The sequence below is a fragment of the Pantoea sp. USMM079 genome, assembly GCF_037153115.1.
Classification (GTDB): domain Bacteria; phylum Pseudomonadota; class Gammaproteobacteria; order Enterobacterales; family Enterobacteriaceae; genus Pantoea; species Pantoea communis.
The window spans coordinates 1-97,356 of sequence record NZ_JBBCKX010000021.1; the positions used below are offsets into that span (position 1 = coordinate 1).

The 97,356-nt window shown below is 55.9% G+C and carries 90 protein-coding genes, 2 tRNA genes, 1 rRNA gene and 1 riboswitch; of the genes, 37 read left to right on the forward strand and 56 right to left on the reverse strand.

What is annotated here, in order from left to right:
* Nucleotides 1-170 precede the first annotated feature (170 nt).
* Nucleotides 171-920: a 16S rRNA (guanine(1516)-N(2))-methyltransferase RsmJ gene (gene rsmJ, locus WFP70_RS20500; protein WP_283216388.1), complete on the reverse strand. Its 750-nt coding sequence runs from the start codon at nucleotides 918-920 to the stop codon at nucleotides 171-173.
* Between the two features lie 8 nt (nucleotides 921-928).
* On the reverse strand, nucleotides 929-2,971 hold the full coding sequence (gene prlC / locus WFP70_RS20505; protein ID WP_337024306.1) for an oligopeptidase A: 2,043 nt from the start codon (nucleotides 2,969-2,971) through the stop codon (nucleotides 929-931).
* Between the two features lie 223 nt (nucleotides 2,972-3,194).
* On the opposite strand from prlC, the gene WFP70_RS20510 reads away from it, so the two are divergent.
* Nucleotides 3,195-4,037 (forward strand): 23S rRNA (adenine(2030)-N(6))-methyltransferase RlmJ, encoded by an 843-nt coding sequence (locus WFP70_RS20510; protein ID WP_034819774.1) that lies wholly within the window; start codon nucleotides 3,195-3,197, stop codon nucleotides 4,035-4,037.
* Nucleotides 4,038-4,099: 62 nt separating this feature from the next.
* A complete protein-coding gene (locus WFP70_RS20515; RefSeq protein ID WP_182058674.1) occupies nucleotides 4,100-4,915 on the forward strand; it encodes a CPBP family intramembrane glutamic endopeptidase in 816 nt (271 codons plus the stop codon).
* Here WFP70_RS20515 and rnz read toward each other — a convergent pair.
* Nucleotides 4,912-5,823, reverse strand: coding sequence for a ribonuclease Z (gene rnz / locus WFP70_RS20520; RefSeq protein WP_337024305.1), 912 nt, complete (start codon nucleotides 5,821-5,823; stop codon nucleotides 4,912-4,914). The genes WFP70_RS20515 and rnz overlap by 4 nt on opposite strands.
* A gap of 125 nt (nucleotides 5,824-5,948) precedes the next feature.
* On the opposite strand from rnz, the gene gorA reads away from it, so the two are divergent.
* The gene (gene gorA, locus WFP70_RS20525) at nucleotides 5,949-7,301 is read left to right on the forward strand and encodes a glutathione-disulfide reductase (protein WP_337024304.1); all 1,353 of its coding nucleotides are present in this window, start codon (nucleotides 5,949-5,951) and stop codon (nucleotides 7,299-7,301) included.
* 27 nt (nucleotides 7,302-7,328) lie between these two features.
* Here the strand turns inward: gorA and WFP70_RS20530 are convergent, their stop codons facing one another.
* The gene (locus WFP70_RS20530) at nucleotides 7,329-8,327 is read right to left on the reverse strand and encodes a LacI family DNA-binding transcriptional regulator (RefSeq protein ID WP_337024303.1); all 999 of its coding nucleotides are present in this window, start codon (nucleotides 8,325-8,327) and stop codon (nucleotides 7,329-7,331) included.
* Nucleotides 8,328-8,435: 108 nt separating this feature from the next.
* On the opposite strand from WFP70_RS20530, the gene WFP70_RS20535 reads away from it, so the two are divergent.
* The 4 genes from WFP70_RS20535 (at nucleotide 8,436) to WFP70_RS20550 (ending at nucleotide 13,020) form a co-directional block, all read left to right on the forward strand.
* Nucleotides 8,436-9,185 carry an SDR family oxidoreductase gene (locus WFP70_RS20535; protein ID WP_160869207.1) on the forward strand — a complete coding sequence of 250 codons (750 nt, stop codon included), beginning with the start codon at nucleotides 8,436-8,438 and terminating at the stop codon, nucleotides 9,183-9,185.
* Nucleotides 9,186-9,204: 19 nt separating this feature from the next.
* On the forward strand, nucleotides 9,205-10,818 hold the full coding sequence (locus WFP70_RS20540) for an FGGY-family carbohydrate kinase (RefSeq protein WP_337024302.1): 1,614 nt from the start codon (nucleotides 9,205-9,207) through the stop codon (nucleotides 10,816-10,818).
* A gap of 230 nt (nucleotides 10,819-11,048) precedes the next feature.
* Entirely contained in the window at nucleotides 11,049-11,981 is a 933-nt protein-coding gene (locus WFP70_RS20545; protein WP_337024301.1) for a nucleoside recognition family protein, read from the forward strand.
* 259 nt (nucleotides 11,982-12,240) lie between these two features.
* Nucleotides 12,241-13,020 carry an L-threonylcarbamoyladenylate synthase gene (locus WFP70_RS20550; protein ID WP_337024300.1) on the forward strand — a complete coding sequence of 260 codons (780 nt, stop codon included), beginning with the start codon at nucleotides 12,241-12,243 and terminating at the stop codon, nucleotides 13,018-13,020.
* 44 nt (nucleotides 13,021-13,064) lie between these two features.
* On the opposite strand, the gene WFP70_RS20555 is transcribed toward WFP70_RS20550, so the two are convergent.
* Nucleotides 13,065-14,081 carry a zinc-dependent alcohol dehydrogenase family protein gene (locus tag WFP70_RS20555; protein ID WP_337024299.1) on the reverse strand — a complete coding sequence of 339 codons (1,017 nt, stop codon included), beginning with the start codon at nucleotides 14,079-14,081 and terminating at the stop codon, nucleotides 13,065-13,067.
* A 134-nt stretch (nucleotides 14,082-14,215) separates the two neighbouring features.
* On the reverse strand, nucleotides 14,216-15,037 hold the full coding sequence (locus tag WFP70_RS20560; protein WP_337024298.1) for an SDR family oxidoreductase: 822 nt from the start codon (nucleotides 15,035-15,037) through the stop codon (nucleotides 14,216-14,218).
* A gap of 95 nt (nucleotides 15,038-15,132) precedes the next feature.
* Between WFP70_RS20560 and WFP70_RS20565 the strand changes: the two genes are divergently transcribed.
* Nucleotides 15,133-16,035, forward strand: coding sequence for a LysR family transcriptional regulator (locus tag WFP70_RS20565; protein WP_337024297.1), 903 nt, complete (start codon nucleotides 15,133-15,135; stop codon nucleotides 16,033-16,035).
* Between the two features lies 1 nt (nucleotide 16,036).
* Here WFP70_RS20565 and WFP70_RS20570 read toward each other — a convergent pair whose 3' ends face one another.
* A complete protein-coding gene (locus WFP70_RS20570; protein ID WP_100701886.1) occupies nucleotides 16,037-16,678 on the reverse strand; it encodes a hydrolase in 642 nt (213 codons plus the stop codon).
* A 253-nt stretch (nucleotides 16,679-16,931) separates the two neighbouring features.
* Between WFP70_RS20570 and WFP70_RS20575 the strand changes: the two genes are divergently transcribed.
* Nucleotides 16,932-17,849: a bestrophin family protein gene (locus WFP70_RS20575; protein WP_097119412.1), complete on the forward strand. Its 918-nt coding sequence runs from the start codon at nucleotides 16,932-16,934 to the stop codon at nucleotides 17,847-17,849.
* Between the two features lie 120 nt (nucleotides 17,850-17,969).
* Here the strand turns inward: WFP70_RS20575 and WFP70_RS20580 are convergent, their stop codons facing one another.
* The 4 genes from WFP70_RS20580 to WFP70_RS20595 all read right to left on the reverse strand — a co-directional run bounded on the left by WFP70_RS20580 (nucleotide 17,970) and on the right by WFP70_RS20595 (nucleotide 22,327).
* On the reverse strand, nucleotides 17,970-18,815 hold the full coding sequence (locus WFP70_RS20580; protein WP_034819812.1) for an alpha/beta hydrolase: 846 nt from the start codon (nucleotides 18,813-18,815) through the stop codon (nucleotides 17,970-17,972).
* Between the two features lie 526 nt (nucleotides 18,816-19,341).
* A complete protein-coding gene (locus WFP70_RS20585) occupies nucleotides 19,342-19,689 on the reverse strand; it encodes a hypothetical protein (protein WP_337024296.1) in 348 nt (115 codons plus the stop codon).
* A gap of 26 nt (nucleotides 19,690-19,715) precedes the next feature.
* Nucleotides 19,716-21,065, reverse strand: a complete 1,350-nt coding sequence (locus WFP70_RS20590) for a cation:proton antiporter (RefSeq protein WP_337024295.1) — start codon at nucleotides 21,063-21,065, stop codon at nucleotides 19,716-19,718.
* A gap of 53 nt (nucleotides 21,066-21,118) precedes the next feature.
* Entirely contained in the window at nucleotides 21,119-22,327 is a 1,209-nt protein-coding gene (locus WFP70_RS20595) for an MFS transporter (protein WP_337024294.1), read from the reverse strand.
* Between the two features lie 92 nt (nucleotides 22,328-22,419).
* Between WFP70_RS20595 and WFP70_RS20600 the strand changes: the two genes are divergently transcribed.
* Nucleotides 22,420-23,349, forward strand: coding sequence for a LysR family transcriptional regulator (locus tag WFP70_RS20600; protein ID WP_337024293.1), 930 nt, complete (start codon nucleotides 22,420-22,422; stop codon nucleotides 23,347-23,349).
* A gap of 163 nt (nucleotides 23,350-23,512) precedes the next feature.
* Here WFP70_RS20600 and WFP70_RS20605 read toward each other — a convergent pair whose 3' ends face one another.
* The 11 genes from WFP70_RS20605 to WFP70_RS20655 all read right to left on the reverse strand — a co-directional run bounded on the left by WFP70_RS20605 (nucleotide 23,513) and on the right by WFP70_RS20655 (nucleotide 35,862).
* Nucleotides 23,513-24,010 (reverse strand): TIGR00645 family protein, encoded by a 498-nt coding sequence (locus WFP70_RS20605; protein WP_034819827.1) that lies wholly within the window; start codon nucleotides 24,008-24,010, stop codon nucleotides 23,513-23,515.
* A gap of 54 nt (nucleotides 24,011-24,064) precedes the next feature.
* The gene (gene kdpD / locus WFP70_RS20610) at nucleotides 24,065-26,740 is read right to left on the reverse strand and encodes a two-component system sensor histidine kinase KdpD (RefSeq protein ID WP_337024292.1); all 2,676 of its coding nucleotides are present in this window, start codon (nucleotides 26,738-26,740) and stop codon (nucleotides 24,065-24,067) included.
* 45 nt (nucleotides 26,741-26,785) lie between these two features.
* The gene (gene kdpC / locus WFP70_RS20615) at nucleotides 26,786-27,358 is read right to left on the reverse strand and encodes a potassium-transporting ATPase subunit KdpC (protein WP_034819833.1); all 573 of its coding nucleotides are present in this window, start codon (nucleotides 27,356-27,358) and stop codon (nucleotides 26,786-26,788) included.
* A gap of 11 nt (nucleotides 27,359-27,369) precedes the next feature.
* On the reverse strand, nucleotides 27,370-29,418 hold the full coding sequence (gene kdpB, locus WFP70_RS20620) for a potassium-transporting ATPase subunit KdpB (RefSeq protein WP_337024291.1): 2,049 nt from the start codon (nucleotides 29,416-29,418) through the stop codon (nucleotides 27,370-27,372).
* A 7-nt stretch (nucleotides 29,419-29,425) separates the two neighbouring features.
* Entirely contained in the window at nucleotides 29,426-31,105 is a 1,680-nt protein-coding gene (gene kdpA, locus WFP70_RS20625) for a potassium-transporting ATPase subunit KdpA (protein ID WP_337024290.1), read from the reverse strand.
* On the reverse strand, nucleotides 31,105-31,194 hold the full coding sequence (gene kdpF, locus WFP70_RS20630; RefSeq protein ID WP_100701897.1) for a K(+)-transporting ATPase subunit F: 90 nt from the start codon (nucleotides 31,192-31,194) through the stop codon (nucleotides 31,105-31,107). Before kdpF ends, kdpA begins: the two co-directional genes overlap by 1 nt.
* A gap of 108 nt (nucleotides 31,195-31,302) precedes the next feature.
* A complete protein-coding gene (locus WFP70_RS20635) occupies nucleotides 31,303-32,466 on the reverse strand; it encodes an HD-GYP domain-containing protein (RefSeq protein WP_337024289.1) in 1,164 nt (387 codons plus the stop codon).
* Nucleotides 32,467-32,653: 187 nt separating this feature from the next.
* Nucleotides 32,654-32,986, reverse strand: coding sequence for a HigA family addiction module antitoxin (locus WFP70_RS20640; RefSeq protein ID WP_224934437.1), 333 nt, complete (start codon nucleotides 32,984-32,986; stop codon nucleotides 32,654-32,656).
* Between the two features lie 43 nt (nucleotides 32,987-33,029).
* On the reverse strand, nucleotides 33,030-33,338 hold the full coding sequence (locus WFP70_RS20645; protein ID WP_182056595.1) for a type II toxin-antitoxin system RelE/ParE family toxin: 309 nt from the start codon (nucleotides 33,336-33,338) through the stop codon (nucleotides 33,030-33,032).
* Between the two features lie 189 nt (nucleotides 33,339-33,527).
* A complete protein-coding gene (locus WFP70_RS20650; protein WP_337024288.1) occupies nucleotides 33,528-34,487 on the reverse strand; it encodes a 2-hydroxyacid dehydrogenase in 960 nt (319 codons plus the stop codon).
* Complete coding sequence (locus WFP70_RS20655; protein ID WP_337024287.1) at nucleotides 34,468-35,862, reverse strand: MFS transporter; 1,395 nt, start codon at nucleotides 35,860-35,862, stop codon at nucleotides 34,468-34,470. Before WFP70_RS20655 ends, WFP70_RS20650 begins: the two co-directional genes overlap by 20 nt.
* 468 nt (nucleotides 35,863-36,330) lie before the next feature.
* Between WFP70_RS20655 and WFP70_RS20660 the strand changes: the two genes are divergently transcribed.
* Nucleotides 36,331-37,245 carry a sugar ABC transporter substrate-binding protein gene (locus tag WFP70_RS20660; RefSeq protein WP_337024286.1) on the forward strand — a complete coding sequence of 305 codons (915 nt, stop codon included), beginning with the start codon at nucleotides 36,331-36,333 and terminating at the stop codon, nucleotides 37,243-37,245.
* A 67-nt stretch (nucleotides 37,246-37,312) separates the two neighbouring features.
* Here WFP70_RS20660 and WFP70_RS20665 read toward each other — a convergent pair whose 3' ends face one another.
* A complete protein-coding gene (locus WFP70_RS20665; RefSeq protein WP_097119427.1) occupies nucleotides 37,313-37,807 on the reverse strand; it encodes a GNAT family N-acetyltransferase in 495 nt (164 codons plus the stop codon).
* Nucleotides 37,808-37,868: 61 nt separating this feature from the next.
* On the opposite strand from WFP70_RS20665, the gene WFP70_RS20670 reads away from it, so the two are divergent.
* On the forward strand, nucleotides 37,869-39,701 hold the full coding sequence (locus WFP70_RS20670) for an ABC transporter ATP-binding protein (protein ID WP_337024285.1): 1,833 nt from the start codon (nucleotides 37,869-37,871) through the stop codon (nucleotides 39,699-39,701).
* On the opposite strand, the gene WFP70_RS20675 is transcribed toward WFP70_RS20670, so the two are convergent.
* The gene (locus WFP70_RS20675; RefSeq protein ID WP_337024284.1) at nucleotides 39,698-40,822 is read right to left on the reverse strand and encodes a GNAT family N-acetyltransferase; all 1,125 of its coding nucleotides are present in this window, start codon (nucleotides 40,820-40,822) and stop codon (nucleotides 39,698-39,700) included. The genes WFP70_RS20670 and WFP70_RS20675 overlap by 4 nt on opposite strands.
* Before the next feature lie 131 nt (nucleotides 40,823-40,953).
* Here WFP70_RS20675 and WFP70_RS20680 point away from each other — a divergent pair, with 131 nt between their 5' ends.
* The 3 genes from WFP70_RS20680 to WFP70_RS20690 all read left to right on the forward strand — a co-directional run bounded on the left by WFP70_RS20680 (nucleotide 40,954) and on the right by WFP70_RS20690 (nucleotide 43,511).
* Nucleotides 40,954-41,853 carry a LysR family transcriptional regulator gene (locus WFP70_RS20680; RefSeq protein WP_337024283.1) on the forward strand — a complete coding sequence of 300 codons (900 nt, stop codon included), beginning with the start codon at nucleotides 40,954-40,956 and terminating at the stop codon, nucleotides 41,851-41,853.
* Nucleotides 41,854-41,952: 99 nt separating this feature from the next.
* Nucleotides 41,953-42,894: a glutathione S-transferase family protein gene (locus WFP70_RS20685; protein ID WP_337024282.1), complete on the forward strand. Its 942-nt coding sequence runs from the start codon at nucleotides 41,953-41,955 to the stop codon at nucleotides 42,892-42,894.
* 11 nt (nucleotides 42,895-42,905) lie between these two features.
* Nucleotides 42,906-43,511, forward strand: a complete 606-nt coding sequence (locus tag WFP70_RS20690) for an alpha/beta hydrolase (RefSeq protein WP_337024308.1) — start codon at nucleotides 42,906-42,908, stop codon at nucleotides 43,509-43,511.
* On the opposite strand, the gene WFP70_RS20695 is transcribed toward WFP70_RS20690, so the two are convergent.
* The 3 genes from WFP70_RS20695 to WFP70_RS20705 all read right to left on the reverse strand — a co-directional run bounded on the left by WFP70_RS20695 (nucleotide 43,508) and on the right by WFP70_RS20705 (nucleotide 45,598).
* Nucleotides 43,508-44,305: a sugar phosphate isomerase/epimerase family protein gene (locus WFP70_RS20695; protein WP_337024281.1), complete on the reverse strand. Its 798-nt coding sequence runs from the start codon at nucleotides 44,303-44,305 to the stop codon at nucleotides 43,508-43,510. The two genes, WFP70_RS20690 and WFP70_RS20695, sit on opposite strands and share 4 nt — an antisense overlap.
* Nucleotides 44,306-44,423: 118 nt before the next feature.
* On the reverse strand, nucleotides 44,424-44,801 hold the full coding sequence (gene crcB / locus WFP70_RS20700; protein WP_034819910.1) for a fluoride efflux transporter CrcB: 378 nt from the start codon (nucleotides 44,799-44,801) through the stop codon (nucleotides 44,424-44,426).
* A 91-nt stretch (nucleotides 44,802-44,892) separates the two neighbouring features.
* Nucleotides 44,893-44,968: riboswitch (Fluoride riboswitch) on the reverse strand.
* Nucleotides 44,969-45,370: 402 nt separating this feature from the next.
* Nucleotides 45,371-45,598 (reverse strand): type II toxin-antitoxin system Phd/YefM family antitoxin, encoded by a 228-nt coding sequence (locus tag WFP70_RS20705; RefSeq protein ID WP_034819917.1) that lies wholly within the window; start codon nucleotides 45,596-45,598, stop codon nucleotides 45,371-45,373.
* A gap of 98 nt (nucleotides 45,599-45,696) precedes the next feature.
* On the opposite strand from WFP70_RS20705, the gene WFP70_RS20710 reads away from it, so the two are divergent.
* On the forward strand, nucleotides 45,697-46,614 hold the full coding sequence (locus WFP70_RS20710) for a nucleoside hydrolase (RefSeq protein ID WP_337024280.1): 918 nt from the start codon (nucleotides 45,697-45,699) through the stop codon (nucleotides 46,612-46,614).
* 198 nt (nucleotides 46,615-46,812) lie between these two features.
* Complete coding sequence (locus WFP70_RS20715; protein ID WP_337024279.1) at nucleotides 46,813-47,634, forward strand: DUF4225 domain-containing protein; 822 nt, start codon at nucleotides 46,813-46,815, stop codon at nucleotides 47,632-47,634.
* On the opposite strand, the gene WFP70_RS20720 is transcribed toward WFP70_RS20715, so the two are convergent.
* From WFP70_RS20720 to WFP70_RS20730, 3 genes are all read right to left on the reverse strand, one after another.
* Nucleotides 47,631-47,945 carry a hypothetical protein gene (locus WFP70_RS20720; protein ID WP_337024278.1) on the reverse strand — a complete coding sequence of 105 codons (315 nt, stop codon included), beginning with the start codon at nucleotides 47,943-47,945 and terminating at the stop codon, nucleotides 47,631-47,633. The genes WFP70_RS20715 and WFP70_RS20720 overlap by 4 nt on opposite strands.
* Before the next feature lie 166 nt (nucleotides 47,946-48,111).
* Nucleotides 48,112-48,285 (reverse strand): hypothetical protein, encoded by a 174-nt coding sequence (locus WFP70_RS20725; RefSeq protein ID WP_337024277.1) that lies wholly within the window; start codon nucleotides 48,283-48,285, stop codon nucleotides 48,112-48,114.
* 69 nt (nucleotides 48,286-48,354) lie between these two features.
* Nucleotides 48,355-49,383 (reverse strand): zinc-binding alcohol dehydrogenase family protein, encoded by a 1,029-nt coding sequence (locus tag WFP70_RS20730; RefSeq protein ID WP_337024276.1) that lies wholly within the window; start codon nucleotides 49,381-49,383, stop codon nucleotides 48,355-48,357.
* A gap of 135 nt (nucleotides 49,384-49,518) precedes the next feature.
* On the opposite strand from WFP70_RS20730, the gene WFP70_RS20735 reads away from it, so the two are divergent.
* Together WFP70_RS20735 and WFP70_RS20740 are read left to right on the forward strand one after the other, a co-directional pair.
* Nucleotides 49,519-50,421 carry a GntR family transcriptional regulator gene (locus WFP70_RS20735; protein ID WP_337024275.1) on the forward strand — a complete coding sequence of 301 codons (903 nt, stop codon included), beginning with the start codon at nucleotides 49,519-49,521 and terminating at the stop codon, nucleotides 50,419-50,421.
* 172 nt (nucleotides 50,422-50,593) lie between these two features.
* Nucleotides 50,594-51,946 carry an MFS transporter gene (locus WFP70_RS20740; RefSeq protein WP_337024274.1) on the forward strand — a complete coding sequence of 451 codons (1,353 nt, stop codon included), beginning with the start codon at nucleotides 50,594-50,596 and terminating at the stop codon, nucleotides 51,944-51,946.
* 122 nt (nucleotides 51,947-52,068) lie between these two features.
* On the opposite strand, the gene WFP70_RS20745 is transcribed toward WFP70_RS20740, so the two are convergent.
* Together WFP70_RS20745 and WFP70_RS20750 are read right to left on the reverse strand one after the other, a co-directional pair.
* Entirely contained in the window at nucleotides 52,069-52,977 is a 909-nt protein-coding gene (locus WFP70_RS20745) for a LysR family transcriptional regulator (RefSeq protein WP_097119438.1), read from the reverse strand.
* Between the two features lie 2 nt (nucleotides 52,978-52,979).
* Nucleotides 52,980-54,029, reverse strand: a complete 1,050-nt coding sequence (locus tag WFP70_RS20750; protein WP_337024273.1) for a dipeptidase — start codon at nucleotides 54,027-54,029, stop codon at nucleotides 52,980-52,982.
* 199 nt (nucleotides 54,030-54,228) lie between these two features.
* Between WFP70_RS20750 and WFP70_RS20755 the strand changes: the two genes are divergently transcribed.
* The 6 genes from WFP70_RS20755 to WFP70_RS20780 all read left to right on the forward strand — a co-directional run bounded on the left by WFP70_RS20755 (nucleotide 54,229) and on the right by WFP70_RS20780 (nucleotide 60,986).
* Nucleotides 54,229-55,824: an ABC transporter substrate-binding protein gene (locus WFP70_RS20755; RefSeq protein WP_337024272.1), complete on the forward strand. Its 1,596-nt coding sequence runs from the start codon at nucleotides 54,229-54,231 to the stop codon at nucleotides 55,822-55,824.
* A complete protein-coding gene (locus tag WFP70_RS20760; RefSeq protein ID WP_337024271.1) occupies nucleotides 55,824-56,834 on the forward strand; it encodes an ABC transporter permease in 1,011 nt (336 codons plus the stop codon). The genes WFP70_RS20755 and WFP70_RS20760 overlap by 1 nt, the downstream gene beginning before the upstream one ends.
* Nucleotides 56,831-57,730 (forward strand): ABC transporter permease, encoded by a 900-nt coding sequence (locus tag WFP70_RS20765; RefSeq protein WP_337024270.1) that lies wholly within the window; start codon nucleotides 56,831-56,833, stop codon nucleotides 57,728-57,730. The genes WFP70_RS20760 and WFP70_RS20765 overlap by 4 nt, the downstream gene beginning before the upstream one ends.
* Nucleotides 57,731-58,558 carry an ABC transporter ATP-binding protein gene (locus WFP70_RS20770; RefSeq protein ID WP_034819944.1) on the forward strand — a complete coding sequence of 276 codons (828 nt, stop codon included), beginning with the start codon at nucleotides 57,731-57,733 and terminating at the stop codon, nucleotides 58,556-58,558.
* Between the two features lie 105 nt (nucleotides 58,559-58,663).
* A complete protein-coding gene (locus WFP70_RS20775) occupies nucleotides 58,664-59,404 on the forward strand; it encodes an ABC transporter ATP-binding protein (RefSeq protein ID WP_337024269.1) in 741 nt (246 codons plus the stop codon).
* A 70-nt stretch (nucleotides 59,405-59,474) separates the two neighbouring features.
* Nucleotides 59,475-60,986, forward strand: a complete 1,512-nt coding sequence (locus tag WFP70_RS20780) for a serine hydrolase domain-containing protein (protein WP_337024268.1) — start codon at nucleotides 59,475-59,477, stop codon at nucleotides 60,984-60,986.
* Between the two features lie 72 nt (nucleotides 60,987-61,058).
* On the opposite strand, the gene WFP70_RS20785 is transcribed toward WFP70_RS20780, so the two are convergent.
* The 10 genes from WFP70_RS20785 to mntP form a co-directional block, all read right to left on the reverse strand.
* The gene (locus tag WFP70_RS20785; RefSeq protein WP_160869261.1) at nucleotides 61,059-61,895 is read right to left on the reverse strand and encodes a fumarylacetoacetate hydrolase family protein; all 837 of its coding nucleotides are present in this window, start codon (nucleotides 61,893-61,895) and stop codon (nucleotides 61,059-61,061) included.
* Between the two features lie 199 nt (nucleotides 61,896-62,094).
* Complete coding sequence (locus WFP70_RS20790; RefSeq protein WP_337024267.1) at nucleotides 62,095-62,916, reverse strand: M55 family metallopeptidase; 822 nt, start codon at nucleotides 62,914-62,916, stop codon at nucleotides 62,095-62,097.
* Nucleotides 62,917-63,154: 238 nt separating this feature from the next.
* Nucleotides 63,155-64,201, reverse strand: coding sequence for a DmpA family aminopeptidase (locus WFP70_RS20795; RefSeq protein ID WP_337024266.1), 1,047 nt, complete (start codon nucleotides 64,199-64,201; stop codon nucleotides 63,155-63,157).
* Between the two features lie 2 nt (nucleotides 64,202-64,203).
* Nucleotides 64,204-65,088 (reverse strand): ABC transporter permease subunit, encoded by an 885-nt coding sequence (locus tag WFP70_RS20800; RefSeq protein WP_337024265.1) that lies wholly within the window; start codon nucleotides 65,086-65,088, stop codon nucleotides 64,204-64,206.
* Entirely contained in the window at nucleotides 65,088-66,017 is a 930-nt protein-coding gene (locus WFP70_RS20805; RefSeq protein ID WP_045814153.1) for an ABC transporter permease, read from the reverse strand. Before WFP70_RS20805 ends, WFP70_RS20800 begins: the two co-directional genes overlap by 1 nt.
* A 73-nt stretch (nucleotides 66,018-66,090) precedes the next feature.
* A complete protein-coding gene (locus WFP70_RS20810; RefSeq protein WP_160869267.1) occupies nucleotides 66,091-67,632 on the reverse strand; it encodes a glutathione ABC transporter substrate-binding protein in 1,542 nt (513 codons plus the stop codon).
* Nucleotides 67,633-67,653: 21 nt separating this feature from the next.
* Complete coding sequence (locus WFP70_RS20815) at nucleotides 67,654-69,522, reverse strand: ABC transporter ATP-binding protein (RefSeq protein ID WP_337024264.1); 1,869 nt, start codon at nucleotides 69,520-69,522, stop codon at nucleotides 67,654-67,656.
* A gap of 15 nt (nucleotides 69,523-69,537) precedes the next feature.
* Nucleotides 69,538-70,503 carry an N-acetyl-D-Glu racemase DgcA gene (dgcA, locus tag WFP70_RS20820; protein ID WP_058960689.1) on the reverse strand — a complete coding sequence of 322 codons (966 nt, stop codon included), beginning with the start codon at nucleotides 70,501-70,503 and terminating at the stop codon, nucleotides 69,538-69,540.
* A gap of 1 nt (nucleotide 70,504) precedes the next feature.
* A complete protein-coding gene (gene dgcN / locus WFP70_RS20825) occupies nucleotides 70,505-71,512 on the reverse strand; it encodes an N-acetyltransferase DgcN (protein WP_038644154.1) in 1,008 nt (335 codons plus the stop codon).
* A gap of 441 nt (nucleotides 71,513-71,953) precedes the next feature.
* Nucleotides 71,954-72,526 carry a manganese efflux pump MntP gene (gene mntP, locus WFP70_RS20830; RefSeq protein WP_058960691.1) on the reverse strand — a complete coding sequence of 191 codons (573 nt, stop codon included), beginning with the start codon at nucleotides 72,524-72,526 and terminating at the stop codon, nucleotides 71,954-71,956.
* A gap of 283 nt (nucleotides 72,527-72,809) precedes the next feature.
* Here mntP and WFP70_RS20835 point away from each other — a divergent pair, with 283 nt between their 5' ends.
* The 4 genes from WFP70_RS20835 (at nucleotide 72,810) to WFP70_RS20850 (ending at nucleotide 75,992) form a co-directional block, all read left to right on the forward strand.
* Nucleotides 72,810-73,052 carry a DUF1158 domain-containing protein gene (locus WFP70_RS20835; RefSeq protein ID WP_034819984.1) on the forward strand — a complete coding sequence of 81 codons (243 nt, stop codon included), beginning with the start codon at nucleotides 72,810-72,812 and terminating at the stop codon, nucleotides 73,050-73,052.
* A 530-nt stretch (nucleotides 73,053-73,582) separates the two neighbouring features.
* Nucleotides 73,583-75,193, forward strand: a complete 1,611-nt coding sequence (mqo, locus tag WFP70_RS20840; RefSeq protein ID WP_097119452.1) for a malate dehydrogenase (quinone) — start codon at nucleotides 73,583-73,585, stop codon at nucleotides 75,191-75,193.
* A 131-nt stretch (nucleotides 75,194-75,324) separates the two neighbouring features.
* A complete protein-coding gene (locus WFP70_RS20845; RefSeq protein WP_337024307.1) occupies nucleotides 75,325-75,630 on the forward strand; it encodes a type II toxin-antitoxin system HigB family toxin in 306 nt (101 codons plus the stop codon).
* The gene (locus WFP70_RS20850) at nucleotides 75,627-75,992 is read left to right on the forward strand and encodes a helix-turn-helix domain-containing protein (RefSeq protein ID WP_337024263.1); all 366 of its coding nucleotides are present in this window, start codon (nucleotides 75,627-75,629) and stop codon (nucleotides 75,990-75,992) included. The genes WFP70_RS20845 and WFP70_RS20850 overlap by 4 nt, the downstream gene beginning before the upstream one ends.
* A gap of 54 nt (nucleotides 75,993-76,046) precedes the next feature.
* Here the strand turns inward: WFP70_RS20850 and WFP70_RS20855 are convergent, their stop codons facing one another.
* Nucleotides 76,047-76,634 (reverse strand): LysE family translocator, encoded by a 588-nt coding sequence (locus tag WFP70_RS20855; RefSeq protein WP_166935145.1) that lies wholly within the window; start codon nucleotides 76,632-76,634, stop codon nucleotides 76,047-76,049.
* Between the two features lie 136 nt (nucleotides 76,635-76,770).
* Here WFP70_RS20855 and WFP70_RS20860 point away from each other — a divergent pair, with 136 nt between their 5' ends.
* Complete coding sequence (locus WFP70_RS20860; RefSeq protein WP_337024262.1) at nucleotides 76,771-78,261, forward strand: aminotransferase-like domain-containing protein; 1,491 nt, start codon at nucleotides 76,771-76,773, stop codon at nucleotides 78,259-78,261.
* Here WFP70_RS20860 and WFP70_RS20865 read toward each other — a convergent pair.
* The gene (locus tag WFP70_RS20865) at nucleotides 78,228-78,851 is read right to left on the reverse strand and encodes a glutathione S-transferase family protein (protein ID WP_038644142.1); all 624 of its coding nucleotides are present in this window, start codon (nucleotides 78,849-78,851) and stop codon (nucleotides 78,228-78,230) included. The two genes, WFP70_RS20860 and WFP70_RS20865, sit on opposite strands and share 34 nt — an antisense overlap.
* 113 nt (nucleotides 78,852-78,964) lie before the next feature.
* On the opposite strand from WFP70_RS20865, the gene WFP70_RS20870 reads away from it, so the two are divergent.
* On the forward strand, nucleotides 78,965-79,813 hold the full coding sequence (locus WFP70_RS20870) for a PhzF family phenazine biosynthesis protein (RefSeq protein ID WP_337024261.1): 849 nt from the start codon (nucleotides 78,965-78,967) through the stop codon (nucleotides 79,811-79,813).
* A gap of 96 nt (nucleotides 79,814-79,909) precedes the next feature.
* Here WFP70_RS20870 and WFP70_RS20875 read toward each other — a convergent pair whose 3' ends face one another.
* Nucleotides 79,910-80,668, reverse strand: a complete 759-nt coding sequence (locus WFP70_RS20875; RefSeq protein WP_337024260.1) for an SDR family NAD(P)-dependent oxidoreductase — start codon at nucleotides 80,666-80,668, stop codon at nucleotides 79,910-79,912.
* A gap of 115 nt (nucleotides 80,669-80,783) precedes the next feature.
* Between WFP70_RS20875 and WFP70_RS20880 the strand changes: the two genes are divergently transcribed.
* The 3 genes from WFP70_RS20880 (at nucleotide 80,784) to WFP70_RS20890 (ending at nucleotide 84,354) form a co-directional block, all read left to right on the forward strand.
* Entirely contained in the window at nucleotides 80,784-81,683 is a 900-nt protein-coding gene (locus WFP70_RS20880) for a LysR family transcriptional regulator (RefSeq protein WP_337024259.1), read from the forward strand.
* A gap of 45 nt (nucleotides 81,684-81,728) precedes the next feature.
* Entirely contained in the window at nucleotides 81,729-82,730 is a 1,002-nt protein-coding gene (gene yhjD, locus WFP70_RS20885) for an inner membrane protein YhjD (protein WP_337024258.1), read from the forward strand.
* A 289-nt stretch (nucleotides 82,731-83,019) separates the two neighbouring features.
* Complete coding sequence (locus WFP70_RS20890) at nucleotides 83,020-84,354, forward strand: MFS transporter (RefSeq protein ID WP_034820002.1); 1,335 nt, start codon at nucleotides 83,020-83,022, stop codon at nucleotides 84,352-84,354.
* Between the two features lie 263 nt (nucleotides 84,355-84,617).
* Here WFP70_RS20890 and ilvC read toward each other — a convergent pair whose 3' ends face one another.
* A complete protein-coding gene (ilvC, locus tag WFP70_RS20895) occupies nucleotides 84,618-86,093 on the reverse strand; it encodes a ketol-acid reductoisomerase (protein WP_097119457.1) in 1,476 nt (491 codons plus the stop codon).
* Nucleotides 86,094-86,254: 161 nt separating this feature from the next.
* On the opposite strand from ilvC, the gene ilvY reads away from it, so the two are divergent.
* On the forward strand, nucleotides 86,255-87,136 hold the full coding sequence (gene ilvY, locus WFP70_RS20900) for an HTH-type transcriptional activator IlvY (RefSeq protein ID WP_034820008.1): 882 nt from the start codon (nucleotides 86,255-86,257) through the stop codon (nucleotides 87,134-87,136).
* On the opposite strand, the gene ilvA is transcribed toward ilvY, so the two are convergent.
* From ilvA to ilvL, 6 genes are all read right to left on the reverse strand, one after another.
* A complete protein-coding gene (gene ilvA / locus WFP70_RS20905; RefSeq protein WP_097119459.1) occupies nucleotides 87,137-88,684 on the reverse strand; it encodes a threonine ammonia-lyase, biosynthetic in 1,548 nt (515 codons plus the stop codon).
* A 6-nt stretch (nucleotides 88,685-88,690) separates the two neighbouring features.
* Entirely contained in the window at nucleotides 88,691-90,541 is a 1,851-nt protein-coding gene (ilvD, locus tag WFP70_RS20910; protein WP_097119460.1) for a dihydroxy-acid dehydratase, read from the reverse strand.
* A 61-nt stretch (nucleotides 90,542-90,602) separates the two neighbouring features.
* Nucleotides 90,603-91,532 carry a branched-chain amino acid transaminase gene (locus WFP70_RS20915; protein ID WP_034820022.1) on the reverse strand — a complete coding sequence of 310 codons (930 nt, stop codon included), beginning with the start codon at nucleotides 91,530-91,532 and terminating at the stop codon, nucleotides 90,603-90,605.
* Nucleotides 91,533-91,550: 18 nt separating this feature from the next.
* Nucleotides 91,551-91,808 (reverse strand): acetolactate synthase 2 small subunit, encoded by a 258-nt coding sequence (ilvM, locus tag WFP70_RS20920; protein ID WP_034820026.1) that lies wholly within the window; start codon nucleotides 91,806-91,808, stop codon nucleotides 91,551-91,553.
* The gene (ilvG, locus tag WFP70_RS20925; protein WP_337024257.1) at nucleotides 91,805-93,451 is read right to left on the reverse strand and encodes an acetolactate synthase 2 catalytic subunit; all 1,647 of its coding nucleotides are present in this window, start codon (nucleotides 93,449-93,451) and stop codon (nucleotides 91,805-91,807) included. Before ilvG ends, ilvM begins: the two co-directional genes overlap by 4 nt.
* Nucleotides 93,452-93,600: 149 nt before the next feature.
* Nucleotides 93,601-93,699: an ilv operon leader peptide gene (gene ilvL, locus WFP70_RS20930; protein ID WP_071531048.1), complete on the reverse strand. Its 99-nt coding sequence runs from the start codon at nucleotides 93,697-93,699 to the stop codon at nucleotides 93,601-93,603.
* 327 nt (nucleotides 93,700-94,026) lie between these two features.
* Between ilvL and WFP70_RS20935 the strand changes: the two genes are divergently transcribed.
* Nucleotides 94,027-95,547 (forward strand): YifB family Mg chelatase-like AAA ATPase, encoded by a 1,521-nt coding sequence (locus WFP70_RS20935; protein ID WP_337024256.1) that lies wholly within the window; start codon nucleotides 94,027-94,029, stop codon nucleotides 95,545-95,547.
* Nucleotides 95,548-95,577: 30 nt separating this feature from the next.
* Here the strand turns inward: WFP70_RS20935 and WFP70_RS20940 are convergent, their stop codons facing one another.
* Nucleotides 95,578-95,916 (reverse strand): DUF413 domain-containing protein, encoded by a 339-nt coding sequence (locus WFP70_RS20940; RefSeq protein WP_034820034.1) that lies wholly within the window; start codon nucleotides 95,914-95,916, stop codon nucleotides 95,578-95,580.
* Between the two features lie 121 nt (nucleotides 95,917-96,037).
* Between WFP70_RS20940 and hdfR the strand changes: the two genes are divergently transcribed.
* Nucleotides 96,038-96,859: an HTH-type transcriptional regulator HdfR gene (gene hdfR, locus WFP70_RS20945; protein ID WP_034820037.1), complete on the forward strand. Its 822-nt coding sequence runs from the start codon at nucleotides 96,038-96,040 to the stop codon at nucleotides 96,857-96,859.
* A 126-nt stretch (nucleotides 96,860-96,985) separates the two neighbouring features.
* Here the strand turns inward: hdfR and WFP70_RS20950 are convergent.
* From WFP70_RS20950 to rrf, 3 genes are all read right to left on the reverse strand, one after another.
* Nucleotides 96,986-97,061 (reverse strand) — tRNA-Trp (locus WFP70_RS20950).
* Nucleotides 97,062-97,068: 7 nt separating this feature from the next.
* Nucleotides 97,069-97,145: transfer RNA gene (locus tag WFP70_RS20955), tRNA-Asp, on the reverse strand.
* 102 nt (nucleotides 97,146-97,247) lie between these two features.
* Nucleotides 97,248-97,356 (reverse strand): 5S ribosomal RNA (rrf, locus tag WFP70_RS20960); the annotation flags it as partial.

Sequence of the window (97,356 nt, forward strand, 5' to 3'; positions counted from 1 at the left end):
TTGAGAAGATGCAGAACGGCCTGTTTTTTAAATTCCGGTGAATGCTTACGACTGCTCATTGTAGTTCCCCCTACTCGTTGGAATGGTGTCCAACTTTCGGGGTTCACTTCATACATCGCGCGTCTTTAAAGCCCGCGCGATAAATCACGCCGCAACGCTATTATGCAGAATCATACCAATGGCGGATAAATATCAAAGCGATGGCTTTTGGTGACCACGGCCGATTGGGTTGCAACGCCCGCTAACGGCGGCGCGTAATCCGGGCGTTTCACCACAATGCGCTTCTTCGCCAGACGACGAGCGGGTTCCAGCAGCGCATCGGCATCCTCATCGGGTCCCACCAGCGACTGAAACACCCGCATCTCCTTCTTCACCATCGCGCTCTTTTGACGATGGGGATACATCGGATCGAGATACACCACATCTGGCGCGGGCGTGATATCACTCAACGCCTGCTGACTCACCACATGCAGCAGCGTCAGACGTTCGCGCAGCCAGCCGCCAATCTCCGCATCTTCATAGCCACGACGTAAGCCATCATCGAGCAGAGCCGCAACCACCGGATGGCGTTCCAGCATGCGCACCCGGCAACCCAGCGCCGCCAGCACAAAGGCATCGCGCCCCAATCCTGCCGTTGCGTCGATCACGTCCGGCAAATAACCGCCTTTGATGCCCACCGCTTTCGCCACCGCCTCGCCGCGACCGCCGCCAAACTTGCGGCGATGCGCCATAGCTCCGGTGACAAAATCCACAAAGATGCCACCCAGTTTAGGCTCATCCTGTTTGCGCAGCTCAAGGCGCTCCGGCGTCAGTACCAGCGCCATTACAGCCTGATCGTCATGCTGTAAGCCCCAGCGCTGCGCCAGATGTAATAAGGCGCCGTCTCCGGCGCCTGATTCATCGATTAAACCGATTTTCACAAGCAGGCTTATCCCTGAATTCCGTAGTGTTCCAGCATCGCATCCAGCTGTGGTTCACGGCCACGGAAGCGTTTGAACAGCTCCATTGGCTCTTCGGAACCGCCGCGCGTCAGGATGTTGTCGAGGAACGACTGGCCGGTTTCACGGTTGAAGATGCCCTCTTCTTCGAAGCGCGAATAGGCATCCGCCGCCAGCACGTCGGCCCACAGATAGCTGTAGTAACCTGCGGCATAACCGCCGGCGAAGACGTGGCTGAACGCATGCGGGAAGCGGCCCCATTCCGGGCTTGGCACCACGGCAACCTGCTTTTTCACTTCACGCAGGGTTTCGAGGATCTGCGCACCTTTTTCCGGATTGAATTCGGTGTGCATGCGGAAGTCGAACAGGCCGAACTCCAGCTGACGCAGGATAAACAGCGCCGCCTGATAGTTTTTTGCTGCCAGCATTTTATCCAGCAGATCTTTCGGCAGCGGTTCGCCGGTCTCGTAGTGGCCGGAGATAAACGCCAGCGCGTCCGGCTCCCAGCACCAGTTTTCCATAAACTGGCTCGGCAGCTCGACCGCATCCCACGGCACACCGCTGATGCCCGACACGCCCGGCGCTTCGATGCGCGTCAGCATGTGGTGCAGGCCGTGACCAAACTCGTGGAACAAGGTGGTGACTTCATCGTGGGTAAACAGTGCAGGCTTGCCCTGTACCGGACGGTTGAAGTTACAGGTCAGGTACGCGACCGGCTTCTGCAGACTGCCATCGGCTTTACGCATCTGACCCACGCAATCGTCCATCCACGCCCCGCCACGCTTGTGTTCACGCGCATACAGGTCAAGATAGAAGCTGCCGCGCAGCTCGCCGCTTTCATCGAACAGGTCGAAGAAGCGCACGTCTTGATGGTACACATCCACGTCTTTACGCTCTTTGGCGGTGATGCCATAAATGCGTTTCACCACTTCAAACAGGCCGCTCACCGCGCGCTCTTCCGGGAAGTACGGACGTAACTGCTCATCGCTGATGGTGTAGAGATGCTGTTTCTGCTTCTCGCCGTAATAGGTGAGATCCCACGGATTCATCTCGTCAACGCCATACTCTTTTTTGGCGAAGGCGCGCAGCTGAGCTAACTCTTTCTCACCCTGCGGACGCGCACGTTTGGCGAGGTCGGTCAGAAAGTCGATCACCTGAGCCGGGTTCTCAGCCATCTTGGTCGCCAGTGATTTGTGCGCGAAGGAGTCAAAGCCCAGCAGCTGTGCCAGCTCGTGACGCAGCGCCAGCTCTTCGGCCATGATCGGGCCGTTATCCCATTTACCGGCGTTGGGACCCTGCTCAGAAGCACGCGTTGAATAGGCGCGGTACATCTCTTCACGCAGCGCGGCGTTATCGCAATAGGTCATGACTGGCAGATAGCTTGGGATATCCAGCGTCAGCAGCCAGCCTTCTTGTTCTTTAGCTTCGGCCTGCGCTTTAGCCGCAGCCAGCGCGCTTTCTGGCATGCCCGCCAGATCGGCTTCATCGGTGATCAACTTGCTCCAGCCCATGGTGGCGTCGAGCACGTTGTTGCTGTAGGTCGAACCCAGCTCAGACAGGCGCGCGGCGATTTCGCCGTAGCGTTTCTGCTTCTCTTTATCGAGACCGATACCGGAGAGTTCGAAATCACGCAGTGCGTTATCCACCGCTTTCTTCTGTGCGATATCCAGCGCGGCATAGCTGTCGCCCTGTTTCAGATCGCGATAAGCCTGATACAGGCCTTCGTTCTGTCCCACCCAGGTGCTGTATTCTGACAGCAGCGGCAGCGTCTGCTCATAAGCTTCACGCAGTTCCGGGCTGTTCTTCACCGAATTCAGGTGGCTCACCGGCGAGAAAATACGGCTCAGACGATCATCCACTTCTGCCAGTGGCTGCACTAAATTGTCCCAAGTGTAAGGTGCACCCTGTGCTACAACGCGTTCAACTTCAGCGCGGCAATTGTTCAGCGCTTCAGTCACAGCGGGAACCACGTGCTCAGGCTTGATCGCGGAAAACGGCGGTAGCGTGTAAGGGGTGAGTAACGGATTGGTCATAAGCGCAGTCCTTTCTTCATGGAGTGGGGGTGGCGCGCAATAGCGCGACGCAATCTTTCTAACATGCGGTCAGTTAACGTGAAAATCAATGCTACTGAGAATGGACCCGTAAAGAAAAAAGCGCGAGCGCCGAAACGTCAGCAATTTTTACGCAGCGCGGCTATAATCGCGCCACACACGATGTTTTTATCTCCTTTGATCCAACCGCGGACCCCTCTTTTTTATGCTGAGTTATCGCCACAGTTTTCATGCCGGCAACCATGCCGACGTGCTCAAACATACCGTTGAAAGCCTGATCCTCACCGCCCTGATGGAGAAGGAAAAACCGTTTCTCTATCTGGATACCCACGCCGGTGCCGGACGTTACCAGCTGAGCGGAGAGCACGCCGAGCGTACCGGTGAATATCTGGAAGGCATTGCGCGCATCTGGCAGCAGCCGGACGCGCCAGAACTGCTGAAGCCTTATCTGACGGCCGTTCGCAACCTCAACCCGCATGGCACCTTGCGCTACTACCCAGGCTCGCCGCTGATCGCCCGCTATCTGCTGCGTGAAGAGGACAAGCTGGAGCTGACCGAACTGCACTCCAGCGACTATCCGCTGCTACGTTCCGAATTCAGCAAAGATGCCCGTGCACGCGTAGCGCGTGGCGACGGCTATCAGCAGTTAAAAGCCAAACTGCCTCCGCTGAGCCGTCGTGGTCTGATTCTGATCGATCCGCCGTACGAAATGAAAAGCGATTATCAGGATGTGGTGAAAGGCATTCAGGAAGGCTACAAACGCTTTGCTACCGGTGTGTATGCGCTGTGGTATCCGGTGGTGCTGCGCCAGCAAATCAAACACATGATTAAAGACCTGGAAGCCAGCAACATCCGCAACATCTTGCAGATCGAACTGGCGGTGCGCCCGGATAGCGATCAACGCGGCATGACTGCCTCCGGCATGATCGTGATTAACCCGCCGTGGAAGCTGAAAGCACAGATGGAAGAGCTGCTGCCGTGGCTGCATCAGAAGCTGGTGCCGGCGGGTACCGGTCACTACAGCGTGACGCAGATCGTTCCAGAATAACGGGCTTAAAGGGTGCGGTTTCTGAGCCGCCCTTTGCCGTTGCCCTTCTAAGGACACTTTTTATGTGGATCATTCTGGCTGGCGCACTCACTGTGCTGTCACCTGCCAAACGCCTTGCCGTACTTCTGCTGTTATTGGCGACGATAATGGGCCTGTTCCAGGATGTACTGGACTGGCCTGCGCTCGCCATTTTAGGTGCCATCGCTTTGCTGGCGTGGGTGCGGGTGGAAAATCCCACCAACCGTGCCGTGTTGCTGATCAGCGAAGCGCTGCTGGTGTTGATCGCCGGTGGCCTGTTCCTGCATCTGCTGCCTGGCTTTAACAACCCGCGTCAGATCGAGGAGATGCAGGTTGGCCCCAACAGTGTGCCGTTCAGCTTTTACTACAACTTTGATAAAGCGCTGATTCCCTTTGTGCTGCTGGCTGCCTTGCCCACGCTGTTCCGTACGCAGCAGTTTCCTGCGCCGCACAAGATTCTGTGGCTGCTGTTACTGGCGGCGATCCCGCTGCTGCTGTACGTCGCGGTGCTGCTGGGTGGACTGGCGATTGAGCCACACTGGCCGGACTGGCTCGGCAGCTTTATGCTGGCAAACCTGTTCTTTGTTTCGCTGGCCGAAGAAGCGTTCTTCCGTGGCTATGTGCAACAGCGCCTGCGCCAGAAAATCGGTGGCGTAGCGGCACTGTTGCTCACCGCACTGCTGTTTGGTCTGGCGCACTTCCCTGGCGGCATGATGCTGGTGGTCTTCGCCACTCTGGCCGGGTTAATTTACGGCCTGGCGTGGCACTGGAGCGGGCGTGTGTGGGTCGCCACCGGCGTCCATTTCCTGTTCAACATGACGCACCTGCTGTTCTTTACCTATCCGGCGTTACAGCACTAAATTTCGAACACCGCGAAATCTCGTGCCAGCTCGGTCGCTGCAAACACCGACTGGCACTCCGCCAGCAGTCTCTCTCGATCGCTCGACAAATAACGCGAACTGAAGTGCGTGGCGATCATGCGTTTTGCACCTGCCAGTTTTGCTACCTCGGCCGCCTGAATCGTCGTGGAGTGGCCGCGACCATTGGCTTTTTCGGCCATTGCGGCTTCCAGCGTGGTTTCATGCACCATCACATCCGCATCAGCCGCCAGCTCAAGTGCCACTTCGGTCGGGCCGGTATCACCGAATATCGCCACCACTTTGCCCCTGGTCGCCGGACCGAGATACGCCGCGCCGTTAATTTCGCGCCCATCCTCCAACCGGATGCGTTTACCCTCTTTCAAATCCTGATACCAGGGCCCGCGCGGCACGCCTTCCGCTTTCAGGCGCGGCGCATCGAGGAAGCCCGGTTTATCATGCTGTTCAATGCGATAGCCATAGCACTCCACCACATGATTCATCGGATAGGCGATGACGCGGAACTCGCCATCATCCAGCACTTCACCCGCTTCAATTTCTATGATCTCAAGTGGGAAGCCGGTGTAAGAACCACTGAGACTGAGCGCCGTCTCGACAAACTGTTTGATGCCTTTTGGACCGTAAATCGTCATCGGCTCCAGCAGCCCGGCCATCGAACGGCTGGTGAGCAAGCCCGGCAGACCGAAGATGTGGTCACCGTGCAAGTGGGTAATAAAGATTTTTTCCAGCCTGCTCGGCTTGAGTGCGGAGCGCATAAACTGGTGCTGCGTCGCTTCACCGCAGTCGAACAGCCAGGTGTCGCCCCGTTTCGACAGCGTCAGTGCAATCGCCGTGACGTTACGTTGCAGGCTCGGCGCACCCGCGCCAGTGCCGAGAAAAGTCAGATGCATAATGTCTTCCATGTAAGCGGAACCTGGATTTAACCCTATCACAAACATAGGCTGAACCTTTGCGCCTCTTGCGCAAGCAGCGTTACACTCTATGCCAATTTTCTTCCAAAAGATGGACATTCCGCATGACCCGACATTTTGACTACCTCGCCATCGGCGGCGGCAGCGGCGGTATCGCCTCGATTAACCGTGCCGCGATGCATGGCCAGAAATGCGCGCTGATCGAAGCGAAAGAATTGGGCGGCACCTGTGTCAACGTTGGCTGCGTGCCGAAAAAAGTGATGTGGCATGCGGCGCAGATTGCCGAAGCTATTCACCTGTACGGCCCGGACTACGGTTTCGATACCACCGTGAACAATTTTGACTGGTCAGTGCTGGTGAAAAACCGCAGCGCCTATATCGATCGCATCCACACCTCGTATGACAACGTGCTGGGTAAAAACAACGTCGAAGTGATCAAGGGCTTCGCCCGCTTTATCGATGCCAACACCGTGGAAGTGAATGGCGAAACCATCACGGCCGATCACATCCTGATCGCCACAGGCGGTCGTCCAAGCCATCCAAAAGTGCCTGGCGCGGAATACGGTATCGACTCTGACGGCTTCTTTGAGCTGGATGCGCTGCCGAAGCGTGTCGCGGTGGTAGGCGCAGGGTATATCGCGGTAGAGCTGGCCGGTGTGGTCAACGCACTGGGTGCCGAAACCCATCTGTTTGTGCGTAAGCATGCGCCACTGCGCAGTTTCGATCCGCTGATTGTCGATACGCTGGTAGAAGTGATTCAGGCCGAAGGCCCAACGCTGCATACCGAGTCGATCCCGAAAGCGGTGATCAAGAACGCCGACGGCAGCCTGACGCTGCAGCTGGAAAATGGCCATGAGCAAACTGTCGATTGCCTGGTGTGGGCGATTGGTCGCGAGCCGGCGACCGACAATCTCAACCTCTCCGTAACCGGCGTGGCGCTGAACGAGAAAGGCTATATCAACGTTGATAAGTTCCAGAATACCAACGTGAAAGGCATTTATGCGGTGGGCGATAACACCGGTGCGGTGGAACTGACGCCTGTCGCGGTGGCCGCCGGTCGTCGTCTTTCAGAACGTCTGTTTAACAACAAACCGGACGAGCACCTGGATTACAGCAATGTGCCGACCGTGGTATTCAGCCATCCACCGATTGGCACCGTTGGTTTGACCGAACCGCAGGCGCGCGAGCAGTACGGCGACGACCAGGTGAAAGTGTATAAATCTTCCTTCACCGCGATGTACACCGCCGTCACCCAGCATCGCCAGCCGTGCCGCATGAAGCTGGTGTGTGTTGGCCCGGAAGAGAAGATTGTCGGCATTCACGGTATCGGTAACGGTATGGACGAGATGCTGCAAGGCTTCGCTGTGGCACTGAAAATGGGCGCTACCAAGAAAGATTTCGACAACACCGTGGCGATTCATCCGACTGCGGCGGAAGAGTTTGTCACCATGCGTTGATCAATGGGGCGGCATTTGCCGCCCTTTTTACTGCATCAGCAACACCGGCACTTCCACCACCGCCACGTCCTGCTCACCGCTCTCCATCAGGCGGAACACCGTTTCCATCATGCCTGCCACATCCTGTTTCACCATGCTGATATCTTTACACAACAGCGCGACGAACGGGTCCCAGTCGAAACAGCCAATCGCCGGGTGTTTATCATCGGATAACAGATCCTCAGCACGCAGAAACTGCACCACCCCTTCCAGCGAAATGGTCGAATTCACAAACACGCCAAATTGCCCCGTTACATACTGCTGAAAGTGATTTTTCAACGCCGTTTGCGCTTTTTCTGGCTCGTAGCCACACAGCAGCAGATTTTCCTCCGGCACAGAAATGCCTCGTTCCTGATGTGCCGCCAAAAAGCCGCGCAGGCGCTCTTTACTGTTGTGATCGCTGGCACGCCCCCCGATAAAAATCAGCGGCTGCGGGCACTTCTCCAGCAGGCTACGCGTCAGGCTCAATGCGCCATTGAAGTTATCCGAAATCACTGAAGGCGCCAGCGAACCGGGCAGATCAAGATTCAGCGAGGGAACGCCCGCGGCCTGACAAAGTGCAGTGATACGATCTGGATCGGTGGCCCCGGTCACCACCATGTAATCCACCTGCCAGGAGAGCATGGTGCGCGCCGCTTCGAGTTCCAAATCAGGATCGCGCTGTGTGCAGGTAATGACCGGGAACAGGCCGCGATCGCGCGCCATCTGCTCAAAACTTTCCACGATTGAGCCAAAATAACGGTTGTCGTATTTAGGCACGATCATACCGATGGTTTTCGAGCGCGTGGTTCGCAGCATGCTGGCCTGTCGATTCAGCGCATAACCCTGCTCTTGCGCAATCCGGCTCACCTTCTCAGCAGTGCTGGCACTGATGCGCCGCTTCTTCCAGTTGCCGCTTAAAATCGCGCTCACCGCGCTTGCCGAAACCCCGGTGAGTTCCGCCAGGTCATAAATGGTGGTTTTCTTGTTTTTGCCGATCCCCGTCACAGAACCCATCCCTTTATTGCTCTTTTTGTTGCTGGTTAAAAGTCGGGGTGATAGTTGTGCTTCATCGATTGAGCACCACCTAAAACGCCATTGATAAAGGATTATAAGATGAACACGAACCTCTTCTCCATGCATAACCCACTCAACGGAAAAGTTGCCGCCATTACTGGCGCTGCCTCCGGTATCGGTCTGGAATGCAGCAAAGTGCTGCTGCAGGCCGGGGCTAAAGTCGTCCTAATCGATCGCGATGGCGACAAGTTGCAGCAGCTGGTGGCGGAACTGGGTCCTCAGGCATTGCCATTGCAAATTGACCTGATGGACGGCAAACAGGTTGACGGAATTCTCGACGACATTCTCAAGCTGGCGGGCCGCCTCGATATTTTCCACGCCAACGCCGGTGCCTACATTGGCGGGCCAGTGGCGGAAGGCGATCCCGATATCTGGGATCGCGTACTGAAACTCAACACCAGCGCGGCCTTCCGCTGCGTGCGTTCGGTGCTGCCGCATCTGATCGCGCAGAAATCGGGTGACATCATTTTCACCAGTTCGATTGCGGGCGTGGTGCCCGTGGTCTGGGAACCGATCTACACCGCATCCAAATTTGCAGTGCAGGCTTTTGTGCATTCAACCCGTCGTCAGGTGGCGCAGCATGGTGTGCGCGTCGGTGCGGTGCTGCCGGGTCCGGTGGTCACTGCCCTGCTCGATGACTGGCCGCAGGAGAAACTGGAGGACGCGCTGGCCAATGGCAGCCTGATGCAGCCCATTGAAGTGGCGGAATCGGTGCTGTTTATGGTGACACGTTCGCCGGGTGTCACAGTGCGCGATATTGTTATCCTCCCCAACAGCGTTGACCTGTAACCAGCCGAGGTGCAGCAGCATGAGTAACGAAAAATATCTGATTGGTGTCGATGTAGGTTCGGCCAGCGCTCGCGCGGGCGTGTTTGACCGCGCAGGAAATCTGTTAGGCCATGCAAAACAGTCCATCACCACCTTCCGTGCCCACGGTCATGTGGTTGAGCAATCCGCCAATGAGATTTGGCAGGCGGTCAGTCACTGCGTGCGCGAGGCGGTGGCCACTGCCGCTATCGATCCCGCTGCGGTGGCTGGCATTGGCTTCGATGCCACCTGCTCGCTGGTGGTGATCGATGAACAGGGGCAACCGTTGCCCGTCAGCCCAAACGGAGAGGCAGAACGCAATATTATTGTGTGGATGGATCACCGCGCGACGCAGCAGGCCGATGCCATTAACGCGACGAAACATCCGGTGCTCGACTACGTGGGCGGACGCATCTCACCGGAGATGGAGATGCCAAAGCTGCTGTGGCTGAAAACCCACAACCCGCAGACGTTCCAGAACGCCGCACACTTTTTCGATCTCACTGATTACCTCAGCTGGCGCGCGACAGGCGATACGGCGCGCTCATCCTGCACCGTCACCTGCAAATGGAACTATCTTGCGCATGAGCAGCGCTGGGATGCCGACTACTTCAATGCCATTGGCCTGCCGGAATTCGCTCAGGAGAAATTTGCGCGTATCGGACAGCAGATCGTCGAGCCAGGCACACCGTGCGGCACAGGTTTAACCACGCAGGCCGCCGCCGACTTTGGCTTACCCGCAGGCACGCCAGTGGCCGCCGGGTTAATCGATGCCCATGCAGGCGGCGTCGGTACGCTGGGCGCAGATGGCAGCCCGGAAGATAAACTCGCTTATGTGTTTGGCACCTCGTCCTGCACCATGACGCCGACGCGTGAAGCCGCGTTTGTGCCAGGTGTGTGGGGTCCGTATTACTCGGCGATGGTGCCGGGTTTATGGTTGAGTGAAGGCGGACAAAGCGCGGCGGGCGCCGCCATCGACCGCCTGCTGGAGATGCATCCAGCGGCTGCAAGGGCACAGCAGGCTGCCGATGCCGCTGGCCTTTCACTGCCGGTGTACCTTGCGGAACAGGCTTTGCAGCAATCTCGCAGTGAATCAGCAACGGTGGATTTAGTCGAAGGTCTGCATATCGTGCCGGAATTTGCGGGTAATCGTGCACCTTTTGGCGACCCTTACGCGCGAGCGGTGATTTGCGGTCTGGGTATGGACAACGATGAAGCGAGCCTGATCGCACTGTATATCGCCGGCTTGTGCAGCCTCGGCTACGGCCTGCGCCAAATCATTGAGGCGCAAACCAGCAAGGGTATCGTCACGCGGTCGATTGTCATCAGCGGCGGCGCCGGGCAACACTCGCTGGTGCGCCAGTTGCTGGCGGACAGCTGCCAGCTTCCTGTGCAATCCACCCACTGCCCTGAGCCGGTATTACTGGGTTCAGCGATTCTTGCCGCTGCCGCCAGTGGCGTATATTCCGACGTCACCTCGGCGATGGCCAACATGACCACCGATGAAAAGCGCTGGCATCCTGAGCCGTCGGTTTCGCCACTGCATCAGCACCGTTATGATGCATTTAAATTATTGCAGAGCACCGCGCGTAATATTCGTCAGATAAGCGAATAAACGTCGAATAATATTTCCGTGCGCCGCACAAACGTCGGCGCACGGTTATTTTGCCCTGCCATTTCCTGCAAGATAAAATTTAATTTCTTCACTACTCAAGTTTACACCACCGGGATACTATTTATCCCTTAGCTAGCGCCCTTCGCGCTGGCATTTTTATGCGTTTTTTAAGGCAAGGGGAGCAACATGTTTACCGGTATTAAGCCGTGGTTCGAGGTTCAGGCAACCGCATGAATATCATCAGCATTATCATGTCTGCGGGCAAATCCTCGGTGGATGTCGCGTTGTACACGCTTATTCCTATCATGGTGGTGATGTTATTCATCATGAAATATCTGGAAGTGAAAGGTGTGCTGGATTTTGTGGTACGTCATTCCACACCGTTATTAAAACCTTTAGGTATTACCGGACTGGCATTATTTGCGCTGATCCAGCTGAACTTTGTCAGTTTCGCCGCGCCGTTAGCGGCATTAGCGATTATGGAAAAACGCGGCACCTCCGATCGCCATATGGCGGCCACGCTGGCGATGCTGTTTGCCATGGGGCAAGCCAACGCCTTTTATCCGCTGATTCCTGCCGGGCTCAACTGGAGTGCCGCGATACTCATCTCCATCTGCGGCGGGGTGCTGGCGGCAGCCACCACTTATCATTTCTTTGGGCGCAAGCTCTCGGATGCAGCGCTGCTCAATGAAGATGAAGCCGTTGCGAATAATGAAAGCAAAATGGGACTGATCGCCATCATCAACAGCGCGGGTGCGGACGCGATTCGTCTGGCGCTGGGATCGCTGCCGATGCTGATTCTCTCACTGTCGGTGGTGGGGATTTTGAAAGAGTCCGGCGGGATTGAGATGCTTACCCGGCTGGTTTCTCCGCTGCTGGACAGATTCAACATCTCTGAAGTGTATATTCTGCCTGCACTGACCAAATGCCTGGCAGGCGGCACCGCCTACTACGGCGTGGTAGCCGGGCTGGTCGAAAAAGGTTTATACAGTGCGCACAACATCAACGCCTCGGCGGGTTGGTTTATTCAGACCTTTGATTTGCCGGGGATTGGTATCTTCCTTGGCCTGTCGAGTCGTTTCCCGCGTCTGTTCCGTTTCGCCGTGCCGGGCATCATCGTCGGCATTGCGCTGCGCGGTGTGGCACACGCTCTGATATTTTAATTAACCCTGGCGCTGAAAGACTTATTCAGCGCCTTGTTTAAATAACACTACATTTCCCGCGTGTTATTTTAAATTAACCCTATTCCTTTCATCGTTATTTTCATCAGTTGCATCACCTTTAATTATCGTACTATTATCACCAGCATGGTTTTGCACAAACCCATTAATCCCGATGAATTATCCGGTTAATTAATTCCTTAATTACATTGCAGGTAATATTCCTGTACGTCATCTATTGATACGCAGATAGGGTAGATCCATGAGCGGTAAGCAAATAACGTGGAATGGCGGGTTACAACCTGAAGCCATCGAGATTTTGTCCCAGGACGGCGGCATGATTGTGAGCCCAACGAAAGTCGGTTACATCATCATGACCTCCGATAAAGCCGGGTTAGAGCGTAAGTTTGAAGCCAAGCAGCGCAAGCGCAACAAGCCAGGCGTGGTACTATGTGGCTCGCTGGAACAACTGCGTTCACTGGCTCAACTGACGCCGGAAATTGACCAGCTTTATCAGCAGCATTGGGATCAGGATATTTTGCTGGGCTGTATTTTACCGTGGCGCGAAGATGCGTTGGCGCGTATTCCGGCTGACGGTTCAAAAGAGCTGATGATGGATGGCCGCCAGACCAGTTGCTTCGTGATTAAATTTAGCCGCCCCGGTGAAAATATTGCGAAAGCGCTGTGGGAAGAGCACGGGAAATTCTCCTTCGCCAGTTCCGCCAACCCATCGGGTCAGGGAAACCGTGGTCTGGTTGAGGGTATTGGCGAACGTATTGAAGCGCGTGCTGATTTAATTATTGAAGCCAATGACTACGTGAAATCCATTCAGCCTAACGATGAAAATAAAGTGCGCTACGAACAAGGCGTAATGGTGTCGATGGTCGATAGCGAAGGTCGTCTGATTCCACAGCAAAACGGCGAGCGTAAAATCACCCCGTGCCCGGTATTGATTCGCAAAGGCCTTGATGTCGATAAAATCATGGCGTTGCTGTCGGACATCTTCCCGTCCTGGGATTACCGTCACGGTGATTACTACTGATGTCACTAGCCTGTTTCCTGGTATGGGAAACAGGCTAATTCGCGTTACCACTCCACGGTGATTTTGCCGAAGTGTCCCGCCGACTGCTGATGCTGGAAGGCCGCAGGCAGATCGTTCAGCGCACCATAACTGTCACTGATTACCGGGCGAATACCCGTTTGCTCTAACGCGCGCACGAAATCCTGCTGCTGACGACGATGGCCGACAATCAACCCCTGAATACGCGCCTGCTTTGCCATCAATAGCGAGGTGGGTATCACGCCTTCGAACCCGGTCAGCACACCAATTAACGCGATATGACCGCCCACGCGCACCGCTTCAATCGACTGTGCCATGGTGCCCGGCCCGCCCAGTTCAATCACCACATCCGCACCTTTGCCCTCAGTCAGCTGCTGTACCGCTTTGCCCCACTCCGGCGTGGTGCGATAGTTGATACCCGCATCGGCCCCCAGCTCTTTGGCTCTGGCCAGCTTCTCATCCGATGAAGATGTGACAATCACTCGTGCGCCCATCGCTTTGGCAATTTGCAGCGCAGTAATCGACACGCCGCCGGTGCCCAACGTGACGATGGTATCGCCCGATTTAATCTGCGCATCGCCTACCAGTGCGCGCCATGCCGTCAGGCCAGATGTGGTAATCGTCGCGGCTTCGGCATGCCGCCAGCCGCGCGGTGCGAGGGTAAAGTGATGCGCCGGACGCACCACCACTTCAGCGGCAAACCCATCAGCGCCATCACCTGGCGTTTGGGTGAAATTGCCGACCTGAGCAAACGGTAGCCCATCCTGCCACTGTGGGAAGAAACAGGACACCACATGGTCGCCGGGATTAAAGTCGGTGACGCCTGCACCGACCTCTTCGACCACGCCCGCACCGTCCGCCATCATAATGCGATCTTGCTCGGTGGGGATCGATCCGTTAGCCACCAGCAAATCGTGGAAGTTAAGTGAGGTGGCATGGATCGCCACGCGGATCTCTCCGGCGCCCGGTTTACCGGGATCGGGCAGATCCGCCAGCTGCAAGTGCTCTAAACCGCCGGGTTGTTTCAGGATCATCGCTTTCATAACCACTTTCTCCTTAGCAAAACGCTCAATACAAAGCATGCCGCTGCGAAACGTGCATGCCTTCTTTTGTGCGCTAAGTTTGGCAGCGATGCCGCTTCCCTGCCTGTTACTCCGTGCGGTTATGCGAAAAGCTTTTACACATCCGCACGATAGGCTATCTCTTTCTGCAAACGCAGCTCTGTCAGGCGTCGTTCCAGCGCGGCTTCGATATTGTCATACGCCGTGCTGCCCAGTGCCAGACGCAGCGGCATGGCGGGTTGATCCAGCGTGGCGATCATCGCGGTGACAGATTTCGCGGCATCGCCTTTGATCGCGAACTCGCCAGACATAATCGCGCGGCGCACTTCACCGGAGGCGGTGTCCCGATAAACATCCTGCGCCTCAGCAATATCCAGCCCGGCACCAAAGTTAGTGGCGGTTGGACCCGGCTCCACCAGCAGGAAATCGATGCCAAAGCTGGCAACTTCCTGGCGTACCGCTTCAACAAATCCTTCAATGCCCCACTTGCTGGCGTGATACAGGCTGAAGTTGGGATAAGCCACCTGCCCGCCTTCCGAGGAAACCTGCGCGATGCGCCCGCCGCCCTGCTGGCGCAACAATGGAATCACGGCGCGAATCAGCTGAATGGAGCCCGTGAGATTGGTGGCGATCTGGCGATCAATCTGCGCATCGCTCAACTCTTCCGCCGCGCCAAACAGACCATAGGCGGCATTACTTACCACCACATCAACACGTTCCACCTGAGCAAAGGCTTTGCCGATAGCGGGTGCGATACTGGCGGTGTTTGCCAAATCCAGCGCAATAACCTGCAGCTGTTCGCCGTATTGCCCCTGCAAATCCGCCATTGCCTCAGTGCGACGTACGCAGGCCAGCACGCGATCGCCACGTGCCAGTAAATCCTCACTCATCAAACGGCCCAGCCCACTGCTGGCACCGGTAATTAACCAGGTTTTCATTTTGTCGTCCTCCGGTTGAAAACCCGATGATAGATCGCTTTACTGGTGGTCATAATCTCCCTAATCGCGCATGACCTGGTGAGGAAATACCACCAATGAGAAGACCTTCCTGGCATGAACTTCAGGCCATCAAAACGTTGGGCGAGCAGCGCAGCTTCCGCCGTGCCGCTGAGATGCTCGGCCTGAAGCGCTCTTCACTCAGCCATCTGGTGAAAGCGCTGGAACATAATCTGGGGGTACAGCTTTTTCAGCGCACGACCCGCAGCGTATCGCTCACTGATGCCGGGCAACAGTTAATCGATCGCCTCGCTCCACTACTGAATGAAATGGATGAAGTGCTACACGATGTCAGCGCCCGCCGCCAGCAGCATGCGGGCACCTTGCGCATCAGTGCCAGCGACGCGGCAATTGCGATTCTGCTAGAAAAGGTGGTGCCGGGATTTTGCGCTGATTACCCGAATATTCAGCTCGATTTTGCTGCGCAGGGTGAACTGGTGGATATCACAGCCGCCGGGTTTGATGCCGGAATTCGGCTGATAGAGGATGTGCCGCAGGATATGGTGGCGATTGCGCTGGGCGGCCCCCTGAATTTTATCACCGTGGCTTCACCGGCCTATCTCGCCGCACACGCCCCCATCAAGCAGCCGCAGGATTTGTTGCAGCAGCAGTGCATTCGCCATCGTCTGCCGAGCGGGAAACGCTATCGCTGGGAGTATGAGAATGCGGGGAAACGCTATGAGATGGATGTACCGGGCACGATCACCTTAGATAATAACGCGCTGATGACCCGCGCGGCCATCAGTGGATTGGGCATTGCTTATGTACCGTCGCTTTACGCCGAAGCGGCGCTGCAATCCGGCCAGTTAGTGGAACTGCTCGCCGACTGGCGGGTGCAGTCAGCAGGTCTGGCCTTGTGGTTCCCGCCAAACCAGCATCAGTCGATGGCGCTGCGGCTGTTTATCGATGCGTTGAAAATCAGCCTGCCGCGCCAGTCGTAATTCAAGCCTGACGCTGTGGCGCTTTGTGCACCATGGTGTAAGCGTAATCCACGCCCATGCCGTATGCGCCGCTGTGCTCACGCACCAGATCCATCACCGCATCGTAGGTTTCTTTGCGTGACCAGTCGCGCTGGTATTCCAACAGCACTTGCTGCCAGGTCACCGGCACCGCACCGGCCTGCACCATGCGCTGAATGGAGCGTTCGTGGGCATCGACGCTGGTGCCGCCTGAAGTATCGGTCACCACGTACACTTCAAAGCCCTCTTTCAAGGCCATCAGGGCCGGGAAAGTCAGACAAACTTCCGTCCAAAGCGCTGAAATAATCAATTTCTTACGGCCGGTTTTCTTCACCGCTTCAACGAATTTGGCATCTTCCCATGAGTTCATCGAGGTGCGTTCAATCGGCTTCGATTCCGGGTGCACCGCCAGCAGTTCTGGCCAGATGTAGCCGCTAAAACTTTCGGTTTCTACAGAGGTATAAATCACCGGCACGTCGAAAACTTTGCCCGCTTTTGCCAAAGCGACGGTGTTATTTTTGAGCTGCTGGCGATCAATATTGGCGACGCCGAAAGCCATCTGCGGCTGGTGGTCGATAAAGATCAGGGCTGAGTTCTGTGGGTCGAGCAGGTCGAGTTTAGACATGATGCATTCCTCTAAAGTGTTTTTAAATTTGTGTGTTGTGCTGCTGGAATGAACTTTAGAGAAAGGGGCGATGAAGAGATAACGCAAAGAATTTTACAACTTGTTCAAAGTGTTTTTAGAAGACTGATTTAAAAAGATAAATTAACACTCAACACAGCAATTTCAGCCTCAAATGCGCTGTTTTTCACATTGCTTCCGGTGTATCAGCAGGCGTAACCTGTGCCAACAAAATCATAAAAAACACCATCGCAAAATGATCGTACGTCCTCGTCAACACTGGTTCATCAGGTTGTTTGATTGGCACGGCTCGGTGCTGGTTAGCATTGTGTTTCGCCTGTCGCTCAACCTGCTGATGTCGGTGATCGCCATTATCGGCTATCCGTGGTACTCCACTTTCGGCATTCACCTCACGACTGCACCGTTCAGCTTGATTGGCGTGTCGATTGCCATCTTTCTTGGCTTCCGCAATAACGCCAGCTATGCGCGTTTTATTGAAGCGCGCACGCTGTGGGGCAATATGCACATCACGCAACGCTCACTGCTGCGCCAGATAAAATGCATTCGCGGCATCAGTGAAGCGCAAGTGCAGGAGTTTGTAGGGCTGCAGCTGGCATTTAGCTGGGCAATGAAACATCGGCTGCGTAAAACCGATGCGCAGGCCGATCTGGCGCGCTTGCTGCCGGAGAAGTGGCACAGTGCCGTATTGAGCCATCCGATGCCGACCTCACAGACCTTGTTATGCATGGGCGAATGGCTGGCGCAGCGGCGCGATGAGGGTTTGGTGTCGGATATTGTCTGGCAGAGTATCGATGACAATCTCAATCATCTGTCGGCTTATCTGGGCGGCTGCGATCGCCTTGCCAGCACGCCGATTCCGTTTGCCTACAGCCTGATTCTGCATCGCACCGTGTACCTGTTCTGTACCCTACTACCGTTTGCGCTGGTGGCGGATTTGCATCTGATGACGCCGTTGGTGTCGGTGTTTATCTCGTACACCTTCCTGTCGCTGGAGTCACTGGCGGAAGAGCTGGAAGATCCGTTCGGCACTGCGCCCAACCATCTGCCACTGGATGCGCTGTGCGTGAATATCGAACGTAATTTGAAGGCGATGAACAATGATTTCCCGTTGCCGGAACCGCGCCAGCCGGATGAGCATTTTAATCTGACGTAATGCGTCCATTTGCCTGGCGCGCATAACAACACAGCCGGGCATATGGCTAACAGATCAGACCGACCACATAGCTAACACTTTTGTGGTCCGTCTCTTCGGATAATACGTTTTTTTGCCCGATTAACTGTGCAGATCCAGCCAGCGCACATACGCCTGATCCCAGAGCGCAGCAGGCGTACCCGCTTTCCCCAGACCAAAGCCATGCCCACCGCTGCTGAGTTCAATCAACTCCACTGGCACCTGCATCCGACGGCAGGCATCGCGCATCATTTCAGTGTTATGGGGATTGGAGGTGTGATCATCTTCCGCCTGCGCCAGGAACGTCGGTGGATATTGTCGGGTGACATAATTCTGCACTGACCAGTTCGCTTCCTGAGTGGGTGTCGCGTGATCGCCTACCATCATCAGGTGCGTCTTGGTGTTCTGATATGGCGCTTCAAGGGTGATGACCGGATAGATCAGGCCAACGCTATCGGCCGTTGGACGGATTTGATCGAGCGGGTCCTGCGCCGGATAGGTTTCGAAATCAGGACGCGCCGCCGCCATACCCAGCAGATGCCCACCGGCAGAGAAGCCGAGCAAGTGCACTTTACTCTCCATAGAACGCACCAGGCGAATAGCGCGCTGCGCATCCTGCAGCGGCGCGAGGTTGCCCGCCTGCCACTTTTCTCCCGGCAAGCGGTAACTCAGTACGTACACGGTGTAACCGTTGGCATTTAACCAGCGCGCCACCGGCCAGGCTTCACGTCCCATGCCGATAAAACGATAGCCGCCGCCAGCCGCCACGATCACCGCTTCGCCGTTGGGATTCTCGGGGCGAAATCGTTGAATCGCTGGAGAAACAATGTTGGTCCAGGAGCCGTTCATACTGACTTTCAACAGCCCAGACGGCCCACCGCCGCCCGGCGGATCGTCTGGCCACAATGGGATAATGTCATCACGGGCAAACAGTTTGCCTGTGGTCATTGAGAGGACGGTTGCCCCGGTTGCCAACAAAAAGTGACGCCGTGTAAGTTTCATGCCCAGTAGCCAGTATTGAAATAAACATGTCAGCCTTGTGGGCTGCGTCTCGTTATGTGATACGTGTCAACTTTCAACGCTGGCGATTATGTACGCATTTTGTACAAAAGATCCATAGAAAAAGCGCCTATAAAGGCGCTTATTTTATAGTGAATCCGCCAAATTTTTCCGCTACATGAAAGCGAACACTCGAGATCACGTAATTGGTTAGACGCTGAAATCCCCTAAATAATTCGAGCTGTAGCAAGGCGGCAAGTGCGTGAGTCCCCGGGAGCTTACTTCAGTAAGTGACCGGGGCGAACAAACGCAGCCAACGCCGCTACAGCTTGAAGTATGACGGGGATTTAATTCCCTAAATAATTCGAGCTGTAGCAAGGCGGCAAGGATGCGAGTCTCCAGGAGCTTACTGCAGTAAGTGACTGGGGCGAGCAGACGCAGCCAACGCCGCTACAGTTCGAAGTATGACGGGGATTTAATCCTGTTGCTGGAATTGGGTCATAACTGTTTGCTCGCACTGCTGCTGATTATGGCGCAGCTGCGTGCGTTCATCCTCGCCCAGTTCCATCCAGGCGCTGATCACTTCCTGCGCCGTTTCTTCATTGAATTCAAACTTATCCATCGCCGAAGAAGACTGGCTGGCAGCCAGCTGAGACTTCATCTTCGCAGTATAGGTATCCAGATCGCTGGTCTTTTTTTCCGTGCTCACCAGATGGCACAGCTGGCTGGCATACACATTCTCTTCGCTGGTGTTATCACCGTCAGCGGCGAAGAGAGGGGCGGAAAGCGAGAGCCCAACGAGGGCGATTAATATGGCTTTCATAACAGACTCCAGTAATTTCCAGAAAATCACTTTTGATTATGTTGCACACGTGCCGCCTGACGGGCGGCACGCCAGTTTAATAACGGCGTCACCGTGATGCCGTGCAGCACGATGCTGCACACCACTAACGTCAACGCCATATCCACCATTTGCTCTGCCTGCGGGCCACGCATGCCGTGCACCCAGGCATAAGCAATGTAATTGATACTGCCGATGCCGCGAATCCCCAGCCAGCCAATGAGCAGACGGCGCATGAGCGGTATCTCACAGCGCCAGGTGGTGATCCACACCGCCAGCGGACGCACGACCACAAACAGCAGGAGCGCGAGGCCAATGCCGGTGAGATTACAGTGCTGCGCCAGTGTGACTCCCAGCACCACCATCATCGCGGCGGCCAGCAACCGCTCGATGGTATCACCAAATGACAACGCATCGCCGACCACCAACCCCATTGATTTGACCATACCGCTGCCGCCGTGCGCCAGTCGTTGATTGGGATTGACGCGCGCCTCAGCGGGCAGGTATTGCTCCTCTTCTGACAACTCGTCTTGCGGATAGTGCTTTACCACACGCAACTCAGCGCGACGTAACCCGACGCCTGCCGCAAAGGTGGCGAGGAAGCCGGAGGCGTCCAGTGACTGCGCCGCCGCATAACTGAGTGCGATGAGCGCCAGCGCGAGAAAGTCATTCGGTGCAATGTCCTGATGCGCGCTGCGCAGATGGGTCGCCAGTTGGCCAATTAAGCGGCCAAGCAAGTAGCCGATAGCCAGCCCGCCACCGATGGCCCACAGACCATCCCTTAGTGCCCATTCACCCAGGTGACTGATGTTCAGCGTGTCGGACTGCATCATAAGCAGCGCCAGCATCAATAGCGGCAGCGCCGAACCGTCGTTCATGCCCGCTTCGCTGGAGAGCGCCACGCGCAGCGCATCGTCATCGCGCGCATCGTTGACGGAAATCAGGCTCGCCAGCACCGGATCGGTCGGTGCCACAATGGCACCAAACGCCAGCGATAGCGCCCAGTCAAAACCGGTCATCCAGTGCACCAGCAGCGTCATGCCGCCCACGGTGAGCAGCATGGCGGGAAACGCCAGCCGTACCCCCACGCGCCAGGCATGGGCTGTCAGTGGCACGCGTAATTTAAGGCCAGTGATAAACAGCGAGGCGGCCATGGCGATTTCGGTGAGATGGGCGGCGAGTTCGGCGTGCCCGAGGATGTCGAGCTGCAGAAGATTGAGCAGCCATGGGCCACACAAGATGCCCGCGAACAGATAAAGCCCAAACGAAGTCACTGGCCCACGATGGATCCATCCGGAGGCCAGTGACATAAGAAGTAGCAGACCACCGGTAGCGGCAGTCCAGGCCAGGAAGTTCATAACGCTCCGTTTTTAAATAACATTCTCCCTTAAGCCTGGCACAGGATTGACGATCAGTTTTTCAGGTGACGACTCGCCAGACGAATCAGCAACGCAAGCGCAGCGGCAAGTGTGGAGAGCGCCACCACGCCGGTCCAGCCAAAGTGCGCCAGCGCCAGGCTTCCAAGTGCCGCACCGGTCGCCATGCCAATAAACACCACGGTAAACATCAACGCATTCAGTCGGCTACGCGCCTCTGGCGCCAGGCTGTACACCAGCGTTTGGTGTGCCACCAATGTGGCCTGCACCCCCAAATCAAATCCGATGGTGCTGATAATAATCAGACCAATCTGTGCCGGAACCGGCAACAGCGGCAGCAGGAACATAAGAGCAAAGGAAACCATCACCAGCGAAGCGCCATACTGGGTGACACGCGCTGGACCAATGCGATCCGCCACGCTTCCTGCCAGCGGTGCGGCCAGCGCACCCGCTGCACCTGCCAGACCAAAGGCACCCGCGACCGCACTGTCAAAATGGAAGCGCTCACTCAGCATCAGCGCCAGCGTTGACCAGAAGGCACTGAAACCCACCGACAGCAAACCCTGTGCCAGCGCGGCACGGCGCAGCGTCTGGTGGTGTTGCCACAAATGCGCCAGCGACAGCAGCAGACGTGGATAGCTCACCGAGGTGCCCGGCTTGAAGCGCGGCAACACGCGCCACAGCGCAAGACTAATCAGCAACACGGCCACCGCCGCCACCATGTACATGGTGCGCCAGCCCAGATATTCCGCCACCACGCCGCTCACCACGCGTGACAACAGAATACCGACCAGCAAGCCGGTCATCACCGTGCCAACAGTTTTACCGCGACTGCGTTCTGGCGCGAGTGCCGCCGAAGCAGGCACGATGTCCTGTGCCACGGTCGCGGTTAAGCCGGTGACAAAGCTGGCGATCAGTAACGCGTTGATGCCGCCCGAGAAGCCACACAGCAACAGCGCGGCGACCAGCATCAGGCTTTTAATCAGAATAATGGTGCGGCGATCGTGACGGTCACCGAGCGGTGCCAGCAGCAGAATACCCAGCGCGTATCCCGCTTGCGTCAGCATTGGCACCATGCCGACGCTACCAATCCCGACGTTAAATTGTTTGCTGATGATATCCAGCATCGGCTGGCTGTAGTAAATCGATGCCACGCTAAGCCCGGCACCTGCAGCAAGCGTGAACACCAGCGGCGCTGGCAGTTTTTCAGCTGGCAATGCAGTAGATTGCGAAATGGCTGACATAGTGAATTCCCCCGTGAAAGTGCGCTTATTAAAGCGCGTCGCGGCCATACGCGGTAGACTCGTCAAACACAGAACTGTTATGCACGGTGCGTATGAGCAATCCAACCAGTATTGACCGCATTGAACTGATGCAGACCTTTATTCGTATTGTCGAAAGTGGATCGCTGTCAGCCGCCGCTGCGCAGTTGGGCACGACACAACCCACCATCAGCCGCCGGTTGCAGGCACTGGAACAGCGGTTAGGACTGAAGCTGATTCTGCGCACGACTCATGCATTGAAACTCACCGATGACGGCGAGCGTTGTTATGCGCAGGCGCGGCAGTTGCTGGCGACCTGGCATGCGCTGGAAGATGAACTAACGGGTTCCAGTGACGATCCGATTGGCACACTGCGCGTGCGTGCGCCCCATGCGTTTGGCCAGGACCAGTTGATCGATCCGCTGGTGGATTACCTGCAGCGTTACCCGCGTCTGACGGTGGAGTGGATGCTCAATGATCGCACGCCGGACTTTATCAGCGAAAATGTCGATTGCGCGATTCAGGTCGGTGCAGTGAACGATCCCTCGCTGGTGGCGATTCTGCTGGCCGAAGTGCCGCGCTTTGTGGTGGCCGCACCTTCACTGCTGGCAAAGCATGCGCCAATTGAGGATGTCAGCCAACTGACCGACCTGCCATGGCTGGCGCTGACCAGCTTTTACCGCAATGAGCTTGCACTACAGCGCTTGAGTGATGGGCAGCCGATGAATCTGCCGATTGCGCCTCGCCTCGCCAGCGACAGCTTATACGCCATCCGCAAAGCCGCTCTGGCGGGCATGGGTGCGGCGATTGTGTCGTCGTGGGTAGTACAGGAGGACTTAGCAAAAGGGGATTTGATTCAGCTGGTGCCCGAGTGGCAAGCCCCGCCGCTGCCGGTGTGGCTGACCTATCCGTGGGCCAGTTATCATCCCGCTCGTATGCGGCAGTTTTTCGCGATGATCAGAGAGGTGATGCCGAAACTGGCGGGCACACAGCCGGTGCGATGAAGACAATGCCGCCATAGCAATGTGGTGACGTCACGTTAAAGGGTGCCTTGAGGAAATGGTGCAGATTTTCGTAGGAAGCGCAGTTCCTGGGAGGATGGGCGGATTTTCAGGCGTTGGGCGAATTTCCGTAGGGTGCGCATTGATGCGCACCTCGTACACGAAACTACTTCTTCTCGACCTTCGACATATTATCGAGCCAGCCCATCACGAAGGCCGACAGCACAAAGGTCAGGTGGATAATCACGTACCACATCAGCTTGCTGTCATCGACATTGCGCGCGTCCATAAAGATGCGCAGCAGGTGGATCGATGAAATCGCTACAATCGAAGCCGCGACTTTGTTCTTCAGCGAGCCGGAATCCATCTTGCCCAGCCAGCTCAGCTTCTCTTTGTTCTCATCAATATCCAGCTTAGAAACAAAGTTCTCATAGCCAGAGAGCATCACCATCACCAGCAATCCGCCGACCAGCGTCATGTCCACCAGCGACAGCAGCAGCAGAATCAGATCGTTCTCAGCAATGCTGAGTATGTTGGGCAACAGGTGAAAAATTTCCTGGAAAAATTTAACGGTCAGCGCCAGCAGCCCCAGCGAAAGTCCAATGTAAACCGGTGCCAGCAACCAGCGCGATGAATACATCAGGTTCTCGATAAAACGTTCCATAATTTCCCATTAATCAACAGACAAGTGGGCGAGTATAACCGAACTTGTGTGAAGTTATTTCAGCGGTTCTTCAGAAATTTCAGGGGCCGCTGGCAGCGGCAGTGACAAGCGAAACTCTGCGCCCCCTTCCGGTCGGTTTTCCGCCCAAATACGCCCGCGATGGGATTCAATAATGGTTTTACTGATCGCCAGACCGAGCCCGACACCCGGCACCGCCGACTCCTTATCGCCGCGCGCAAATTTGTCGAAAATGCGCGTCATATTCTCTTCGGCGATCCCTGGACCGTTGTCCCAGACGGCAATCTCCAGCCGCTCTTTGTCACGCCAGGCGCGAATGCCGTGCTGCGCGGCGTTGCCGGCATATTTGAGGCTGTTCTCGATCAGGTTGGTGAACACCCGCTCCAGCATCGCGCTATCGCCTTTGATCAGCACCAGTTCCGGCGGCAAATCGAGTGCAAAATCGTGTCCTTTCAATGAGGGGCCCATACTGCTCAGCGCCCCGCCAATCACTTCATCCAGCGCCACCCACTCCTCGCGCAGATTCAGTCCACCAGACTGAATACGTGCCATATCCAGCATATTGCTCACCAGCCGAATGGTGCTTAACGTTTGTTCCCGGATCTGGTTAGCCTGGCCGACATATTTTGAGTTATCGCCGGCCAAATCCAGCATCAGCATTTCCGCCTGACCGAACAGCACCGTCAGCGGCGTGCGCAGGTCATGCGACAACGCGGATAACAGTGCGTTACGCAGCTGTTCACGCTCTGCCGCCAAACGAGACGCCGCTTCACTCTGTGACAGCGCCATGCGTTCCAGCGCGTTGGCGATCAACACCGTGAAGGTTTCCACCAGACGCTGCTGTTCAGGGATCATCAGCTGGCGCAGGTTTTCCGGCTCCACCACCAACAGTCCACGGCAGTGATTCCCGCTTTTCAACGGCAGAATTTGATACGGCACCGCTGGCAAGGTATCGGTGCCTGCACCGGCGGGCTGTGCTTTGCTAAAGCTCCATTTGGCGATGCCGAGATCGGGCGGCGTACCAATACTGCTCTCACCCACCACCTGTAACTCACCCTGCTCATTCGGCAGCAGTAGCTGGCTGCGTGCCTGCAAGGTGACATCAATCACGCGCTGGCTGGTGGCGGCGATATCCTGCGGCGTGAGCGCGCTGCCGAGCGATTTTGCCATCTCATACAAATGCCGCGCACGCTGTTCACGATAGCGCGCGACTTTAGCCTGATAGCGCACGCCCGCTGTCAGGTTCCCGACGATCACCCCTACCGCCAGCATCACCGCGAAGGTCACCAGATACTGCAAATCCGATACCGCCACGGTGCCGGTCGGGGCGACAAAGAACAGGTCAAAAGCCAGGATGTTGATCACCGTGGCAAACACCGAGGGCCAGCGGCCAAAGCGCAGCGCGACTAACACCACGGCTAACAGATAAATCATCACGCCGTTGGCCGGATCGAACTCCACCAGTAGCCAGCGACCTACGATCGTCACCAGAATACACAGCGCAATCGCCATCAGGCAGCCGCGCAGATGCAGCCGCCACTTATCACTGTTGGCCTGTTTATCGCCCATCGGATGCGGCGCGTCGCGCACCGGTTCGTCCAGTGCCACCACCAGCAAATCGAGGTCTGGGCCAAGCTGGCCCAAACGCTGGGCAAAACTGTCGCGCCGCCAGCGCCGTTGCGGCTGACGACCGGTGACGATTTTGCCGAGATTATGCTCGCGCGCGTAACGCAGCACGGCGCGGGCTTCATCGGGATCGGACAGGGTGGCGGTTTCCGCACCCAGCTCTTGGGCCAGTTGCAGCGTGCGTAAAATGGCACGACGACGCGCTTCCGGCAGGCGATTCAGACGCGGCGTTTCTACATACACTGCGTGCCACTCGCTGCCGAGACGCGCGGCTAAACGCGCGGCGGTGCGCACCAGTTTTTCACTGCCAGTGTCGTCGCCGATACACAGCAAAATAGCGTCACGTGTGTGCCAGACTTTGTCGCGGCCCTGCTGATCGCGCCAGGCACGCATCTGGTCGTCCACGCGGTCTGCGGTGCGGCGCAGTGCCAGTTCGCGCAGGGCAAACAGGTTGCCTTTGCGGAAGAAGTTTTCAATCGCGCGCTCGGCGCGATCGCCGACGTAGACTTTGCCCTCTTTCAGCCGCTGACGCAGATCGTCCGGCGGCAGATCCACCAGCACCACCTCATCGGCGCTATCGAAAAACGGATCGGGGACGGTTTCTCGCACCTGGATGCCGGTCACGCCACCAACCACATCGTTGAGGCTTTCCAGATGCTGCACGTTGACGGTGGTGATCACGTCGATGCCCGCTTCCAGCAGCTCCTCGATGTCCTGCCAGCGCTTGGGATGACGCGAACCCTGTACGTTGGTGTGCGCCAGTTCGTCCATCAGAATTACCGCCGGATGACGCGCCAGTGCCGCATCGAGGTCGAATTCAGCGTGCCGTGAACGCCCGGTGGCGCGACGTGGCAAAACCGCCAGGCCGTTGAGCAGCGCAGCGGTTTCTTCACGTCCATGGGTTTCCACCACGCCCGCCAGCACATCGAGGCCTTGCGCACGTAAACGCTGAGCCTCCTGCAGCATGGCGAAGGTTTTCCCCACGCCCGCACAGGCGCCAAAGTAGATTTTCAGCTTACCGCGATGGCTGTCGCTGTGATTCAGCAACAGCGCATCGGGATCGGGGCGGGTGATTTCATCGTTCATCAGTTATCCGTCGAGAAAAGCGCGATAAATCGCGCTATCAATCAATTATCCCTGCAGCGCATCCAGCGCCATATTCAGCCGCAACACGTTCACCGTCTCTTCACCGATAAACGGCAGCAGCGGACGCTCAGTGTTACGGGCAATCAGCGCTTCCACATCCTTCAGCGCCATATTGCGCGCTGCCGCCACACGCGGTGCCTGCCACAATGCGGCTTCCGGTGAAATATCCGGATCGAGCCCACTCGCCGATGCGGTCACCAGCTCAACCGGTACCGCAGTTGGAGCCTGTGGATTGGCGGTGCGCAGGGCAGCCACGCGCTCGGCCACCGCTTTATCCAATGCCGGATTGCTCGCCGCCAGGTTGCTGCCGCTGGAGGCCAATGCGTTGTAGGGCGCATCGCCGGTCGCTGATGGACGGCCCCAGAAATGGCCGGGCTGCGTAAATACCTGACCAATCAAATCGGAACCGCGCTCCGCGCCATCCTGCTCAATCAACGAACCGTTGGCCTGTGACGGAAACCACCACTGCGCTAAGCCGGTGGTCAGCAGCGGATAGACCGCGCCGGTTAACAGCGTCAGCAGTATTAACAATACAATAGCCGGACGTAACTGACTCATTTCTCTTCTCCTTAAACCAGGCCAAACAGCGTCAGCAGCAGGTCGATGGCTTTAATACCGATAAACGGCACCACTAATCCGCCGACACCGTAAATCCACAGGTTGCGGCGCAACAGGGCAGCAGCACTCATCGGACGGTAGCTCACGCCTTTTAGCGCCAGCGGAATCAGGAACACAATCACCAGCGCGTTGAAAATGACGGCCGACAGAATCGCTGAGTTCGGTGAGTGCAGGTGCATCACGTTGAGCATATTGAGCTGCGGATAGGTGGCCGCAAACGCCGCCGGGATGATGGCAAAGTACTTCGCCACATCATTGGCGATACTGAAGGTGGTCAGTGAACCGCGCGTCATCAGCATCTGTTTACCGATGTGCACCACTTCCAGCAGTTTGGTGGGGTTGGAGTCGAGATCGACCATGTTCCCAGCCTCTTTCGCCGCCTGCGTGCCCGAGTTCATCGCCACTGCCACGTCCGCCTGTGCCAGTGCGGGGGCGTCGTTGGTGCCGTCGCCGGTCATCGCCACTAAACGCCCTTCCGCCTGATACTGACGAATCAGTGCCAGCTTGGCTTCTGGTGTGGCTTCCGAGAGGAAATCATCCACGCCCGCTTCTGCCGCGATGGCCGCCGCCGTCAGCGGGTTATCGCCGGTAATCATCACCGTCTTAATGCCCATTTTGCGCAGCTCGGCAAAACGTTCTTTGATGCCGCCTTTGACGATATCTTTCAGCGCCACCACGCCCAGCACCTGCGCCCCTTCGGCCACCACCAGTGGTGTGCCACCCGCGCGCGCCACTTCTTCGACGCTGGCGTTGACTTCTGCCGGGAAACGGCCGTTGTTGGCTTCGATATGGCGGCGAACCGCGTCAACGGCCCCTTTACGAATCAGACGATCCTGCACGTTGACGCCGCTCATGCGCGTCTGTGCCGAGAACGGAATAAAACTCGCGCCCATGCTGCTGAGATCGCGTTCGCGCAGGTTAAATTTTTGCTTCGCCAGCACCACGATGCTGCGCCCTTCCGGGGTTTCATCCGCCAGCGAGGCCAGCTGCGCGGCATCCGCCAGCTGCTGCTCGGTGACGCCGGGCGCAGGCATAAACTGCGTCGCCTGGCGGTTACCCAGCGTGATGGTGCCGGTTTTATCCAGCATCAGCACATCGACGTCGCCCGCTGCTTCCACCGCACGACCGCTGGTGGCGATGACGTTAGCACCGAGCATGCGGCTCATCCCCGCCACGCCAATCGCCGACAGCAAGCCGCCGATAGTGGTCGGAATCAAACACACCAGCAGCGCCACCAGCACCGTTACGCTCACCGGCGTGCCGCCGTAGGCCGAGAACGGCCACAGGGTGGCCGTCGCCAGCAGGAACACGATGGTCAGCGACACCAGCAAAATGGTTAGCGCAATTTCGTTCGGTGTTTTACGGCGTTTGGCACCTTCGACCATGGCAATCATGCGATCGAGGAAGGTTTCGCCCGGATTGACGCTGCACTGGATCACCAGCCAGTCGGACAGAATGCGCGTACCGCCGGTGACTGATGAGAAGTCGCCGCCGAATTCGCGGATCACCGGCGCCGATTCGCCGGTAATCGCACTCTCATCCACGGAAGCGCCGCCTTCCAGCACTTCGCCGTCACACGGGATGATGTCGCCCGCTTCCACCAGCACCACATCGCCTTTACGCAAGGTGTCTGCCGCTAACGGCTGCCACTGCGCGCCATGACGTGGCTCAGCCAGCTTTTTCGCATCACTGGTTTTACTGATGCCTTTCAGGCTGTTGGCCTGCGCCTTGCTGCGCCCTTCCGCCAGCGCTTCAGCGAAGTTAGCAAACAGCACCGTGAACCACAGCCAGATGGCGACCCCGGCGGTAAACCCGGCGTTGCCGCTTAGATGGCCTGTCAGCATGCCGATGGCCAGCAGCGAGGTCAGCACGCTGCCCAGCCACACCAGGAACATCACCGGGTTGCGAAACTGCACGCGCGGATCGAGTTTCTTCACCGCATCCAGCACGGCGGTTTTCGTCAGCGCTGCATCAAACAGCGCCAGTTGTTGACGACTCATGATTCCGTTATCCCTGAATTAATTGCAGATGTTCCGCCACCGGGCCGAGAGCCAGCGCGGGGATAAAGGTCAGTGCCCCCACCAGCAATACGGTGCCAATCAGCAGCGCGATAAACAGTGGACCGTGGGTCGGTAACGTACCGTTGCCCACCGGCTGGATTTTCTTCGCCGCCAGTGAGCCAGCGATCGCCATCACCGGAATGATGATGCCGAAGCGTCCCACCAACATGCAGAAGGCCAGCAACAGGTTCCAGAACGGGGTGTTGGCGCTCAATCCGGCAAAGGCACTGCCGTTGTTATTGGATGCCGACGAAACGGCATACAGCACTTCGCTGAAGCCGTGGATGCCTGGATTCGCCATACCGGCGCGCCCTGCATCCGTCATCATTGCCAGTGCAGTGCCGAGCAGCACCAGGGTAGGCGTCACCAGAATCGCCAGTGCGGTCATTTTCATCTCCCACACGTCGATTTTTTTACCCATGTATTCCGGTGTGCGACCAATCATCAGACCGGCGATAAATACCCCGAGCAGCACGAACAGCAGCATGCCGTACAACCCAGCACCGACGCCGCCGAACACCACTTCACCCAGCTGCATCAGCCACATCGGCACCATGCCGCCCAGTGCAGTAAAGGAGTCATGCATGGCATTCACCGCACCGCACGAGGCTGCGGTGGTGATCACCGCAAACAGGCTGGAGTTGAGGATGCCAAAGCGCGTCTCTTTGCCTTCCATGTTGATGGCGCTGTCTGCACCGAGTGCCAGGAAGTGCGGATTACCGCGCAGCTCTGCCCACATCACGGTAACCACCGCCAGCGCAAACATGATGGTCATCGCCCACAGCAGCATGTGGCCCTGACGGCGGTCGCCCAGATGCTGACCGAAGGTGAAGCACAGCGCCGCCGGGATCAGGAAGATACTCAGCATCTGCACAAAGTTGGTCAGCGCGGTCGGGTTTTCAAACGGATGGGCGGAGTTGACGTTAAAGAAGCCCCCGCCGTTGGTGCCGAGCATTTTGATCGCTTCCTGCGAAGCCACCGGACCGAGTGGCAGCGTTTGCTTCGCCCCTTCCAGCGTGGTGAGTGCGTGATAAGGCTCAAACGTCTGGATGCTGCCCTGATAAACAAAGAACAGCGCTATCAGCAGGCTGATCGGCAGCAGCACATACATCGTGATGCGTGTCAGGTCGCGCCAGGCGTTGCCCAGCGTATCCAGTGAGCGATTGGCAAAACCACGGATCAGCGCAAAAGCCACCGCAATACCGGTCGCCGCCGACAGGAAGTTTTGCACCGTGAGGCCCGCCATCTGGCTAAAATAGCTCACCGTGCTTTCGCCCGCGTAAGCCTGCCAGTTGGTGTTGGTGACAAAGCTGACGGCGGTGTTGAGCGCCAGATCCCAGCTTAGATTAGGCAGGTGTTGCGGGTTGAGCGGCAGCGACCCCTGCGACATCAAAATCGCCAGCAATAATAAGAACCCCAGCGCGTTGAACAGCAGGATCGCCAGCAGATAGTGCGGCCAGCGCATCGCGCCACTCTCCACACCGACCAGCCGCCACAGCGCCCGCTCGGTACGCGGCAACAGCGGCTTGTCGGCCACTAACACCGCAAGAAAACGCCCCAGCGGTTGTGCCAGCACCATTAGCACCAGCAGATAGACCGCAATCAGTAAAAACGCATTCGCAGCCATCAGAATGCCTCCGCATTAAGCAGGGCATAGATCAGGTAGCCCAACAAGATAAACACCAGCACGATGCCGGCAATCACGCCCACGCTCACAGCAACCTCCAGAGGATTAGGTAGTGCTGCAAGCATGCGCGGCGCGGCATAAAGAAGGGGTAAAAAGGCGGGAATCCGGCGTAAAGAAAGTATAAAAATGCTGTCGAATTAGGCGGTTTCCAGTGCCCAGATGCGATTGAGGTCGATGTTCTGCCACAGGCCACTGTCTTCGGCCCCCGTGATACTGTCGGTGCAGAACGAATCCCCGAGATCCAGCTCTTCCGGTTTCACTTCACGTTGCGCGTGTAAAGACCAGAACACATGCACTTTGGGTTTTAACAGCGATTTTTCACCGGCCTGCACCACCAGCGCCACGCGTCCGGAAGCCAGCCGCACCAGCGATCCCACCGGATAAATGCCGATGGTGCGCACGAAGGCGTGCAGCAGCGTATTGTCGAAGTGACCGCGCCAGCTCAGCATATTGTGCATCGCTTCGGCGGGCGTCCATCCCTTGCGATACGGACGATTAGAGGTCACGGCATCATAGACATCGCATACCGCGGCCATACGAGAAAACAGCGAAATTTCTTCGCCTTTCAGTTTGTGGGGGTAACCGCTGCCATCGACTTTTTCGTGGTGATGCAGCGCAATATCTAGCAGGTCTTCCCCTGCATCAGCCTCCATCAGCATCTGTGCACCGATAATCGGATGCTCGCGCATGATGGTGAACTCCTCGTCGGTGAGCTTGCCGGGTTTGTTGAGGATCTCCAGCGGCACCGCCGATTTACCGACATCATGCAGCAAACCGCCCATGCCCACGCGCCGCTGCTGGTGTTCATCGAGCCCCATTTTTTTGCCCAGCGAGATCATCAACCCGCACACCGCCATGGAGTGCAGATAGGTGTAATCGTCGTGATTTTTCAGCCGCGCCACGCTGAGCAGCGCAGTGGGTTCACGGGTAATCGATCCGGCAATGTCGTCCACCAGGTCCAGCGTATAGTTGAGGTCCAGCCCCTGTCCCATACGCGCCTCGTTGAACATTGCCAGCACCTGTGGCTTGCCCTGATTGAAGATGGTTTGTGCCTGATCCAGCTCCTGGAAAAATGGGGTTTGCGGAATGGCTTTCTTCGGCGCAGGCTTCGCAGGTGCCTGCACCGACTTATCGAGATCGATCCAGATTTGCTGGATCCCTTCGTTGCGGATCATCGCGATCTGGCGTTTATCGGTGATCAGCATTTGGTTGCGAATGCGTTTGTCCTTGAGCCACCAAACCTCCAGTTTGTGGATGAACATTCCTTGCCGCAATTCGTCAACGGTAATCAGCTTTATCACGATATCTCTCCTTAATATCAGTGGATGGTAAGGAGAGGTATCGGCAGCTGAGCAAATAATCTTCAGGTGTGATTTGTGCGATCTGTGAGAGGGGAAGTGATTTGGATTAGCGCAATAAATTCGTCGCGCTACGCCTGACTGCGCAGCGTTGTCGCGAAATGCTGCATCGCACTTTTGCCGGAGTTCTTCAGGCAACCTGAATACCGCGCTGTGCCATAAAAGTGCTCAAAGGCGTGACACGACTTAATTCTTCTTGCATGCGGGCATCGTTTTCAACCTCCCATTGGTCCTGATAACGCTGCAGGTTGAGCCAGAAGTCGACGCTGGTATCAAACACTGCCGCTAAACGGTATGCCATCTCGGTCGTCAGTTTGCGGTTGTTATTGACCATCGCGCTTGCGGTGTTTCTGTGCACATTCAGCATTTCAGCCAGGTCATTCACTTTGAGGTGAAGGGGTTCGAGGAACTCATACTGCAGCACATCACCAACACTGGTGGGTTTACGTTTTGCCTGATTCATTTTTACTTTCTCTTTGCTGAAGATTTTCAACCACATGCAATGGTTATCGGTGATTTTTGTAACGGTGCGGATCGAGATAAAGATCGCTAGCCTCGCCATTCATCCAGCGAAATATGAGTCGATATTGCTCATTAACGCGGATGGAGTAATAACCCAGCAAAGGGGGCTTCAGAGCTTCAAAACAATTTCCAGGCGGCGATCGCAGATCATGATGCGTTTTAGCGGCATTGATGATATCGAGCTTACGCGCGAGCGCGGATTCAATGGTTTTGGGGAGACACCTGTGCGGCAAGGCATAAATAAAAAACTGCTCAAGCCAATCATCCCGAAAATGTCTAATTGCACCCTTCATCTGCTTCCCTGCCTGAAAATAAAATCAGGCAGGCAAATTAACGCCAAAATGCACAGCATCAAAGTGCAATAGTTAACATTATAAAGAATGTTCTAGCGGGATTACAAAATAATTTTGAGATTAAAGAAAACGTCATGAGAACTGTGAGCGGCTTAGCATATTCAGCCGCTACGTTTTCCCGTATAGAAACTACACCACCCGCGTTAACACCGCTTCGCCTTGCGAAAACGCCAGCAGGTTTTCAAACACCAAATCTGCCATCGCCGCCATGGTTTCATGGGTGCTGCTGGCGAGATGCGGGGTGATCACCACATCATCACGCTTCAGCAATTCGGCAGGCACCGCCGGTTCATGCTCGCACACATCCAGACCGGCACCCGCAATCTCACCGGCTTCGAGCGCCGCAATCAACGCCTGCTCATCCACCACACTGCCGCGCGCAATGTTGATTAAAAAGCCCTTCGGCCCCAGCGCACGTAACACTTCAGCATTCACCAGATGATGTGTGGCGGCACCGCCGGGTAGGGTCAGCACCAAAAAATCAGCCTGCTTTGCCAGTGATAACAGCGAATCGTGGCGCGTGTAAGGCACATCCGGGCGTGAACGCGGGTTGTAAAAATGCACATCCATATCAAACGCCTGAGCGCGCTTGGCCAGCTCCTTACCAATCCCGCCCAGCCCGACAATCCCGCACACTTTACCGCCTACTTTGGTGGTCAACGGATAGCGCCCTTTCGCTTGCCAGTTACCGGCGCGCACATAACGATCCGATGCGCTGATGTGGCGCGCCACATCCAGCAGCAGCGCCATGCCGGTATCCGCCACACAGCTGTTTAAAACGCCTGGCGTGTTGGTCACCACAATGCCACGCGCTTCGGCGGCAGCAATGTCTATCGCGTCATAGCCCACGCCGTTACTGCAAATCACCTTCAGATTGGGCAACTGCGCCAGTAGCTCAGCACTTGCTCCCATCAACGCATTGCCGCTGGTCACCAGCGCACCAATACTGGCACCGTGCTCTGCCAGCCACGCCGCCTGATCCTCCTGTTGCCACAAGCGCGAAGTGGTGAAGTGCGCATCCAGATTATCCTGCAGCCGCTGCGGCAACAGCGGCCCTTTTAGCAATACGTTAAACGGCTTTAATCCCATCTTGTTTCCCCTGATTTTCGAAGGATGTTGCAGACGAATCCTGCTCGTCACCGACGCGTTCAATCGGGCCCATCACCAGCAGGAACAGCAGCGCCGCGACGATGCAGTGCGCGCCAACGAACACCAATCCAATACTGTAGCTGCCGGTCAGACCGACGATGATGCCGAACAGCAGTGGCGTGATAAATCCGGCCATATTGCCGATGCCATTGAAGATCGCGCCCGCCAGACCTACTGCTTCTTTCGGTGCGGTATCACTGACAATCGTCCAGGTACCCGCGCCCGCCGCCACGCCTTTCCCGAAGAAGGCAAACGACATAATGGCGATAATGCCGGCATTGGTCGGGATCACCGCAGCCAGAATCAGCGAGGCGGCCATCAGCATGCCGACGATATACGGCGTTTTACGCGCCCACGACAGGCTCCAGCCGTTAGCCAGCAACTTGTCAGAGATGTAACCGCCGCTGATGCCGCCCAGGAAACCAAACAGCGCCGGGGCGATGGTGGCAAAGCCCGCTTCCATGATGTTCATGCCGCGTGCCTGCACCAGGTAAATCGGGAACCAGGTGATAAAGAAGTAGCTGAGCGCAATGATGCAGTATTGCCCGATATAGGCGCACCACAGCATGCGATTGCTGAGCAAGGTTTTAAACATCGCTTTGCTCAAGGGTGGACGTGCTTTGAGCGTTTGTGCTGAATCGATATCCACCAGCGCACCGCCCTCCTCAATGTATTTCAGCTCTGCGGCTGACACATGCGGATGCTGTTTCGGGCTGCGCATATACCAAGCCCACACAAACACCGCCAGCACGCCAATACCGCCCAGCACAAAGAATGGCCACTCCCAGCCGAAGCGGGATACCAGCCAGCCGGACAGCGGTGAGAAGATGGCAACGGCGAAGTACTGCGCCGAGGCAAACAGCGACGAAGCACGACCGCGTTCGGCACCGGGGAACCACATGATCACCGCACGCGCGTTGGCCGGAAAACTCGGTGCTTCAATCAGTCCGAGGGCAAAACGCAGTGCAAACATCAGCGTCAGCGCCATGGTCATGCCGTTGGAAAACTCGCCAATAAAGCCCATTAAAATGGTCGAAACCGACCACAGCGCTAACGTCATGCCATAGACTTTTTTCGTACCGAAGCGGTCAAGGAAAATCCCACCGGGGATCTGGCCGATCACATAAGCCCAGCTGAATGCCGAGAGGATCAGGCCCAGCTGGATCGCTGATAAACCGAATTCCTCTTTGATCGCCGATCCAGAGATCGACAGGATCGAGCGATCGGCATAGGCCACCACGGACAGGAACAGGATCAAACAGAGGATCCAAATACGCACATGACTGTTCTCATTGCGGTTTTTGCTTAGTAACATGGCTGAACCCCTTGATGAAGGAGCGTCCTGCTCCGAAGCGATGATGTTCAGGAATACCGCTTAAATTTCACTGTTCAGCAACTATAGAGAGCCAGATGCGAGGTGGTCATTGTGCGAATGGAGGAATCCGCGCGGCTTTTTTGCGCTGGTTTTGGCATCTGCCACAAAGCAGGGTGCGGCGCTGCACAGAACCTTAAAGAAGCCGATGCTTTTGCACCGGAATGTGCGCCAGCTCTGAGAAAAACCTTCGCAACATCACTATGAGGCTGCAAACCATCATTTGCCCGCTCGTCATAGGAGGCCGCCAGCATGATGCACCCGCGAGCAAAATGTGCGCTTAGCTGCAAAATCCATACATGTTGATTGTCAGGGTCCTTACCGCCTCGTAGTCTGAAAATGATTTCATTGAGCCATTTTAACTCTCATTGAAACATTCATTCTAATAACAAGCTTACCCTGGAGTCCGCGATGAAAACCCTCAAGGCGATACTGTTGCTTGGCCTGCTGTCCAGCTCTGCCTCGGCGTTGGCAGAAAAGATCGGCGTATCAATGGCGTATTTCGATCAGAACTTTTTAACCATTATTCGCCAGTCGATTGATAAAGAGGCCAAAGCGCGCGGGCTCGATGTGCAATTTGAAGATGCGCGCGGCGACGTTGGCCGTCAGACCGATCAGGTGCAGAGCTTTATCGGGGCGGGCGTCGACGCCATCATCGTCGATCCGGTGGATTCCGCCAGCACACCGCAGCTGACCAAACTGGCGCAGCAGGCGAAAATCCCGCTGGTATATGTTAACCGCACACCAGGCGACAAATCGCTGCCGTCCGGCGTGGTGTTTGTCGGTTCAGACGAGCGCGAATCGGGTACCTTGCAAATGGAAGCGCTGGCGAAAATGGCCAACTACAAAGGCAATGTGGCAATCATGATCGGCAATCTGACCGACGCAGGCGCACTGCAACGCACCAAAGATGTCGAGCAGGTGGTGGCGAAATATCCGGGCATGAAAGTGGTGCAGAAGCAGCCAGCGAACTATGCACGTAACGAAGGCATGGATTTGATGCTCAACTGGATTGGCAACGGCGAAGCGATTGATATCGTTGCCGCTAACAACGATGAAATGGCAATCGGTGCCGCAATGGCGCTGGCGAAGAGCAACAAGAAGATTCTGGTGGGTGGGATTGATGCCACGCCGGATGGCCTGAAAGCCATGGCGCAGGACAAAATGCAGGTCACCGTGTTCCAGGATGCGATTGGTCAGGGCAAAGCCTCGGTGGATGTGGCGCAGAAGCTGATGAAAGGCGAGAAAGTGGATTCACACGTGTGGATCCCGTTTGAACTGGTGACCAAAAAGAATATGCAGAAGTACGTGGAGAAGAGTCAGTAAATAAGGCCAATACCGCGCGATAAACCGCGCCGTCCTGCGACGGCGCAATGTATTGCACAATCCACGATTACTCCCGCAGTTTCGCCATGACCACGATGTCGTGATACTCCCCCTCACGCAGGCAGGCTTTACGCTTCACGCCCTCTTGCTCAAAGCCGAGGCGCTGGTACAACCGTATCGCACGGGCGTTGTCATGAAACGCTTCCAGCTCAATACGCACCACACCGAGCCAGTTAAAGGCATAGTCGATGGCGTTGCGAATCAGTTTCTCACCGATACCCCGCCCGCCAAACGCTGGATCGACGCTGATACCAAAACTGATGCTGTGACGCGTACGCGGGCGCTGTTCGACAAACAGCGTCAGCTCGCCCACCATCTGCCCATCAATCTCGGCCACGAAACCGATATAGCCCGCCGCGTCCATGTTTTCGAATTTTTTCTGCCAGGTTTGCACGCTGGGAAACGGCAGCTGCGTGGTCCAGCGATACACGTCGGGGTGGCTGTAAAGGCGTTGATAAGCAGCCGCATCGGCCGGTTCGCGACCGCGAATGATCAGATCCATGTCGGTAATCCCTTTCACTTGCACTAAGCTGTTAACTCTCACCAAACGGAAGAGTGACTTTATGTTGTATCGTCGTTTTGAACGTTTTATCAATATTTTCCAGGATGCACCAACCGATTCTCCCCCTTCCAGCGTCTGGCCGTTTTACCTCTATTATCTGCGTCAGGTATGGCCGAGCTTTGTTGCGCTGCTGATTGTGGGATTAGCGCAGGCGCTGATTGAAGTGGCGCTGTTTAGCTATCTCAGCCGCATCATCGATCTGGTCAATCACTCGACGCCCGCCACGCTGTTCACCGACAACTGGCAGGTGCTGCTATGGATGGGGTTTGTCGCGCTGATTCTGCGGCCGGTGATTATCGCGCTGCACGATATGCTGGTGCATCAGAGTATCAACCCGAGCATGACCAGCATGATCCGCTGGCAGCATCACAACTACGTGCTGCGCCAGAGCCTGAACTTCTTCCAGAACGATTTTGCCGGGCGCATCGCCCAGCGCATTATGCAGACCGGTAACTCCCTGCGCGATTCCGCGGTGCAGTTAGTGGATGCCATCTGGCATGTGGTGATCTACGCCGTCACCTCGCTGGTACTGTTCGCCGAAGCCGACTGGCGCCTGATGATTCCACTGATTATCTGGATTGTGGCGTATAGCGTCTCGCTGAGATTTTTTGTGCCGCGCGTGAAGCAGCGTTCGGTGGTCTCTTCCGAAGCGCGTTCCAAACTGATGGGTACCATCGTCGATGGCTATACCAATATCGCCACCATCAAACTGTTCGCGCACAACGATCTGGAAAAACGCTACGCGCGCGAAGCGATTCAGGAACAGACCGACAAAACCCAGCACGCCAGCCGCATGGTCACCACCATGGATATCACGCTGTCGACGCTGAATGGTCTGCTGATTGTCAGCACTTCTGGCCTGGCATTGTGGCTGTGGAGCCAGTCGCTGATTAGCGTCGGTGCGATTGCGTTGGCCACCGGTCTGGTGATCCGCTTAGTGAACATGTCCGGCTGGATCATGTGGGTGGTGAACGGCATCTTTGAAAATATCGGCATGGTGCAGGATGGATTGAACACCATCGCGCAGCCGCTCAGCGTACAGGATGAGCCGCAGGCGAAAAACCTGCAGGTAACGCAGGGTCAGATCCGCTTTGAAGATGTGCGCTTTGATTACGGCGGCAGCCGCCAGGTGATCAATCGCCTCAACCTGAATATCAAACCGGGTGAAAAAATCGGCCTGATTGGGCCATCCGGTGCCGGTAAATCGACAATGGTGAACCTGCTGCTGCGGCTGTATGACATCAACGGCGGGCGCATCCTGATTGACGATCACAACATCGCCGAAGTCACGCAGGAGAGCCTGCGCGGCCAGATTGGCATGATCACTCAAGACACGTCGCTGCTGCACCGTTCGATTCGTGAAAACCTGCTGTACGGGCGCCCAAACGCCACCGAAGACGAGCTGCAGGCGGCGATTATCCGCGCCCGCGCCGATGAGTTCATTCCGCTGCTGTCCGATCCACAGGGCCGCACCGGGCTGGATGCACATGTGGGTGAGCGCGGGGTGAAACTCTCCGGCGGCCAGCGCCAGCGTATCGCCATTGCCCGTGTGCTACTGAAAGATGCGCCGATTCTGATCATGGATGAGGCCACTTCCGCCCTCGATTCCGAAGTCGAAGCGGCGATTCAGGAGAGCCTGGAAACGCTGATGCAGGGCAAAACGGTGATTGCCATCGCGCACCGCCTTTCCACTATCGCCAAAATGGACCGACTGGTGGTGCTGGATAAAGGTGAGATTGTTGAGATGGGCAACCACCGCGAACTGCTGGCGCACAATGGACTTTACGCGCGCCTGTGGCAGCATCAGACCGGTGGCTTTGTCGGCGAAGATTAATCGCCGCGTCGATATGGCAGGGCTTCGCGCGCTTCAATGGCATAGGCGCGGATCCCGGCCCGCTCCTGCACTAAATATTCTTCTACGGCTTCGCGCAGCCCCGGATGGCAAAGGTAGTGCCATGAGTGGGTGATTTGCGGTTCGAAGCCGCGCACCAGTTTGTGCTCGCCTTGCGCGCCCGCATCAAAACGCTGTAATCCCTCGGCAATGGCGAAATCCATGCCCTGATAGAAGCAGGTTTCAAAGTGCAGGCGATCAAACTCCGCCAGGCAGCCCCAGTAACGCCCGTACAGCGAGTTGCCATCCACCAGATAGAACGCCATGGCGGCCGGATGGCCCTGCAGCGTGGCGATCACCACGCGAATCGATCGCGGCATGCGTTCGGCCAGCAGGCTGAAGAATTGCCGCGTGAGATAAGGACGCTGCCCGCGCACCGCATAGGTATTGGCGTAACAGGTGTAGACAAAATCCCACTGATCTTCGCTGAGTTCGTCACCACGATACCAGTTGAACTCAAAGCCACTGCTCGCCACCTGTTCGCGCTCTTTACGCAGCTGTTTGCGTTTGCGTGACATCAGCGTGTCGAGGAAATCCTGAAAATCGCGGTAGCCTTTGTTGTGCCAGTGATACTGGATGCCGAGACGCGCCAGCCAGTCGGGCTGCTGCTCCATCACATCGTTGGCAAACGGCGTGGTGAAATTGATGTGCGCGCCACTCAGGCCGTTTTGCAGCAGTTCGTCAGGCAGCGCCGCCAGCAGTTGGCTGATGGCCGCTTCCTCACCCAGTAATCGGGCGCCGGTAACTGGACTAAACGGAATCGCCCCCAGCCATTTTGGATAGTATGGAATGCCAGCGCGGTGACAGGCATCAGCCCACGCGTGATCAAAGACGTATTCACCTTGCGAATTGCGTTTGCGATAGCCCGGCAGCGCGGCGCTCAGCACGCCCTTTTCACGCCACAGCAAGTGATCCGGCTGCCAGCCGTTTTCCGGCCGCACGCTGCCGCTCTCTTCCAGCGTGAGAAGAAAGGCATGGCGTAAAAACGGTTGATCGTCAGGTAACAGCGCATCCCATTCGAGGGCGGAAATCTCCGCCAGCGATGACAGGTGAAGCAAAGACATGCATGGCTCCCGGCCAGCTTAAGGCGAACAGCTAGTTCAACAGGTTTTGTCGCAGGGGAAAAGAGGGGGCGCACTGAATGTGAAGACGACCCTCGGTGTATACTCACCTTTTTCGCTGTTCAGGAACCGCCATGGATCGTCTCGATTGTGACCGCATGTTTGTCGCGGTGCTGGAAGTGGGCAGCTTTGCCGGGGCGGCCGAGCGACTGGGCACCAGCAGCGGGCAGGCCTCCAAGCTGGTTTCCCGGCTGGAGCAGGAACTCGGCGTGCAGTTGTTCAAGCGCAGCACGCGTGCACTCTCAGCCACTGAAGTGGGTCGCGCCTATTATGAGCGGGTGAAAACCCTGCTGGATGCTTTCGACACGCTGGATGCCACGGTACGCGAAAATGCCACCACGCCAACGGGCCGCTTAAAAATCAGTGCACCTGGTACCTTTGGTACGGCGGTGCTCGCCAGCATATTGGTCGCATTTGCGCGTCACTATCCGTTGATTGAACTGGACGTTAACTTCTCCGATCGTGCAGTGAACATCGTCGATGAAGGCTTCGATATGGCGATTCGCATTGGTAAATTAGATGACAGTAGCCTGATTGCACGTCGTTTGGGCGATGTGCCGATTCGCGTAGCGGCTTCGCCGGGCTATCTGCTGCAACAAGGCACGCCGCAGCACTGGCGCGATCTGGCTGCACATCAGTGTATCAGCGACACCAATTTCCGCGATCCCTGGCACTGGCCGTTTGTGACGCCCTGTGGCGACAGCGTTTCCATGCCGATTCGCGGCCGCCTGTGTTTCTCCAATACCGAAGCCTGTTTACAAGCAGCCATCGCCGGATTGGGTATCGCACGTTTACCGGGTTTTATTGCCGCACCTGCGCTACAACGCGGCGAGATCATCTCGCTACTGGATAACTTCGCCACGCCGCCGATGGGCCTGTTTGCACTCTATCCCCCCGCCCGCCATCTGGCGCAGAAAACCCGCTTACTGATTGATTTCCTCGCCGATCATTTCCAGCAGCATCCTCCCGGCTGATTCCTTCCAATTTGGAAGCAATGAAAGCCATTTTGCCCGGATTATCACCCAACCAGCAGCGCGATATGCTCACTCCATCACCAGAGAGGAGTCGAGCATATGTTGGTTAACGGTAAGTGGAGCGCAGAGTGGCACCCGGTTCAAGCCACCGATAAACAGGGCGGATTTGTCCGTCAGACGTCCAGTTTTCGCCACTGGATCACCGCAGATGGCTCCAGCGAATTTGCCGCCGAGCCGGACCGCTATCATCTGTATGTGGCACTGATCTGCCCATGGGCATCACGCACACTGGTAGCACGCAGCCTGAAAGGACTGGAGAAAGTGATCAGCGTCTCGGTGGTCGAGCCGCAGCTGGGTGCGCAGGGCTGGCACTTCGGTGACTATCCGGGTGCTGATCGTGACTGGCTTAACAAAGCCGAGTACATCCACGAACTCTATACCCGCGCCGATGCTGACTTTACTGGCCGCGCCACGGTGCCGGTACTGTGGGATAAAAAGACGCAGACCATCGTGAACAACGAATCTGCTGACATCCTGCGTATGCTGAACAGCGGGTTTGGCGATCTGGCAGACAACAGCCTCGATCTGTATCCAGAAGATCTGCGCGCTGAGATCGACGCGATCAACGCATCGATCTATCCACGTCTCAACAACGGCGTGTATCGTACCGGCTTTGCCACCACGCAGGTGAGCTATCAGCAAGCGTTTAATGATGTGTTCAGCCAGTTAGACGAACTGGAACTGCGTCTGAAAGATGGCCGTACTTTCCTGCTGGGCGAGCGCCTGACCGAAGCCGATATTCGGCTGTTCGTGACGCTGGTGCGTTTTGACGTTGCTTATCATGGTCTGTTCAAATGTAACCTGCGCCGCCTGCGCGACTATCCGCTGCTCGATCGCTATCTGAAGAGTATGCTGGCGGTTTCGGGTGTGCGTCAGACAGTGAACATCGACCATATCAAGCAGGGCTACTATTCGATTAAGGCACTGAACCCGAACGGGATTGTGCCAGTAGGCCCGGATATGGCGGATTACGGACTTTAAGGAGCAGGATGATGGCAAAAGCGTTGGTGATTTTTTTACATGGTGTGGGCAGTAATGGCGACGATCTGGCAGGACTCGGCCAGCATTGGGCCAGCCTGCTGCCGGATGTGGCTTTTGCCTCGCCGAATGCGCCCTATCCGTTTGAACATGCAATGGGCTATCAGTGGTTTAGCCTGACGGGCATTACCCCAGAAAATCGTCCGGCGCGGGTGCGTGAAGCCCGCGCAGCGTTCGATGAGACACTGCAACAGTTGATGGCGCAACACGGCATGGCGGACGCGTGGGATAAAGTGATTCTGGTCGGCTTTTCTCAGGGCTCGATCATGGCGCTGGATGCACTGGCACAGGGCCGTCATCCGCTGGCGGGCGTGGTGGCGTTTTCCGGACGATTGTCGTTTGACGGTGCATTAACCCCGGCTTCGCACACGCCTGCGTTGCTGATTCACGGCAAAGCGGATGGCGTGATTCCGTATAGCGAGAGTGAGTCAGCAGTACAGCGCCTGCAAGCGGCAGGCGTGACGGTGGAAGCGCGCTTTGAAGCCGCCACCGGTCATACCATTTCTTCACAGGGTGCGATGCAAGCGGCCGCCTTTATCGCCCAGTGCTTGCAGGATTAAGGCCAGTAGCGATTTAACGCGTTCCAGGCTTGTTGCGCAGCCACTTCGGGTGGCTGCGCTTTTAATCCATCGTTAAACACTTCAATGCCGACCGGGCCACGATAGCTGGCGCTTTTCAGCTTATCGACAAAGCGTTCCACTTCGATAATGCCGTCGCCGGGCAACAACCGCTGATGGCGCGCATAATCACTTAGCGCGCCCTTCTCTTGCGGCGGCATCTCCGCCATATCGCACAGTTGCACTTCATAGATACGATCGGCAGGAATGCCATCCAGCTGTGAGGCGTCCCCACCCAAGGCACAAATGTGGAACAGATCGACCACCAGTCCAATATTCGGCTGGTCCAGGCGCTGCAATCGTTCCCACGCCAGCGGCAGCGTATTATCAACGCTGCACCACGCCATGGGTTCGTACATGATGCGCATGTTATAGCGCGCGGCTTCTGAGGCCATCCAACGCAGATCTTCATCGATGCGCTCCGCCACGCAATCTTCACGCGTGGTGGCCGGTGCCTGAATGGTGTTGCAACCGATTGACTGCGCAATCTGGATAAACTGCCGCAGCTCTTCACGCTTTTGCAGACGTTCACGATCCGGCGTACCGGTAAAATCACGCAGCACCTGCAAATTGGTAAAGCCAAGATTTAACTGTTGAGCCAGCTGCGCTGTGGCTGCCTCAACATCATCCCGCCAGATTTCGACCTGATCGAAACCGGCGGCACGGGCCGCGCGCAGTTTCTGTTCAGGTTCACCGTTTAACAACACCAGGTTAAGGAATTTGGGGTTACTTCGCATCAACGGGCTCCCTAATCGTCCGGATAAATCGGTGACAGGTTCTGCTTGTCACGCAAACAGAACACCGATCAGTATCTACCTCTTAGGAGTTATTTCAAGCCCGTGATGCGCAGGGCTTTTATCCCAGCAGATTCACCACTGCAAAGCCGGCGAAGGTCATCAGCAGTGAACCAATCACATGCACCATCACGCTCGACATCGCCCAGAGGTATTTACCGGTTTGCAGCAAGCCGACAATTTCCGCTGAAAAGGTAGAGAAGGTGGTTAAACCGCCGCATAAGCCAGTGACAATCAGCAGTTTCCAGAAAGGGTCAATATGCGGATTGCGGACAAAAAACGCCAACGCTGCACCGATGATAAAACCACCGACCAGATTCACCATTAAAGTACCCGGTGGCAGATTGGGAAACAGCGCGTTGAACCGCAGAGAAATAAGCCAGCGCAGTGAACAGCCCACGGCACCACCGAGCATCACAGCCAGTAACGACTTCAACATACTTTTGGAGCTCCTGAAATGAGTTACGCGCAGGGCCGCGGCAGGACAGAAAAACACCTGACACACCGCCGTCTCCCGCGCAGGGATACGAGTGTTGTCAGGCGTCATCAGCCGTCTGTTTCCAGAACGGCGGTTGGGGAAGGTGGCACGCCATCACCTTAGCGGCATGATAATACGCTGGCGTAGCGGGGGTGACAATACATCAGAAATCAGTGCTTCATTAATGCACAAGTATACGTCGCAATAATAAATCCTGGATGCTTTGTCTATATGACACGAGCACATGAACGAACACTGTGTTCTCTTCAATTGAAAACAATATGCGGTAGTTTTCACTGCTATTGAATTCACGGTAACGCGTGGCACCTAAATCAGCCAGTTGCGAACTCACGGGGCAGCTCGTAGGGAAATGGCGTACACGTGATTCAAACTCGTCAATCACTCGCGAAATGATGGCGTTGTAGTCGTTGCCTATACGGCGATGAAAAGCAGAGATCTTTTCCAGACTTAGTCGAACAGTGGGAAGATAAATAATAGTGAACTGCTCATCCTTGTGCTCCATATTATCCTCACAGGCCTTCGAGTAACTGTTCGCGAGTCATACCTTTACCAGCCGCTTTATCTTCTTCCGAAAGCGCCAGCAACTTGAGTAGAGCTAACGTTTCATCACGTTGTTGGCGCTCCTCCCAAGACTCAATAACATACGCTGGTGTACCGTTTTGTGTCACAAGAATTGGCTCGGAAAGATCGAGAGCGGCTGCATTTTTTTTGATATAGCTAATTGTTTCAATTTTCATAAACACCTCCGAAGTAGACTAAATTTAGACTTTTTATGTTCTAGTGGCAATGATTGTTTATTACTCATTTTCTAGAACAAAAATGAATGGAGATCCCGATGCGTACCCTGATTTTTGATACTGATATTGGCGTGGATGATGCCTTTGCGCTGGCGTATGCGGCGCGGACGCAGCGGCTGCTGGGGATTACCACGGTGTTTGGCAATGTGGCGGTCGGCCAGGCGGTGAAAAATGCCAGGCTGTTCTGCGAGAAGATGGGGATTGAGGCACCGGTGTATCGTGGCTGCTCGCGGCCACTGGCATTGGCGCCTTCTGCACCCGCCACGCTGCACGGCCTGGATGGATTAGGGGATGCATTCGAGAACTCACACAGTGAAGCAGCATCCAGCGCCGTGCAGTTCATTATTGATAGCGTGCGCGCGCAGCCCCATGCCATCACCATCGTGGCGATTGGACCGCTGACCAATATCGCCAGCGCCATCAATCAGGCACCGGATATCATCCCGCTGGTGAAAGAGCTGGTGATCATGGGCGGGGCATTTGGCACTGACGGCCATTCTGGCAACGTCTCGCCGTTTGCCGAGTTTAATATCTGGAAAGATCCGCATGCTGCCGATCAGGTGCTGGCCTCGGCGCTGCCGGTAGTGGTGCTCCCGCTGGATGTGACACACAAGGTGCTGATCACCGGCGATGAAGTGCGGCAGTTAAATCAGCCGATATTAAGCGCCATCTGCCGCCCTTATCTGGCTTACAGCCTGCAAAAAGAAGGGTTTGATGGCATGGCGCTGCATGACACGCTCACGCTCTCCTGGCTGGCGTTACCGCAGGCGTTTGAAGTCACCGAAGCGCCTGTGCGCGTGATAACGGAAGGCATCAGCCGTGGACAGACAGTGCGACGTCTCAGCGCCCTCGCCTCACGTGAAGATCCGTTTGCCGGATTACGCCCACAGCGCTTGTGCCTCGGCGTGGATGCCGAAGCGGTCAGGGAACACTTTTTTGCCGCACTGCAGGCATAATATTCTTGGTCGCCATCAACAGCCTAATACCTGTAAATTAAGCGACGGGTATTAGGGTATCTGACGCTCAATAAAAATGAAAAATCACACTAAGTTCTTCTGGATATGCGTAAACCTAACACCCACATTAATTTCTCATTTTACAGATGGGTCTGAATAAGTATTATCAAGTCATCTACCCAACAAAGGATTTGTGAAATGGATGAAGCATTATTCGCTATGATGCGCTCGAATGGGCGTAATAAGGCTTGGGCAGAAACGATGGTAAATCTTGAAGCCCGCAAGCTGATTGAAACAGCCAACCGTCTAGGCGGCTTCCACATCAAAGATGGACTGACCCGACTCCAGTTCGTGCAGGAAATAAGGGATGTTATTGAAGCGCAGTTCATGATTGCCAGGCGGGCAAAGACCGATGAGGAATGCATTGCCTGCATAAAGAATCTTCGCGAAGAAGCAGATAACCTTGTTGAGCAAGACAGGTTATTAAGAATGAAGACTGCGCAACTCTACGCTAAGGTCGAATTTGTCAGGCAGAATAACAAAATTGTTGGTTACACCCTATCTGCTGTCCATATTGCCATATCGGGCATTGCTCTCTTTACCGGCTTCATGATGATATCAACGATGACGCCGATTGGGATGCTGGCCGGGGCTGTGCTCGTTACTGATGGATTTAATGGTATATCACAGGAAGTTATCAATAATTTCTCGCCTGCTGGTAGTGCTCATTCAGAAGGTATTTTTGGTGACGCCGCTATGGAAGGGGCTGAATTCTTGGGTTTTAAGCCTGAGACGGGACTCGCTTTTTATAATGCAGTCACACTTACAGCCAGTGTATACAGTGTTTTCGGTGTAGCGAGAAAAGCCGGGGCATGGCGTCTGTTCAGATCGATGCCCACCGATTTTTTCCGAAAAGTTGACAGTATGAGCAGGCCAAAGCTCACAATGAACATCGTGGGCTATGGCCTAAAAGCAAAAGTCGTGTTTGACCTACTGACTTTAGACCAATCGTCACATTAAGGCCGATTTGCCCGCCAGTAGCGCCATGACTTGTAGCAAAGCACTGGGGGCTGGCCAATCATCATGACCGCAATGCCAAACAGGAAAGCCACTCCACCAGCAATAATTTTTATTCCGGTACTAAACATCACCAGCAATAAAAAAATGATTGTACACGCGGCGATGATCCAAGTTAGCGTACGGAATCGCCTTGCAAGGTCAAGGATTGCCTCATCAAGCGTCCCGCCATAGCTTTCGACATTATTTTTAACTATCTGCAATTCCAAAGAACTGAACCCAGAACGTAACAGCCCCTCTTCGCTGACTAGCATAGCCTTCATCCCTAAATTTTTTGCATGAGATAGCGGCCAGATATAGCAGAATTTTTGCTATCAATCGACCTTAGCAATTAGACCGCTACTTCAGGTGATTCCGTCTGTTAATATGACATCGAGGGTTGAAGGCCAACCCTAATAGAACGTGCGATAAACGTAAATTTTATGTAGGACGTCGTTGACTTGGCGCTCTAATACCCTGTAATGGTTGAAAAGATTTTGTTGATTGCTGCGGATCGCCTGCCCCTAAAAGCCCCAGATTGCACTTGCGCACAAACGCAAATAAAGCTGCCATTTCTAAACTGGCAGCCTGGGTGAATGCGGCTTTAACAAACATGCATTGCGTCTTGAATGGCAATACTACAGATTCTCAGCGCCTGGCCCAGCGCGCAGTTAAGCGCACCGATTACCTCGCGAAATGAATCACGCCCTTAATCAACTCACGATTGTTGATCACCTCTGACTCAAAGGTCTCCGCCAAAGTAGAAAAATCATAATGCCGATTCAGCATGATATCGGCACGAAGCTGACCCGAAGCCATCAGTTCGCCCACTTTTGCGAAATCTTCGTGCGTGGCATTCCGGCTGCCCATCAAGGTGGTTTCGCGTTTATGGAACTCGATATCCGGGATCACCAAATCCCCTTTGTGCAGGCCGACAAACACTATGGTGCCGCCATGGCGAATCAGCTTCACTGCACCGTTCATCGCCGCCGGGCTGCCGGTGGCATCAATCACTTTCGCCGCCAGACGCCCACCAAATTCCGCACGTAGCGAAGCTTCGAAGTCTTCTGCCATCGGGTTGATGGTCGCGAGTCCCAGCTTTTCTGCGACATGCGCGCGTCGCGGTTCACTGGTGTCGGCGACCACCACCTGCGCACCTGCCGCTGCCGCTATCGCCGCCACGCCAAGGCCAATCGGTCCAGCGCCGACCACCAGCACCTGCTCATCCGCTGCCACCGCCGCCCGGCGCACCGCATGTGCACTGATCGCAAAAGGCTCGATCAGTGCCGCCGCTTCCGGCGCAACATCATCCACCGCCAGCAGGTTGCTGGCGGGTACGCTGAGGTACTCGCAGAAACCGCCGTCCTGATGCACACCAATCACCGAGATATTCTCGCAGCAGTTGGTTTTACCGCTTAGGCAGGCATCGCACTGCTGACAAGCAACATAGGGAATCAGCGTCACGCGCTGCCCCACTTTAAAATTCGTTACCCGGTTGCCCAGTTCCATCACTTCGCCACATAGCTCATGGCCCAGCACGCGTGGATAGCTGAAGAACGGCTGATTACCCGCCCAGGCATGGATATCGGTGCCGCAAATCCCGGCGGCAATTGGTTTAATCAGAGCCTCCTGAGCGGCTGGGGTCGGTTTCTCACGCTGCTGCCACACCATATTGCGCGGCTCGGCAACCACCAGGGTTTTCATTGTTGTCATGGGCTTCTCCTGTGCTGATGTCGCAGTTTTGGCGAAAATCGGGGACTCGCGCTTTTTGCGCATACTGAAGTGTGAGGCAGCGCCCTTTTTTTGGGCTTTGTGTGGTTTTTAATAAATAAAAAACCGGAGAAACGCATGAGCCGAAGCCTGAATTTACGCCAGAACGTAATCAATCAAATGCTGGAAGGCATCGCTAAACGCCACATCCGATCTCCGCTGCCACCGCAAGCCGCGCTGGCGGAAATGTTCAATATCAGCCGCACCACCGTGCGCCATACCCTGCAGCATCTGCATGAGCGCGGCGTACTGGATAAAGTTGAAGAAACTTACGTTATCGTGCGCGATCCCAGCGAAGAGGATGGTTTTAGCGCGTTAACGCCGCCGATCGATCAACAAGCGCGTCTGTTTGAACAGGTGTTTTTTAATCTGATTAACCAGCGACAGCTGATGCCCGGCGACAGTTTTAGTGAGTTGCAGCTGGCACAACAGGTCAAGGCCAGTCCGGTAGTGGTGCGCGAGTTCCTGCTGCGGTTTATGCGTTACGACCTGCTGGAACCGGTGAAGCGGGGTCACTGGCGCATGAAAAAGTTTGATCAACTCTACGCTGAAAACCTGTTCGAACTGCGGGAAATGCTGGAAACACATGCACTTACCCGCTTTCTCAACCTCCCCTCCAGTGATGAGCGCTGGATTCAGGCGCGCGACCTGCTGGATCGCCACCGTGCCATGCGCGACACCATCGCCAGTAACTATCGCCACTTTGCCGCGCTGGATAAAGAGATGCATACGCTGATTCTGTCAGCGGCTAATAATCCGTTCTTCAATCAGTCACTGGAGATCATCTCCGTGATTTTTCATTCGCATTATCAATGGGATGAAACAGATTTAAAACAGCGTAACATCGTGGCACTGGAGGAACATATGGCGATTCTGACTGCGCTAATCAGCCGCCGGGACGTCGAAGCTTTGTGCGCGTTGCATAACCATCTTGGCACGGCGAAGTCATCGATGATCCGCTGCATTCGCCAGTACAATTAAAAACCGATTAAAAACCACAATTCTGAAGCGCCCGCACGAATCTGAAACATCCTCGCAACATCCCAACCGGTTTACTTCTAGTCTCCAAAGCAATCTGTTGTGGCAGCACCGTTTCGCTGCCGCAGGACCCCAACCCTCGATAACGATAAGACCCCATACCTGGGAGGTTGCAATGGAAAATACATCTGCACGTGGCCGTGACGCCGCGCCAACATCCGCCGTCGATGGACAAGACTTTGTCCCGGCACGCGGTGACGTGGTGCGCTCTCCGCGCATCAAGAAGATTCAGCTTACCGCCATGTTGCTGCTGCTGTTTGCGGCCATTATCAACTATCTCGATCGCAGCTCACTTTCAGTGGCCAATATGACCATTCGTGGAGAACTGGGTTTATCCGCCACCGAAATTGGTGTGCTGCTGTCGGCGTTCTCGCTGGCCTACGGCCTGGCACAGTTGCCTTGCGGCGCGCTGCTGGATCGCAAAGGGCCGCGCATCATGCTAGCGCTCGGCATGTTTGTCTGGTCACTGTTCCAGGCCGCTGCCGGTCTGGTGCATAACTTCACCCAGTTTGTGCTGGTGCGCATCGGATTGGGCATCGGTGAAGCGCCGATGAACCCGTGCGGCGTTAAGGTGATCAACGACTGGTTCAACATCAAAGATCGCGGCATGCCGATGGGCATGTTTAATGCGGCATCGATGATTGGTTTATCCATTGCGCCACCGATTTTGGCCGCCATGATGTTGGTGATGGGCTGGCGCGGCATGTTCGTGACCATCGGTGTGCTGGGTATGTTCCTCGCCATTGGCTGGTATGTGATGTACCGCAACCGCGACAACAGCAAATTGAGCGGTGAAGAGATTCACTATCTGCAAGCGGGCAGCGTGGCATCACGCAAAGAGCCGCTGAGCTTTGCCGAGTGGCGCGGTTTGTTCAAGCAGCGCACCATGTGGGGCATGATGATTGGCTTCAGCGGCATCAACTACACCGCGTGGCTCTACATTGCCTGGCTGCCGGGTTATCTGCAATCGACCTATCATCTGGATCTGAAAAGCACCGGGTTGCTGGCGGCGATTCCATTCCTGTTTGGCGCCGCGGGCATGTTGCTGAACGGCTATGTGGTAGATGCCTTGGTGCGTCGTGGAATGGATGCAGTGAAAGTGCGTAAGGTATCGATTGTCAGCGGCATGCTGCTGTCTGCAGCCTTCACCACTTTCGTCACCCGTGCAACAGACACCGCCAGTGCAGTGACGCTGATTGGCATGGCGCTGTTCTGCATTCACTTTGCCGGGACATCTTGCTGGGGCTTGATTCACGCTAACGTTACCGCACGTATGACGGCATCGGTGGGCAGCATCCAGAACTTCGCCAGCTTTGTGTTTGCCTCGTTTGCGCCGGTGATCACCGGTTGGGTGCTGGATACCACCAAGTCGTTTAGCCTGGCGCTGATGATTTGTGCAGGCGTCACCGTGGTGGGTGCGCTGGCTTATCTGCTGCTGGTGCGTAAACCGATTACGGATGGGGTGTAAGCAGTCAATAGCGCGATAAATCGCGCTGCTACGGCAGGGTGCATATCTTTGTAGCGCGATAAATCGCGCCGCTACGGCAGAGCGCATGTTTTTGGTAGCGGCGTAATGTATTGCGCAAGTCGTTAAAGCGTAAAAAACCGCGTTTCACACTGCCGCGCGATCTCCCACAGCTTATTACGGATCACCTGCTTCAGCTGCAACGTTGACTGCGATTGCGGCTGATCGCGGCGGCTGATCAGCATCACTTCAAACGGCAGCGGTTGGGCCACCGGCAGCAGTTTTAGCTGGTCGGCATAGCGGCAGGCGGTAAACAGATCCACCACGCCCACACCGCCACCTGCCAGCACCATATCAGCAATCACCGAATAGGTTTTGATCGACAACGACACCGCCGGGTCCAGCCCTTTGTCACGCAACGCACGGTGCAGCACGCGCCCAAGTGGGTCTTGGTTCTGCATCATCAACAGGTTGTTGGCACACAACCACTCCAGCGTGGCGGGTTCGTTATGAGTGTGATGCTGCGGCAGTAGCGCCACCATCGACGATTGAAACAGCGGTTCCGCCAGCAGATCGGCATCGACCTGCTGACCAAACACCAGCGCGAAATCGAGCTGGTTATCCATGATCATCTGGCACAGCGTGCTGAAGTGCTCGGTCACCAGCTCCACACTCACCGACGCAGCCTGCTGTCGCCAGTTGACCAGTGCGGGCGCTAATACCATCTGACCAAAAGCGTGTGCAGCTCCCACACGCACCGTTTGCCCCTCGCCGCGCCGCAACTGCTCGGTAAGTTGGGTGATGGAGTGTAAACGCTGGTAGAGATCTTCCACTTCCGGCAGCAAGCGGCGTCCTTCGGCCGTGACCACCATCCCTTGTGCCCGCCGTTCAAATAGGGCAAAACCCAACTGCTGCTCGGCGTGCGTTAAGACGCGGCTGACATTCGGCTGCGACACATTGAGCAATCGCGCCGCCGCACTGATGCTGCCGGTCTGCACTATCGCCTGAAAGACTTCAATGTGTCGCAATCGCATAATTACTCGCCCCAGGTCGCTTCAAGCACGCGCAGCCAGTTGCCGTGGCAAATTTTTTCCAGCAGTTCGCGCGAATAACCACGCGCCGCCAGCGCGTTGACCACCAGCGGGAAACCGGCCACGTCTTTCATGTCGCCTGGCATGGTGGCACCATCCAGATCGGAGCCGAAACCGACGCCATCTTCCCCCACTTTCTCCAGCAGGTATTCCACGTGCTGCACGATGGCATCCACGGTGGTGGGCGCATGTCGATCGCCATCTTCACGCAGGAACGGCACGGCGAAATTCACGCCGACAAAGCCGTGGGTTTCCTTGATCGCCGCCAGCTGGCGATCGGTAAGGTTGCGCGACTGCGCACTGATGACATGTGCATTGGAATGGCTCGCCACCAGCGGCGCATTGCTTATCTCCGCCGTGTGCCAGAAGCCCTTCTCATCCATGTGCGACAGGTCAACCATGATGCGGCGCTGATTACAGTCACGCACCAGCTGTTTACCCGCTGCGGTTAAGCCGTTGCCGACATCCGGCGATGACGGATACAGGAACGGCACGCCCTCACCAAATTGATTCGGGCGACTCCACAGTGGCCCCAGCGTACGAAGACCGCTGGCATACAGGATATCCAGTAGCTCGCCGTTGGTATCCAGCGCTTCCGCCCCTTCCACATGCATCACCACCGCCAGCACGCCCCTGGCCATGCAGTCACGAATATCGCGCACGCTGCGACAAATTTTCACTTGCCCCTCAGAGGCCTGCTCAATCCGCAACAGCAGCGCCAGCATCGAAAAAGTGGCATCACGCGCAGCGCCAATAATTTCCTGAGGAAAATTTGCGAGGTCTGGCGCACTTCTTGCAATCAGAGGGTGAGACGGCACCCAGGTGGCAAATATCCCACCTACCATATTTCCTTGACGGATACGCGGCAGGTCCATCTGACCGCGTCCAGTGCCCTGCAGGAAGGCCTGCACCGCGTTGGGTTGATGGTGTTGCCAGAGTTTATTGAGCACATCGTTGTGACCGTCAAAGACCGGAATATTGAAGATGTCAGACATGTTGTATCGATTCCATGTTCGGGAGAAAGCGCAAGTTCTGCCTGCTGGCGGGGCAAATTGCACCAAAAAGAGGCAAGGCTTCACGCATGAAACAAATGACTTAATCCCATTATTAATCCTCTCGCACAGCGGGAAAGTCAAGACAAAAAACAGCAAAATAACTAAATTTAATTTTAATAATCAATAACTTGGAGTTGTCATGGTAACCAGAAGACGTTTTCTCGCAGGATGCGCCGCCGTCCCTGCTTTTTCCTATCTGAGTCTCAACACCGCCTTCGCTGATACGCCACCAAGTATGTTCGTGATGGCGATGCAGCTGGACAACATCACCAGCCTCGATCCCCATGAAAGCTTTGAAGCCACCGGCGGCCAGATCTGCGGCAATATGTACCAGCGCCTGGTCACGCCGGACCCGCAGAAAGCCGACAAGGTGATCGGCCAGCTAGCAAAAAGCTGGGATGTCAGCAGCGATAACAGCACCTATACCTTCCACCTCGACCCGGCAGCGAAATTCGCCGATGGCACAGCGCTTACCGCAGAAGATGTCGCCTATTCGATTGAACGTATCGTCAAGCTGGATAAAAGCCCGGCCTTTATCATCAACCAGTTCGGCTTCACTAAAGACAATGTGACGCAGATGGTCACGGCGAAAGATGCGCATACCGTGGAGATGAAACTCGGCGCGCCAGCAGCGGAAACCTTCCTGCTGTATTGCCTCTCCGCCACCGTTGGCAGCATCGTGTCGAAGAAGGCCTGTGAAGCCAATCAGCAGAACAACGATTTCGGTAATGCATGGCTGAAACAGCACAGCGCCGGTTCGGGTGCCTTCACTCTGCGCACCTGGAAAGCCAGTGAAACGGTGATCCTGGAACTGAGCCCGCTGTATGCCGATAAGAGCAAGATTAAGCGCGTGATCCTGAAGCACATCACCGACCCGGCCGCTCAGGCGCTGATGGTGAAGAAAGGCGACGTGGATGCCGCCTACGATCTCACCACCGAGCAGCTACTACAGGTGAAAAACGACAGCAACGTGTCGCTGGTGAATCAGTCGCTGTCAGCCATCATGCTGATGTCCTGCAACACCAATAATGAATACCTGAAAAAGCCGCAGGTGTGGCAAGCCCTGAAGTGGGCGCTGGATTACGACAGCATCCAGAAAAACATCCTGTCGATGAGCTTTATTACCCATCAAAGCTTCCTGCCGAGCGGCTTCCCGGCGGCGCTGGACGACACGCCGTTCCACAAAGACGTGGCAAAAGCCAAATCGCTGCTGGCGGAAGCGGGTTATCCCGATGGATTTGAGATCACCCTCGACCACTACTCAATGCAGCCGTATCCCGATATCGCTCAGGCGATCCAGACCCAGTTGGGCGCGATTGGCATCAAAGTGTCATTGATTGCCGCCGAAAACCGTCAGGTGTTGACCAAGATGCGTGCGCGTCAGCATCAGCTGGCGCTGACCGTGTGGGGCGCGGACTATTTCGATCCAAACTCCAACACCGAAGCCTTCTGCGTGAATACCGACAACAGCGAAAATGCCCGCAGCCGCACGCTGGCATGGCGCTGCAGCTGGTCAGATGAAGAGTTCAACAAACTGACTGAGCAGGCACTGCACGAGCCGGATCCGGCGAAGCGTATTGCCCTCTATCAGCAGATTCAGCAGTTGGGCCGCGAGAAAAGTCCGTTCATCTACATGATGCAGAAGACCAAAAATGTCGCGTGCGGCAAAAACATCTCAGATGTGCACATGACGGTACTGGAGCAGTGGCCATACGATCAGGTGAAAAAAGCCTGATGCCTTTACTGAAAAAAATCGTCAGCACCCTGGGAAGCCTGGTGCTGACGCTGTTTGGTCTTTCTGTACTGACCTTCTTTATCGGCCGGGTGATGCCTACCGATCCGGTGCTGGCGGCGGTGGGCGATAACGCACCGCAGTCCGTGGTGGATCGCGTGCGCCTGGAAATGGGGCTGGATCAGCCCCTCTACATTCAGTTCGGCCACTACCTCAATCAACTGCTGCACGGCGATCTCGGGAAATCGGTTCTCACCTCAAACCCGGTGACCACCGATATTGCGCGCTTCTTCCCGGCGACCATGGAACTGGCGACTGCCGCGATTATTATCGCCGCGCTGGTCGGTATTCCGCTGGGTGTCTGGGCCGCCGTGCGCCAAAGCACCTGGGTCGATCAGACCATTCGCGTGGTGTGCCTCGCTGGACACTCACTACCGGTGTTTGTGCTGGCGCTGCTGAGCCTGCTGGTGTTCTACGCCGCGCTCGGCATTGCGCCCGGCCCAGGGCGGCAGGACATCATCTGGCAGGATATGGTGCCGCAGGTCACCGGCTTTCTCACCATTGACTCATTGCTCGCCGGTGAAACGGATGCCTTCTGGGATGCGCTGGCACACATGGCGCAGCCGGTCTTGATCCTTGCCTACTTCAGCATGGCCTACATCACACGTATGACGCGCACCTTTATGCTCAATGCCTTGAGCGGTGAATTTGTGATCACTGCGCGTGCGAAAGGGCTGTCATCGCGCCGGGTGATCTGGCGGCATGCCTTTCCGACCGTGGCGGTGCAGCTGGTGACGGTGCTGGCGCTGACCTACGCCGGATTGCTGGAGGGCGCGGTGGTCACCGAAAACGTCTTCTCATGGCCCGGCCTCGGCCAGTATCTCACCACCTCGCTGATGAACGCCGACATGAACCCGGTAGTGGGTGCCACGCTGCTGGTCGGCACCGTATACGTGCTGCTCAATCTGCTGGCTGACCTTCTTTATCGACTTTGGGACCCACGCGTAAAATGATCTTCTTCTCTCGTGACTGGCTGCTGGACGATACGCCAGCCAATCGCCGTCAGGCGGTGTGGGGCCGACGCTATCGCTTGTGGCTCAGCCTGCGCAGCAACCCGCTGGCGATGGCAGGATTAGCGGTCATCGCCGTCATGCTATTACTGGCGCTGTTTGCCCCGTGGCTGACGCCGTTTGCCCCTGGCACACAGCATCTGGAAAACCGTCTGGCGGCTCCTTCTGTCGCACACTGGCTCGGCACTGATGAACTCGGCCGCGATGTCTGGACGCGCATTATCTATGGCGGACGCACCACGCTTGGCATGGTGATCGCCGTGGTGCTGCTCACCGCCCCGCTCGGCCTGCTGATTGGCTGTATCGCGGGCTATGCCGGTGGCATTGTGGATAAGACGCTGATGCGTATCACCGACATCTTCCTCGCCTTCCCGCGTTTGATTCTGGCGCTGGCGTTTGTGGCCGCGCTGAAACCCGGCGTGGAGAGCGCGATTCTGGCGATTGCCTTAACCGCCTGGCCGCCGTATGCGCGTCTGGCGCGTGCCGAAACCATGCAGTTCCGCCACAGCGATTTTATCGCCGCCAGCCGACTGACTGGCGCATCGCCATTACGTATTATCCTGCGCCATATCATGCCGCTGTGCGTGCCGAGCCTGATTGTGCGCGTCACGCTGGATATGAGTTCGATCATCATCACCGCCGCCAGCCTTGGCTTCCTGGGGATGGGCGCGCAACCGCCGTCGCCTGAATGGGGCACCATGATTGCCACCGCGCGCCGCTTCCTGTTCAGCGAATGGTGGGTGCCGCTGATGCCGTGTATCGCCATTTTCCTGACCTCGCTGGCATTTAACTTTCTCGGCGACGGTCTGCGCGACGTGCTGGATCCTAAGGAGCGCTAAATGCTGGTGGAAATTGAAAACCTGCGCATTGCCTTTCGCAGTCGCACGGAAACCTTTGAAGCGGTACGCGGCGTCAGTTTTAGCGTGGGCCGCGAGAAGTTTGCCATTGTTGGCGAGAGCGGATCGGGTAAGTCGCTGACCGCACGCTGTTTGATGCAGCTACTGCCGGGCAATGCGGAGGTGACCGCCGACGTATTGCGTTTTGACGGTATCGATCTGCGCGGCGCCAGTGAAAAAGTGCTGCGTCAGATTCGCGGCAAACGCGTGGGCTTCATCCTGCAGGACCCGAAATATTCGCTCAATCCGGTCATGACCATTGGGCAGCAGATTGCCGAAGCCTGGCGTGAGCACAAAGGCGGCAGCCGTAAAGCGGCAATGCTGGCGGCGATTGATCTGCTGGAGCAGGTGAAAATTCGTGATGCTGCCGCCGTGGCTAAACGCTATCCGCATGAAGTTTCCGGCGGGATGGGCCAGCGCGTGATGATTGCCATGATGCTGGCACCGGATCCGGAACTGCTGATCGCCGATGAGCCCACCAGCGCGCTGGATGCCACGGTACAGGCAGAGATCCTCAAGCTGATTGACGATCTGGTTTCCGCGCGCGGTATGGGGTTGATCCTGATCAGCCACGATCTGCCTTTGGTGTCACACTTTTGCGATCGCGTGGCGGTGATGTACGCCGGGCGCATTGTCGAATTACTGGACGCCGGGCAGTTACAGCAGGCGCAGCATCCGTATACGCGCGGCTTACTGGCCTGTTTGCCGTCGTTAAAACATCCGCGCGAGCGCTTACCGGTATTACAGCGCGATGCGGCGTGGCGGGAATAGCGCAATGCCCATCAACACGGTTATACCCCCATGCCCGCTTTACGCCCGCAGGATGCGTATGGATGCGTACCGTTCAACGAACGCACAGAATTTACAGGCAGCTTCATGATTGAAATTGATGACCTGCGCATCGCCTTTGGTGCGCATCAGGTAGTGAAAGGCGTCAGCTTCGCAGTCGCCAACGGCGAAAGCTTTGGCATGGTCGGCGAAAGTGGTTCGGGCAAATCCACCATTCTGCGCGCCCTCGCCGGACTCAATGCCGATTGGCAAGGCAGCATGAAATTTGGCGGCATGGAACTAGGCGCTAAACGCAGCCGCGCGTTCTATCGCCAGGTGCAGATGGTGTTTCAGGATCCGTTTGGTTCGCTGCATCCGCGCCAAACCATCGACCGCATCCTGCATGAGCCGTTGCTGGTGCATCAGCTCGATCGCGCGGAACAGCGCATCAGCCAGGCGCTGAGCGAGGTCGGCTTACCGGCCGCTGTGCGTTTCCGTTATCCGCATCAGCTTTCCGGTGGTCAGCGTCAGCGCGTGGCGATTGCCCGCGCGTTGATTGCCGAGCCAGAAGTGCTGCTGCTGGATGAGCCCACGTCGGCGCTGGATGTGTCGGTGCAGGCGGAAATCCTGAATTTACTCAGCGATCTACGCACTGAGCGCAAACTCACCTACATTATGGTGACGCATAACCTCGCGGTGGTGACGCATCTGTGCCAGCGCATTGGGGTGATGCAGCACGGTGAGATGGTGGAGCAGCTGAGCGCGGAGGATTTACGCGCGCGCCGCATCCAGCATCCGCATACCGCTCAACTGTTTGATCTCAGCATGACGCTGGAGGAACCGGCATGACCGCGAACGGGCAACAGTCTGCTGATATCGCACCACTTTTCGATCTCAGCATGACGCTGGAGGAACCAGTATGACCGCGAACTGGCAACAGGCCGCCGAGGTGGCGCAGCAGATAACACAAGGCTGGCAGCAGCCCGGCGCACCGGGTGGTGCGATAGTCCTGTTTGATGCCCATCATATTCACTCGACACACTGCGCCGGTCTGGCCGATCTGGCGCAACAGACCCCCTTCGGCGCCAACAGCGTGGTGCGTTTTGCCTCGATTACTAAGCATCTGTTTGCCGCGCTAGTCACCGGGCCTGGCCGTCGCTACCTGCAACTCAACGATAAGCTGGTGCAGCATCTGCCGCAGCTTAAAGGCGCCAACGGCCAGATCACCGTCGGCCAGGCGCTGGACATGAGCAGCGGCTTGCCCGACGTGCGTGAAACCCTGTCGCTGCTCGGCTTGTCGGTGTACAACGCCACCAGCGCTGCTGATCTGCTGGATTTTGTCGCACAGGAAGGCGATCTCAGCTATCCGCCCGGCAGCGAGATTTCATACACCAACACCGGCTACCGCCTGGTGGAAGAGGCGCTGAAAGCCAAAGGTGTGCTGTTCAACGATCTGCTGCAGCAATATATCTGTGAGCCGCTGGATATCAGTTTGATCGCGCCGGAAACCTGGTTCGATATCGTGCCTGGACTGGTGCCGGGTTACTGGCAAAACGGCGCGCAGTGGCAGCTCTCCAGCGCTGGATTACACCTTTCCGCCTCGGGCAGTGTGACCGGCAGCATCAATCATCTGACGCGCTGGCTGCAAAGTCTGCTGGCGGACAGCGGACCCGGCGCGGCCGTGCTGCAACGTCTGAGCGCGCCACGCCATCTCAATGACGGCCGCACCAGCGGCTACGGGCTGGGTATCACCAGTTCCACGCTGGGCAGCCAGACGCTGTTCGGTCACGGCGGTTCGCATGCGGGTTATAAAAGCTATTTCCTGCTGCATCCGGAGCTGAAGCTGGGCGTAGCGATTGTTGCCAACCGTGAAGATGTGGCGACCTCAGAAAGTGCACTGCGGGTGATGGCGGCGCTGCTGGATCGCTCGCTGCCGGAGAAAGGGCATGATTTGACGCCGGGCTTATACGTGGCAGAAAACGCCGCCGACTGGCTGGAGATTCAGGGTGTGACCGCGACCTGGCTGGGTGCCGGTGAAACGCTGTGGCGCGCCGATCCGCACGGAGATGCGGTGTCGCTTTCCAGCACTTTCCCGATCAAGCTACGCCATGATGGTAAAGCGATTGTCGGTGAGATTGGTCATGCGCCGCGCCGTTTTGTGTCGGTAGAGGCGGACAGCGCCAGCCTTGAGCATCTGCAAGGCCGCTGGTTTGCACATACCTGGCGCAGTGAAATGGTGATTGAGGGCGATCGCCTGATTATGGGCATCGGTCCGGCAGCGATTCATGCCAGTTTGCAATCGCTGGGCGGCGATCGCGTGCTCGCCACCGCGCAGGATGGCCCCTGGGAGAAACGTTTTGTGATCGCGCGTGAAGGTGACAAAGTGCGGCTGCTGTTGAATCGCAGCCGCGTGGTGAGATTTACGCGCTAAGCGGTCGTCGTCTGGTCAATTCAACACACATCAGTCAAAGCTGCCATTTTTATAAATGGCAGCCTTTTTTCTTTAAACCACTGTGTGGCGCAGACGACCAATTTTTTCGATCTCGACTTCAATCACATCGCCGGGGAACATAAACAGCGGTGGCGTGCGTTTTTTACCGACGCCGCCTGGTGAACCGGTGATGATCACATCGCCTGCTGACAGCGGGCTGAATGCCGAAATGTATTCGATGATTTTCGCCACCGGATGCACCATGCTGGCGGTGGTGTCGTTCTGCACTTCACGCTGATTCAGCCAGGTTTTGATCGCCAACTGCTGCGGATCGGGGATCTCATCTGAGGTGGTCATCCACGGACCAAAACCGCCAGTCTGCTGCCAGTTTTTTCCGGCGGTAAACCAGGTGAACTGCATGTCACGTACGGTGGCATCCATAAAGCAGCTGTAACCGGCAACGTGTTGCAGCGCATCGGCCGCTTTAACCTGATAGGCAGGCTTACCGATGATCACCGCCAGTTCGCCTTCGTAATCAAATTCCTGGGTGGTGGCCGGTTTCAACAGCGGCTGCTCATGCCCCGCCAGGGAATCCGCGAAACGGACGAACAGCGTCGGCGCTTCGATAGTCTCGGCAAACTCTTTACGCTTGTCCGCGTAGTTCATGCCGACACAGAACACTTTTCCAGGATTTTCCACTACCGGAAGAAAGCGAATTGCGCTGAACGGGTGATCAGCCGGCAGTGAGCTAAAGGCTTCCAGGTCACTGAGCGCGCCGCGTTGTAACAAAGATTTCAGATCCGGGCATGCCGCGCCGAGGCGTGAACCGACGTCAATCACGCCCTCTTCCCGCACGATTCCGTAACTTTTTCTTTCCTGGTCAATAAGATAAAAACTGCAGAGCTGCATGACTGCCTCGTTGTTATATATAAATTGCGCGCAGGTTACCAAAAGCCAGCAGGAAATGCGGTACGACCTGCCAATAATGTGCCTAAGCGTTGATACGTGATTGCTGATCTATTGATTGCCATCCATGGCAACCCTGCAAACATCCGTCAGGTACGCAGTCCTGGCAACCCTACGCGCATCTGTAGGGTGCGCACCAACATTACGACTGCGTACTCGCCAGATAGGAGAATGCACTTAGCAGGCTGATCAAGGTTCCCATTTGATCGGCACGATAGCCTACGGTCACAGCATCAATGCGCGTCACGCCGGGAATCAGGCTGAACAAATCCGCGAGCACCGGTTTGCTGGCTTGTAACTGCATCTCATAAGGTGCGGTCAAACGCGTGGTACTGACCTGGCGCGCACGCTGTACCGCCGCAGTAGCGGCGGCACGAATGGCGTTTTGTGCGGCTTGCGGGCTAATGGACTCCGCGCAGGTGTGGGAAATCGCGCGTTTCACACAGACGTAATCCACTGACGGATAGTGTTCGGCCATCCAGCCTTGCAGTTGATCGTCCCCGCTCACCAGCCACAGCGGTGTGCCCTGTTCGGCGGCGGCGGCAGCGTAGATGTCGCTTTCGCCCATCACTTTGCCGTTGATATGGATGCGCCAAAAAGCACGGCCGTTAATGGTGTGCGCCAGCACGCCGGGTTCGCCCGCCGCGCTGTGATAGCCGATAAAGAACAGGCCATCGAAGCGCTGCTGCTCAATGCCTTCCACCATCGACAAGCCACGCGGCTTGCCTTGTACCATGCGCGCACGCGGATCGATGTTTTCCGCGCGCAGGTTGGTCATTTGCGCATGGCTGTCGGCCACCACCACTTCGGTGGCTCCGCCAGCGAAAGCACCGTCGATGGCGGCATTCACTTCCTGTTCCATCAGCCCGCGTGCCAGCTGGTGTTCCGCATGGCCGGGTGAGCACTGTTCCGGACGCATCACGCCCGCGATACCTTCAATGTCAGCAGAGATGAATATTTTCATAAGTCAGGCAAATTCCGTGCGGGTTGGAACATGGTCGCCATAAATGGCGACCCTACGGGGAACAGTGCGTCAACGGCCGCTTTCAGGCTGACCACAGGCGCTGCTGTAAGAGGCGCCAAAAATGGCGACATTACGGTTAACTTAACCTCAGAGGCGGCATTCAAGCTGAACACAGGCGCTGCTAAAAGAGGTGCCATAAGTGGCAATCCTGTCATTAACAGTAAAGCCGATGGCGGCCCTACGGTTTGGCCAATTCATCCAGCACCTGCGTCAGTGACGGACGATGATGGCCGCGAAAACCAGTGACCGCTTCAGCGCTTAATAGCGCATCCAGCACCGCATGTTCAGTGGCATCAGCGGCGGCGGCAAGCAGCGGTTCCAGTGCCGCATCGTCCGGCGGGTTTGGCTGCGTTTGCGTGGAGAAGGCCACGGCAATATCGCCTGAACCATGTCCCCAATAACTGCCTAAACGGCCTAATCCGGCACCGGCGCGTTTAGCGATACGCTTAAGCTGGCGCGCATCCAGCGGCGCATCGGTGGCCATAATGATGATGATGGAGCCGGCATCGCGCTGCGGTGCCAATTCTGGCAGCAGCGGCCCAATCATGTCACCCATGCGCACACCATCCAGCGTGAACGCATTCAGTGCCCCAAAGTTAGCCAGCACCAGCACGCCCAACGTGGCACTCAGTGACGGAATTAAGCGCGATGCGCTGCCAATCCCGCCTTTCAAGCTGAAGCAGCTCATGCCACGTCCGGCACCGACGCTGCCACGGGCGAAATCGGCCTGCGCCGAATCGAGCGCATCCTGCGCCATGGCTTCGGTAACGGCCAGCGCCTGAATGTCATTCAGCCAGCCGTCGTTGCACTCCAACGCCAGCGGATTGACGGTAGGCAAACTGCGACCCAACTCCGGGTTACGGCTGATGGCGTCACGCACCAGTGTGGTAAACAGCGTGCCGACTGCCAGCGTGTTGCTGAGCAAGATCGGCGTTTGCAGCACGCCCAACTCTTCGATTTGCACCAACCCGACGGGCTTGGCAAAGCCATTAAAGACCGCCGCGCCGCAGGGTAACGGCTTGAGAAACAGGTTATCGCCCGGCGGCACAATCGCCGTCACACCGGTTTGTCTCTCACCGTCTGCCAGCGTGTGATGGCCGACGCGCACGCCGGGCACATCGCTGATGCGGTTGGTGGCGCCGCAAGCACTGCGTGGTTGCCCGAGCTGGCGTTCAGTGCGCCAGCGTTGCAGCAGTAGATCACGCTGCAGTTGTTGAAAATCCATGTTTAGCTCTTCAGTTTGGGATCGAGCGTATCGCGCAGCGCATCACCCAGCAGGTTAAACGCCAGCACAGTAATGAAAATTGCCAGGCCGGGGAACACGCTGACGTGCCATAAACCGCCCATCATCATGCTGCGGCTCATCGCCAGGATATTTCCCCACTCCGGCACATCCGGTTCCGGGCCCAGGCCAATAAAGCTGAGGCCCGCTGCCGTTAGGATACTGGTGCCGATACGCATGGTGAAATAGACAATCACATTGGAGAGCGTGCCGGGCAGAATGTGGCGCAACAGGATCACGCGATCGGGCGCACCGGCGCAGCGCACCGCTTCGACATACGCAGCCTGTTTGAGCGACAGCGTCGAGGCTCGCACGATGCGGGCAAAGACCGGCACGCTGAACACCGCCACGGCGATAATCACGTTATTCAGTCCCGGACCGAGAATCGCCACCACTGCAATCGCCAGCAGCATACCGGGAAAGGCAAACAGCACGTCGGAACCGCGCATGATCAGCATATCGATCCAGCGACCGTAATAGCCCGCCAGCAAGCCGAGCAGCACGCCTACCACCATGCCCAGCGTCACCGACAGCACGCCGATGTAAAGCGAGATGCGTGCACCGTAGATGATGCGGCTCAACAGGTCGCGTCCCAGATCATCAGTACCCATCCAGTGTGCCGCTGAAGGGGGTGATGATAAGGCCATCCAGTCCGGTGCCATCGGATCCCACGGTGCCAGCCAGGGCGCGAAGATCGCCACAATCACCAGCAGCAATACAAAACCGCCGGAGACCAGCGCCAGCGGATTGCGCACGAAGGCGTGCAGGAAATCGCGCCACGGCGAGCGGATGGTTTGTGGTGTTGCGGCAGAGAGAGATTCTGTACTCATCACGACTCCTGTCGCAGGCGAATGGCTGGATTGACCACGGCATACAGCAGATCCACCAGCAGGTTAATCACAATAAATTCAAACACGAACAGCATCACCAGCGCCTGAATCACCGGCTGATCTTGTGCTTTGATCGACTCGATCAACAGCCAGCCCAAACCGGGCCAGTTGAAGACGCTCTCCACCACGATCGATCCGCCGAGCAGAAAACCGAACTGCAAGCCGAGCATGGTGATCACCGGGATCAAGGCGTTGCGCATCACGTGCTTCCACGTCACCAGCCGATTGCGCAGCCCTTTGGCTTTGGCAGTGCGCACATAATCTTCCTGCGCCACTTCGAGGAAGGCGGAACGAGTGAAGCGCGCCATCACGGCGGCCACCGAGGAACCCAAAGTGATAGCAGGCAGGATAATGTCGCTGGCCTTGTTGAACCCGCTCACCGAGAACAGGCCAAAGGGCATGGCAACGAACTGGATCAGCAACAGACCCAACCAAAAAGTGGGCATTGAGATGCCGCCGACGGCGACGCTCATCAATGTCCAGTCCTGCCATTTACCGCGCTTCAGTGCGGCCAGCACACCGAGAAACAGGCCGAGGATTACCGACCAGGCAAAGCCCGCCAGCGCCAGCCACAGGGTTGGCATAAAGCCTTGTTTGATCACTTGCAGCACCGGCTGTTGCGTGCGGTAAGTGACGCCGAGATCGCCACGCAGCAGCCCACCGATCCAGTTAACGTATTGCTGCGGCAGCGGATCGTTAAGTCCAAGATGCTGGCGCGCGGCTTCGACCGCTTCAATCGGCGCGTCTGGACCGGCGTAAATGCGCGCCGGATCGCCGGGTAGCAGCTTAATAAAACCGAACACCAGCAGCGAGACCACCAGCAGGACAGGGATCATCTCCAGCAGCCGACGAATGATGTATGCGAACATGCGCTTCCTTTAAATTGGGGACGCCCTCTCCCGTTTGCAGGAGAGGGTTAGGGTGAGGGATTAACGCCCTGCCTTACTTAAATGCCGCCTGGGTGTAGAGGAAGTTGCCATCTGCCAGCATCGATACGCCGGTCAGGTTGCTGCGCTTGCCCACCAGGTTATCTGGCGTGCCGAGGAAGGCGACGGGCGCATCTTTCCACAGCATTTTCTGGGCTTCCGCATAGGCTTCACCGCGCTTAGCCGGATCGGCGGTGGCTAACCCACCAGCAATGGCTTTATCCACATCCGGATTGCTGAAGTACGAAACGTTATACGAGGTCGGTACCCAGGATTCGGTGGCATACAGCGGGCGCAGCGCCCAGTCCGCATCACCGGTCGAAGTTGACCAGCCGCCGTAATAGAGGTCGAATTCGGCTGCTTTAGGATCCTTAACGCCCCACAGTTTGGCGTTGCGCGTACCGGAATCCATTGGCGTCACCGTGGCGCGAATGCCCACCGTTGCCAGCTGGGCTTTCAGCACTTGCGCCGCGCGCACGCTGGCGGTGGTGTTGGTGGTCCACAGTTTCAAATCCAGACCGTTCGGATAGCCGGCAGCTTTCAACAAGGCTTTGGCTTCATCCGGGGCGTAGTGATAATTCGGTTCGCTCTGCTTCTGATAGAACTGCACCCCTTCCGGCATCGCGGACGAAGCGGGTTTACCCATGCCAGCAAACGCCACTTTCAGCCACAGATTGCGGTCGATGGCGTAGTTGATCGCCTGACGCACGCGCACATCCGCCAATGGCTTGTGCTGGGTGTTGATCGCCATGTAGTAAAGATAAATGCTCGGATCGCGTTGGATCGCTAATTTGCTGTCACTCTGCACAGTCGCGATCAGATCCGACGGCAGCGGCCAGATCGCATCTACCTGTCCTGATTTCAATGCGGCAACGCGGGTGGCATCTTCCGGACTTGGCGAGAAGGTCACTTTATCCACCTTCGGCCAGCCTTTCTGCCAGTAGCCATCGTACTTCACCAGTGAAACGGCTTTGCCCGGCTGCCAGTCAACAAACTTGAACGGACCGGTGCCGACCGGATGCAGGCGCAGCTGTGCTTCTTCCGGGTACTGTTTGAGGATCGCCGGGCTCCACATCACCGCTGACGGGTGTGCCAGGGTGTTGATGAAAGCACCAAAGGATTGGTTGAGGTCAATTTTCACCTGATCCGGCGCCAGCACCGTGACGTTGGCAATCATCTTATACAGGCTGTTGCGCTTCAGGCCTTTGGTCTGATCGGCGAGGCGATCGAGGTTGGCCTTGACCGCTTCAGCATCAAACGGCGTACCGTCCTGGAAAGTGACACCTTTACGCAGCGTCAGGGTAAATTCGGTGGCGTTGTCGTTATTGGTATAACCGGTCGCCAGCCAGGGTTGCAGCTTCATCTGCGCATCGAACTGGAACAGGCGTTCAAAGATACCGCTCTGCACCGAATAGCTGACGTTATCCGAAGTATCGTGCGGGTCGAGACCGGTGATATCGGCATACATCGAAATGCGCAGATCCTGCGCCTGCGCGGCGGCGGCCAGCGCGAGGGTCAAGCCAAAAGCCAGTGACGAACGGCGAAAAAGGGTTTTCATGAAATCTCCTGGTATTGAGCGTTAGCGCGATGCAATGTCGTCAGCGACCCAGTGTTGCGGGGCAACCTGGCGATAACGGGGTTTGGTGACCGTTTCGCCCAACTTGCGCAGCGGCGAAGGAATTTCGCTGTCTTCGAAAGTACGGGTCTGACGGTTCTGTGGATCGGCCACCGGCACCGAGGCCAGCAGACGTTGGGTATACGGATGTTGCGGTTGGTTGAACACCGACTGACGCGGGCCAAGCTCGACAATCTGGCCGAGATACATCACCGCCACGCGGTTAGCGATACGCTCCACCACCGCCATGTCATGCGAGATGAAAATCCACGCGACACCAGTCTGCTTTTGCAGGTCCATCATCAGGTTCACCACCTGCGCCTGGATCGAGACATCCAGTGCCGAGACGGCCTCATCGGCGATGATGACTTTCGGTTTCAAGGCCATGGCGCGGGCAATCGCGATACGCTGACGCTGGCCGCCGGAAAACTCATGGGGATAACGCGTGGCATGTTCAGGAAGCAGACCAACGCTTTTTAGCAAGGCCTCAACCTGCGGCGTGGCTTCTTCCAGCGATTTCACCAGACCGTGCAGCAGCAGCGGCTCGGCAATGGTGAAGCCCACGGTCAGTCGCGGGTTTAAAGAGGCGTAGGGATCCTGAAATACCATCTGGATTTCGCGGCGCAGCGGTTGAAACTCCGCCTCTTTCAGATTAGCGATTTCATTGCCCTGGAAATGAATGCTGTCAGACTGACTCTTGATCAGGCGCATCAGCGCGCGGCCGGTAGTGGATTTGCCGCAGCCGCTCTCACCCACAATCGCCAGGGTTTCACCCGGCCACAGGCTGAAGTCGATCTGCTCCACCGCATGCACTTGATGGGTCAGGGCTGAAAAGATGCCACTGCGAATCGGGTAATAGACTTTTAAACCGCGCACATCCAGCAATGGCGTTTCGTCATAACGGGCGGTGCGCTGCTCACCGCTATCGGCGGGCTGAGTGGCGCCCAACAGTGGAAAACGCTGCGGCCAGGATTGTTCACGCATGTCGCCCAGTTTCGGCACAGCAGCAAGCAGCGCTTTGGTATAAGGATGCTGTGGCGCGTTGAAGATGTCCGCGACCGTACCCTGTTCCACGACTTCGCCGCGCAGCATCACCACCACGCGGTCGGCAATTTCCGCCACCACGCCCATGTCATGGGTGATAAACAGCACTGCCATCTGCTTCTCGCGTTGCAGGTCGCGCAGGATGTGCAGAATGCGCGCCTGCACGGTGACGTCCAGCGCGGTAGTGGGTTCGTCGGCAATCAGCAGCTGTGGATCGCACGCCAGCGCCTGCGCAATCATCACGCGCTGGCGCATGCCGCCTGACAGCGAGTGCGGGTAGCTTTTCATCACGCGATCGACATCGGCGATGCGCACCTGGCGCAGCAGGGCCCGCGCACGCGCATCCGCAGCGGCTTTGTCGCACATCTGATGGTCACGCAGTGCTTCCGTCAACTGATCGCCCACCCGCAGTACCGGGTTGAGCGAGGTCATCGGCTCCTGAAAAATCATCGCCATTTCGCGCCCGCGCAAGGTGCGGCGTTGGGTTTCATCCAGCGTTTCCAGCGTGTGGGCTTTACCCTGACGATCGCGGAACTGCATGCTGCCGCGATCGATACGGCCTGAAGCGGCCAGCAGGCCCATCACCGCCAGCGAAGTGACCGATTTGCCCGAGCCGCTTTCACCGACAACGGCGACGACTTCACCGGGATAAATGGCAAAACTGATGCCTTTCAGTGCCTGATTTTCGCCGCTGCGGCCGCGAAACGAGACGCTAAGATCCTGTATCGCGAGTACCGGCGCGGGACCGGCAACGCTGGCGGCGTTGGGGGTAAGTAAAGTGTCCGTCATCGTTGCCTCTTGCGGTTACAGCCAGATTCGGCCTTGAGCGTAGGAAAGGAAGGGTGAGCTATCGGCGGCCAGCCAGATGGGGCCATCGAGATCCACGTGTTCTGCAGCAATCGCCACCGGCAGCGCAGCTTCCATTGCGAGTGAGGAGCCCAGCATGCAGCCGACCATCAGACGCATATCCAGCTTTTGCGCTTCTTCGACCATCGCTAAGGCTTCGGTCAGGCCGCCGCACTTATCCAGCTTGATGTTGATCATCTCGTAGCGATTACGCAGCTCGGCGATGTCTTCACGCGTGTGGCAACTCTCATCGGCGCACACCGGGATCGGGTGGTTAAACCGTTGCAGATCCTGGTCTTGTCCGGCAGGCAGCGGCTGTTCAACCATGGCGATGTTGTACGCTTGCAGCGCGATAAGCAGGCTTTGCAGATCGACGCCCGACCAGGCTTCGTTGGCGTCAATGATCAAGGTGGCACGTGGCGCAGCCTTTCTGATGGCCGCCACCTTCTCTAAAATCTCTTCACGATTCAGTTTGATTTTCAGCAGGATGGCACCACGCGATACGGCATCAGCCGCCGCAGCTGCCATGTTTTCGATGGAGTCGAGGCTTAAGGTCTCCGCCGTGATCACCGAAGGCGGTGCAGTGCGTTCGCACTGCTGCCACAGTGTCTGCTTCGCCAGCGCGGCATCAAGGCGCCACAGCGCACAGTCCAGCGCATTACGCGCTGAACCGGCAGATAAACGGCTTTGCAGATCGATTCGGCTTAAGCCCGCTTCGACATCCTTACGCATCGCTTCCAGCTGCGCCTCGACGCTATCTGGTGTTTCATCGTAACGCGGTGTCGGCGTGCACTCGCCACGACCAATAAAGCCGTTCTGCTCCAGCGTGACGCGAATGACGGTAACCGCAGTGCGCGTACCACGCGAGATAGCGAAAGGACGCGCCAGCGGCAGCTCCAGCACTTCAATCTGCATGCGCCGCATTTTAGCCACGCTCCTGCAGCAGGGCGGCGATATCCGCGATACCAAAACGCACCGGATCGGTGGCCGGCACGCCGAATTCAGCGCTAACTTCCGCACAATAGGCGCGAGCTTCTTCTTCGCTGTAGTTGGAGGTGTTGATGGCAAAACCGGCCAGTTGCACATTATCGCTGGTGACATCGGCCGCGCGCAGGTTGGCCTCCACGCAATCTTTCAAACTCACCATCGGCTGATGCGGTAAATGGCGCATGTGCGGACGGCCCATTTCGTGGCACATCACCAGCCAGTGCGGCTGCGCACCGTGAATCAGGCCCATGCTCACGCCCGCATAAGAAGGATGGAACAGCGAGCCCTGACCTTCAACGATATCCCAGTGGTCGGCATCATTGGCGGGTGACAGGGCTTCTACAGCACCGGCGATGAAATCGGCAATCACCGCATCAATCGCGATGCCTTCACCAGCAACCAGAATGCCGGTTTGTCCGGTGGCGCGGAAATCCGCCTTCATGCCGCGTTCACGCATTGCCGCTTCCAGCGCCAGCGAGGTGTACATCTTGCCGACTGAGCAGTCCGTACCGACAGTAAGTACACGCTTACCTGTACGCTTTTTACCGCTGCCAACATTCAGTTTTGGACGCATATGGCGCAGGTCAAACAGCTCAACGCCAAACTCCTGGGCTAACGCCACCAGCTCTGGCTCATCCACCAGGCGATGGTGCAAGCCGCTCGCCACGTTCATGCCTGCTTTGATCGCACCTTTAACGGTATCGAGCCAGTGCTCCGGCAGATAACCACCGGCATTGGCGGTGCCCAGTACCAGCGTTTTCGCGCCACGTTCTTTTGCCGTGGCGATATCGAGTACGTCCAGACCTAAGCTGACAGTACAGCCCGGCAGCTTAATTTCGCCGACGCACTGCTCAGGGCGCCAGACGTGAATGCCGCGCGCCGTTTTAGCGGCCAGTGGATCGGTGACATCGCCAAGGAACAATAAATAGGGTTGAGGGATCAGCATGATGTTTCTCGTTTCAGACGGGTTAGAGGGTCTGAATCGACTATTCCATGCGGGTTAAGAGGTGACGAATGCTTGTTTGGTAGCGGGGTATAACATCAGGCTATAGCCAGATCCAAAACTGATGGTTAAGGGTACTAAGCCATTGATAGAGAGAAAATTCGAGGCGATATTGAGCGGGGGAGATAAGAAAATCATTGATAACCACAGGTCGATCCCTGACCGCGATTATCGAGGGTATAAGTGCGATTAATGCAGTGCGCCTGGTGGGACGTGCTTGAAAGTCTCAACATATGCACGAAACACGTAGCGGAAAAAACGTTTCATTGGATACCTGACTCAAAAATTGTTGAAGAAATACGCGAAAAGTATAACTAACGCGCGTTTTTCACGCAATTATTTTTGAGCCAGATCACAAAATGAGGGGTTTGGCAGATGCCTGAATTAGCCGAAGAGGTTGAGATGTTGATTAAGGATGGTGCAGCCGATGCTGATCAGTACCAGTCCACCCAGCACTTCCGCCCATTTACCCATCACCGGACCGATAAAGCGACCCACCATCACGCCAGTCGTGGCCATGATGGTGGTAGCAGCACCAATGGTCAGCGCGGTAAGCACAATATTCACCTGCAGGAATGCCAGGCCGACGCCCACCGCCAGCGCATCAAGACTGGTGGCCACCGCGGTCAATGCTAAGACCATAAAGCCATGACGCTGTGGTGCTTCGCAGGGTTCATCCGCCGTCTGACGGAAACCTTCCATCATCATGCGGCCGCCGAGAACGGTTAACAGGGCAAAGGCCACCCAGTGATCCCATGCCATGATGTAGCGACTGGCCGCCAGGCCAATCGCCCAGCCAATCAGCGGCGTCAGCATTTCAATCACACCAAAGATCAGGCCGGTGCGCAGCGCTTCTTTGAAGTTCGGGCGATGCAGCGACGCGCCTTTGCCCAGTGCTGCGGCGAAAGCGTCCATCGACATACCAAAGGCCAGAATCAGAGTTGCGATAAATGTCATGGGTTTTCAATCAATGCCGCGAAAAATGCCTTCAAGCGAGCGATTTTCCGCATCTATTGTTCAGTAATGAAAAAGTGCGCGCAGTCTAGCACGCAAAATCACCAAAAAAAAGACAGTAAAATCATGGATTTAAGTATAGCAAAGGCTATAACTCTTAACTTGCGCTATTTATGACGCTAAGTGGATGGAATAGAAGAATTTTCTTAGGGTGACCCGGCACAGGGATTGCACGCCAGCACGCTTTTATGCGCTAATGCCCGCGCTAATTGATAGGAAACCTGCGATGAAAAACCCGTTTGAAACGCTGATTATCCCTGGCGGAATCCTGCTGCTGGGCTTTCTCTCCGCGCTGCTGTTGCCCGCGCCGCAATTCGGCCTGGAATTATCCAGACGGATTCAGGAGATGCTGCATTTGCAGGACCTGAATCAGCTCTACACTATCGTGTTTTGCCTGTGGTTCCTGCTGCTGGGCGCGATTGAATTTTTTGTCATCCGCTTTGCATGGCGTCGCCTCGCTAAGCAGTGATCCCCACCGCCGCGTAATGCTTTTTTCCTCTGACCACTGTCTGACGCGGCGAAAAATTAATACTCACAGAAATGTAACATTAGTTTTACACGATCTGGCGAAATATCACGCAACATAAAAACCGCATAAAAAATCAATCCACTACAAATTGATATTAATCATACATTTAAAGTGTGATGCCGCTCACTCTCCGAACATTACCCTGTGCATTCCTCTCACAATATCGCAACAACTGCATTACCATAACCCTCTGATTAAGGGATAAAAATCCCTTATGACAGCGGGGTCGAGCTGATTAATTCTTATGCTGAATCATTTCGGCCTTTAAAAAATAAACAAACGTTTAATTCCGATACGAGAATGTTATATTCAAATGCATATGCATAACGTGCAGTTAACCGTTATCGCCCCCTGACTTAAACCTGAGTCTTAACCTTTGAGAAATAGCGCGACGCGCTCGAAAGAAGCGTGGCTGTTTCGCCTGCGAACCTGTTGAACTTCAGGTCAACAGAGAGAGGAGATGTCGCCTCATGAGTACTACTGCGGTAAACCTGGCGCTCGCCGCCGCTGGTATGGATAGCGCTAACCTTCAGGAACGAAAGGATGTCGACGTACTGCTGATCGGCGCAGGCGTGATGAGTGCCACCCTTGGCGCATGGCTGCAGGATCTGGAGCCGGACTGGTCGATTGAGATGGTGGAACGCCTCGACGATGTCGCGGTGGAATCCTCCAATGGCTGGAATAATGCCGGGACCGGTCACGCTGCGTTGGCCGAGCTGAACTATACGCCGCAGAAGGCGGATGGCAGCATCGACATTGCAAAAGCGGTGGCGATCAACGAATCGTTCCAGATTTCTCGTCAGTTCTGGGCGTACCACGTTCAGAAAGGCAACCTGCGCAATCCAAAAAGCTTTATCCACAGTACGCCGCACATGAGCTTCGTCTGGGGCGACGATAACGTTGAGTTCCTGCGCAAACGTTTCCAGGCGCTGCAAAAAAGCACCCTGTTCCGTGGCATGAACTATTCAGAAGATCGTGACCAGATCACCCAGTGGATCCCGCTGGTGATGAATGGCCGTGACAGCAAACAGAAAGTGGCGGCCACCTGGACCGAAATGGGCACCGACGTCAACTTCGGTGAAGTGACGCGTCAACTGATTGCCTCTTTACAGAAGAAAGCCAATTTCCGCCTGCGTCTGCGTCAGGAAGTGCGTGATATCAAGCGCCTGAGCGATGGCCGCTGGCAAGTGACACTACACAATCTGGCCAGCGGTGAAAATCGCCTGCTGACCACGCGCCAGCTGTTTATCGGTGCGGGCGGTGCGGCGTTGCCACTGCTGCAAAAATCCGGCATCCCGGAAGTGAAAGGCTACGCCGGTTTCCCGGTGGGCGGTTCCTTCCTCGTGACCGAGAATCCAGAAGTGGTCCAGCAGCACATGGCGAAAGTGTACGGTAAAGCCAGCGTGGGCGCGCCCCCGATGTCGGTACCGCACGTGGATACGCGTGTGCTGGATGGTAAGCAGGTACTGCTGTTTGGCCCATTCGCCACCTTCTCGACCAAATTCCTGAAACAGGGCTCGCTGCTGGATATGTTCGGCGCGATGAACGGCAGCAACCTGTTGCCGATGATGCAGGTCGGCCTGAAGAGTTTTGACCTGGTGAAATATCTGGTCGATCAGGTGCTGCAAAGCGATGACGATCGAATGGAAGCGCTGCGTGCTTATGTGCCGCAGGCGAAACAGGAAGACTGGCGTTTAGTCACTGCTGGCCAGCGCGTGCAGATCATCAAGAACGATGAGAAAGAGGGCGGCGTACTGCGTTTAGGCACGGAAGTCGTGACCTCTGAAGATGGTTCGATTTCAGCCCTGCTCGGCGCTTCGCCGGGGGCATCTACTGCAGCGCCGATTATGCTGGAGCTGATGGCGAAAGCCTTCCCTGAGCAGATGCGTTCACCAGAGTGGCAGACCAAAATCCGCGCGGTGATCCCAACCTGGGGCCGTAAGATGAACGGTGACGTAGCGCTGACCGAGAAGATTCTGGCGGAAACCAGCCGCGTACTGCAACTCGACTACGCACCGATCGTTACGCCAGACGCGGCGAACGACGAAGCCCGCGAGACGGCGCACGTGGTGGGGAAGTAACCAGGCAATCCTGATTGCCGTGAATAATGATAAGGCCGCGCAAGCGGCCTTTTTTATGGCTAAATGCGAGAAATGTCCCAAATTGGGATATAAGTTTGCTATAGTCCCAGGGCGGGACTAAGATGCGCGACATGAGAATCATATCGGTACGGACACTCAGGGAGTTCATGACGGCGAACCCCGACTCAGCTCAGCCGTTGAGAGCCTGGATTGATGAAGCGCAAAAGACCAATTGGTTAAATCCAGCAGACATCAAGGATCAATACCGCAGCGCCAGCAGTTTGAAAGGCAGTCGCGTGGTATTTAACATTAAGGGAAATGATTATCGACTGGTTGCGGCCATCGCTTATCCGCAGAAGCTGATTTTTATAAAATTTATCGGCACACACCGGGAATACGATGCCATTGACGCAAACACAGTGGAGCAACGTAAATGACACTGACCATAAAACCCATTCGCAACGAACTTGATTACGAAGCGGCCCTGGAGGCCATCTCTCCGTTCTTTGATGATGTGCCTGAGCTGGGCACGCCAGAAAGCGATTATATGATTGTGATGAGCATGCTGATCGAAGCGTGGGAGAAAGAGCACTACCCTATTGAAGCTGCCGATCCGATTGAGGCGATTAAATTTCGTATGGAACAACAGGGATTGACTGCCAAAGATCTGGAGCCTGCCATAGGCCGACGTAATCGCGTCTATGAAGTGTTAAACGGCAAACGCTCTTTGTCTCTGGAGATGATTCGCAATCTGCACAAGCAGTTTGGCATTCCTTTAGAGAGCCTGGTGGGTCTCTAAAATTGCAGGGGCGCCAATGATAGCGCCCCATTTGCTTCTATTGCATGCTTGGTTTTAGCTCAGCAGTACCGCGTCGTACAGCATCCAGGCCGTGGTGGCCACCAGCGACATTGCCATCAAACTGTTAAACGCCTGACGTTTCCACGCCACTTGCAGATGACTGCGCAGACGATCCCCCATCGCGGCCCAGATCAGGATGCAGGGAAGATTCAATGCAGCAAACCCCAGCAATACCGTGATGACGCCGTTGCTGTTGGCGTACATCAGCGCCACGTTAGTCACCATCAGCCAGGCTTTGGGATTCACCGCCTGAAAACAGATGCCGCCCACTAGCGTCATCGGGCGCGGACGCTCACGCGCTTCTGGCGCTGCGGCACGAAAGATTTTCCATGACAGCCAGAGTAAGTAACTGCATCCCACCACCGTGAGTGGTAAACGAATGGATGCCATCCAGTGCAGTAATACATCCAACGCCATGCTTGCCAACAGCATCTGTATCGCACAGCCCACCAGAATGCCAAACAGCATCGGCAAGGTGCGCTTGAAACCAAAATTGACGCCCGATGTGGCGAGCAGCAGGTTGTTCGGGCCGGGGGTGATCGACATCACCGTGACGTAGCTGAAGAATGAAGGGTCGAGCATGATGCGCTTCCTGATGGTCCAAAGTTAACATCATGCTAATGCGTACCGGGTGATGGAAACAGAGACACAAAACCACTATTGTAATGGATACAGTTAACGTTAATTTAGATTGTACCCATCGCACGCGGAGGCTTTTGTGTCCCTTCCCCTATCATCCGGTCAAACGCTGTATCAGCAGCTGGCAGATAGCTTTGCCGAGTCGATTCATCAGGGCACGCTGAAGCCGGGAAAACGGCTGCCCGCCATCCGCCGCGTGGCACAATCGCATCAGGTTAGCGTCAATACGGTGCTTAATGCCTGGCAAATCCTTGAAGATCGCGGCCTGATTGAAGCGCGTCCGCAATCGGGCTATTACGTGCGTGGCGTGATGCCAGCCGTGACGCGTCCGGTCAAACCGCTGCCCGCGAAAATCAACGACCCGAGCACGCAGAAGCTGGAACTGATTGAGCAGGTGTTTGCCGCGCAGAATAATGCCGATTACACCAATATCTCTTTGGCCTGTCCGCAGGATGGCACCTTTTATCCGGCAGCGCGCTTAGGCCGAATTACCTCGGGCATTTTACGGCACAATCCCGACATCGTCGGGCGCTATGCGCTCCCGCCGGGTAGTGAGCGCTTACGGGAGGAGATTGCACGTCGCAGTCTGCACACCGGTATCAATCTGACTGCGCAAGAGATCACCCTCACCCACGGCTGCATGGAAGCGTTACAGCTAGCGCTGCGGGCGGTGACCAAGCCTGGCGACTGCATTGGGCTGGAATCTCCCACTTACTTCTTCCTGTTCCCCCTGCTGGCGTCACTGGGCCTGAAAGCGCTGGAAATCCCCACCGATCCTCAGCAAGGACTGTCGCTGGATGCGCTGGAGATGTTGTTACAGGAGAAGCGCATTCAGGCACTGATTGCCATGCCCGGGGCGCAGAATCCTCTCGGCTATGTGATGCCACTGGAGAATAAGAAGCGGCTGGCGAAGTTAGTGAATACTTACCACGTTCCAATGCTGGAAGATGGGCTGTATGACGAGCTGCAGTTTGACTGGCCACTCTCGCCACCGGTGAAAGCCTTTGATAGCGAGGGCTGGGTGATTTACTGCACCAGCTTTACCAAAACCGTGGCGCCGGATTTCCGCGTGGGCTGGACCGCGGCCGGTCGTTTCCATCAGACCATCGCCCGTTTGAAAGCTGTCTCTTCGATGTCTGAATCGCGGTTGCTATGTGAAACCCTCGCAGAATTTCTCGCCAGCGGCGGCTACGATCATCATCTACGCTCGCTGCGCCGCCGCTATGCCGCCAATCTCGATGCGGCGCGCGGCATCATGGCGCGCCATTTTCCGCAGGGGACACGCGCGACGCTGCCAAAAGGAGGCTTTGTGTTTTGGGTGGAGTTGCCGGGTAAAGTCGACACCGTGGAGATGTTTCATCGGTTATTGCAGGAGCAGATATGCGTCACACCGGGCGCGCTCTACACGCTGAGCGATCGTTATAAACACGCGCTGCGCCTCTCCTGCTGTTACCCGTTTGATGAACGTTATACGTGGGCGTTGAAACGCACCGGCGCGCTAGCCTGCGAAATCACAGGCCTGGCACCGGGACAGGATCAGGGTTTGCCGTTGCGGCCCCAGGTGGTGTAGCCCTCACGCTCGGTCAGACGCTCGTAATAGAGTTGTACGGCGGGAAATTCAGGGTGCTCCAGCGGGGTTTCAAACCAGCGATTGACTGCAAGCCCCACAGGAATGTCTGCCAGCGAGAAATTGCGTCCTGCGACGTAGCGCCCGGTTTTTTGCAGATGCTGGTCAAGAATATTCATGGTGTGCGTCCAGCCTTTAATCGCGGCGGCCAGCAAACGCGGATCCTGATGGGCGGGCGAGTTGCGCACCAGTGACATAAACGCATAGCGCCAGGAAGTATTGAGTTCGGTGGCTTGCCAGTCCATCCACTGATCCACCGGTGCACGCGCTCGTGGGTTTTCAGGATAGAGCCAGTCGCCGCCATTGCTGTTGGCGAGATAGCGCAGAATGGCGTTGGATTCCCACATCACGAAGTCATCTTCGATGATCACCGGCACCATGGCATTAGGGTTGAGCGCCATGAATTCCGCCGAGTGCAGCGATTGCGGGTCTTCACCCCAGGGTTCGAGCTCATACGCAAGATCCAGTTCTGAACACAACCACAGAACTTTGCGCACGTTGATTGAAGAAGTACGACCAAGAACTTTTAACATAGCGGACTCCGATTCCAGAATTCTTAACCTATTCATAGTCCTGTTGGCTGCCATTAGCAATCTGCAGGATGTAAATCAGGATGTCAGAGTGCCTCAACCAGCAAGGAGTGAAAATGAAAGTCGCGTTTAAGCAGGTGGATGTGTTTACCTCATCAGCGTTCAAAGGTAATCCGCTGGCAGTGATTATGGATGCAGAGGGATTAAGTGACGCCCAGCTGGCTGCTATTGCCCGCTGGACCAATTTGTCGGAAACCACCTTTGTCCTGCCAACACAGGATACCGCAGCCGATTACCAGGTGCGTATTTTTACCACCGAAGGGGAATTGCCGTTTGCCGGGCATCCGACGTTGGGCACAGCTCACGCCTTGCTGGAAGCGGGCTGGCAAGTGAAAACGCCGGGCAAGATTGTGCAAGAGTGCGGCGTCGGCCTGGTGGATGTGCGCATTAGCGAGGATGGCGCGCTGGCCTTCGCGGCCCCCAACGTCACGCTGACGCCATTTGATGACGCGTTGATGAGCAGCGCATTGAACAGCGAGGCCTTTGACACCCACCAGACGCCGACCATTGTCGATATGGGGATTCGCTGGCTGCTGATTCCGATGAACAGCGCGCAGGCGGTGTTGGATGTGCAGGCCAGCGCAGCGGATCTGCTACGTTTGCAAAAACATGCCGACGTCAATGGCACTGCGCTGTTTGGCCCGCTGCCAGAGGATTGCGGCGAGCAATACGAAGTGCGCGCGCTGCTGGTTGAGAACGGCAGCCTGACCGAAGATCCGGTAACCGGCAGCGCCAACGCCTGTCTGGCACGTTACTTTGCGGCGCAGGGGAAAACTGAGGATTATCGCGCACGTCAGGGCAGCGCCATTCAGCGTGAAGGACGGATTCAGGTGAGTTTTAGTGGTGAGAGCATCTGGATTGGCGGCCAGACGGTGACCGTGATTGACGGGACGATTGAGATCTAAAATACGCGCAATAAATTGCGCCGCTACGGCCATCTGCACGGTTGCGTAGCGGCGCGATTTATCGCGCATTATTACAGCGTGCTTAATCGTGCATTCTTACAACGCCTGCCCACCTGAAGCTTCAATACGCTGCGCGGTGATCCAGCCGGTTTCTTCGCTCAGGATGGCGCTGATGGCGTCACCAATATCATCTGGCTGGCCAACGCGGCCCAGCGATGTCACCGAGGCAATGTGATCGTTGAGATCTTTGGTATCGCGCACGCGTCCACCGCCGAAATCAGTTTCAATCGCACCCGGCGCCAGAATATTGACGCGAATACGACGCTCGCCCAGCTCTTTGGCCTGATAGCGCGTCAGCACTTCCATCGCCCCTTTCACCGAGGCATAGGTGCCTGATCCCGGCAACGTCATGCGCGTTAATCCGCTGGAGATGTTCAGGATGCGGCCACCATCGATAATCAGCGGCAGCAGCTTCTGCGTCAGGAAGTAAGGCCCTTTGAAATGCACATTGATCAGCGCATCAAATTCTTCTTCCGTGGTTTCTGCAAACAGCTTGTAGTGACCGTGACCGGCGTTGTTCACTAAATAATCAAAGTTGTCGCGTTGCCAGGTTTTTTGCAGTGTCTCTTTCACCTGCGCCACGAAGCTGTCGAAGGTGCTGCTGTCGCCGACATCCAGCTGTAACGCCACCGCACGTGCGCCCAATGCTTCAATCTCTTTCACCACGGCATGCGCTTCTTCCGCGTGACCACGATAGGTAAAAAGGATATCCACGCCTTTGGCCGCCAGTTTCAGCGCACCATTCTTGCCCAAACCGCGGTTACCGCCGGTAATCAATGCAATTTTATGACTCATGTTTCGCTCCAGATGGAAAATTGAACACGGGATAAGGATATTCGCTATAAATTGATCTATAAACGCAGAGGAATACGCAGCACTGTTTCACTAACAACAACAATCGGTGAACAACATGGATAAAATTCACGCAATGCAGGTTTTTGTGCGGGTGGCAGAAATGGGCAGTTTTACCCGTGCAGCTGAAAGTCTTGGACTACCGAAAGGCAGCGTATCGCGCCAGTTACAGGCGCTGGAAAATCAAATGGGCACGCGTCTGCTGCATCGCACCACGCGACGTGTTCATCTCACCCAGGATGGGCTGGTCTACTACGATCGTTGTCTTGATCTGTTATCGATGCTCGATGACATGGACAGCCTGTTCCAGCACGATCCCGCCACCCTGAGCGGCAAGTTGCGCGTCGATATGTCGGTCGCCATGGCCACCGGATTTATCCTGCCGCGTTTGCCTGAGTTTCTGCAGCATTATCCCGGCATCGAAATTGAGCTTAGCAGCAGCGATCGCCAGGTGGATGTGATTCGTGAAGGTTTTGACTGCGTGATCCGCGTGGGCGAGCTGAAAGATTCGGGTCTGATTGCGCGAAAAATCGGATCACATGCCTTGATTAACTGCGCCAGTCCCGACTACCTTTCCCGCTTCGGCATGCCGGTGCGCCTCGAAGATCTTGCACAGCACGCGATGGTGCATTACACCCAGCAGTTGGGCCAGCCCTCTTTGGGGTTTGAATACTTTGATGGCAAGCAGTGCCATTACGTTCAGACCGGCGGCGTGGTGACGGTGAACAGCACTGAAACCTATCGTGCCGCGTGCATTGCCGGGATGGGCATTATTCAGGTGCCGGCGATTGGCGTGCAGCCACTGCTGGAATCAGGCCAGTTAGTGGAAGTGCTGCATCACTTCCCCGCCAAGCCGATGCCGATTTCGTTACTTTACCCACATCGCCGCAACGTAGCACGTCGCGTGCGGGTGTTTATGGAGTGGCTGAGTCAGGTGTTGCAGGAGTATGTGACATAAAGGGCTATAATTTTAATTTCGCAGTGAACAGGATGATTATCGTCTATGACAGACAAACCTAACCAAGAATCCACGGCTGAAAAGAAGCCGCTGATAGATATCAAGACCGGTAACAAAACCGTGGATGGCTCAATCCAGAACGTGTCGCGCTTTGCGGCCTGGTTCCAGGCCATTCCGGCGGTGGCGCATTTTATGCGCGCGCTGGATCGGTTTAACGATCGCCTCGGCAGCCAGTTTGGCGCAGCGATCACTTACTTCTCCTTCCTATCTCTGATACCGATTTTGATGGTCTCCTTTGCGGCAGTCGGTTTTGTGCTGGCGTCGAATCAGGATTTACTCACCGAGTTGATCAACAAAATCGTTAACAGCATCAGCGATCCGACGCTGGCCACTACGCTAAAGAACACCGTGAACACCGCGATTCAGCAGCGCGCGACGGTCGGGTTAACCGGTTTGCTGCTGGCGCTCTACTCTGGCATTAACTGGATGGGCAATTTGCGCGAGGCGGTGCGCGCGCAATCGCGTGATGTCTGGGAGCGTAAGCCGGACGACCAGGAGAAGCTGTGGAAGAAATACGCGCGTGATTTGGTGTCGTTGCTGGGTCTGATGCTGGCGCTGGTGATTACCCTGTCGCTGACCTCCATTGCCGGTGCCGCGCAGAATGCCATCGTTAACGCGTTGGGATTGGAGGATATCGAGTGGCTGCGCCCGGCAATGACCATCATTGCGCTGTCGATTTCCATCTTTGCCAACTATCTGTTGTTTTTGTGGATTTTCTGGATTCTGCCGCGTCATAAGCCACGTAAGAAGGCACTGTTCCGCGGCACGCTGCTGGCGGCGATTGGCTTCGAGGTGATTAAGTTTGTGATGACGCTGACGCTGCCAAAGCTGGCCACTTCGCCCTCTGGGGCAGCCTTTGGTTCAGTGCTGGGATTAATGGCGTTCTTTTACTTCTTTGCCCGTCTGACACTGTTCTGCGCCGCGTGGATAGCCACCGCAAAATACAAGGATGATAAAGAGATGCCGCAGCCGCATCAGGGCAATTAACATCGCAAAATTGTTACATTTGCCGCAACAGCTAAAAATGTTTCCTGCTGGCTATTATTCCAGCAAAAACCAGCAGGAAACGCTAAAGGGTCACTTTAATTTGGCCCTTTTGCAGAGATTCCCGCCAAAAAAGTGACACTTCCCGTTCCCATCACCCGCCGATTGCCGCAACTCAGAAATTATCCACTTTTTCGCCGAAAATGCCTGTTCTGGCGCGGGTTTTCATCATTGAATGCCGCAAAACAGGTGCGTAAGATTCTCTGTCTACATTTACAATTAAGAAACAGTCATGCAAGCCTCCATCACAGAAACACTCGACAAAAAACACGACGACACGCCCGTAAACTCACGCGGCAAAGTGGTCGTGGCATCGCTTGTCGGCACCGCGATCGAATTCTTCGATTTCTATATTTATGCCACTGCGGCCGTCATCGTCTTTCCGCATATTTTCTTCCCGCAGGGTGATGCCACCGTGGCAACGCTACAGTCGCTGGCTACGTTTGCTATCGCCTTCGTCGCGCGCCCGATTGGTTCTGCGCTGTTCGGTCACTTTGGCGACCGTGTAGGCCGTAAAGCCACCCTGGTGGCATCGCTGCTGACCATGGGCGTCTCTACCGTATTGATCGGTCTGCTGCCTGGATACCAAACCATTGGCGTTGCTGCTCCGCTGCTGCTGGCGCTGGCGCGCTTTGGTCAGGGCCTGGGTCTTGGTGGTGAATGGGGCGGCGCCGCTCTGTTAGCAACCGAAAATGCGCCAGCGAAAAAACGTGCGCTCTATGGTTCATTCCCGCAGCTTGGCGCGCCAATTGGCTTCTTCTTCGCCAACGGTACTTTCCTGTTGCTCTCCTGGCTGCTGACCGATGAGCAGTTCATGAACTGGGGCTGGCGTGTGCCGTTTATCCTTTCTGCTGTACTGGTACTGATTGGCCTGTATGTGCGCGTTTCGCTGCATGAAAGCCCGGTGTTTGCCAAAGTGCAGAAAGAGAACAAGCAGGTCAAAATGCCGATCGGTACGCTGCTGAGCAAGCATCTGACCGCTACGATTCTTGGCACCTTCATCATGCTGGCGACCTATACGCTGTTCTACATCATGACCGTGTACTCGATGAGTTACGGCACTGCACCGGCGCCAGCGGGCTTAGGCTTTTCCCGTAATAGCTTCCTGTGGATGCTGATGGTGGCGGTGATTGGCTTTGGTGTGATGGTACCGATTGCGGGCCTGCTGGCAGACCGCTATGGCCGTCGTCGCACCATGATCACCATTACTTTGTTGATCATCGCCTTCGCACTGATGTTCCCGATGCTGCTGGGTTCAGGCTCACAGATTCTGGTGATGGGCTTCCTGTTGCTGGGTCTGAGCATTATGGGCCTCACCTTTGGGCCGATGGGTGCGCTGCTGCCAGAGCTGTTCCCGACCGAAGTCCGTTATACCGGCGCTTCGTTCTCCTATAACCTGTCGTCGATTTTGGGTGCGTCTGTTGCGCCATATATTGCGACCTGGCTGAACGCCAACTACGGTTTGCAGGCGGTCGGTTTCTATCTGGCTTCAATGGCGGTACTGACGCTGATCGCGTTGATTGCCTGTAAAGAGACACGCCATCAGACGCTGTACGAAGCGGTGTGATGGTTGCAGATTGATATGATGAACCCGGCTCAGGCCGGGTTTTTTATTGAGTCGGAATTGAGATACGGGCGAATGACATGAGGGCACCGCGTTAGCGGCGCGAGGACGCCAGACCCTAAGCGGCCCCGGACTGCGTGATCGCCATGCGTTACGGCTCAATGGTGTTTTGTCGTGTCTGAGTGTGAGAAACCTATCTGATCAGGCATAAAAAAACCCCGGCAAGCCGGGGTTCTTCTTGTGCTGAAAACGGTGTCGTGCGGGGATTAGCCAGCAACCGCGATGCGTTTCATATCGGTCATGTAGCCACGCAGTTTACGGCCAACCGCTTCGATTGGGTGCTGACGTACGGCTTCGTTAACATCACGCAGCTGCGCGTTATCAACCTGAGTGCCTTCAATCGCTTTGCCCAAATCGCCCGGCTGCAGAGTGGTCATGAACTCTTTCAGCAGTGGAACTGCCGCGAAGGAGAACAGGTAGTTACCGTATTCTGCGGTATCAGAGATAACCACGTTCATTTCATACAGACGCTTACGTGCAATGGTGTTCGCAATCAGCGGCAGCTCGTGCAGTGATTCGTAGTAAGCAGACTCTTCAATGATGCCTGCATCGATCATGGTTTCGAAGGCCAGCTCAACGCCCGCTTTCACCATGGCAACCATCACAACGCCTTTGTCGTAGTACTCTTGCTCGTCGATTTTACCTTCGAACTGTGGTGCGTTCTCGAATGCAGTTGCACCGGTCTCTTCACGCCAGGTCAGCAGGTTTTTGTCGTCGTTCGCCCAGTCAGCCATCATACCGGAAGAGAATTCGCCAGAGATGATGTCATCCATGTGCTTCTGGAACAGCGGAGCCATGATGGTTTTCAGCTGCTCAGACAGTGCGTAAGCACGGATTTTCGCCGGGTTAGACAGGCGATCCATCATCAGGGTGATGCCACCGAATTTCAGTGACTCGGTGATAGTTTCCCAGCCGAATTGAATCAGTTTTTCGGTATAAGCCGCATCGTGACCTTCAGCCACCAGCTTATCGAAGCACAGCAGTGAACCGGCCTGCAGCATACCGCACAGGATAGTCTGCTCGCCCATCAGGTCAGATTTTACTTCTGCAACGAAGGAAGATTCCAGGACACCAGCACGGTCGCCGCCGGTTGCAGCAGCCCAGGCTTTAGCAATCGCCAGGCCTTCGCCTTTTGGATCGTTTTCTGGGTGAACCGCGATCAGGGTTGGCACACCAAAACCACGCTTGTACTCTTCACGCACTTCAGTACCTGGGCACTTAGGTGCAACCATCACCACGGTGATATCTTTACGGATAGTTTCACCCGATTCAACGATGTTGAAACCGTGTGAGTAGCCCAGCGCTGCGCCATCTTTCATCAGAGGCTGTACCGCTTTAACTACCGCTGAGTGCTGCTTGTCTGGCGTCAGGTTAACCACCAGATCCGCCTGTGGGATCAGCTCTTCGTAAGTACCCACTTTGAAACCGTTATCGGTCGCTTTGCGGAAAGAAGCACGCTTCTCAGCAATCGCTTCAGCACGCAGTGCATAAGCGATATCCAGACCGGAGTCACGCATGTTCAGACCCTGGTTCAGACCCTGAGCGCCACAGCCAACGATAACGACTTTCTTGCCTTTCAGGAAGCTAGCGCCATCCGCGAATTCATCGCGTGACATGAAACGACATTTGCCTAACTGCGCTAACTGGTTGCGCAGATTCAATGTGTTGAAGTAGTTAGCCATGGGTACTCCGGTTAGATGTTGTGTTTGCTTTTGTTCGGTAACGACACCGTATTCAGTGCCGCGAATGACCCCATCATATGACAGGAAATCTATTGCTTAAATTGATATATTAGCAAGGTCACATTGCAGAATTTGCAACAACACGTTGAGGTGAAACGCGCATGGATTTACGAGACCTGAAGCTCTTTCTTCATCTGGCCGAAAGCTGTCATTTTGGTCGCACCGCGCGTGCTATGCACGTCAGCCCTTCCACGCTCTCTCGCCAGATTCAGCGCCTTGAGGAAGATGTCGGTCACGCGCTGTTCCTGCGTGATAACCGCACCGTGACGCTCACTGAAGCCGGCGAGCGCCTCAAGCAATTTGCTCAGCAAACCTTGTTGCAATATCAACAGCTGCGCCACGTAATGGATCTGAACGGCCCGTCTCTCAGCGGCGAACTGCGCATTTTTTGCTCGGTGACCGCCGCTTACAGCCATTTGCCGCCGATTCTCGACCGCTTCCGTGCAGAACATCCACAGGTGGAAATCAAACTCACCACCGGCGATGCCGCCGACGCAATTGAGATGGTGCAATCTGGCGAGGCAGATTTGGCCATTGCCGGACGTCCGGAATCGCTGCCCGCCAGCATCGACTTCACACCGCTCGCCATTCTTCCGCTGGTGCTGATCGCGCCCGCGCTGCCGTGTGCGGTGCGCAGCCAGGCCACACAGGCGCAACCTGATTGGTCGCAGATTCCGTTTATCGTGCCGGAACAAGGCCCGGTGCGGCGCGGCATTGATTTGTGGTTCCGTCGCCATCGCATTCCCAATCCACAAATTTACGCCACGGTTTCCGGGCATGAGGCGATTGTCTCGATGGTGGCGCTGGGATGTGGCATTGCGCTACTGCCGGATGTGGTGCTGGAGAACAGCCCGGAGCCGGTGCGTAATCGCGTGCTGACGCTGGAGAATGTCGAGTCGGTCGCGCCGCTGGAGCTTGGCGTGTGTGTACAAAAAAAGCGGCTCGGGGAGCCGCTTATCAGTGCTTTCTGGAACCTGCTGTAGTTACTGCCCGGCGAGGAAGAAACGGAACGCCGGGTTGTTCGCTTCATCGTGCCATTCGTAGCCCAGCGCCGTGAGATGGGTTTCGAAATCCGGCTCTTGATCGTTGGCTTCGAAGGCCACCAGCACGCGACCAAAATCGGTACCGTGGCTGCGATAGTGGAACAACGAGATATTCCAGTGTGCGCCGAGCGTCTGCAGGAACTTCAGCAGCGCGCCCGGTGCTTCCGGGAACTCAAAGCTAAACAGGCGCTCGCGCAGCGGTTTCGATGGACGACCGCCGACCATGTAGCGCACGTGCAGCTTCGCCATCTCATCATCTGACAGATCCACCACCTGGTAGCCACCTTCGCTGAGCTGGCTGATGATCTCACTGCGCTCTTCCAGACCGCGCGTTAAGCGCACCCCGACGAAGATGCAGGCGTTATCGGCATCCGCATAGCGATAGTTGAACTCGGTGATCGAACGGCCACCCAGCGTCTGACAGAAACGCAGGAAACTGCCCTGCTGTTCCGGAATGGTGACCGCCAGCAACGCTTCGCGCTGTTCACCAATTTCACACCGTTCCGACACATAGCGCAGGCCGTGGAAGTTGACGTTGGCGCCCGACAAGACGTGCGCGAGGCGCTCGCCTTTGATGTCGTGCTGCTGGATGTACTTCTTCATGCCCGCCAGCGCCAGCGCACCCGAAGGTTCGGCCACCGCACGCACATCTTCAAACAGGTCTTTGACTGCCGCGCAAATGGCATCACTGTCCACGGTGATGATGTCGTCGAGATACTCTTTGCACAGGCGGAAGGTTTCGCTGCCAATGCGCTTCACCGCCACACCTTCAGCAAACAAACCGACGCGCGCCAGATCAACCGGCTCGCCCGCATCCAGTGCCGCTTTCAGGCAGGCTGAGTCTTCCGACTCTACCGCGATCACTTTGATCTGCGGCATCAGCTGTTTGATCAGCACCGCCACACCCGCCGCCAGACCGCCACCGCCGACCGGTACAAATACGCGATCGATATGCGCATCTTGTTGCAGCAGTTCCATAGCCAGCGTGCCCTGCCCGGCAATTACTGCCGGGTGGTCAAACGGTGGCACAAAGGTGTAACCCTGCTGCTCGGCCAGCTCGATGGCTTTGGCTTTTGCCTCGTCGAAGTTAGCACCAAACAGATAAACCTCACCGCCAAATGCGCGCACTGCATCAACCTTGATGTCCGCCGTGGCCACCGGCATCACAATCAATGATTTGATGCCAAGCCGACTCCCCGAAAGTGCCACACCCTGTGCGTGGTTACCGGCCGAAGCCGTAATCACGCCGCGTGCTTTTTGCTCTTCGGTCAGTCCGGCAATCATCGCATATGCCCCACGCAGCTTGAAGCTGTGCACTGCCTGGCGATCTTCACGCTTCACCAGAATGGTGTTGCCGAGACGCGATGAAATTTTTTCCATTTTCTGCAGCGGCGTCACCTGCGCAATTTCGTACACAGGCGCACGCAGCACCGCGCGCAAATACTCCGCGCCGTTAGGCGACGCGGGTAGCGGTTGAGACTCAGCCATCAGTTGTTAGCCTCCCAGCTTGGACTTATCGCGTACCGCGCCTTTATCAGCGCTGGTCGCGAGTGATGCATAAGCACGCAGCGCGAAGGAGACGGCACGTTCGCGGTTGTGCGGGGTGTAGGCCGCTTCGCCACGCGCCAACTCTTTTTCACGACGAGCGTGGATTTCGTTGTCTGGCAGATCCAGATGGATACGACGGTTCGGGATATCCAGCTCAATCATGTCGCCATCCTGGATCAGCGCAATGGTACCGCCACTCGCCGCTTCAGGTGAGATGTGACCGACAGAGAGACCGGAAGAACCGCCGGAGAAACGACCATCGGTGATCAACGCACAAGCTTTACCCAAGCCCATGGATTTCAGATAGGTGGTCGGATAAAGCATTTCCTGCATGCCCGGACCGCCTTTCGGCCCTTCGTAACGGATCACCACGCAATCGCCCGCCACAACTTTGCCGCCGAGGATCGCATCTACCGCGTCATCCTGGCTTTCGTAAACTTTGGCTGGACCTTTGAAGGTCAGCAGCTCAGCGTCAACGCTGGCGGTTTTGACGATACAACCATCTTCAGAGATGTTGCCGTACAGTACGGCCAGACCGCCATCCTGAGAGAAGGCGTGCTCACGGGTACGGATACAACCCTCTTTACGGTCATCATCGAGTGTGTCCCAACGGCAGTCTTGTGAGAAGGCCTGGGTGGTACGGATGCCGGCTGGGCCCGCGCGGAACATTTTCTTCACCGCTTCGTCTTGGGTCAGCATGATGTCGTACTGATCCAGGGTCTCACGCATGCTCTGCTGCAGAACGTTGCGCGCACTGGTATCGATCAGCCCGGCACGATCCAGCTCGCCCAGAATCGCGACAACGCCACCAGCACGGTGCACATCTTCCATGTGATATTTCGGCGTACTCGGTGCCACTTTGCACAGGTGCGGTACTTTGCGCGACAGGCGGTCGATATCTGACATGTTGAATTCGATTTCGCCTTCCTGCGCCGCTGCCAGCAGGTGCAGAACGGTGTTGGTGGAACCGCCCATGGCGATATCCAGCGTCATCGCATTCTCAAATGCCGCTTTGGTGGCGATGTTGCGTGGCAGTACGCGCTCATCATCCTGCTCGTAATACTTTTTGGTCAGGCTAACGATGCGCTTACCGGCGTTGAGGAACAGCTCTTTACGGTCGGCGTGGGTCGCCAGCAGTGAACCGTTGCCTGGCTGTGCCAGACCCAGCGCTTCGGCCAGACAGTTCATCGAGTTCGCAGTGAACATCCCTGAACAAGAACCACAGGTTGGGCACGCAGAGCGTTCGATTTTATCGCTATCTTCATCGCTGACGTTCGGGTTAGCACCCTGAATCATCGCATCAACCAGGTCCAGCTTGATGATTTTGTCAGACAGTTTGGTCTTACCGGCTTCCATCGGACCGCCGGAGACAAAGATCACCGGGATGTTGAGGCGCAGTGACGCCATCAGCATGCCGGGGGTGATTTTGTCGCAGTTAGAGATACACACCATGGCATCGGCGCAGTGCGCGTTCACCATGTACTCCACGGAATCGGCGATCAGCTCGCGCGAAGGCAGTGAATACAGCATGCCGCCATGACCCATGGCGATACCGTCATCCACCGCGATGGTGTTGAACTCTTTAGCGACACCACCGGCGGCTTCGATTTGCTCAGCCACCAGCTTGCCCATATCGCGCAAGTGCACGTGGCCCGGCACGAATTGGGTGAATGAGTTAACCACGGCGATAATCGGTTTACCGAAATCGGCGTCGGTCATTCCTGTGGCGCGCCACAGGGCGCGTGCACCCGCCATGTTACGACCATGGGTGGTGGTGGCAGAACGGTACTTAGGCATGCTCTATATACTCCAGTCTGAAATATGACGCGGGCGCAGCTGCACCCGCGTAACTGTCTTGTTATGGATTAACTTGATCCAACCAGCCGTACTTGTCTTCGGTTTCGCCAGTGAACAGGCCGAAGAATGCGCTCTGAATTTTGGTGGTCACTGGACCGCGTTTGCCCGCACCGACCTGAATGCCGTCAACGCTACGTACCGGGGTGATTTCTGCCGCAGTACCCGACATGAACACTTCATCAGCCAGATACAGAGATTCACGCGACAGCGTTTGCTCACGCACTTCGATACCCAGGTCGATCGCCAGCTTGATGATGGCGTCACGGGTGATGCCTGGCAGGGCTGAAGAAGTGAACGGCGGCGTGAATAGAATGCCATCTTTCACTTCGAACAAGTTTTCGCCAGCACCTTCTGAAATATAGCCGTTGGTGTCGAGAGCGATACCTTCCTGATAACCGTGGCGACGCGCTTCGCTGCCGACCAACAGTGAGGAGAGGTAGTTACCACCGGCTTTAGCCGCGGTTGGCAGGGTATTCGGTGCAACACGGTTCCATGAAGACACCATCGCATCGATACCGTTTTCCAGTGCTTCAGCACCCAGGTAAGCACCCCATGGGAAAGCAGCGATGATCACGTCGGTGGTGTAGCCATCTGGTGGGTTCACACCCAGGCCTACGTCGCCAACAAACGCCAATGGACGAATGTAAGCGCTTTTCAGTTTGTTCACGCGAATCACTTCGCGGCACGCTTCCATCAGCTCATCAACAGAGGCGGCGATAGGAAAACGATAGATTTTGGCGGAGTCGTGCAGACGCTGCATGTGTTCACGGTGACGGAACACCACTGGGCCTTTGTGTGAGTCGTAGCAACGTACGCCTTCAAACACTGAAGTACCGTAGTGCAGTGCGTGAGACATGACGCTGACCTTGGCATCTTCCCACTTAACCATCTCCCCGTTGAACCAAATAAAGTCTGCTTTCTTCGTACTCATTGCTATTTCCTTTGGCGACTAAGCGCGGATTTGTTGTGATGTCTGTTGCTGGATCTCGACACAGGCGACATCCATAAGTTTGCTTAACTGCGAAGACAGTAAATCGACAGAACGCTGGCTGGCAACGGTCATCTCGATATTGATGTTCTCAGCGTTGATCGCAGATGCCATGTTCATCGAGCACACCTGGAAGCCACGGTGGCGGACGACACGCAAAATGCGCTCCAATATTTCAGGGCGGAAGCGGGCTTCGATAGACAATTGATGCTGATTCATGCGGTTTTCTCCATCATGTTTGCGTTGCTGGCACCCGGCGGTACCAATGGCCAGACGTTCTCATGCTCATCGATTGAAACATGCAGGAAGTAAGGACCTTCACTGTTCAGCAGAGCATCAATTGCGGCGTCGACCTGATCTTTACGGCTAATGCGCTGGCCTGGGATATCAAATGCGCTGGCCAGCGTGAGGAAATCGGGGTTATCAGTCAGGATGGTTTCGCTGTAGCGGCCATCAAAGAACAACTGTTGCCACTGGCGCACCATGCCTAAACGTTGGTTATCCAGCAGCAGGATTTTCACCGGCAGCTTACCGCGCTTGATGGTGCCCAGTTCCTGGATATTCATCATGATTGAGCCATCACCTGACACGCAGATCACGGTGTCTTCCGGGCGAGCAACCTGCGCACCGATGGCGGCAGGCAGACCGAAGCCCATGGTGCCGAGGCCGCTGGAGGTGATGAAGTTTTCTGGCGCGGTGAAGCTCATATGCTGCGCAGCCCACATCTGATGCTGCCCAACATCGGTGGTCACCACGGCGCTGTCTGCTTTACGATCGGAGAGCTGTTTCAGCAGCAGCGGCGCGTAAATGGCCTCGCCTGGATGATCGTAATTCCAGTCAAACTCGGCTTTCATCGCTTTAACTTCGGTGCGCCAGCCCTCAATCTGCATCGGCATACTCAACGCAGGCAGCACCTGGTTCAAATCACCTTGCAACGAAACGTGCGCACGACGCAATTTGTTCAACTCGGCCGGATCGATATCGATATGAATGACGTTCGCATGCGGGGCGAAGGTGTCTAACTTGCCGGTGACGCGGTCGTCGAAACGCGCGCCAACGGCAATCAGTAAATCGCAGGATTGCACGGCAAGGTTGGCAGCTTTGGTGCCGTGCATACCCAACATGCCAAGATAGAGATCGCTGCTGGCGTCTGCGCTTCCCAGGCCTTTCAACGTGGACACCGTTGGGATGCCGGTTGCTTCAGCCATGGCACGTAATGCAGGCACCGCTTGTGCCATGCCAACACCGCCGCCGATATACAGCATTGGCTTATGCGACTGTGCCATTAATGCGCGGGCTTCCGCGATATGCTCTGGCGAATGACTGATCGCCTCTTCAACCGGCAACAGGTGTGGGGTTAAATCGGCACTAGCAATTTGGATGTCTTTCGGGATATCCACCAGAACCGGACCGGGACGGCCAGACTGGGCGATGGCAAAGGCTTCGGCCATCACGGAAGGCAAATCTTCGAGGGATTCAACCAGGAAACTGTGCTTGGTGCAGGCTAATGACAGGCCGAGAACGTCGATTTCCTGGAAGGCATCGGTGCCGATGAACGCAGATGAAACCTGACCGGTGATCGCGACAACTGGGATGGAATCCATAAACGCATCTGCTAAACCGGTGATCAGGTTAGTGGCGCCGGGACCGGAAGTGGCAATACACACGCCAGTTTTACCGGTGGCACGGGCATAACCAATTGCCGCCATCACTGCACCTTGCTCATGACGACACAGTAGGTGTTCCACGCCGCCATCGTAGAGCGCATCGTACACTGGCATGATTGCGCCGCCAGGATAGCCAAACACTGTGTCGACACTCTGCGCGCGTAAAGCCTGAACTACCCACTGTGCACCTGTCATCGTTATTCTCCTGTATTCCTGGTGGAACAACAGAACTTTATGCTACTGCTCATAATCTGTTCCTCGCTGATTCGCTGATATTTAGCCAGGTCGAAAAAAAACCCCCGGACCTTTCGGTGCGGGGGTTTTTGGAATTCCGGGCTTGATTTTTAAGCCTTTCTTTCTCCAAGCGATGCCCCGCACGGTGGGATAATAATCACCACCACGCTAATCACGACTAGGCTAATCACTTGTAGAAGGGCTTTCATGTGTTGTCTGTTTTTTCGATTGTTCGAAGTAATACCTACAGAGTTACCATAGTTATCTACGCGTTGACAATTATTTTCATAATGTTTTTTTATGACGTAAGCAATCGGCTCGGGTTATCGCCTTGTAAGTTAAAGGTTATTTTTAGATGTGAATATTTTTCATTACGCACACTGCGAAACCTCTCTGTTAATTCTGCGATATCGACCTCAACTGCGGCGAAAACATTGTAAAAACCGCCGATTCACTGGAATCCGGCGCTGATGTTTTTTAATCGCATTCGCAATCTGAATTTACTCCTCGCATGATGAAGACAACAAGGAGTGGTTATGTCTTTATCAAAGGTTCTCACTCGCGCGGCGCTCGGCGTACAGGCGCCATTGGTAACGGTTGAGGTGCATATCAGCAAGGGGTTGCCCGCTTTAACGCTGGTTGGCTTGCCTGAAACCACGGTGAAGGAAGCGCGGGAACGGGTACGCAGTGCCATTATCAATAGCGGATTCACCTTCCCGGCGAAACGCGTCACCATCAATTTGGCTCCTGCCGATCTGCCAAAAGAAGGTGGGCGCTACGACCTTCCCATCGCCATTGCGATTCTCGCGGCCTCAGAGCAGCTTCCTGACGCGAAACTGGCGCACTATGAGTTCCTGGGGGAGTTAGCACTGAACGGCGCGCTCTGTGGCGTTCAGGCCTCTATTCCAGCAGCAATGGCCGCTTTGCAAGCCGGCAGGCAGATGGTGTTAGCTGAAGAGAATCAACAGGATGTCGGATTGATCCAACAAGGGGAAACGCTCGTCGGTAAACATCTGCTCGAGATCTGCGCTTTCCTGCATAACCAGTCGACACTCACCGTTGCGTATTCTCAACCTGAGGCGCTGCAACAGGAAAGCCAGGACCTCAGCGAAATCATCGGTCAGGAACAAGGACGTCGCGCCCTGGAGATCACCGCCGCTGGCGGGCATAACCTGTTACTGCTTGGACCGCCCGGCACAGGGAAAACCATGCTGGCGACCCGCCTGCCTGGCATTATGCCGCCCTTAGACGATCAGGAAGCGCTGGAGTGCGCAGCGATTAATAGCCTGGTCAGCAGCCGAAACCTCCATCATCAGTGGCGCAGAAGGCCATTCAGAGCACCTCATCACAGCGCTTCGCTGTATGCATTAGTGGGAGGAGGAGCAATCCCCCGGCCTGGTGAGATCTCTCTGGCGCACAATGGCGTCCTGTTTCTGGATGAACTCCCGGAGTTTGACCGCAAGGTACTGGATGCATTACGCGAGCCCATTGAATCCGGCGAGATTGCGATTTCCCGTACACGCGCCAAAGTCACTTATCCAGCGCGCTTTCAGTTAATTGGCGCCATGAACCCCAGCCCTACCGGGCATTATCAAGGCAGTCATAATCGATGCACGCCGCAACAGGTGCTGCGCTATTTGAGCCGGCTCTCAGGTCCGTTTCTTGATCGCTTTGATCTGTCTCTGGAAATCCCGTTGCTACCCAGTGGAACCTTAAGTCAAAAACAGGAAGTCAGTGAGAGCAGCGAGACGGTACTTAAACGCGTCCTTGCTGCTCGTCAGAGGCAAATTGAGCGAGCAGGCAAAATAAACGCGCATTTATCTAATCCGGAGATTGCCCAGTGCTGTGTACTGAGACAGGACGATGCTATATGGCTGGAAGCTGTATTGAATTCGCTGGGTCTTTCTGTGCGCGCGTGGCAACGCATTTTGAAAGTCGCCAGGACGATTGCCGACTTGGCAGGGGAGGAGACGATTTCACGACAGCATTTGCAGGAGGCGGTGGGTTATCGCAGCATTGACCGGTTGCTAATCTTTCTGCACAACAGTCTGGAATAAAAAACGGGGCTTTAGAAGCCCCGCTATTTTTTAATCATCGCTATCGCTAAAGTCTTCCACAGTGTCCATCTGCGGCTTACCGCCAGACAATGTGTGGAAACGCTTAGGACGCTTAATACGTGCGGTATATTTCGACCAGACACGTTCAGCTTCCGTTTGCGGCTCACGCAGACCACGACATACTTCTAAAAACGAACGCTCTTCTTCAGTCGCTGGTTCACGCTTGGCGAGGTCCAGTTCATTGAAGGCGTAACCGTGGCGTTCCAGAAGCTGAGCTTCTTTAATGGTGAAATCACCATGACGTGAAAAACCACGAGGATAATGTTTGTTATCAAAGAAACGATTTGTTGTTGCGAAGCTATCCGCCATTTTACACGCTCCCGACTCTCTTATGGCCGTGCTATTTATGGCGCGGAGTATTAGATAGGCTTGACAGAGTGTAAAACAAAACATTTAAATCAGTACGACAAACATTTTTTGGGAGAATGCTGTGGATACGGAATTACTGAAAACTTTCCTCGAAGTGAGCAGAACACGCCATTTCGGGCGTGCTGCTGAAGCGCTTTACCTCACGCAATCTGCCGTTAGTTTTCGCATTCGTCAGCTGGAAAATCAGTTGGGAGTCAACCTTTTCACCCGTCATCGAAATAATATTCGGCTGACTTCTGCGGGTGAGCGTTTATTACCCTATGCAGAGAGCCTGATGAGTACCTGGCTGATGGCTAAAAAGGAAGTTTCACATACACAACAGCATCATGAGCTATCGATAGGTGCCAGCGCGTCGTTGTGGGAAGCTTATCTAACCCCTTGGTTAAAAACGCTTTATGAGAATCGTGAAAGTCTTCACCTTGAAGCACGTATCGCACAACGGCATTTGCTGGTAAAGCAATTACATGAGCGTCAGTTGGACCTTTTAATCACCACCGAAGCGCCCAAAATGGATGAATTAACCAGCCAACAGATTGGTCATATTTCACTCGCGCTCTTCCGCGCACGTAAGACTGAGAAACGTGAAAAATATGATTACATTAAACTGGAATGGGGTGCGGATTTTCATCAACATGAAAGTTATTTATCCAGTGATGATGTGCCAGTATTGACCACAACTTCAGCGCATGTGACACGTGAATTACTCCACACTACCGGCGCCTGCGCGTTTTTACCGGATTCATGGCACAGCATTTATAGTGATTTGATGGTTATTCCAGATACACCCGTTGCCGTTCGTCCACTCTATGCGGTGTGGCTGCAGAATAGCGATCAACAAGCACATATTCGTCAGCTGCTTAAATTTCCAGTATTGACGCAATAAAGCAGAAATTGAGAGGGGTTTGAGTGTCGCGCAGTGAAACTCAAACCCTTTTCACTGACGAATTTATGAGGTAAATGCCAAATTTTGGACAAAAAAAATCCTTTGCCGAAGCAAAGGATTGTTTTCTGGCAGGGGCGGAGGGACTCGAACCCCCAACACCCGGTTTTGGAGACCGGTGCTCTACCAATTGAACTACGCCCCTAAAAGGGTGGCGGAACGGACGGGGCTCGAACCCGCGACCCCCTGCGTGACAGGCAGGTATTCTAACCAACTGAACTACCGCTCCACCGATTCTGTACCAAAATCAGAAAACCGTTCTGACTTCGGGTGTTTCGCCCTTTCAGTGTCACCTGAAAGGTCACGACTCACGAATGAGTCTTAAATTGATGCCTGGCAGTTCCCTACTCTCGCATGGGGAGGCCCCACACTACCATCGGCGCTACGGCGTTTCACTTCTGAGTTCGGCATGGGGTCAGGTGGGACCACCGCGCTACAGC

Bases quoted from the DNA above. Each gene is read 5' to 3' on its own strand.
- prlC (WP_337024306.1), bottom strand. From the start codon at position 2,971: ATGACCAATCCGTTACTCACCCCTTACACGCTACCGCCGTTTTCCGCG.
- WFP70_RS20510 (WP_034819774.1), top strand. From the start codon at position 3,195: ATGCTGAGTTATCGCCACAGTTTTCATGCCGGCAACCATGCCGACGTG.
- WFP70_RS20515 (WP_182058674.1), top strand. From the start codon at position 4,100: ATGTGGATCATTCTGGCTGGCGCACTCACTGTGCTGTCACCTGCCAAA.
- rnz (WP_337024305.1), bottom strand. From the start codon at position 5,823: ATGCATCTGACTTTTCTCGGCACTGGCGCGGGTGCGCCGAGCCTGCAA.
- gorA (WP_337024304.1), top strand. From the start codon at position 5,949: ATGACCCGACATTTTGACTACCTCGCCATCGGCGGCGGCAGCGGCGGT.
- WFP70_RS20535 (WP_160869207.1), top strand. From the start codon at position 8,436: ATGAACACGAACCTCTTCTCCATGCATAACCCACTCAACGGAAAAGTT.
- WFP70_RS20540 (WP_337024302.1), top strand. From the start codon at position 9,205: ATGAGTAACGAAAAATATCTGATTGGTGTCGATGTAGGTTCGGCCAGC.
- WFP70_RS20545 (WP_337024301.1), top strand. From the start codon at position 11,049: ATGAATATCATCAGCATTATCATGTCTGCGGGCAAATCCTCGGTGGAT.
- WFP70_RS20550 (WP_337024300.1), top strand. From the start codon at position 12,241: ATGAGCGGTAAGCAAATAACGTGGAATGGCGGGTTACAACCTGAAGCC.
- WFP70_RS20555 (WP_337024299.1), bottom strand. From the start codon at position 14,081: ATGAAAGCGATGATCCTGAAACAACCCGGCGGTTTAGAGCACTTGCAG.
- WFP70_RS20560 (WP_337024298.1), bottom strand. From the start codon at position 15,037: ATGAAAACCTGGTTAATTACCGGTGCCAGCAGTGGGCTGGGCCGTTTG.
- WFP70_RS20565 (WP_337024297.1), top strand. From the start codon at position 15,133: ATGAGAAGACCTTCCTGGCATGAACTTCAGGCCATCAAAACGTTGGGC.
- WFP70_RS20570 (WP_100701886.1), bottom strand. From the start codon at position 16,678: ATGTCTAAACTCGACCTGCTCGACCCACAGAACTCAGCCCTGATCTTT.
- WFP70_RS20575 (WP_097119412.1), top strand. From the start codon at position 16,932: ATGATCGTACGTCCTCGTCAACACTGGTTCATCAGGTTGTTTGATTGG.
- WFP70_RS20580 (WP_034819812.1), bottom strand. From the start codon at position 18,815: ATGACCACAGGCAAACTGTTTGCCCGTGATGACATTATCCCATTGTGG.
- WFP70_RS20585 (WP_337024296.1), bottom strand. From the start codon at position 19,689: ATGAAAGCCATATTAATCGCCCTCGTTGGGCTCTCGCTTTCCGCCCCT.
- WFP70_RS20590 (WP_337024295.1), bottom strand. From the start codon at position 21,065: ATGAACTTCCTGGCCTGGACTGCCGCTACCGGTGGTCTGCTACTTCTT.
- WFP70_RS20595 (WP_337024294.1), bottom strand. From the start codon at position 22,327: ATGTCAGCCATTTCGCAATCTACTGCATTGCCAGCTGAAAAACTGCCA.
- WFP70_RS20600 (WP_337024293.1), top strand. From the start codon at position 22,420: ATGAGCAATCCAACCAGTATTGACCGCATTGAACTGATGCAGACCTTT.
- WFP70_RS20605 (WP_034819827.1), bottom strand. From the start codon at position 24,010: ATGGAACGTTTTATCGAGAACCTGATGTATTCATCGCGCTGGTTGCTG.
- kdpD (WP_337024292.1), bottom strand. From the start codon at position 26,740: ATGAACGATGAAATCACCCGCCCCGATCCCGATGCGCTGTTGCTGAAT.
- kdpC (WP_034819833.1), bottom strand. From the start codon at position 27,358: ATGAGTCAGTTACGTCCGGCTATTGTATTGTTAATACTGCTGACGCTG.
- kdpB (WP_337024291.1), bottom strand. From the start codon at position 29,418: ATGAGTCGTCAACAACTGGCGCTGTTTGATGCAGCGCTGACGAAAACC.
- kdpA (WP_337024290.1), bottom strand. From the start codon at position 31,105: ATGGCTGCGAATGCGTTTTTACTGATTGCGGTCTATCTGCTGGTGCTA.
- WFP70_RS20640 (WP_224934437.1), bottom strand. From the start codon at position 32,986: ATGAATCAGGCAAAACGTAAACCCACCAGTGTTGGTGATGTGCTGCAG.
- WFP70_RS20645 (WP_182056595.1), bottom strand. From the start codon at position 33,338: ATGAAGGGTGCAATTAGACATTTTCGGGATGATTGGCTTGAGCAGTTT.
- WFP70_RS20650 (WP_337024288.1), bottom strand. From the start codon at position 34,487: ATGGGATTAAAGCCGTTTAACGTATTGCTAAAAGGGCCGCTGTTGCCG.
- WFP70_RS20655 (WP_337024287.1), bottom strand. From the start codon at position 35,862: ATGTTACTAAGCAAAAACCGCAATGAGAACAGTCATGTGCGTATTTGG.
- WFP70_RS20660 (WP_337024286.1), top strand. From the start codon at position 36,331: ATGAAAACCCTCAAGGCGATACTGTTGCTTGGCCTGCTGTCCAGCTCT.
- WFP70_RS20665 (WP_097119427.1), bottom strand. From the start codon at position 37,807: ATGGATCTGATCATTCGCGGTCGCGAACCGGCCGATGCGGCTGCTTAT.
- WFP70_RS20670 (WP_337024285.1), top strand. From the start codon at position 37,869: ATGTTGTATCGTCGTTTTGAACGTTTTATCAATATTTTCCAGGATGCA.
- WFP70_RS20675 (WP_337024284.1), bottom strand. From the start codon at position 40,822: ATGTCTTTGCTTCACCTGTCATCGCTGGCGGAGATTTCCGCCCTCGAA.
- WFP70_RS20680 (WP_337024283.1), top strand. From the start codon at position 40,954: ATGGATCGTCTCGATTGTGACCGCATGTTTGTCGCGGTGCTGGAAGTG.
- WFP70_RS20685 (WP_337024282.1), top strand. From the start codon at position 41,953: ATGTTGGTTAACGGTAAGTGGAGCGCAGAGTGGCACCCGGTTCAAGCC.
- WFP70_RS20690 (WP_337024308.1), top strand. From the start codon at position 42,906: ATGGCAAAAGCGTTGGTGATTTTTTTACATGGTGTGGGCAGTAATGGC.
- WFP70_RS20695 (WP_337024281.1), bottom strand. From the start codon at position 44,305: ATGCGAAGTAACCCCAAATTCCTTAACCTGGTGTTGTTAAACGGTGAA.
- crcB (WP_034819910.1), bottom strand. From the start codon at position 44,801: ATGTTGAAGTCGTTACTGGCTGTGATGCTCGGTGGTGCCGTGGGCTGT.
- WFP70_RS20705 (WP_034819917.1), bottom strand. From the start codon at position 45,598: ATGAAAATTGAAACAATTAGCTATATCAAAAAAAATGCAGCCGCTCTC.
- WFP70_RS20710 (WP_337024280.1), top strand. From the start codon at position 45,697: ATGCGTACCCTGATTTTTGATACTGATATTGGCGTGGATGATGCCTTT.
- WFP70_RS20715 (WP_337024279.1), top strand. From the start codon at position 46,813: ATGGATGAAGCATTATTCGCTATGATGCGCTCGAATGGGCGTAATAAG.
- WFP70_RS20720 (WP_337024278.1), bottom strand. From the start codon at position 47,945: ATGCTAGTCAGCGAAGAGGGGCTGTTACGTTCTGGGTTCAGTTCTTTG.
- WFP70_RS20725 (WP_337024277.1), bottom strand. From the start codon at position 48,285: ATGTTTGTTAAAGCCGCATTCACCCAGGCTGCCAGTTTAGAAATGGCA.
- WFP70_RS20730 (WP_337024276.1), bottom strand. From the start codon at position 49,383: ATGACAACAATGAAAACCCTGGTGGTTGCCGAGCCGCGCAATATGGTG.
- WFP70_RS20735 (WP_337024275.1), top strand. From the start codon at position 49,519: ATGAGCCGAAGCCTGAATTTACGCCAGAACGTAATCAATCAAATGCTG.
- WFP70_RS20740 (WP_337024274.1), top strand. From the start codon at position 50,594: ATGGAAAATACATCTGCACGTGGCCGTGACGCCGCGCCAACATCCGCC.
- WFP70_RS20745 (WP_097119438.1), bottom strand. From the start codon at position 52,977: ATGCGATTGCGACACATTGAAGTCTTTCAGGCGATAGTGCAGACCGGC.
- WFP70_RS20750 (WP_337024273.1), bottom strand. From the start codon at position 54,029: ATGTCTGACATCTTCAATATTCCGGTCTTTGACGGTCACAACGATGTG.
- WFP70_RS20755 (WP_337024272.1), top strand. From the start codon at position 54,229: ATGGTAACCAGAAGACGTTTTCTCGCAGGATGCGCCGCCGTCCCTGCT.
- WFP70_RS20760 (WP_337024271.1), top strand. From the start codon at position 55,824: ATGCCTTTACTGAAAAAAATCGTCAGCACCCTGGGAAGCCTGGTGCTG.
- WFP70_RS20765 (WP_337024270.1), top strand. From the start codon at position 56,831: ATGATCTTCTTCTCTCGTGACTGGCTGCTGGACGATACGCCAGCCAAT.
- WFP70_RS20770 (WP_034819944.1), top strand. From the start codon at position 57,731: ATGCTGGTGGAAATTGAAAACCTGCGCATTGCCTTTCGCAGTCGCACG.
- WFP70_RS20775 (WP_337024269.1), top strand. From the start codon at position 58,664: ATGATTGAAATTGATGACCTGCGCATCGCCTTTGGTGCGCATCAGGTA.
- WFP70_RS20780 (WP_337024268.1), top strand. From the start codon at position 59,475: ATGACCGCGAACTGGCAACAGGCCGCCGAGGTGGCGCAGCAGATAACA.
- WFP70_RS20785 (WP_160869261.1), bottom strand. From the start codon at position 61,895: ATGCAGCTCTGCAGTTTTTATCTTATTGACCAGGAAAGAAAAAGTTAC.
- WFP70_RS20790 (WP_337024267.1), bottom strand. From the start codon at position 62,916: ATGAAAATATTCATCTCTGCTGACATTGAAGGTATCGCGGGCGTGATG.
- WFP70_RS20795 (WP_337024266.1), bottom strand. From the start codon at position 64,201: ATGGATTTTCAACAACTGCAGCGTGATCTACTGCTGCAACGCTGGCGC.
- WFP70_RS20800 (WP_337024265.1), bottom strand. From the start codon at position 65,088: ATGAGTACAGAATCTCTCTCTGCCGCAACACCACAAACCATCCGCTCG.
- WFP70_RS20805 (WP_045814153.1), bottom strand. From the start codon at position 66,017: ATGTTCGCATACATCATTCGTCGGCTGCTGGAGATGATCCCTGTCCTG.
- WFP70_RS20810 (WP_160869267.1), bottom strand. From the start codon at position 67,632: ATGAAAACCCTTTTTCGCCGTTCGTCACTGGCTTTTGGCTTGACCCTC.
- WFP70_RS20815 (WP_337024264.1), bottom strand. From the start codon at position 69,522: ATGACGGACACTTTACTTACCCCCAACGCCGCCAGCGTTGCCGGTCCC.
- dgcA (WP_058960689.1), bottom strand. From the start codon at position 70,503: ATGCGGCGCATGCAGATTGAAGTGCTGGAGCTGCCGCTGGCGCGTCCT.
- dgcN (WP_038644154.1), bottom strand. From the start codon at position 71,512: ATGCTGATCCCTCAACCCTATTTATTGTTCCTTGGCGATGTCACCGAT.
- mntP (WP_058960691.1), bottom strand. From the start codon at position 72,526: ATGACATTTATCGCAACTCTGATTCTGGCCTTTGGTATGTCGATGGAC.
- WFP70_RS20835 (WP_034819984.1), top strand. From the start codon at position 72,810: ATGAAAAACCCGTTTGAAACGCTGATTATCCCTGGCGGAATCCTGCTG.
- mqo (WP_097119452.1), top strand. From the start codon at position 73,583: ATGAGTACTACTGCGGTAAACCTGGCGCTCGCCGCCGCTGGTATGGAT.
- WFP70_RS20845 (WP_337024307.1), top strand. From the start codon at position 75,325: ATGAGAATCATATCGGTACGGACACTCAGGGAGTTCATGACGGCGAAC.
- WFP70_RS20850 (WP_337024263.1), top strand. From the start codon at position 75,627: ATGACACTGACCATAAAACCCATTCGCAACGAACTTGATTACGAAGCG.
- WFP70_RS20855 (WP_166935145.1), bottom strand. From the start codon at position 76,634: ATGCTCGACCCTTCATTCTTCAGCTACGTCACGGTGATGTCGATCACC.
- WFP70_RS20865 (WP_038644142.1), bottom strand. From the start codon at position 78,851: ATGTTAAAAGTTCTTGGTCGTACTTCTTCAATCAACGTGCGCAAAGTT.
- WFP70_RS20870 (WP_337024261.1), top strand. From the start codon at position 78,965: ATGAAAGTCGCGTTTAAGCAGGTGGATGTGTTTACCTCATCAGCGTTC.
- WFP70_RS20875 (WP_337024260.1), bottom strand. From the start codon at position 80,668: ATGAGTCATAAAATTGCATTGATTACCGGCGGTAACCGCGGTTTGGGC.
- WFP70_RS20880 (WP_337024259.1), top strand. From the start codon at position 80,784: ATGGATAAAATTCACGCAATGCAGGTTTTTGTGCGGGTGGCAGAAATG.
- yhjD (WP_337024258.1), top strand. From the start codon at position 81,729: ATGACAGACAAACCTAACCAAGAATCCACGGCTGAAAAGAAGCCGCTG.
- WFP70_RS20890 (WP_034820002.1), top strand. From the start codon at position 83,020: ATGCAAGCCTCCATCACAGAAACACTCGACAAAAAACACGACGACACG.
- ilvC (WP_097119457.1), bottom strand. From the start codon at position 86,093: ATGGCTAACTACTTCAACACATTGAATCTGCGCAACCAGTTAGCGCAG.
- ilvY (WP_034820008.1), top strand. From the start codon at position 86,255: ATGGATTTACGAGACCTGAAGCTCTTTCTTCATCTGGCCGAAAGCTGT.
- ilvA (WP_097119459.1), bottom strand. From the start codon at position 88,684: ATGGCTGAGTCTCAACCGCTACCCGCGTCGCCTAACGGCGCGGAGTAT.
- ilvD (WP_097119460.1), bottom strand. From the start codon at position 90,541: ATGCCTAAGTACCGTTCTGCCACCACCACCCATGGTCGTAACATGGCG.
- WFP70_RS20915 (WP_034820022.1), bottom strand. From the start codon at position 91,532: ATGAGTACGAAGAAAGCAGACTTTATTTGGTTCAACGGGGAGATGGTT.
- ilvM (WP_034820026.1), bottom strand. From the start codon at position 91,808: ATGAATCAGCATCAATTGTCTATCGAAGCCCGCTTCCGCCCTGAAATA.
- ilvG (WP_337024257.1), bottom strand. From the start codon at position 93,451: ATGACAGGTGCACAGTGGGTAGTTCAGGCTTTACGCGCGCAGAGTGTC.
- ilvL (WP_071531048.1), bottom strand. From the start codon at position 93,699: ATGAAAGCCCTTCTACAAGTGATTAGCCTAGTCGTGATTAGCGTGGTG.
- WFP70_RS20935 (WP_337024256.1), top strand. From the start codon at position 94,027: ATGTCTTTATCAAAGGTTCTCACTCGCGCGGCGCTCGGCGTACAGGCG.
- WFP70_RS20940 (WP_034820034.1), bottom strand. From the start codon at position 95,916: ATGGCGGATAGCTTCGCAACAACAAATCGTTTCTTTGATAACAAACAT.